Genomic DNA, 115,343 nt, shown 5'->3' with positions numbered 1-115,343 from the left:
GACCGGCGGTCGCCTCCAGTGAGGCGATCGTCGGGTCGGGAATGGTGCCGCTCCCCGGCGGCGGCGTGGTGCCGCCCCCTGAGCCGTAGACCTGGAACTCGCGCAGGGAGTAGCCATAGGCGGTGCCACGGGCGAGGCCGAGCATCCGTACGTACCGCCCGGTCCCGGTCACGGGGAGCGTCTGCACCCCACCGGTGCCGGCGACGGTCACGTAGACGGTGGTCCAGGTGAGCGCGTCGGCGGACGTCTGGATCTGGAACGCCCTGCCGTACGCGGCCTCCCAGTTCAGCACGACCTGGCTGATGGTGGCGGTGGCGCCGAGGTCGACCCGCAGCCACTGCGGGTCGCTGAAAGCGCTGGACCACCGGGTGGCGACGTTGCCGTCGACGGCCGCCGAAGCCGGGGTGCCGGTGTTCTCGACGGACGACGCGGTCGCCGGCTTGCCCTGGGACAGCAGCTCGTCGGCGGCTCGGACGGTGACGGCGGCCCGGGCGGTGACGGCGCCGCCGGCCAGCGCGGTCGCGACGGCGACGGCCAGCGCGAGTAACGCCGCCGACCAGGCCGATCGGGCGCCGGCTGAATGGACGGGAAATCGCATGGTCTTACCTCTCCGGAACGGGTGCGGCGGGCATGGCTCCGCCGACACGAAGGACAGGAAGGGACGCGTTTCTGCTGAGAGCGCTCTCGACGCGCCCCGAACCATAAGCGGCAATCCGCCGTTCAAGAAGCCGTTCAACCGCTGAACGGAAGATAAATCTGGTTCTCCCTCATCGTCTTCCGGACGACGGAAGAGGCCCTTGCCGGGTATTCGACCTGTCCATATGTTGTCGGGCACAACATATGGCGAAGATCATCAGTCCACCTCACACCCCCTGAGAGAGGACCTCGCAGATGCCCAGACGACTCCATGGCGGGACCGCGCTGGCAGCCGCCGCCCTCCTCGTCCTGGCGGGCCTCGCCCAGCCACCACCGGCGGCCGGCGACAGCGCTCCCCCGCAGCCGACCTCCTCGTACGGGCCCGACCAACGTGCCGCGCGGCTGCTGGCCCGCATGACCCTCGACGAGAAGATCGTCATGCTGCACGGCGTCGGCTTCGAGTTCGGCAAGGGGTACGCCGGGCGGATACCGGGCAACGCCCGGCTGGGCATTCCCGCGCTCTACCTCGCCGACGGTCCCAACGGGGTCGCCAACGGCAGCACGGGTGTCACCGCCTTCCCCGCCGCCATCAACGGCGCGGCCACCTGGGACCCCGCGCTCATGCGGCGTTACGGCGAGGCGGTCGGCGTCGAGCAGGCCGGCAAGGGCCACAACATCGCCCTGGCACCGACGATCAACATCGTGCGCTCACCGCGCTGGGGCCGTACCTTCGAGACCTTCAGTGAGGATCCCTACCTCACCGCGCGGATGGTCACCGAGCAGGTCAAGGGGGTCCAGGCGCAGGGCGTCATAGCGATGCCCAAGCACTTCGCGGCCAACAACCAGGAGACCGACCGGGGCAAAGTCGACGTCCGGGTCTCCGAGCGGGCTCTCCAGGAGATCTACTTCCCCGGCTTCCGCGCGGCCGTGCGTGACGGCGGCGCCCGGTCCGTCATGTGCTCGTACCCCAAGGTCAACGGCACCTACGCCTGCGAGAACGGCGACCTGCTGCGGACCGCGCTGAAGGACGCGATGCGGTTCCCCGGGTTCGTGGTGTCCGACTGGGGCGCCACCCACAGCACGCTCGCCTCGGCCGCCGCCGGGCTGGACGTGGAGATGCCGGGATCGACGTACTTCGGTGACGCGCTGAAGCAGGCGGTGGCGGCCGGCCAGGTCACGGTCGCGGCCATCGACGACAAGGTCCGCCGGATTCTCACGGCGATGTACCGGACGGGCCTGTTCGACCGCGACTACACCCCGCGCGACGACGTGTCCACGCCCGAGCATCGAGAGCTGGCGCGGGACCTGGCCGAGCAGGGCATGGTGCTGCTCAAGGACGACCGCGGCGTACTGCCGCTGGACAAGGCGCGGTCGGTGGCGGTGATCGGCGACGCGGCCGGCGACCACGCGACCTTCTACGGTGGCGGCTCGGCCGCGGTGCAACCGTCCACCACCGTGACGCCGCTGGCCGGGTTGACCGCGCGGGCCGGCGGCCGCGTCACCCTGAACCAGGCCCGTGGCACGCTCGGCACCGGAGCGCTGCCCGTGCTCTCCGGCGACCTGCTGCGGCCCGAGTCAGGCGACGGCCCCGGTCTGACCGCGACCTACTACCGCACGCCCGACTTCACCGGCGACCCCGCGCTCACCCGGGTCGAGCCGTCGGTGAACTTCACCGGGCCACCGGCCGGCGTCACCGGCACCTGGTCGGCCCGCTGGACCGGCACGCTGACCCCGCCGAAGACGGGCGGCTACCGATTCTCGCTGAGCGGCTCCGGCCAGGCGCGGCTGTTCATCGACGGCGAGCTCGTTGCCGCCAACCGCCAGGAGTTCGGCGGCGTCGCCCACGGTCTGGCCGATCTCACAGCCGGACGGGCCGTCTCCGTCAAGGTCGAGTTCTCCTCCTCGATCTCCCTCTTCGGAGGCGCCCACCAGCTCGGCTGGTCCGCGCCCGACCCGGCGCTGCTCGCGGAGGCCGTCACCGCCGCCCGGCGCTCCGATGTCGCGCTCGTCTTCGTCAACGACTCCATCAGCGAGGGCTCCGACCGCGACTCGCTGGCCCTGCCCGGTGATCAGGACCAGCTCATCGAGGCCGTCGCCGCCGCCAACCCGCGCACCGTGGTCGTGCTCAACACCGGCACGCCGTCGCTGATGCCCTGGCTGAACCGGGTGGCCGGGGTGCTCCAGGCGTGGTATCCGGGGCAGGAGTACGGCAACGCGGTCGCGGCCGTGCTGTTCGGCGATGTCAATCCGTCAGGAAGGCTGCCGCTGACGTTCCCGGCCGACGACCGGCAGGGCCCGGATGTCGCGTTCGGCTTCCCCGGCGACGGCACCACGGTCCGCTACGACGAGGGCCTGAACGTGGGCTACCGCTGGTACGACGCCCGGCACCAGCGCCCGTTGTTCCCGTTCGGCCATGGCCTGTCCTACACCGCCTTCGGATACGACGGTCTGCGGGCCGACAGCCATGCCGTACGCGTCCGCGTCACCAACACCGGACCCCGCGCCGGAGCCGAGACCGCCCAGCTCTACCTCGGCTTCCCCGGCTCGGCGGGCGAGCCTCCCCAGCAGCTCAAGGGCTTCCAGAAGGTCTGGTTGCGGCCCGGGCAGAGCACCGTCGTGACCTTCCCGCTCGACGGCGCCGCACTGTCCACCTGGAGCCCGGCCGCGAAAGGCTGGATCGCCGCCCATGGCAGCTTCACCGTCGCGGTCGGCGCGTCGTCCCGCGACCTTCGGGTGACCGGCCGGTTCCAGGGCTGACCCCATGCTCTTTCGTCCGCCTCCGCCGTTGCGGAGGCGGACGAAAGACGTCCCTCAGGCCTCATCGAGGACCGATCAGGGTCAGAGCGCGTTCCACAGGTCGCAGTTGTGCTCGGTGGCCATCTCGGCGACCGGGACCATCACCGACCGTCCGCCCGCGCGCAGCGACATGACGCGCGAGGTGCGGTTGTAGTCCGCCCACGGCGACGCGAACGGCGCCTGCGGCCGGCCGAGCCGGGTGAACGAACCCCAGTAGTGCACCATGTCCGCGGCCAGCCGGCGTTCGGCCGCGTCGAAGGTGGGCGCGATCGGGATGCCGTTGTCGAAACTCGGCCACAGGTAGGCCAGTTCGGCGGCGTGCCCGGCGCCCCATTCGTAGCCGACCGGCTCGGGGCGCAGGCCCGGCCCCGTCCGGTGGTCGAACCGGTAGGCGAACACGCGGGTGTAGGCCGACAGGTCCTTGATGAACGTGAGCGTCGGGCAGCCGCCCAGCCCCGCGATGAACCCGGAGTCGGTGAGGATCGCCGCCGTCAGATACGCGGAGGTGAACTGGTCCGGCGCCGCCGGCCAGGGATAGCGCCGCAGGACGGCGTCGGCCTTGTCGCCGTACAGGCTCCGGACGAAGCCCTCGTACTTCGCCTGGGTCCAGCCCAGATTGCCCTGCGCGAACGTACGGCCCTCATCGCGGGTGGAGCCCACGATCAGCGGTACGCGCTGGAAGCGACCCGCCCCGACGGCCTCGCTGGGGCTCTCCGGCAGCACCGGACCGCCGTGCGCGAACGAGCTGTACTGCGGCCCGTCGACCAGCCGCGCCGGGGTCAGCGCGCGCAGGCAGGCGACGGCGGTCGCGTCGTCGGCGCAGCCGAGCTGGGTGGCGATCGACGTGCCGGACTGCTCCGCCTGGCTGACGGGCTGGCTGATGCAGGAGCCGCTCTGGATGATCGCGCGCCCGAACAGCCCTTTCGATCCGGGAGCGGTCAGGTGCGCGCAGACGGAGAACCCGCCGGCCGACTCGCCGTCGATGGTCACCTGCCGGGGGTCACCGCCGAAGGCGCCGATGTTGCGCTGCACCCAGCGCAGCGCCGCCTGCTGGTCGAGGAGCCCGTAGTCGCCGGATTGGCCGGCCTCCCGGGTGAGCGCCGGGTGAGCCAGGAAGCCGAACACGCCCAGGCGGTAGTTGATGCTGACCACCACGACGTTCTCGAGCCGGGCGATCAGGCTGCCGTCGTGCTGGTTGCCGGAGCCGTTCTGCAATCCGCCGCCGTGGATCCAGAAGAGCACGGGCAGCCGCTGCCCGGCCCGGGTGCCGGCGGGCCGGAACACGTTGAGGTACAGGCAGTCCTCGGTCTCCGAGCGCGGCCCGTTGCCGCTGACCGCGGCGGCGCAGCGGTTGCCCCACGCCGCCGCGTCACGGACGCCCGTCCACGGAAGGGCCGGGCGGGGAGCTGCCCAGCGCAGTTCGCCGACCGGCGGCTGCGCGTACGGGACGGCCAGGAACCGGTCCACGCGCTCGGCCTCGGCCCCCTTGAGCAGGCCGGTTTCGGTACGCACCACCGGGCGCGACGCGCCGGCGAGCGCGGGGGCGGCGGGCAGCCCGCAGAGCAGGGCGACGACCGCGCTCACCAGCGCGAGGACGCGACGGCCTCGCCTCCGGTTGGATAACCTCATCGGATCCAGAATTTCAGGCATGTACGCGACTCCTTCGGAACAATCCAGGACGGACCTGCCGATTTCGTGCGCCTGAACCATAGATCTCGTTGGGCCTCCCGGATACCGCTCTCCCCGTCAGATGGAAGACATTCCGGTCTTCCGGAGAACGGCTCGTGCTCGCGCCGCCATGGCCTCGTCCACCATGTCGCCTTCGAAGGTGATCGCCCCGGCGCCGCGCGCCTGCGCCTCCTCCACGGCGGCGATCATCCGCGCGTAGCGGGCGAGCTCCTCGGGGGTGGGTGAGAACGCCTCGTTGATCACGGGGATGTGGGCGGGGTGGATGGCCATCATGCCCTCGTAGCCGAGAGAGCGGTTCTGCTCGGCGAACGCCCGCAGTCCTTCGATGTCGGCGAGGTTCGTCCACAGACCGGCGATCGGGCAGGGCACGCCCGCCGCCCGGACGTCCAGCAGGACCCGGGAACGCAGCGTCAGGGTCTCGGTGCCCTGAGGGCTCCAGCGGTAGCCGATCGCCCGCTCGACGTCGCCGCCCTTGCCGGTGACCGCGCCCAGGTAGGCGACGCGGGGAGCGGCCCTGCCGATGTCGTACGCCCCGCGCAGCGCGGCGGCGCTCTCCAGCAGCGGCACCAGGGCGATGTGCCCCTCGGGCAGGCCGTGTTCGCGCTCGCACCAGGTCAGGAGCCGGTCGGCCAGGAGCACGTCCCCTGGGTCAGCGACCTTGGGCAGGACCACGCCGGCGAGGCGGGCGTGCGTGATGGCGCGCAGGTCCTCGGCGGCCGCCCAGCCGTCGAGCGGGTTGATCCGCACGAAGAGCGCCATGTCGCCCGTCGCACCGGCGATGGCGTCGGCCACCCGGGCCCGCGCGGTGACCTTGCCGACCGGCGGGACGGCGTCCTCCAGGTCGAGGATGGCCGCGTCGGCTCCGGCGGACTCCGCCTTGACCAGCCACTCGGTCTTGGTGCCCGGGACGAAGAGCAGGGAACGCAGCGGGAGGCGTTCAGATGACACCGCGCTTCTCCAGTTCCGCGAGCTCGTCCGCGCCGAGGCCGAGCCACTGGCGGTAGACGAGGGCGTTGTCCTGCCCGAGCGCGGGTCCGGTCCGCCAGACGTGCCCGGGTCGCTGATGGAAGTGCGGGAGGGCGGCCTGCATGCGGACCGGCCCGAGGTCGGGGTCGTCCACCGTGATGATGTCGCCGCGTTCGGCGTACACGGGATCGGCGGCGATGTCCTCGGCCGTGAAGACGCGTGAGGCGACCACCTCGGCGTCGGCGAACGCGCGCAGGCACTCGGCGGTCCCCCGGGCGGCCACCCATTCGCGCAGCCCCTGGTCCAGCGTCTCCCGTCCGGCGAGCTGCCGCTGCGTCGTGGCGTACTCTTCCTCGGGCAGGCCCAGGAGCCGGACGACGTTCAGCACCGAGCGGACGGTCGCGGAGGTCACGGTGATCCAGTCGCCGTCGCGCGACAGGTAGGTGTTGATGACCGCGGCGGGGGCGACGGCCAGCTGGTTGCCGGACCTGCCGGGTACGACGCCGAGCTGGTCGTGCGTGATGACCTGCCATTCGACGAGCCGGAACAGGGGCTCGAACAGGGCCAGGTCGATCCACTCGCCGTCGAAGCCGGGGTCGTGTGCCCGGCGGTGCAGGGCGGCGAGCACGGCGTAGGCGCCCATCAGCCCGGTCACCGCGTCGCCGTGGGAGAACCCCGTGTGCACCGGAGGACCGTCCGGGAACCCGGTCAGGTGCACCACACCGCTCCTGGCCTCACCGACCTTCCCGAAGCCCGGCGCGTCCGCCAGGGACGACGTCGCGCCGAATCCGGAGATCTGCAGCAGGACGGCCTTGGGGTTGATCCGGTGCACGGCCTCCCAGTCGAGCTCCCAGGCCCGCAGCCGGCCGGGGCGGAGCGTGACGATCACCACGTCGGCCCAGGCCACGAGCCGGTGCGCCACCTGCCGGCCGTCGGGGTCGTGCAGGTCCAGGGTGACGGAGCGTTTGTTGCGGCCCGCGACCTTGAACCACAACGGCACGCCGTCCCGGGTGGGGCCCATGGCACGGGCGGCGTCGCCGACGCTGGGGGGTTCGACGTGGATCACGTCGGCGCCCTGGTCGGCGAGCATGGACCCGGCCAGCGGCCCGGCGACCACATGGGCGAACTCCACCACTTTCAGGCCCCGCAACTGCCCCTGGCCGTGCTGCTGTTCGGTCGCCACGCATGAGCTCCTTCGTCCTGTCCGGTCATGTCATCCTGCCCAAGGCAAGAAATGCGGGTCCAGCACAGAAAGTCGATATATTCATGCTATTTGCGCATTAACCGATCCAGGAGACCCCGGCCGGTAGCTCCGTACGGAACTCTTCGAGCAGGTCGAGGAACGCGCTCGCCGCCAGCGGCAGGGTGCGTCGCGCGCGGATCACGACGTCCAGGCGCCGCTCGACCACGGGACCGGTCAACCGGCGATGCACGACGCGGCCCGGCCCCAGGAGGGGCAGCACCAGGGCGGGCATCGCCGACACCCCGAGACCGGCGGCGACCAGACCGCCCACCGTCGCCACGTTGCCGGCCTCCGCCGCGAGCGTCGGGCGGGCGCCCGCCTGGGCGAACGCCGCGTCGGTGAGCCTGCGGACACTGGATTCCGGCCCGACGGCCAGGAACGGCTCGGCGGCCAGGTCCTCCCAGGTGACCTCCTCCCGGTCGGCGAGCGGGTGCCCCTCGGGCAGCACGGCGTGGAACTGGTCGCGGATCAGCGGACGATGTTCGAGCCGGTCCGGCGACGCGCCGACCGTGGTGATCGCGAAGTCGGCGTCGCCCGACAGCACCCGGCCGAGCACGGCCCGTTCGAGCCCGTCCATGATGCGGACCGCCACCTGCGGGCGCTGCCGCCGGAAAGCGGAGATCATGCGGGGCAGCAGCACCGCCGCGACCGAGGGCAGGGTGGCCACGGCCACCACCCCCGACTCGCCGAGCAGGAAGCGCCGCAGCTCCTTCATCCCCGACTCGTGGGCACCGACGATCTGCTCGGCCACCCGCAGGGTCTCCAGGCCCGCCGCGGTGAGCTGGACGTTGCGGGTGTCGCGCTCCAGCAGGCGGACCTCGAGCACCCGCTCCAGGTCGGCGACCGCGCGGCTCAACGTCGACTGCGAGACGTGCAGCTTCGCCGCCGCGGCGGTGAAGCTCGCCGCTCTGGCCACGGCGACATAGGCGGCGAGTTGCCGGAGGGTAGCGTCCATGGGACCAACCTATGCACATACCGCATGGATAAATCCTCTTTTGATGGTGGACGCGAAAGGTCAGCGCTCGGAAACTTCTCCGTAACCCTCCGAAAGGTCCTCGATGATCGCGCTCCTCGGCTTTCTCACCATCGGCCTGTTCCTGGCACTCACCATGACCAGGCGTGTCTCGGTCCTCACCGCGCTGGTGCTGGTACCGGTGCTGACCGCGCTGGCCGGCGGCTTCGGCGCCGAGATGGGGCCGATGATCCTCAGCGGGCTGGGCAAGGTGGCGCCCACGGGCATCATGATCGCTTTCGCGGTGCTCTATTTCAGCCTGATGATCGACACGGGGCTCTTCGATCCGCTGATCCGCGGCATCCTGCGCCTGGCCAAGGACGACCCGCTGCGGATCGCCGTCGGCACCGCCGTCATCACGATGTGCGTGGCCCTGGACGGCGACGGCGCCTCGACCTTCCTCATCACCGTCTCCGCCCTGCTGCCCGTCTACAAGCGGCTCAAGATGAGCCCCCTGGTGCTCACCGGTGTCGTCTGCCTGGGCGCGGGCGTGATGAACATGATCCCCTGGGGTGGTCCCACCGCGCGGGCGATGGCGGTGCTGAAGCTGGACAGCTCGCAGGTGTTCACCCCGGTCCTGCCCGCGATGGTCGTCGGCATCGTCTGGGTGCTGGTGGCGTCGTACCTGATCGGCCTGCGGGAACGCCGCCGTCTCGGCACCGTGTCCCTGCCCGCCACGGAGCCGGAGCCCGAGCTGGTGGCCGGAGACGGGCCCGGGACGCCCCTCGCCCCGCCGCGCACCCGTCCGCTGCTGACCGCCTTCAACCTGGCGCTGACCATCGCGTTGCTGGCCGGGCTGATCCTGCAGGTGATGCCGCTTCCGGTGCTGTTCGTGATCGGGTTCGCGATCGCCGCGCTGGTCAACCATCCCTCCTGGGAGAAGCAGCAGGAACTCCTCGACAAGCACGCCAAGAGCGTCGTCCTGGTGACCACGATGATCTTCGCGGCGGGGGTCTTCACCGGAATCCTCACCGGGACCAAGATGATCAACGAGATGGCCACCGCGTTCGTCAACGTCATCCCCGACTCCTTCGGCGGCCACCTGCCGGTGCTGGTCGCGATCACGAGCATGCCGCTCAGCCTGGTCTTCACCCCTGACGCCTACTATTTCGGCGTGCTGCCCGTCCTGGCCCAGACCGCCGGCGGCTTCGGCATCGAGTCCGCCGAGGTCGCCAGGGCCGCCATCCTCGGCCAGATGACGACCGGCTTCCCGCTCAGCCCGCTCACCGCCGCGACGTTCATCCTCGTCGGCATGAGCGGCGTGCAACTCGGCCAGCACCAGCGCTTCATCTTCGGCTGGGCGTTCGCCACCACTCTGGTCATGACCGTGGCCGCCCTCCTGACCGGCGCCATCTCCCTCTGACCTGCTCTGATCGTGCTAGGAGCCCCCCATGAAGTACGGCAGAATCGCCGCCGCCCTGTCCGCCATCGTGACGCTGCCGCTCACCGCGCCGACCTCCGCCGCACACGCCGACACCGTGCCGCCGGCCGACCCCTTCTTCTCCTACGCACGGGCCGCCACGTACGGCGTGCACACCGAGCGGGTCTCGGTGCCGTTGCGCGACGGCAGTCACCTGGCCTGCGACCTGCACCGGCCCGCCGGCGCGGACGGCCGGCCCGCCGACGGCCGCTTCCCCGGCATCGTCTACGACTACAACGCCTATGACCAACTGCAGGGGCAGGGCCAGGCGGCGGCCTTCTTCGTCACCCGCGGCTACACCGCCGCCGTGTGCAACGTCCGCGGCACGGGCGCCTCGCCCGGACGCCTCGACCCGTTCAGCGCGCAGGAACAACGCGACAACTACGACCTCATCGAGTGGCTGGCCGTCCAGCCCTGGTCCACCGGCAGGATCGGGCAGACCGGGGTCAGCTACGGCGGCCACACCTCCCTCCTGGTCGCGGTGAACAAGCCGCCCCATCTGGCCGCGATCATCCCCGTCGACGGCATCAGCGACTGGTACGAGAACACCATCTACCGAGGCGGCATCTACTCGGCCAGGATCCGGGACTGGCAGCGCGCCGTCGCGCCGGACACCCTGGTGACCTACGCCCAGCACCCGCTCTACGACGACTACTGGCGAGAGCGCAGCGTCAAGGCCCGCTGGCAGAACCTGGACGTCCCGGTCCTGGAGATCGCCGGATGGTACGACAGGTACCGGGCCGCCATGGTGGCGAACTTCCAGGCCCGCCCGAAGAACGTGTGGCTGGTCGCGGGCCCGTGGGTGCACGGCTGGCCGTCGGGCCAACCCGCCGACATCGGCAACGGCGCCTACCTCGCCTGGTGGGACCGGTGGCTCGGCAACCGCACGGACGCGCCGCTGCCCGCCGCCAAAGTGACCTCGTACCAGGTTCCGGGCACCGGCTGGCAGCAGTTCACCACCTGGCCGCCTCCCGGCGCCCGGCAGACCCGGCTCGGCCTGAGCGCCGACGGGGCGCTGACGGCCGGCTGGAGCAAGCCGGCCACCCTCGGCTTCACCGTCAACACCGAGACGACCCCGTCTGCCCCGGACGAGCGGCGCACCTTCCAGACGCGGCCCTATCAGCAGGACATCGTCCTCGCCGGCGACGTCACCGCGAAGGTGCGGGCCGCCTTCAGCGCCACCGACGGCAACATCGCGGTCGTGGTCGAGGACGTCGCCCCCGACGGCACGGCCGTCCGCGTCACCCAGGGCTGGCTGAAGGCGAGCCACCGGTTCGGCCACGAACGCGCGGTCCCCGTCCGGCCGGGCAAGACCTATGACCTGGAGATCCGTACCTGGCCGACCCACTACCGGCTGAGCGCCGGCCACAGCCTGCGCGTCACCGTGTCCAGCGACGACCACCCCGAGATCGACTCCGACGCCCCGGCGGGCCGGGTCCGGTTGCGCGTGGGTGCCGACGGCAGCGAGATCCGCTTCGGCACGGTCACGCGATGATCCGCCTCAGGACGCTCACTGGGAAGGACGTCCGCTTCAGGATGCTTTCGGGCGCGGTCGCTGTACTGTCGATGGCGTTCCCTTTGACCGTTCCCTCCGCCGCGGCGGCCGAGAGCGGCACGTGCGAGAGCCTGACCGCCACAACGCTGCCCGACGCGACCGTCACCCTCGCCGAGTCGGTCCCCGCGGGGAGATACACCGCGCCCGACGGCCGGATCCTGCCGTCCGTGCCCGCGTTCTGCCGGGTCCACGGCATCGCCAAGCCGGTGCCGGGCTCCACCATCGGCTTCGAGGTGTGGATCCCTCGCCAGGGGTGGAATCAGCGGCTGCTGATGTTCGGCAACGGCGGATACAGCTCGGCCATGGACTTCCCGTCCATGGGTGGTTCCGCGCTGGCGGCCGGGTACGCGACCGTCGCCACCGACACCGGGCACACCGGTGACGACCCTGACGTGTTCCGCCAGGGCGCCGCCAACCCGGAGATCATCGTGGACTGGGGCCACCGCGCGGTCCACGAGACGATCGTCAACGCCAAGCCGATCGTCGCGGCGTACACCGGGTCCAAGCCGCACTACTCCTATTTCATCGGCTGCTCCACCGGCGGCCACCAAGCGCTGATGGAGGCCCAGCGCTACCCCGGCGACTTCGACGGCATCGTGGCCGGCGACCCGGGAAACAACCGAATCGCGCTCAACGCCGGATTCCTCTGGCAGTTCCTCAGCAACCACACCGCCGGCACCCCTGACCCGATCCTCCCGGCGGCCAAGCTGCCCCTGCTGACGAACGCGGCCGTCCAGCAGTGCCGAGGCCGGGACGGCGGCCTGGTGACCGACGACTTCCTCACCGACCCGCGACGCTGCTCCTTCGACCCCGCCTCGCTCCAGTGCCCCGCCGACGACGCCCCCACCTGCCTGACGAAGCGTCAGATACAGGCGGTAAAGCAGATGTACGGCGGCGCCCGCGATCCGCGTACCGGCGAACAGATCTACCCCGGCTGGCCGGTCGGCAGCGAGGCACCCGTGGTGGACGCGTCGGGCACCGTACGGGTGGGCTGGAACGGCTACTGGGGCACCACCGCACCGGCCCGGGCGAACTTCTGGCGCTACTGGGTCTTCAACGATCCGGACTGGAACTGGTGGTCCTTCGACTTCCACCGCGACCTGCGCGTCGCGCAGAAGAAGCTCGGCCCGATCATCGACGCCACCGACCCGAACCTGACCCCGTTCCGGCGCGCCGGCGGCAAGCTCATCATGCACACGGGCTGGGCCGACCCGGTCGTCTCCGCCTACGACACCATCGACTACTACCGCCAGGTGGTCCGCGCCACGTCCGGCACGCATCAGGCCGGCGGCGAGGCCGTCAGGCGGACACAGGAGTTCGCCCGGCTGTTCATGGTCCCCGGCATGACCCACTGCGCGGGCGGCCCCGGCCCGAACGTCTTCGACACGCTGACCCCGATCGTGCGCTGGGTCGAGCGGGGAACGGCACCGGCCGAGATCGTCGCGACGAAGTATGTGCACGACAACCCGGCGGACGGCGTCGCACTGACCCGTCCGCTCAGGCCTTTCACGTGTTAGCGTGCCCGACGCGAGATCACACCGCGGCCCGTCCCCCGCCAGGTGCCGGGCCGTGTCGAGGGGACGCTTGCCCCGCATCCCGCCGTTGTCCCGTACCGCTGCGTCACCAGCAGCGCATGTCCGTAAAGCCGTCGTCGTATATGCCGTCCAGGTGGATGATCACTGAGTCTGTGGCGGAAGTGCCGTCTCCGGAGGTGCCGTCTGCGGGGGTGCCGGGCTCGTCGAGCAGCGTCCAGGCCGTGAGCTCGTAGTCGCCAAGGTCTCCGTCAGGGTCCTCGATCTTCGACTGGCGGTAGTGGTTCAGCACCTCTTGGACGGGCCGGTCGGTGTAGAGCTCGAAGCGGATGGTGTACCAACAGTCGCCGGAGTCGCCGATCACCTCGACGTGCGGGTCAACGTACGCGAAGTCCGCTCCGGGCGGCAGCGGATATTCCTGGATGCGGCCCACCATGCGCGCCAGCCGGTAATCATTGATCCACACAGGCGACATGACGATCACCGCCAGCAGCAGGAACGGCACCAACAGCAGTGCCAGACAGCCGATCCGGCGAGCCATTCGTGAACGTCCGGATTTTTGTGGTGGTGCGGGCGCGGGCGCGTCCTGGGGGGTCGACATGGATCACATGATCGCGTATCCGGCATAGGAATCGAACGGGATACCGGCCGGTTTGGCCTTCGCCAACTCTCCGTTGAAGGAGGCGTCCTTGAGCCCGCCCAGCGCCAGGCCGCAGCTGTCTCCGTCGTAGTCGAACGCCGGCTGGTAGGTGCGGTCACTCGACGGGGCGGACCCGTGACGTCCATAACCCGGCAAAGCAATCATCGCCAGAATTATCTAACGGCTTTCCCGGCACAATGGAGAAGTGTTCGGACGCTTTCGCAACAGGGCAAGACTTCAGCGATCTTCGCGGAGCGCGCAGGCCCCCGAGAAAGGCGAAGAGAAAACCATTGCTCAGGCCATGGCCGTCCTGACGGATCTGCGCGCGGAGATAGGGCGAGCCGATCAGAAGGCAGCCGTCATGCTCGCCACGGCCGGAGTGGGCGTGGGGGCGTTGGGCGGTGCCTTGCTCGCGGGCAGTTGGAATCCCGGGAAACTGCCCGCCGGCGTGGCGTGGTTGTGGTGGCTCGGCATCGTGCTGTGCTCGATGGGGATCATCGGCCTGGCCGCCGCGATCTATCCGCGCTCCGTCCATGCCGCCGACCGCCTGCGGCGGCGCCGGTCGCAGTTCGTCGGCCAATACTCCGAGACGCTGATGACCAGCCTGGAGGCCGATTCGCCGCACGCCCAGAAGGCTTTCCTGCTGGAGGAGATCCGCCGGCTCAGCGCGATCGCCGATGCGAAGTATCGCGGCATCCGGTACGGCATGCTGCTCCTCCTGGGAGCGATCGTGTGCTGCCTGGTGGTCCCTGTGCTTGCCCACATCATCCTGTAGAGCCGGTCAGAGGCGGTAGACGCGGGTAGCCGTCGCGGTGAACACGTCCCGGATCTCCGCCGCGGATCTGCCGGAGAGCACGTCCTGCCAGGTGGAGAGCAGGGTGGGCAGGTCGGTCCAGAGCTTCTCGATCGGGAAGTTGCTCCCCCACATGCAGCGATCGGAGCCGAACAGGTCCAGGCAGGTGGCCGCCACCCGCTCGATCAGCGGCCGGTCCACGCGGTGCACGAAGGTGCCCTGGCCGGTGAGCTTCACCACGACGTTGGGCCGCCCGGCCAGGAGCCCCAGGCCACGGGTCCACTCCGCGACGGCCGGCGGCTCGGCGCCCACCGGCATCCCCGCGTGGACCAGCACGAACGTCACATCGGGGAAATCGTTGACGAGGTCCGCGGCGTCGGCCATCTGGGCGGGGAACACCTGAAGCTCGAACAGCCAGCCCAGGTCGGCGAGCACGGCGATGTTGCGCCGGAAGACGGGGTCCTTCATGCGGTCGGGGGCGGAGGCGAAGCGGAACTCCGGCCGTTCGTGCCAGTGCAGTTGCAGCCGGGTGCCGCGGACGAGCGGCGTGATGGCGGCCTGGCGACGCAGGACGTCGGCCGCCCCCTCGTCGAACAGGTCGGCGGAGCCCACCACGGCGGTGGGCCAGCCCGTCTCGGCGTGTACGTCGCGCAGCCACCGCACCTCGTCCACGGACCGGTCGAGCGGCCAGTTGGTCTGGACGTAGACCGCCGAGGTGATACCGCAGGCGGTGGCCTCCGCGGCGTATTCGGACACGGGGTAGTCGCGCCGGATCGGCTCGTACGGTCCGAAGATCCGCGGGACCATCTCCCCTTGGAGCCAGGGCAGGTCGGCGGCCCGCCAGATGTGGTGGTGCGCGTCGACGATTCCGGCATCGGGCGCGGAAGGGGTCATCGGGTCTCTCCCAGGGTGGACCAGCGCCTCGCCGCGGTGTGGCGGGGGCCGGACAGGACGGCGGGCAGGCGGCCTACCTCCGCCAGCGCGGTGGCCAGGTCGCGTACGCCCCCGAGGTGATCCAGGCTCGGGAGTTGCGCGGCCATGGCGCGCGTGGCGGGGCGGTAGGTGGGCGAGCAGGCCAGCGGGGACCACCAGACGAGCCGGTGGCCGAGCCGCGACAGGCGGGCCGTGGCGCGCACCATGGGGGCGCAGTCGCCGCGTTCGAGCCCGTCGGACAGCACGATCACGAGCGCGCCACGGGCGAGCGCCGCGAACCGCGGGTTGCCCAGGAAGCGCTCCAGCACGGCGCCGATCGCCGTACCACCGTCGGCGTCCGTGACCAGCCCGGACACGGCCCGCAGCGCCCGGTCGGCGTGCGGGTGCGACAGCGCGGCGGTGATCCGGGTGAGCCGGGTGCCGAAACAGAACACCTCGGTACGGGCCGGCGCCGCGCGCAGCGCGGTGTGCGCCACACGGAGCAGTTCCGGGGTGTGCTGCCGCAGCGAGCCGGAGACGTCGACCAGGATCAGCAGGCGGCGCGGGCGCGGTGGGCGGGCGAGGCGGCGCAGCTCGATGATCTCTCCGTCATGGCGGTGGGCGCGCCGCAACGCGTGCCGTACGTCCAGCCGGTCCCCCGACCGGGCCGGTCGTCGCCGCCGGGACGGCGTGGCGGGCAGGACGGCGGGCCAGGCGGCTTCGAGCGTGCGCATGAGCACGCGCCGCCGTTCGCCGGTCTGGCCGAAGTCGCGCGTGCCGTACGTGCTCAGGCTGCTGGCCTCGACACCGTCGCCCGGCCGCGCCTCTTGAGGCGGCGGGTCGTCCTCGCCGGGTCCGCCGGGAGACGGCACGTCACTGTCGTCGCCTTCGGGCGGCGGGTCGGCGGGCCCGGGACCGCCCTGCCGGAACCAGGCATCGAAGACCCGGTCGAAGGCGGGCAGGTCGCCGATGTCCTGGAGCAGGGTGATCCGGGCGTACCAGTACAGCGTGGTCAGGTCGGGCGGCGGGGACTCGGCGATCACCCTGAGCAGATCCGCCCGCTTGGCCGGCGCGGCGGGCACGCCCGCGCCGCGCAGCGCGGTCAGGAACCCCCACAGGAGGTCCGCGGCGAGCACTACCGGGTCACGCACCACCGAACAGCTCCTCCGCGTGCGCGAGGAGCAGCCGGGTGTCCTCCTCGTCCTTGATCAGCAGGCCGAGTGCCCGCCGCAGCGCCACCGGCCACGGGCTGCCGCCCTCGGCGAGCGCCAGCGCACCGCGTGCCCACTCCACCGACTCGGCGATGCCGGGCCGTTTGAGCAGCGGCAGCCGGCGTACGCGCCCTACCGCCTGTACGAGCCCGTCCGCCGCCTGTTCCTCCAGCCCGGGGATCGCCGCGCGCAGGATCGTCCGCTCCCGGTCCGGCTCGGGGAAGGCGATCCAGTGGTAGAGGCAGCGCCGCTTGAGCGCGTCGTGCAGTTCGCGCGTACGGTTGGAGGTCAGCACCACGATCGGCGGAGTGCCCGCCCGCACCGTGCCCAGCTCCGGGATCGTGATCTGGAAGTCGCCCAGAAACTCCAGCAGGAACGCCTCGAACTCACTGTCGGCCCGGTCGATCTCGTCGATCAGCAGCACCGCGCCCCGCTCGGCCCGCACGGCACGCAGCAGCGGCCGGCGCAGCAGGAACTCCTCGCGGTACAGGTCGCCGACGTCCTCCCCCCGGCTCTCCGCCACTCGGACGTGGAGGAGCTGCTTGGGGTAGTCCCACTCGTACAGCGCCTGGCCCGAGTCCAGCCCCTCGAAGCACTGCAGACGGATCAGTTCCAGGCCGGTGACGCGCGAGAGCACCGCGGCCACCTCGGTCTTGCCGACGCCCGGCTCGCCCTCCAGCAGGAGCGGCCGGCCCAGCCGCAGCGCCAGGTGGATGGCCGTGCACAGCCCTTCGTCGGCGAAGTAGCCCTCCCCCGCCAGCGCGGCGGCCAGCTCGCGCTCGTGCGAGGGCCAGGGGACAGCGGGGGTCACCACTGCTCGCGCTCGTGCGCGAGCCAGGGGGCGGCGGGGGTCACAACTGCGCGTGCTCGGTGGTCAGCAGGTGGACGCGCTGAGAGGTGTGGGCGGCGGCGTCGGCCGCCGCGGCCTTGCCGTGCTCGGAGCCGAACGCGGCGGCGCGGGCGTCCTCGTCGTCGAAGTACAGCTCGTTCACCGAGTCGTAGGCCCCGCCGTCGCCGGTGGTGACGCTCACCGTGTACTTGCGCAGCCCGGGCAGCTTCCTGGCGAATTCGACGTGCTCCTCCACCACCCACTTGGCGAACTCCTCATGGGACAGACCCTCGGCACGCTTGAGCAGTGAAATGACTTTCAACATGATTTCTCCAATTTCAAGCGCAGGGCGTCCAGCCCGCGCAGGACGCGTTCGGGGGTGAACGGCATCGACTCCAGGCGCACGCCGCAGGCGTCGAAGATGGCGTTGGCGATGGCCGGGATCGGGGCGTTCGCCGTCATCTCCCCGATCCCCTTCGCGCCGTACGGCCCGTTTCCGGCCGGGCGCTCCAGGAACAGGCTGTGCTGGACGGGGATGTCGGCGGGGCCGGGCATCAGGTACCCGGCGAAGTCGTGCGGCCCGTGCTCGCGCGAGGGGTAGTACGGCTCGGTGGTCTCGAACAGGGCGTGCGACACACCCATCCAGGCCCCGCCCTCCACCTGCTGCGTCGCCATGGCCGGGTTGAGCGCCCGGCCGATCTCGTAGGCGTTGTACAGCTCCAGCACCTCGACCACCCCGGTCTCGTCGTCGACCTCGACGACGGCGGCCGTGCACGCGTGCGCCTGGCAGGAGTCGGGGTCCATCTCCCCGGTCTCGGGCACCGGCGCGCTCGGCTCCTTGAGGTAGATGCCGCGGCCGGAGATCGTCCGCCCGTGCTTGAAGTGCGCGGCCAGCGCCAGGTCGGTGATGTGGATGGCCTTCTCCCGCGCGCCCTTGAGCCTGATGAAGCCGGTACCGTCGGTCTCCAGGTCCGCGGTGTCGACCTCCAGTTCCTCGGCGGCCACCTCCAGCATCACGCCGCGCGCCTCGGCCGCGGCCATGATGACGGCGTTGCCGACGCGGTGGGTGCCGCGGCTGGCGAAGGTGCCCATGCAGTGCGGGCCGGTGTCGGTGTCGGCGGTGTCGACCAGCACGTTCCCGATCGGCAGGCCGAGCGTCTCGGCGGCGCACTGGGCGGCGATCGTCTTGATGCCCTGGCCGAGGTCCACCGAGGACAGCGAGATCACGAACGTGCCCGTGGTCGTGGCGTGGATCAGCGCCTGCGAGGGGTCGCCGCCCAGGTTCATGCCGGTCGGGTAGTTCACCGACGCGTACCCGCGCCCGCGCAGTTTCGCCATCGCTAGAGCCCTTCCCGGGTCGTGGAGGACATACGGCGGTACGCCTCGGGCAGCTCATGCCCGGCCATCTCCGCCGCCTTCTGGATCACTTCGACCAGGGCCGTGCCCTCGGCGACCTTGCGGTGGGCCTTGAGGTCCCCGTCGCGGTAGGCGTTGAGCAGGCGCAGCCGCAGCGGGTCCAGGTCCAGGGCGCGGGCGATCCGGTCCATCTGCGACTCCAGCGCGAAGTCGGCGATGGTCACGCCGAACCCGCGCATGGCGCTGGACGGCGTGCGGTTGGTGAACACGCAGTGGCAGTCGGCCCACACGTTCGGGATGGAGTACGGGCCGGGCAGGTGCGCGGCGGCCTTGGTGGTGCCGTACGGGCTGTGGCGGGCGTACGCGCCGGCGTCGACGTACAGCGTGACCTTGCGGCCGATGATCCGGCCGTCGTCCATCACGGCGTCCTTGATGTAGATGCGCTCGGCCGCGCGCGGCGAGGAGACCTGCATCTCCTCGGCCCGGTCGTAGACGAACCTGACCGGGCGGTCGGCCGCCATCGCGGCCACGCAGGCGACCGGCTCGACCACCACGTCCACCTTGCCGCCGAAGCCGCCGCCGACCGTCCCGCCGACGATGCGCAGCTTGTTGAACGGTGTGTCCAGGATCAGCGCGGTGTTGTCGAGGGTGAAGAAGCACGCCTGGGTGTCGGAGTGGATGCGCAGCCGCCCGTCGGCCTGCGGTACGACGACGCAGCCGGTGGTCTCGGCGGGGGCCTGCTCAATGGGCGCGGACTGGTAACGCCACTCGAAGACGTGGTCGGCTCGCGCGAACGCCTCCGCCACGTCGCCGAAGCGGATCCGCCGGCAGTGGTGGCCCTCGTAGATGAAGTGGTTCTGCCCGTGGTACTCGTTGACCAGCGGCGCGCCGTCCTTCAGCGCCTCCTCGACGTCGAAGACCGGTGGCAGGTCCTCGTACGCGACCCTGATCCTGGCCGCGCCCGCCAGCGCGGCGGCCTCGGTCTCGGCGACCACCGCGCAGATGGGCTCGCCGAGGTAGCGCACCTTGTCCACGGCCAGGATGGGCTCGTCGTCCGGCCCGACGCCGATCAGCTTGAGCGGGGTGTAGAGGTTGTTCGGGATGTCGGCGTGGGTGAGGATCCGCAGGACGCCCGGCACGGCCAGGGCCTCGGTCAGGTCCACGTCCAGGATCCTGGCGTGGTGCCGGGCCGAGCGGTGCATCTTCAGGTGCGCCAGCCGCGGCGGGAGCACGTCCTCGAAGAACTCGGTACGCCCGGTGACGTGCCCGCGCGCGTCCGAGCGCTGGACGACCGAGCCGATGACGGTGAAGTCGCCGCCATCCGCACCTGCGGCCCGTTCGGCGGCGAAGGTGCTCGTGTCAATGGGGGCGAGCCGGTACGTCATCGCGGCACCGCCCCGCGGCGGCGCTCGGCCGCCTCCAGGATGGCGATCACGATGGGCCGGTAGCCGGTGCACCGGCAGACGTTGCCCGAGATCGCCTCGACGACGTCTTCCTCGCTCGGATCGGGGTTCCGGTCGAGCAGCGCCTCGGCGACCATGATCATGCCGGCCGTGCAGAAGCCGCACTGGGTGGCGAAGCAGTCGACGAAGGCGCTCTGCACCTCGTCCAGCTCACCGCCGGTGGCGACCCCTTCCAGCGTACGGACCGAGCGGTCCGCGAGGGTCTCCACAGCGATCAGGCAGGCGGCCTCGGGCCGGTCGTCGACCAGGACGGTACAGGTGCCGCAGGCGCCCTGCGCGCAGCCGCGCTTGGCCGCGGTGAGCCCGAGCGACTCGCGCAGGCTCGCGAGCAGCGTGGCCCCCGGCGCGGCGATGAACTCCCGTCGCTCGCCGTTGACGACGAGCGAGACGATCTGTGACGGCACGGTCCACCTCTCAGCTGGCTCGTTTCAGGGGAGGAAGGCGCGGCGCAGATGCACGGGCAGGACCCGGGCCCGGTACCACGCGCTGGCGTAGGCGTCGTCGAAGGGGTCGATGTCGTCGTGGGCCGCCGCGCCGGCCTCGGTGAGGACCTCGTGGGTCAGCGGGCGGCGCCGCAGCAGACGCTCGGCCGACAGCGCGCGGACCGGACGCGGGGCCACTCCCCCGAGCGCGATCCTGGAGAAGGTGACCAGGCCGTCGGCGGTACGGGTCACGGAGGCGACGGTCACGATCGCCGCCGAGTTCAGGCGGCGGCGCATGGCCTTGTGGTAGTGCCAGGCGCCCGGCTCGGGAAGCGCGGCCCGTACCGCCACCACGATCTCGCCCGGGGCGACCCCGGAGGTCAGCACGTCGGCCACCGGCGCGTCACGCCGGCCGTCCGGCCCGGCGATCTCGCAGGTCGCGTCAAGGGCGAGCAGGCAGACGGCCAGGTCGCCGTACGGCTGGGCGACGAACAGGTTGCCGCCCACGGTGGCCTGGTTGCGGATGGTCGGGGAGGCGATCGTCCGCAGCGCCGGGCGCAGGAAGGCGAGCCCGGGATGCTCGCCGACGGCGGTGAGGGTGGCCGCCGCGCCGATCCTGGCCACCCCGTCGCGGACCTCGACGCCGTCCAGCCCGGCCCGGCACAGGCTGACCAGCTCGGTCGCGGGCGCGGCCCCGCTGTTCATCAGCGGCATCACCACGGTGCCGCCACCCATGATCCAGGCACCCTGCGCCGAGTAGGTGATCGCGGCCTCGGCGGACTCCGGCACGTGCACCGCCTGGATCACCATGTGCGGCCCCTCTCGTCAATTATCGATAATTGATTATCGTGTGGATGACGTCAAGAGGAGCATTAGGATCGGTCTCATGACCGAAGAGCCCTCCAAGCTGCCGCGGCTCACGCTGGCGCGGCAGATCCGCGACTCGCTGGTCAGCAGGATCGTGTCCGGCCAGTTCAGGCCCGGCGAGCGGCTGGTGGAGACGCGGCTCGCGGCGACCTACGGCACCAGCCAGGCACCCGTGCGCGAGGCGCTGCGCGAGCTGGAGGTCATGCGGCTGGTGGAGACCCAGCCGCGCCGCGGCACCTTCGTCCGGCCCTTCGTCCAGGAGACGCTGCGCGAGAGCTACGTCGTACGGGCGGCGCTGGAGGAGACGGCCACCCGGCTCGCCCTGCTGGCCGGGACCGTGCCGGTGGAGGCGCTGCGGGCGGATGTGGCGGCGATGCGGGCCGCCGCCGAGCGCGGCGACGGCGAGGCGTCGGCGCGCGCCAGCGTGTCCTTCCACCGGCGCATCGTGGAGGCCGCGCACAACGAGCTGCTCAAGCTCTCCTGGGAGGGCCTGCAGATCGAGGCGCGCACGTCGGTCACGATGGTCGCCACCGAGGTCGACCTGCACGACATCGTGCGCGACCACGCCGAGTTGCTGGCCGCGATGGAGGACGGCGACCTGGAGACCGCGTGCCGGCAGGCCCGCGACCACCAGTGGCACTACGCCGACCTCCCGCACGACGCCCACGGCCGCACGCGCGACTCCGCCGCGGGCTGACCGGTGTGAGTTGGTTTTCGGTATCTTGCGTAGTTCAAGACGGACCGAAACCTGCGACAGAAGGGACGGCACGTGCTCGACGACGCCGGTCTCCAGGCGCTCCGCGATGCGGCGCGTCTCTCTCCGGACAACCTTCCCCTCCGGCAGCACCTCGCCGGGCAGCTCCTGGCCAAGGGGTACCTCGGCGAGGCCGAGGCCGAATACCGCGCCGCGCTCGTCCTCGCGCCCAAGGACGCGGACATCACGGCCGGGCTGGCGGAGGCGTTCGTCCGGCAGAGCGCCTTTGGCGCCGCGCTGGCCGCGCTCGAGCCGTTGCTGACCTCGTCCGCCTACCAGCCCAAGCTGGGTGTGCTGGCGGCTCGGGCGCTGCTCGGTGAGGGGGACACGGCCGGGGCGGCCTACCGCTATCACGAGGCGGTCTCCCGTGATCCGTCCGTGGGCGATCCTGACCTGGCCGCCCGGCTGTCGGCCCCACCCGTGACGCCGTACGCCGCACCGCCGGCGCCCGCCTCGCCCTACGCCGCACCCGCTCCGCACGCGTCGCCGTACCCGGCACCGCCCGCGCCCGCACCCGCGCCCGCTCCGGCGGATCAGGCCACCGCGGAGGTCGAGCGTTCCAAGCTCACCTTCGCGGAGGTGGCGGGCATGGAGGCGGTGAAGGAGTCGCTGCGGGTCAAGCTCCTGCTGCCGATCCAGCAGCCGGACCTGTTCGCCGCGTACGGCAAGCGCGCCGGCGGCGGGGTGCTGCTGTACGGCCCGCCGGGAGCGGGCAAGACGCACCTGGCCAGGGCCGCCGCCGGAGAGCTCGGCGCGTCGTTCGTCAACGTCGGACTGGCCGACATCCTGGACATGTACATCGGCTCCAGCGAGCGCAACCTGCGGGCCACGTTCGATCTGGCCCGCCGTAACCGGCCGTGCGTGCTGTTCTTCGACGAGGTCGACGCGCTGGCCGCCCGCCGTTCGGACATGCGCCAGGCGCACACGCGGCAGTTGGTCAACCAGTTCCTGGCCGAGCTCGACGGCGTCGACCAGAACGCCAACGAGGGTGTCCTGGTGCTGGCGGCCACGAACGCCCCCTGGTACGTGGACGTGGCGTTCCGTCGTCCCGGCCGGTTCGACCAGCCGGTGTTCGTACCGCCGCCCGACCCGGCGGCCCGCGCGGCCATCCTGCGCATCCTGTGCCGGGACAAGCCGCTGGCCGAGATGGACTTCGACGCGGTCGCACGGGTCACCGACCACTTCGTCGGGGCGGACCTGAAGGGTGTGGTGGACCGGGCGGTGGAGGTCAAGCTCCAGCAGTCGATCAGCGCGGGCCGGCCCATCCCGCTGTCGACGCCCGACCTGCTGGCCGCGGCGCAGAGCGTACGGCCGACCGCGGTTCGCGAGTGGATGGCCACCGCGCGCAACTATGTGATGCACGCCAACGACTCCGGCGCCTGGGACGAGCTGATGCCCTGGGTCAAGGGCAAGTGGTGACCGTCGCCGACCCGGTACAGCGGGCGCGCACGCTGCTGCAGATGCGCCGCCCGGCCGAGGCCGAACGGGAGCTGCGCGGGGCCCTCGCCCAGGAACCGCAGCACATCAGCGCACACTCCTTCCTGGCCCTCGCCCTGGTCCAGCAGGGCAGCGTGGCCGAGGCGATCGCGGAGGCCTATGAGGCGGTACGGCTGGCGCCCGACCAGTGGTTCCCGCACTACGTGGCCGGACAGGTGCTGCTGCGCGCCGGCCGGCCCGATGAGGCGCTGACCGCCGTTCACGCCTCCCTGGACCTCGAGCCCGAGTACGCGCCGACCTGGGAGCTGCTGGCCCGCGTCCACGTGTTCAAGGGCCAGTGGCCGCAGGCGGCCGACGCGGCCCGCCGCGGGCTGGCCGTCGATCCGCAGGAGTCCGACCTGGCCAGCCTGCTGGCGGTGGCTCTCACCGGGCTCGGCGATGCGGAGCAGGCCACGGCCGCCGCCGCGCACGCCGTACAGCTGGACCCGGAGAGCGCCACCGCGCACCTGGCGTACGGCCGCGCGGCGCTGGCCTTCGGCGACCCCCGGCGGGCGGCGGACGCCTTCCGCGAGGTGCTCCGCCTCGACCCCGGCTTCGACCAGGCCCGGGACCTCCTCGTGCTGGCGCTGAAGCAGCGCAATCCCCTCTACCGGCAGCTCGCGCGGTTGCGGGGCAGGTTCCGTGGGGGGTGGCGGCTGGTGTTCCTGCTGCCCGCGGTCCCGCCCCTCATCGTGGTCTTCATCCTCATCGCGGTCCTGCACTGGGCGGCGTGGGTCGCCGAGGCCTGGACCACGCTCCGGCTGGCCCGCGCCAAGGCCACCCGGCTGCTCTTCGAGGGCGCCGATTCCCGCGTCGCCATCCTGTGCTGCGGCCTCGTGATCGCGGGCGCGGCGCTGCTCGTCCTAGGCGTGGCCCTCGGTCAGGACGCGCTCGGCACCGCGGGCGTGGCCGTCATGGCGCTGGTCACCGCCGTTCAGGAAGCCGTGCACACGGGCTCGGCTCGCGGGCGCGCGCTCCTGTACGGCTGGACGGCCGTGCTCGTCCTGGCGATCGTCACGTCGGTGGTGCTCGGGTCGGCGAGCATGGCGCTGTTGAGTGTGTACGCCGGGCTGGCCACGATCTGGGGGGCGGCGGGCGTACGGCGGGTGCTGGGCCACGAGGGGTAGTTCGCCGGCGAGGCCCACCCGCGCTACTACGCTTAATGATCATGGTTGTTTATTTGTCCAAACGATCGATAGAATAACTGGATGACAAGGCTTCCGGCGCGGCGAGTGCGCACTGTCCTCGGAGACGTGGAACCGTCCGAGCTCGGCCACACACAGCCGCACGAGCACGTGCTGTCCGACATGTCGGCCATCGTGCGGCACTGGGGCGTGGAGCCCGTGGCGGGTGACGCGTCACCGGCGACGTCCATCCGGCAGGAGTTCCCCGCATCGGTCAGAGCCCGCGTCGCCGAGCCGGTACGCCTCGACAACCATGACTGGATCAAGCGCGCGGTCCTCAATCTCGACAACCTGCGGCTGCTGTCCGAGCAGGACGCCACCGAAGAACTGATTCTCTATCGCGGGGCGGGCGGAGGCACGGTGGTGGACTCCACCTCGGTGGGACTGGGCCGAGACCCGCTCGGGCTCGCCCGCGTCTCACGCGGCAGCGGGATTCACATCGTGATGGGAAGCGGCTACTACTGTCGTGACTACCATCCGGCCGGGCTCGCCGAAGTGCCGGCCGAGGCCGTCTGTGAGGAGATCGTCGCGGACGTGCGGGAAGGCGTGGGCGACACCGGTGTCCGCGCGGGGCTCATCGGCGAGATCGGTTTGAGCTGGCCGGTGCATCCCGTCGAGGAGAAAGTGTTGCGCGCTGCCTGCCGCGCGCAACAGGTCACGGGCGCGCCACTGCAGATCCATCCCGGCCGTCACCCGCGGGCGCCCCTCGAAGCCATGCGCACGGTCCTGGACGCGGGCGGCGACCCGGCAAGGGTGATCATGTCGCATCTCGACCGCACCGTGTGGCGGCCCGAGGAGCTGTTGGAGCTCGCCGCCACGGGCTGCTACCTGGAGCTGGACCTGTTCGGGCAGGAATCCAGCTACTACGCCTTCAACCCCGACGCCCGCCGGCCCAACGACCGCACGCGCATCGAGTGGCTCCAGATGCTGATCGAGGCGGGCTTCGGCGACCGGCTGCTGATCGCTCAGGACATCTGCCAGAAGGTGTACCTGCGCCGCTACGGCGGTCCCGGCTACACGCACATCCTGGAGAACGTCATCCCGCTGATGCGCCGGATGGGTGTGAGCGAAGCCGAGATCACGGCACTCACCGTGACGAACCCCTTTACCGCACTGGCTATGGAATAGTTCGGCATCATGGCGACCACCAACCAGCCCGGGGGCCAGCGGACCAGCGGTGGCCGGATGAAGGCGAAATCCTCTCGTCGCGCCCGCTCGGTGCGCACCGAGTTGCAACTCCTTCGTGCCGCATGCTGGCTCTTCTCCGAACGGGGCTTCCACGGCACGGGCATCCGCGACATCGCTGAGACGGCAGGAGTCGCCGTCTCCGGGATGTACTACTACGCCGCCTCCAAGGATGAAATGCTGGAGGCTGTCACTCGCCGCGTCATGGACCTTCTGATGTCCAGCAGCGAAGAGACGCTCCGCGACATCGACGACCCGGCAGAGCGCCTCGTCGTGCTCATGGCCGTGCACGTCGCCTTCCACGCGCGCAACCCTCGCGCCGCCAAGGTCGCCGACCACGAGTTCCAGGCGTTGACCGGCGATGCCCGGGAAGGCATCCAGCAGCTACGCGACGCCTATGAGGGGGTATGGGCCGAGACGTTGCGGGCCGGCGTTCGCGACGGCGTCTTCCAGGATCGCGGCAGCGTCGCGCGTCTGGCGTTGCTGCAGATGGCGACCGGGATCGCCCACTGGTATCGACCCGACGGCGAGCTCAGCATCCCGCAACTGTGCGAACGCTTCGGCGACATGGCCCTGTCACTGATGGGCGCGAGCCGTGCGGGCCGCCTCCTCCAAGTCCACGATCTCACCATGCCCGACCCGGACCTGCTGCTGGAGCGGGTCGAGCTGTCCATCGAACCGCGCAACGAGCCCTCCCACACCTGAGCCAGGAGTGTGGGCGGGTCTTGACACCACCAGTTTTTTGAGCGATCGTTCGATCATCTTTATGAGGAGACGACATGGCGCGTACCGCGAAGGACCGCGATGACGGGCGGCCGATCGCAACCGCTTCGAGTTCGCCAGACCAGTTGGATCGTGTCGCCGATATCGCCCAGCGGTGGTTCGGGCTGCATGGCCGCCTGCGGCCGCTTCCCGGCGAGAGCGATCGCAACTTCCGGCTGATCAGTGATGGTGGCGAGCAGTACGTCGTCAAGTTGCACTCTTCCGGCACCGACCCAGCTGAGCTGGATCTGCAGGACGCGGCGCTGCTGCACCTGGCTGGACAGCCTGATCCCCCTCCCGCCCCGCGTGTCGTGCGGGCCCTCGATGGGCGGTCTTCCGTCACCGTCTCCTGGTCTGACGGCCCGCGCATTTGCCGGGTCCTGACCTGGATGGACGGCCGTCCTTGGGCGGAGGCCGAGCCGACCGAGGAACTCCTACGGAACCTCGGACGCCAGGTCGCCGAGGTTGATCTCGCGCTGCGGGACTTCACGCACCCCGCGATGCGGCGTGAGCTGTCGTGGAACCTGACGAGCGCGCCAAAGGTGGCGGAGCTGACGCCGATGGTCGCCGGCGACCTCCGCCCGCTGGTGGCCGAGGTGTTCGAGCGCTACGGCGACCACGTCGCCCCGCGGCTGGCGGCACTGCCCCACCAGGTCATCCACAACGACGCGAACGAGCTCAACATCCTGGTGGACGATGGCGGCGTCGCCGGACTCATCGACTTCGGCGACGTGGTGTGGAGCCCGCGCGTCTGCGGACTGGCAGTGGCCGGCGCCTACGCGATGCAAGGTCATGCCGATCCGCTGCGTGCGGTGCTGCCGCTGGTACGCGGATTCGATGCCGTGACACCGCTCCAGCCGGTCGAGCTGGAGGTCCTCTTCGACCTCATGCGTACCCGGCTGGCGATGAGCATCTGCCTGTCCGCCTACCAGCACGCGAAAGATCCTGGCAACGACTACCTGCTTGTCAGTCAGCAAGGTGTGGCGCAGGCGCTGCGGCGGTCGGTGGAGACCAGCCCGGATCTCGCCCATTTCCTGCTGCGTGACGCGGTGGGGTTCGAGGCGAACCCGCTGGCCCGGCTCGTGCGCCAGCACTTCGAGTCCGGAGCCGCCCGTCCCGTCTCCGTCCTGGACGACGACGCGGCCACCTGCGCCGCTGTCGTGGTACCCCGGTCCGATCTTGGCTCGCGTGCGGACGCCCGGCTGGTGCTGACTCGTCATGCCGAGGAGTCGGACAGCGGCATTCACCTGGGCTGCGACCTATACGCCGGCGAGGCGGACACCGTGCGATGCCCTCTCCCCGGCATAGTCCGTACGGCGGGGCCGGAGTCCGTCCTGCTGGAGCACCGGACGGACGATGGCGTGCCGTTCTGGACCCTGTACGAGCATCTGGACGCGGGCGCGATCGGCCCGGGCGACAAACCGGCACCCGGTGATCCGCTGGGGACGATCAGGGGTTCACACCTGAGCCTTCGGCTGCTGACCCATCTCGTCGGGGTGGACATCGGCCTCGCTCCGCGCGACGAAGCGGACCTGTGGACCAGCGTGAGCCTCGACCCCAATCTGCTCCTGGGACGTCCGGACGGCGGCGCCGCACGCGTACGCAAGGACGCACCCGCCCTGGCAGCCCGCCGTCGCAGCACGTTCAGCAGGGCCTTGAGCCTGTCCTACCGCGAGCCCTTGCACCTCGTCCGAGGTGAAGCGGCCTATCTCTACGACTCCTCCGGCCGACGGTGGCTGGACCTGGTCAACAATGTCTGCCATGTGGGCCACAGCCATCCTCGCGTGGTGGAGGCGGCACACCGGCAGGCGGCCAGGCTCAACACCAACACCCGCTACCTGCACGAGTCCGTCGTCGAGTACGCCCGCCGCCTGGTCGAGCTACTCCCGGACCCGTTGCGGGTGTGCTTCTTCGTCAATTCCGGCTCCGAGGCCAACGACCTCGCGCTCAGGCTGGCCATGGCCCACACCGGCGCGCAGGACGTGTTGGTGCTCGACCACGCCTATCACGGGCACCTCACTTCACAGATCGGGCTGAGCCCGTACAAGTTCAACCGGCGGGGCGGGCGCGGCAAGCCGGACACCACACACGTCTGCGAGCTCCCCGATCCCTTCCGAGGCCGGCTACGAGCTGACCGGGACGACGACGTCGGCAGGCGGTACGCCACCTCGGTCGGCGAGCGGATCACCGGGCTGACGGCCCGGGGACGAAGACCGGCGGCGTACTTCGCCGAGTCGTTGCAGAGCTGCGGCGGCCAGATCGTGTACCCGGACGGCTACCTGCGTGAGGCCTTCGAGCACGTGCGCAGCGCGGGCGGAGTCTGCGTCACCGACGAGGTACAGGTGGGCCTGGGACGGGTGGGGCGGCATTTCTGGGGCTTCGAGCTTCAGGACGTCGTGCCCGACATCGTCACGCTGGGCAAGCCGCTGGGCAACGGCCATCCGCTGGCCGCCGTGGTGACCACTCCAGAGGTCGCCCGCTCCTTCGAGACCGGGATGGAGTACTTCAACACCTTCGGCGGCAATCCGGTCTCCGCCGAGATCGGACTGGCCGTCCTCGACGTCATCCGGGACGAGCGCCTGCAGGCCAACGCGCGACAACGAGGAGAGCAGTTGCTGCGCGGTCTGCGACGGCTGCGGGACCGCCACCCCCTGATCGGCGATGTACGCGGCGAAGGGTTGTTCATCGGCGTGGAGCTGAGCCTCGACGGGCGCCGGCCCGCCTCCGCCCACGCCGCCGCGCTGAAGGAAGCGGTGAAGGCGCGTGGCGCCCTGATCTCCACCGACGGGCCGGACGACAACGTCCTCAAGATCAAGCCACCGCTCGTCCTGACGGAGACGGACTGCGACCTCTTCCTGGATGTCCTCGGTGACGCGTTGATCGAGGTAGAAGCAGGAATTTAATCAAGATTGTCTTGACGTGAGCAATTATTTGAGCGATCGTTCGACCAACTTCTCTATGGGGCGCCCTAGCGGCCCCTGGCACACATGGCGGTAACAGATGCAAGGCGTGCGAAACAGGATCATCGCCACTACAGCGGCCGCACTGACATTGATCACCTCGGGCTGCTATCGGGACACCGGGAGCACCGCGGGCACGGCGGCACCGAGTGGCGCACCGCAGCAGGAACTGGTCACGACCACCCCGCCGGGCACCGGGAAAGTCGACCGGATCACCTGGGCGCTCTACCGCGGCACCACCTCCATCGACCCGATCACCGCAGGTGACTATCCCGAGATCACCGTGACGAGTCTCATGTGCGAGTCGCTGTTCCGCCAGGGCGCTGACGGCTCGGTGGAACCGGGCCTGGCGACGAAGCTGGACTTCTCCGATCCGAAGACCGCTGTCCTGACGCTGCGCGAGGGCGTCACATTCTGGGATGGATCTCCCATGACGGCCGAGGATGTCGCCTTCAGCGTCGAGCGCAACCGCGATCCGAAGGGCGGCAGCTACTGGGTTCCCATGCTGAACCGGGTGGACTCGGTCGAGGTCACCGGCCCGCTACAGGTCACACTGAAGCTCAAGCAGCCGGACTACTGGCTGCGCGACGTCCTGTCGTACATGCCCGGGATGGTGGTGTCGAAGCGGTACGTCGAGGCGAAGGGCAAGGACTACGGCACTGTCAAGGGCGGCGCCATGTGCACGGGCTCCTACCGGCTCGGCCAGTGGCGTACCGGGGACACACTGTCCGTGGTGCGGAACGATGGCTACTGGAACCGCGAGGCGGCACCGCTGGTGCGGCAGATCGACTTCAGGGGCATCCCCGACGAGGCCACGCTGACGGCGGCACTGCTCACCGGAGAGGTGGACGGCGGCTACCTCGAGCTGCCACTGTCGACGATGGACCAGGTTCGCGCCGGCCAGGCGGTGAAGGTCTACCGCGGCCCGTCATACCTCATCGACGCCCTGATCGTCGCCGATATGAGCAGCGGCCCGCTGTCCGACGCGCGGGTACGTCGCGCGCTGTCGCTGGCCGTCGACCGCGAGGCCTACATCCAGACTCTCTACAAAGGGAGTGCTCAGCCTGCCCGCGCGCTCGGCACCCCCGGGACGTGGGGATACGAGCGGGAGGCCTTTCAGGCGGCGTGGAACGCCTTGCCCGCGCCCGAAGTCGACCTGCAGGCCGCGCGCAAGCTCGTCCAGGAGGCCGGAGCGACGGGCAAGACCGTGACGTTCGGCATGAGCAACGAGCTCAACAAGCTCGTCACCGAGGCCAACCTCTTCAAGACGGCGGCCGAGAAGATCGGGCTGAAGGCCCAGCTGAAGGCCGTCTCCGCCGACGCCTACAGCGGGTTCTTCCTGGACCCGAAGGCCCGAGCCGAGGTGGACGGCTTCTTCACCACCAACTACCCCAACTGGGCCGACCCCGGCGCCCTCTACGCGACCCTCTCCATCCCCGGCGGCCCGCAGGACTACGGACGCTACCGCAATCCGGACGTGGCCGACCTGCTCGAACGCGCCCGCGGCACCGAGGACGCGCGAGAGCGGGCCAAGCACACCGTCCAGGCGCAACAGGCCCTGACCCAGGACATGCCGTGGATCCCGATCGTCGCGCCGGACACGGTCCTGGTGCTCAACGCCAAGCTCACCGGGGCCCCGGTCTCCTCCCAACATCTGTTCGCACCATGGGCGGACCGGCTCGGAGCGGTGGGCTAGCCGCATGATCACCTATCTCGCCCGACGGGCCGTCATGCTGGCGGCGACGCTCCTGGTGTCCAGTTTCGTGGTGTTCGCCGGGCTCTCGGTCGCCCCCGGAAACCCCCTGGCGACGCTCGCAGGTGGCCGGTCGTTGCCGCCCGAGAGCGTTCAGGTGCTGGTGGAGCGCTATCACCTGGACGAGCCGTTCCTCCTCCAGTACGCCAGGTGGCTGGGCAACGCGGTGCGGGGCGATCTGGGCGTGTCGATCGTCCTGCGGCAGGACGTGTCGGCTCTCATCGCCTCACGCGCCGGGACGACCGTGGCCCTCGTCCTCTACGCCACGGTGATCGTCCTGATCGCCGGGGTGGCGTTCGGGCTGCTGGCGGCGCTTCGGCCGGGGGTCGTGGACTCGCTGGTGGTGGTCTCGACGGCGGTGGCGGTCGCGATCCCGCCCTTCGTCGCCGCGATCGTCCTCATCGGGGTCTTCGCGGTCGGCCTGCGGTGGCTGCCCGCGCTCGGCAACGGCTCAGGGCTCTGGGACGGCCTCCGGCACCTCACGCTGCCGGCCTTCGCCCTCGCGGCCTCCGCCACCGCCGCCATCGCCCGCGTCACCCGGACCTCGGTGCGCGAGCAACTGGACCGTGAGCACGTGCAGACGGCGATCAGCCGAGGCATCCCGTACGCGGCCGTCGTGCGCCGCCACGCCCTGCGCAACGCCGCCATCCCGATCAGCACGCTGGCCGGTATGACCGTCGCCTCCATGATCGCGCTGGCCGCCGTGGTCGAGCGGGCCTTCGGCCTCAACGGGCTGGGAGCGTACCTGGTGAGTGCCGCGCTGTCGAAGGACTTCGCCGTGGTGCAGGGCATCTCGCTCGTACTCGTCACGGCCTTCGTGCTGGTCAACACCTTGGTCGACGTCGGGGCGACGGTTCTCGACCCGCGGATCCAGCTGGAGAGGCGGCCATGACCGCAACCACGGCGGCCTACGGAATCCTTCGGACCGGACGCGGCAGACTGGGCCCGCTCGGTGCGGCGGCCGCGACCGTGATCATCGCGGCGGTGGTCCTCGCCGCGGTCGGTCCGGCGCTCTCCTCCACTGACCCGAACGCCAGCGACTTCGCCCACGCCTATGCGGCCCCCGGTCCGGGGCATCCTCTCGGGTACGACGGCCAGGGCCGTGATCTGCTCGCTCGCCTGCTGACCGGCGCGCGGACCTCGCTGCTCGGCCCGCTCTGGGTCGTCGCGCTGAGCATGACGGCGGGAACGGCCATCGCGATCGCCGCGGCGTGGTTCGGCGGATGGCTGGACTCCGTGGTGTCCGCCGTGCTGGAAGTGATGTTCGCCTTCCCCGGTGTCCTGCTCGCGATGCTGGTCGCCGCCGTCTTCGGCCCGGGGCTCACCTCGGCGGTATTCGCGCTCGCCGTCGCGTATGTCCCGTACATCGCCCGGCTGGTGCGCAGCGCCGCCCTCGCCGAGCGGCGCCAACCCTACATCCAGGCCCTGGAGGTCCAGGGAGCAGGGGCTTTCGCGATCTGCGTGCGACACCTCGTGCCGAACCTCCTGCCGCTCATCGCCGCCCAGGCGACGCTGTTCTTCGGCTACGCCATGGTGGATCTGGCGATCGTGTCGTTCTTCGGGCTGGGTGTCCAGCCGCCGGAAGCCGACTGGGGCGTGATGGTGGCGAGCGGGCAGTCCGGCGTGCTGCAGGGCTACCCGGCCGAGTCGCTGCTGGCAGGCGGCTGCATCGTGCTGCTGGTCGTGGCCTTCAACGTGCTCGGCGAACGGCTGTCCGACGGCCGCCGGGCCCCTCGCCCGTGGCGGCTTCTCCGGCGAGGAGGTGCGGCGTGAACGCCATCCTCGACATCGACCGGCTGAGCGTGACGCTGCCGGGCGAGAGCGGGCTCAAGCCGGTGCTCAGCGACGTGTCCCTGTCCATCGCCGAGGGCGAAGCAGTCGGATTGGTGGGCGAATCCGGGTCGGGCAAGTCCATGACCGTCCGGTCAATAGTCCGGCTGCTCCCTCCCCGCGCACGTGTGGAGGGCAGCATCCGGGTCCGAGGCGTTGATGTCGGGGCGTTGCGTGGGGCGGCGCTGCGCGAGCTGCGTGCCGGCGTGCCGGTGATCTTCCAAGATCCGCGCGCTCACATCAACCCGGTACGGACCGTGGGCGACTTCCTCACCGAGACGCTCCGTAGCAGCCGGCGAGCGGCCGAGGACCGCGCCGCCCGCGTACTCGACGAGGTAGGGGTGCCGGACGCGCGGCGACGGCTGCGCCAGTACCCCCACGAGCTGTCGGGCGGGCTGCTGCAACGCGTCATGATCGCGGCCGCGCTGCTCGCGGAGCCACGGTTGCTCCTGGCGGACGAGCCCACGACGGCGCTCGATGTCACCACTCAGGCGGAGGTGATGGCCGTCCTCGACGAGCTGCGCCGCGAGCGCGGGCTTGCCATGCTGTTCATCACCCACGACCTGGAGCTGGCGGCGGCCGTCTGCGACCGGACCGCGGTCATGTACGCCGGTCGGGTCATGGAGGTCCAGGCGTCGGCGTCGCTGCACGAGCGCCCGCTGCACCCCTATACAGCCGCGCTCGCCGCCGCCCGCCCCTCCTTGGAACGGAAGGCCGACCGTCTGGCGACCATTCCCGGCCGCCCGCTGTCGGCGTTCGAGGCGCCGGACGGCTGCGCGTTCGGCCCTCGCTGCGCGCACGTGCGGGAGAGCTGCCGCGAACGGCGCCCCGAGCTGCGACCCGTGGCGGACGGCCAGGTGGCCTGCGTCCGCGCCGAGGAGCTTCAGGCGGTGTCGCATGACTGAGGCGATCCTGGAAGTGGAGGGGCTCCGCAAGACCTTCGGGGATGCGGTCGCCGTGGCGGACGTCAGCTTCTCCCTGCGTCCCGGGCATGCCTTGGCCGTCGTAGGCGAATCGGGATCGGGCAAGACCACCGTGGCCCGCATGGTCGTCGGCCTCGAGAGACCGACGGCCGGTCGCATCACCGCCTGCGGGCGCGACCGCTCCCAGCCGCCTCGCTCGGCACGGGAGCGTCGCAGGCGCGGCGGCGAGGTCCAGATCGTCTTCCAGGACCCCTACTCCAGCCTCGACCCCCGGCAGAGCCCGGCCGCCGCCGTGGACGAGGTCCTCCGCCTGCACACCTCCCTCGACCCGGCCAGCAGGCGCCGCAGGGTGACCGAGCTCGCCGGCCTGGTGGGCCTCGACGAGCGTCAGATGAGCGCCCGGCCGGCCGGGCTGTCCGGCGGGCAGCGCCAGCGGGTCGCCATCGCCAGGGCGCTCGCCTCCGAACCACGCATCCTCATCCTCGACGAGTCCGTCGCCGCGCTCGACGTGTCCATCCAGGCCCAGGTGCTCAACGTGCTGACGGACGTACGCGAGCGTACGGGGGTCGCGTATCTGTTCATCAGCCATGACCTCGCCGTCGTCCGTCAGGTCGCCGACGAGATCGTCGTCATGCGCGATGGCTCGATCGTCGAACGCGGCCCTGCCGCACGAGTGCTCGACGAACCGCACCATCAGTACACACGCCTGTTGCGCGCAAGCGTCCCAGGCCCCGGCTGGCGTCCTGCCCGCCGAGCGATCCGCAAGGAACAGGAGGCACGATGACGGACCCCCTCGGCACCGGCCCCGAAGGCTGGCCGACCGCCACCGAGCTCGCCGATCACATCGCGACGGGCAAGGCGAGCTCCAGGGAGATCGTGGAAAGTTGTCTCGCGCGCATCGACGCGATCAATCCCGCGCTGAACGCGTTCTGCCACGTCGCCCCCGACGAGGCCCGGCAGGCCGCCGACGCCGCCGACGCGCTGGTACGGCAGGGCGGGACCCTGCCGCCGTTCCTCGGCGTCCCCATTGCGATCAAGGACCTGCACCCGGTCCGCGGCTGGCCGCTGTGCAGCGCGTCCGACGGCGTCAGCCACGACGTCATGAAGCACGACGCCCCGGCGGTGGCGGCCCTGCGCGAGGCGGGCTTCGTCTTCGTCGGCGCGACGACCTCACCGGAGTTCGGCACCGTCTCGGTCACCGAGTCGGCCCGCCACGGCGCCACCCGCAACCCCTGGAACCTGGAGCACAGCCCGGGGGGATCCAGCGGCGGCTCGGCGGCGGCCGTGGCAGCGGGCCTGCTGCCGGTCGGGCACGCCTCGGACGGAGCCGGATCCATCCGGGAGCCCGCCAGCTACTGCGGGCTGGTGGGCATGAAGCCGAGCCGCGGCCTGGTCCCCTCCGACGCCCACTACATGGAGGGCTTCGCGACGGAGGGCGTGCTCACCCGCACCGTGCTCGACACCGCGGCGATCCTGGACGTGCTCGCCGCCGCGCCCCGGCCGACCTGGTACGCCCCTCCGCGCCCCGACGTGCCGTTCCGGCAGCGGGCGGAGCGTGACCCGAACCGGCTGCGCATCGGGATCAATCTCCAGCCGGCGTTCCCCGCGCAGGTGCACCCCGCGGCCGCCGCCCTGGCCCGCCGCGCGGCCGACCTGCTCGCCGACCTCGGACACGAGGTGGTCGAACAGGACGTCCCCGGCCTCGACCCCGACTGGTTCACCCCTCGGTTCGACATCCTGTACGCCACCGGCTCGGCCGACTGCGCGGTGGTCGACGAGTCCGCCGTCGAACCGCTCAACCGGACCCTCCGCCAGGCCGCCCGCGACACCGACTCGCTGACGTACGTGACCGCCATTCTGGAGTTCCAGCTGCGGTCGGCGGAGATGTACCAGGCCTGGGACGCGGTGGACGTCCTGCTCACCCCGACCAACCCCGTCCTCGCGCCCCGTGTGGGCTCCCTCTGGGAGGGACAGGACGCGGACCCGTGGGCACCGCTGCGACGGGCGGAGGAGACCGCCTCGCTCACCGTGCTGGCCAACATGCTCGGCCTGCCCGCGATCTCCGTCCCGCTCGTCGAGCAGCCCGGCGGCCTGCCTCTGGGCGTCCAGCTCATCGGCGGCAGATGGCAGGACGGCACGGTCCTCGCCCTGGCCGGACAGCTCGAACGCGCCCACCCCTGGCGGCACCGCCGGCCGACCGCTCTTCCCCTGTGACCTGGAGGAACATTTCATGAATTCGACGATCATCGACTTCCGCGTACGGGTGCCCAGCGCCGCCCGTCCCCCGATCTCCGCGGGAGGCGACGTCTACACGCAGTACGAAGCGGTGCTCGACATCGGCAACGGCTGGCACAAGGACATGGACGAACTCCTGGCCGAGATGGACGAGGCCGGCATCGGACACGCCGTGCTCCACGCCGAGTACGAACACGGCGACTACGCCGACGCGCTCAACGAGGAGGTCGCCGAGCAGATCCGGCTCCGCCCCGAGCGGTTCTCCGGCTTCGGGACGGTGACCCTGGAGCCTCTCTCCGTCATGCGCGCGGTGCGCCAGGTCGAGCGGGTCGGCGCTCTCGGGCTGAAAGGCATCAACGTACAGCCGTCCTTCTTCGGCCACGCCATCGACGACCGCCTGCTCTACCCGGTCTACGCCAAGGCCACCGAACTCGGTCTGGCCGTCGCCATCCACACGGGCGTCAACTACTCGCGGCGCCACCCCATCGAGGCCGAACGCCCCGTGCGGCTGGACCAGGTCGCCTGCGACTTTCCGGAGGCGACGCTCATCGCCTGCCACGCGGCCTGGCCGTGGATCCCGGAGATCGTCGCGGTCGCGCGGCGCCACCCCAACGTGCTCATCGACTTCGGCGGCCTGTCCCCCAAGTACCTGGGCGTGCCGGGCTCGGGCTGGGAGATGATGCTGCGCTTCATGGACCGCCTGCTGCGCCACCAGGTTCTCTTCGCCACGGACTGGCCGGTCTTCCCGCACCGGCGGGCGCTGGAAGAGTGGCACGGTCTCGGCCTGCGGGCGGAGACCCTGGACGCGCTGCTCCATGGCAACGCCAGCCGGTTGCTGTCATCCCGTGAGCAGGCGGTGCTCGTATGAGCATCCCCCAGCGGCCGCGCATCACCGACTATGTGCAGCATTGGGCCACACACCACCCGACCAGGGAGGCCCTCGTCGGGGAGAGCGGGCGCTGGACGTACGAGCGCCTGCGTGACGATGTCGACCGCTGCGCGGCGGCGCTGCTGGCGGCGGGCGTCAGGCGTGGTGACCGGGTCGCACTGCTCGGCCACCCGCAGCCCGAATGCTTCGTGGTCTTCCTGGCGACGGCGAGTATCGGCGGTGTCTGGGTGGGCCTGAACCCGAAGTACACCACCGCCGAGCTGGCCCACGTGGTCGCCGACAGCGAGCCGGCGCTGCTGTTCGGCATGCTCGCTCCCAGCGACCCCGAGCAGGCGGCAACGCTGCGCGCGCTGTCGTCAGGCCGGCAGCTGCGGGTGGTGACTCGTGAGTCGTCCTCCTACGACGAGTTCATCGAGGCGGCAAGGCCCGACGATCGTCTTTGGGCCGCCCGGCGGGAGGTGCGGCCGCTGGATCCGGCGGCGATGATCTACACGTCGGGAAGCACGGGCAAGCCGAAGGGCGCGCTCGTCCCCCACTGGGGACTTGCGTACTGCGGGGTGGTGCAGGCGGGCCACTGGTACGGCGACGCTCCCCGCAAGCTGTGCGACCTGCCGCTCAACCACATCGGCGGGCTCGGCGACATCAGCACGTCGGTCCTGGTCGCGGGCGGCACGGTGGTCTACATGCCGCGCTTCGATCCGGCGGGAGCTCTGAGCATGGTGGAGCGGGAACGCCTGACCCACATCTACTGCATCCCCACGCAGCTGCTGGCCATGGTGGCCACGCCGGAGTGGCGGCAATGCGATCTCAGCTCGCTGGAGTACATCCTCTGGGGCGGAGCCGCCGCACCGCACAGCCTGCTGGAGACCCTGTCGCGAACGGGCGCCCGGCTGGCCACCAGCTACAGCCTCACCGAGTCGACCGGCTCGGTGACCTACACCGATCCCGGCGACTCCCTCGACGTGCTGTCCTGGAGCGTGGGCCGGGTGGACCCGCACTACGAGGTGGCGCTGCGCCGTTCCGAGGGCGCCTTCGCGATGCCGGGCGAGTCCGGCGAGTTGCTCGTCCGGGGCGACTTCATCACACGCGGGTACTTCCGCGATCCGGAGGCGACGCGCGCCGCCATCGACGCCGACGGCTGGCTCCACACCGGTGACCTTGCGGTGCGGGAGCAAGGCGGGCATATCCGACTGGTCGGCCGGCTCAAGGAGATGTTCAAGTCCGGCGGCTACAACGTCTATCCGCGCGAGATCGAGGCCGTGCTGGAGGAGCACCCGGCGGTGGCGCTCGCGGCGGTGGTCGGGGTGGCGGACGGGCACTGGGGCGAGGTGGGCCACGCGTTCGTGGTGCCGAGCGCACCGGTGACCGAAGCGGAGCTGCGCGAGCACGCCCGGGCGCGACTGGCCAACTACAAGGTGCCGAAGGTGTTCCGGCTCGAAGGCGAGCTGCCCAAGCTGGCCATCGGCAAGGTCGACAAGATGAAACTGCGCCTGCTGGCGGCGTCCTGACATGGAGAAAGACATGCCCGACCTCCGCGTGCTGCGGAACTTCATCAATGGCGAGTTCGCGGGACCGGTCGAGGAGCGGTTCTCGCCCGTACTGGATCCCGCGACCGGCGAGACCATCGCGAGCGCTCCCCGTTCCGGTCCCGAGGACGTCGACCTGGCGGTAGCCGCGGCCAAGGCGGCCTTCCCCCGCTGGTCCGGCACCACTCCGGGTGAGCGGGCGCTCGCCTTGCTGCGGTTGGCGGACGCGATCGAGGAGCACGGAGACGAGCTGGCCGCGCTGGAGTCGGCCGACGCCGGAAAGCCACTGCTCACCGTACGGAATGACGAGATCGGCGCGATGGCCGACAACCTGCGCTTCTTCGCCGGCGCGGCCCGATGTCTGGAGGGCAAGGCGGCTGGGGAGTACGTCGCGGGCTACACCTCGATCATCCGCCGAGAGCCCGTGGGCGTGGTCGGACAGATCACGCCATGGAACTACCCGATGATGATGGCGGTGTGGAAGATCGGCCCGGCACTCGCCGCCGGGTGCACCACTGTGCTCAAACCCGCGCCCTCGACTCCGGTCACCACGGTCCGGCTCGCCGAGCTGGCCGCCGACATCCTCCCGCCGGGAGTGCTCAACGTCGTCGTCGGGGGGAACGAGCCCGGCGCCGCGCTGGTGGAACACCCGGACGTCGAGCTGGTCTCGCTCACCGGATCCGTGGACACCGGTAAGTGGATCGCCGAACACGCCGCCCGCACGCTCAAGCGCGTCCATCTGGAGCTCGGCGGCAAGGCCCCAGTCGTGATCTTCGACGATGCCGACCTGGAGTCGGCGCTGGAGGTCGTCTCGGGCGCCGGCTACTACAACGCGGGCCAGGACTGCACCGCGGCGACCAGGGTGCTCGCCTCCGCCCGGCTGTACGACGACGTCGTGGCCGGTCTGGCGGACAAGGCGGGCAAGCTGGTGATGGGCGACACCCGTGACCCCGGCACCACGCTGGGTCCGCTCAACAGCCTGCGTCAGCGCGAGCGGGTCGCGGGCTTCCTCGACCGCCGCCCCGCGCACGCCGAGGTCGTCGCCGGCGGCCACGCCGCCGACCGGCCGGGCTTCTTCTACGAGCCCACGGTCGTCGCGGGGCTCCACCATGACGACGAGCTGGTCCAGCGGGAGATCTTCGGTCCGGTCATCACGGTCCAGCGCTTCGACACCGAACAGGAGGCCGTCGCGCTGGCCAACGGCACGCCGTACGGGCTGGCCTCCTCGGTCTGGACCCGCGACGTCGGCCGCGCCCTGCGCATGTCGAAGGAGCTGCGGTTCGGTTGCGTCTGGATCAACGACCACGTCCCGCTCGCGTCGGAGATGCCGCATGGCGGCTACAAGCAGTCGGGCTACGGCAAGGACCTGTCGGCGTACGCCCTGGAGGACTACACCCACGTCAAGCACGTGATGGCCAGCCTGCGCTGACCCTGTGAGGCCCCCGGAACCGATGCGGCCGCATATTTTATCGAACGTTCGAAATCTGGTGATGAACACGATGCGGATGAAAACCACGGCATGCCTCCTGCTCGCGGTGGCAATGCTGGTCACGGGCTGCGGGGGCGGCACGGCGAGCGACTCTGGCGGCCCGGCGACGCGCGGTGGCAGCCTCACCATCCTGCGTGCCGCCGACATCGACGGCTGGGACCCCGACAAGGCGATCCAGCTCGCGACCTTCCAGACCCTGCCACAGGTGATGGAAGGGCTGGTGCGACCCTCGGCGGATGGCAACTCCATCCAGCCTGCCCTGGCCGAGAAGTGGAAGCTTGACGCCAAGGCGAAGACCATCACCTTCACGCTCCGTCCGGGGCTGGCCTTCAGCGACGGACGGCCCCTGACGTCCGAGGACGCCGCCTTCTCCGTCGGCCTGTGGCGCAAAGGGCTGTCCATGGGCTCGCTCTACGCCGCCATCACCGGCACCGCCACGCCGGATGATCGGACGCTGGTCATCAAGATGAAGAAGGCGAGCACCTTCACGCTCACCTGGCTCAGCAACGGCTCGTCCGTCATCGTGCCGAAGGATTTCGGCGGGATGAGCCGCAAGGACTTCTTCGCCAAGCCGATCGGCGCCGGGCCGTTCGTCGTGGGCTCGTACCAGCCCGGACAGCGGCTGGTACTCGAACGCAACCGCCGCTACTACGACCCCGCGCGGCCCAAACTGGACCACCTCACCTACGAGGTGGTCGCCGATCCCAACCAGCAGATGCTCCGCTACCAGAGCCGCCAGGCCGACGCCATCGAGGCCGTCCCGCTCGATCTGGCCGGGCAGATCCCCGAAGGCGAACGGGTGCTCGTGCATCCCTCGGCGACGATCCACGGCATCTTCGTCAACGCCGCCAAGCAACCGGGCAACGACATCCACTTCCGGCGTGCCGTGAGCTTGGCCATCGACCGCGGCCGGTACACCCAGGCGGTCTTCGGTGGCCTGGCCGCACCGGCGACCGGCGGGCTGCCGCCGGGCGTCCAAGGGTCCGTCGGATGCGGCTGCACGTACGAGACCGGGGTCGAGAAGGCGAAGGCCGAACTGGCGAAATCGTCCTACCAGCCGGGGACGAAGGTGGAGCTGGTGGTCGATGCGACGACGCCGTCCTCCACCCGCGCCGGCGAGACCGCGGCCGCGCAGCTACGCGCCATCGGCATCGACGTCGACCTGCAGAAACTGGAAGTCCAAGTGCTCGTCGACCGGCAGGCGAAGGGCGCCTACGACCTGTCCCTGGGCGAGGTGGGCAGCGTGTCGCCGACTGTGGGCGACATCTTCGGGCTGATCGTCGCCACCGGTGGGCTCTACTCCGGCCTGCCGATGAAGACCATCTCCGACGCCTTCGACCGGCTGGAGGTCGCGCAGACCGACCAGGAACGGGCCGCCGCGGTGCGGATCGCCGAGACGTGGATCCACGACAACCTGCCCTACATCCCCACCGCCTTCCCCGACCGGCTCTTCGCCGTATCGCCGAAGGTGAAGGGCCTGCACATCACGCCCTTCCTGTCCTATCCCGCCGACCTGCTCCAGGCGGCCTGACCATGTCCGCCGGACGGTTGCGCTTCGTGGCCGGCAGGCTGATCCAGGTGGTCCCGGTGCTGGCGGCGCTCCTGCTCATCGTCGTCCTGCTCCAGCAGCTGATGCCCGGCGATCCGGGGCGTGTCATCGCGGGGCCGCGAGCGAGCGCCGAGCAAGTGGCGCAGGTCCGCCGGGACCTGGGCCTCGACCAGCCGATGTTGGTGCAGTTCTGGACGTACGTAACCCATCTCGCGAATGGCGATCTCGGCCGGTCGAACCGGACTGGGATCCCCATCTCCACCATCGTCGGCGACCGTGCCGGCGCGACAACGTGGCTGCTGATCGGCGGCCTCCTCGTCAGCACGGCGCTGGCGGCGCCCGCCGCGCTGCTCATGGCGCTGCGCCCGCGATCGGCTGCGGCCAGGCTCTGCGCGCGCTCGCTCACGATCCTCGTCAACTGCCCGCCGTTCTGGATCGGTCTGATGCTGGCCTCGTTGCTGGCGTTGCGCACGGGGTGGCTGCCCGTGGGCGGCTTCGGCGAGAGCTTCGGTGAGCGGCTCCGCTCGATGGTCCTGCCGTCGCTGACCATCGCTCTGGCCGCGATGCCGCTCCTGGCGCGCAGCGGCGCCGCGAGCCTGCGCCAGGTGCTGGTCGCGGACCACGTGACGACCGCACGGTCCCTGGGGCTGTCCGGGTGGCCACTCGTCCGGCGGCACCTGCTGCGCAACGCCCTGCCGCCCGCCGTCACGCTGCTGGCCGTCCAGGCGGCCGCGCTGCTGTTCGGCGCGGTCGTCGTCGAGCAGACCTTCGGCCTGCCAGGGCTGGGAGCCGAGATGGTGAACGCGGCCGGCCAGCGTGACTTCCCGATGGTCCAGGCCCTCACCCTGATCTTCGGCACGGCCATCATCGCGATCAACCTGCTCGCCGATCTGATGGTCGCGCTTCTCGACCCGAGGACGACCTGGTGACGGCCGCGGTCACGGCGGCTCCTCGACGCGGGTTCGCCTGGATTCGCTGGTCGGCCGCCGGGCTGCTGGCGCTGGTGATCCTCGCCGCCGTTCTGGCGCCGCTGCTGGCCACGGCCGACCCGGCCCAGCAGACACTCGACCAGCTCCGGCCGCCGAGCGCCGCTCATCCGCTCGGCACGGACGCGCTCGGCCGCGACGTGCTGTCCCGGCTGCTGTTCGCGCTGCGTACCGATCTCCTGCTGATGGCGTTCGCCGCGGGCCTGCCGATGCTGGTGGGGACGGTGATCGGGGCGGTGGCCGGCTACTACGGCGGTCTCTTGGACGTCGCGGTGCGCTGGGTCGCCGACATTTTCCAGGCCCTCCCCGTGTACGTCCTGCTCATCGCCTTCGTCTTCGTGCTCGGCCCCGGAACTCCGTCCCTGCTCGTCGCGTTCGGCGCGCTGGGCTGGGTGGTGTACGCCCGGCTCATCCGCACCGAGGTGCGCCGGGTTCGGGAACGCGACTACATCTCGGCCGGCTACCTGCTCGGCCTCTCACACACCGCGGTGCTGGTCAGGCACGTGCTACCGAACGCGTTGCGCCAGTCGCTGGTCTACCTAACCACGGACATGGGCATGGCGCTCCAGGGCATCGCGGTCCTGTCCTTCTTCGGGCTGGGCGTGGAGCCGGGCACTCCCGAGCTCGGAGCCATGGTGTCCGAGGCTCAGGTGTTCCTGCGCAGCCACTGGTGGCTGGCGGCCTTCCCCGGGCTGGTCATCGTGATCCTCGGATCGAGCGTCGCGGCTCTCGGCGACCGGTGGACCGAGCGAGAGGAGGCAGTATGACGCTCCTTCAGGTGGACGAACTCCGCGTGGCGATACACCGGCGAGAAAAGGCACTGCTCGTGCTCGACGGCGTCTCGTTCGCGGTCAGCGCCGGGCAGTGCCTGGGCATCGTCGGTGAATCCGGGTGCGGCAAGTCGCTCACTCTGCGCGCCACGATGGGGCTGCTGCCACGCGGCGCCGTACGGACCGGCGGGGAGGTCCGGGCCGGGCGCGGTCTCGCGATGGTGTTCCAGGACTCCCACGCCTCGTTGGATCCCACCATGCGGGTCGGGTCCTTCATCGCCGATGTCGTACGCCGTCGGCGGGGAGCCTCGCGGGCCGCCGGCAGGCGGCGGGCCGTCGAGTTGCTGGCGGCCGTCGGCGTCCCGGATCCCGACCTGCGCTCCCGCGCCTACCCACACGAACTCAGCGGCGGCATGCGCCAGCGGGTCGCGATCGCGCTGGCCCTCGCCACGGATCCGGGGGTGCTGCTGTGCGACGAGCCGACCACGGCGTTGGACGTCACCTTGCAGGCCGAGATCCTGCGGCTCCTCGGCAAGGCGCGGGCGGAGCGCGGGCTCGGCATGGTCCTCGTCAGCCACGATGTCGCGGTGATCCGCCAGGTGGCCGACGTTGTGGCCGTCATGTACGCCGGGCAGATCATCGAAGCCGGCCCGGCACCCGAAGTGCTCGGCCGGCCGCGGCACCCGTACACACGAGCCTTGATCGAAGCCGTGCCCACCCTCGACGGACCGGCAGGCCGCTTCAGGCCGATCCCCGGCGCGCCACCCGACCCGGCGAACTACACCTCTGCCTGCAGGTTCTCGCCCCGCTGTGGCCACCGGGAAGCAGCCTGTCAAGGCGTCGTCCCTGGCATACCCGCGCTCCACGCGCGGCACCGGTCGTCGTGCATTCATGAGGAGGCCATATGAGCGAGCTGGTACGGGCGGAGCAGTTGACCGTGGCCTACGCCGTGCAGGACGGACTGTTCCGGCGACGCATCCGCGCTGTGGACGGAGTGGAGCTGGGACTCGCCCGGGGCGAGATCCTGGGTCTGGTGGGCGAGAGCGGCTGCGGCAAGTCGACGCTCGGCCGCGCGATCGTCGGCCTCACCCTGCCGTCCGCCGGCCGTGTGCTGCTCGACGGCGTTCCCGTGCCTCGACGGCGCCCGCCCGGCATGCGCCGCCGCGTTCAGATGATCTACCAGGATCCGGGATCTTCCCTCGACCCCCTGCGCACGGTCGCGCAGACCCTGGCCGAGCCGCTGCGGAAGCATTCCGCCGACCAGGTCGCGCATCGTACCCGCGAGCTGCTGGAGATGGTCGGACTGGGCGAGGAGCATCTCCGCGCCCGCCCTCGCGAGCTGTCGGGCGGTCAGCGACAGCGCATCGCCATCGCCCGCGCGCTCGCCGTGGCACCCGACGTGCTGGTCGCCGACGAGGCCGTGGCCTCGCTCGACGCGTCCGTGGCGGGCGCCGTGCTCAACCTGCTGTGCGAGCTGCGCGAACGGCTGAATCTGACGGTGCTCTTCATCTCTCACGACCTGGCCGTGGTGCGGCGGCTCTGCGACCGCGTCGCCGTGATGTACCTGGGACGCGTCGTCGAGGAAGGACCCGCCGCCGAGGTCTTCGCACACCCCGGACACCCGTACACGCGCGTACTGCTCGACGCCGTCCCATCGGCGGACCGGCGCCGGCTCGGCGCCCGGGCCTTGGGCGAGCCGCCCAGCCCGCTCCACCTACCGCCCGGCTGCCGCTTCCACCCGCGCTGTCCGGCCGCTGCAACCAGGTGCGGCACCGCCGCCCCACCGGAGGTCCGGCGGGACGGGCACCGGGTGGCCTGCCACTTCGCCTGGCAGGCTCAGGAGGTGTGATAGTTCCGGCGGGCCCACGAGGGGCCGTACGCGCGTTCCAGGTTGTCCCGCATGAACCGCACCACTTCCGCCGGGGCCTTGTCCACCGAGCCGGCGTCGTGCGGAGGCTGGGGGTCGTACTCGATCCCCAGCTGCACAGCCTGCGCATAGGCAGGGCCCTGCAGCCGATCACAGACCACCAATGCCATGTCGATGCCGGATGACACGCCGGCCGCCGTGATGATCTTCCCGTCCTCGACCACACGACGGGACACCGGCTCGGCCCCGAAGCAACGCAGGCTGTCCAGCTCGTACCAGAAGGTCGTGGCCGCGCGCCCCTGGAGCAGCCCCGCGGCACCGAGCAGGAGGGAGCCGGTGCACACCGACGTCGTCCACACGCTGGTCTCGTGCGTCCGGCGCAACCAGGACAGGACGGCCTCGTCGTCCAGGAACCGCGTGGTGGTGCTGCCGCCGGAGACCACGACCACGCCCGGCCGCTCCATACTCTCCAGCGGCTCGGCCACGAGGCCGAATCCAGGCTGATCGGCGGCGACCATCCCCGGCGTCGCGGAGACGAACCGCACGCGGGCGTCCGGCAGGCGGCTCAGCACTTCGAACGGCCCGGTGACGTCCAGGGCGGTGAACCCTTCGTAGATGAGGATGGCGACGTCCACTCTCTGTACCTGCCTTCTAGTTCTTTTATCGTTCGATCGATTAAACTTCTTCCATGGTAAGCGCTACGAACGACTTGGACCAGCGCGTACGCGCGGACATCGCGATTCTTGGCGGTGGCACGGCCGGGGCGGTCGTCGCCGGGCGCCTGCTCGAAACCACCTCCCTGTCCGTGGTGGTAGTCGAGGCCGGGCCCGACTACGGCTCCTTCGACTCGGGACGGTGGCCGCGCGAGCTCCTCGACAGCTCGACGCTGCCGGACACGCATGACTGGGGCTATCGCGGCCCCGGCGCACACCCCGGCCGCGACCTGGCGTTCGAGCGCGCGCGGGTCATCGGCGGCTGTTCTTCCCACAACGGCTGCTCCCAGACCGTGGGCCACGCCTCCGACTACCGCTCATGGGGGCTCTCCTGGACCGACGAATCGCTCACCGGCCTGATGAAGGAGAGCGCGGCCAGGCTGCGCGTCAGGCACTACTCCGAACAGGAGCTCACCCCCTTCCAGGCCGCGGCGATGGACGCCATGGTCGAGTGCGGTATCCCGCGGACGGACGACCTGGACGACCTCTTCGGCGGCCCCGGCTGCGGCCCGTCACCCGTGAACAACCCCGGCGGCGTGCGCTGGAACACCGGTTTCGCCTACCTCGATCCGGTCCGTGACGAGAGCGGATTGCACATCATCGACCAGGCGCTGGTCGACCGGCTGGAGCTACACGGCTCGACGGTCCGACGCGCCCACGTGCTTCGAGGAAGCGAACGGCTCCTCGTGGAAGCCGATCGGTTCGTGCTCTGCGGCGGCACCTACGGCAGCCCGGAGGTGCTCCTGCGCAGCGGCATAGGGCCGGCCGACGACCTGCGTGCCCTGGGTGTGCGTCCCCGCCTCGACCTCCCGGGCGTCGGCCGCAACCTGCACGACCAACCCATGCTCGAACTGCGCTTCGCGGCGAGTGACGAACTGACGCGGCGACTCGCCGACCATGAACGACTGCGCCCCCTGCCGGACGAACAGGTCATCGGCAAGGCGCGCTCGACCGGTGGCCGTGCCCCCTACGACCTCCATCTCCTGCCGTGGACCACCCGCGCCGCGGACGGCTGGGCCTGCGTGCTGCCGGCCGCGTGCCTCGCCCCGCGCTCCCGAGGCACGCTCCGGCTCTCCTCTCTCGACCCCACGTCCAAGCCCGTCATCGACCACGCTTACCTGACGGACCAGGACGGGGCCGACCTGGGCGTGCTGCGGGACGGCATCGACCTGTGCCGGCGCATGGCCGCTTCGCCAGCGCTCGCACCGCTGCTCGGGGCACCGCTCGACGAGTTCAGCGCCCGTCCGAGGGCAAGTGCGGCCGCGATGCGTGCTTCCGCCGCCCACTACTGGCATCCGGTGGGCACCTGCGCGATCGGCCCCGATCCGGCCGCGGGCGCCGTGGTCGACGGCGCGGGGCGCGTGCACGGCAGCGACAACCTATGGGTCATCGACGCCTCGATCATGCCGGTGATCCCTCGTGCTACCACCGGCCTGCCCGTCGTCGCGCTCGCCGAGCATCTCGTCCGCGCTCTCAGAGGATGGTCGGGATCGTCGGTCACGAAAGCTTCTCGATGAGGGTCAGTACGGTCACCGAGTGCGGCGCGAGCTCCCAGATCCCGCCGTTCGCCTCGATCTCGCCCAGGTCGCGCACGGCGATCGTGTCCTGCGCGCCGAGCGTGTTGACCGCGCCCAAGGCGGCGTCGCCGCCGACGGTGCGTACCCGCGCGCGGGCGGGGGTGGCGTCGGCGCTGCCGTCGAGGACGAGCCGCACCCGGATGGTCTCGTCGCGGTGCCGGTTGACGACGGCCACCCGCACCGAGCCGTCGTCGGCGCGGGTGGCCGAGACGTCGATGTACGGGACGGTCATGGGCTCGGTGAGCAGCCGGCCGTCCGGCCCCCAGGTGTCGCCGAGCCGGACCGCGGCCGTCCTGGCCGGGCCGTCCACCTCGGACCGCAGCACGGTCCTGCCCGTGTGGTGCCGGTAGAGGTGCCAGAGGTGGTAGATCGCCGAGCGCAGGGCGCCGCCGGGGCGGGCGACCACCAGGCCGTTGGCGTTGACCAGGTTGACCGGGTTGGCCATGGACACAGGTGCGGGCAGAGCGGCCGAGCGGTGCACGGCGTGGCAGACTCCGGCGCAGAAGACCAGGTCGGCGACGGTGCGGGGGCTCCATCGGTTCACCCGGACCCGGCGTCCTGGGCCGTCGCCCGCCTCGGGCAGTTCGCGCTCGGCGACGCCGCCGTCGTCGCCGGGCAGCGGCTGCGGCCAGTCCTCGGGTTCGAGATGGCGCATGGTCCACTCGTCGAGTGCGAGCGCGGGCGGGCGTTCCAGGCCCACCTCGGCGGCGAGGTCGGTGACGAGCCGGGAGTAGGCGTGGATCTCCCGCTCGAAGTACAGCGCCTGGGCCACGACGGCGTCGTAGTCGTCGCCGGTCCACAGGTGGGTGCCGGCTCCGTACAGGTGCAGGGACAGGTAGTCCAGGAGTTCGCCCGCGCGGGCCAGCACCGGGCGCGTCCACTGCTCCTGCTGCCAGGGGATGCCGACGCCGATCAGGCGGATCTCGGGGTCGACCAGGCGCATGAACCGGGCGTGCTCGCGGGCGGCGGCGGCGTACTCCTCGGCCGTGCGGTGGCCCATCTGCCACGGCCCGTAGACCTCGTTGCCCACGCCCCAGTAGCGCACCTTCCACGGTTCGGCCCGCCCGTTCGCGGCGCGGCGGCCGGTGAGCGTGGTCGCGCGTGCGGAGTTGGTGTACTCGACCCAGCGCACCGCCTCGTCCACGTTCCGGCAGGAGTGCACCAGGTACGGCTCCGCGCCGGCCGCCTCGCACCAGGCCAGGAACTCGTCGGTGCCGAAGCGGTTGGACTCCTGCCCGCCCCAGGCCAGCTCCAGCCGGCTCGGCCGGGCATCGCGCGGGCCGACGCCGTCCTCCCAGTTGTAGGCCGAGGTGAAGTTGCCACCCGGCCAGCGGATCGGCCCCGGGCCCAGCTCGCGTACCAGGTCGAGCACGTCGGCGCGGACGCCGTCGAGCAGGCCTGGCTCGGTGACGGACAGCGGTGAGCCCTCGTCGAAGACGCCGCCCTCGATGTTCCCGAAGAACGCCGATTCCAGGAAATGTCCGTAGACGTCGTCGTCGATCCGGCCCGCCGGGCGGCGGGTGTCGATCGTCACGAGTGCCTCACGGCCGTGGACAGACATGTGGTTCAAGACTCCGTTCCGGTCACTGCTTCACCGCTCCCGCGATGCTGTCGACGAACTTCCGCTGGAGGACGACGAAAACGGCGATCACCGGGATCAGCGAGATCACGGCGGCCGCGGCCATCCCCGACCAGTCCGTTTCCCGCTCGCCCATGAAGACCGTCATGCCCACGGCCAGCGTCCGCAGATCGGGGTCGCTGAGCGTGAACACCAGCGGAAGCAGGTAGACGTTCCAGGCGAACAGGTACGTGAGGATGACCACCGTGGCGGTGATCGGCCAGGCCAGAGGGAGCATCACGCGGAAGAAGACGGTGAAGTGGCCCGCGCCGTCCAGGCGGGCGCACTCCTCCAGTTCGTTCGGCAGCTTCCTGAAGAACCCGGCGTACAGGAGGGTCGAGGCGATCTGCCCGCCCGCGCCCAGGCCGAGTATCACGCCGGCGTGCGTGTTGAGCAGCCCCAGCTGGTCGGTGAGCTGGGTGATCGGGATGATCGTGTACCCCTCGGGCAGGAAGAACGTGACCAGGAACAGGCCGATGACGACCTTCTTGCCGGCGAAGTCGTAGCGGCCCAGCACGTAGCCCGCCAGGGCGCTGCGCACGACGACGAGCACCACCGTGCCCACGGTGATGGCGAGAGTGTTGACGAAGTACCTGGCGAAGCCGACCTCGGTCCAGGCGCGGGCGTAGTTCGCCCAGACCGGCTCCTCGGGCAGCAGGCCGAGCCCCGAGCCGAAGATCTCGGGCGAGGTCTTCAGCGAGGCCGAGACCAGCCAGATGAACGGGTAGACCCACAGGCCGCCGAGCACGAGCAGCAGGACGGCGGTCACCACCTGCCCGGCGCTCGGCCGGGGACGCGCCGTCATGCCGCGCCCATCCGGTTCCTGGCCCAGCGCATGCCCAGCGCCTGCGCGATCGCCAGGACCATGGTGAGCAGCCCGAACAGCACCGCCGCCGCCGAGGCGTACCCGAGCTGCGGGACGGTGGCCTGGAAGGCGGTGCGGAAGATGAAGATCTCGATCACCTCGGAGGAGAAGGACGGGCCCCCGCCGGTGAGGGTCTGCATCAGGTCGAAGACGTTGAACGCCGCCACGGTGTCGATCAGCGTGATGATCACCAGGAACGGCACCAGCAGCGGCAGCGTGACGCGCCGGAACTCCGCCCAGGGGCCCGCCCCGTCGATCATCGCAGCCTCGTGGACGCCCTGCGGGATCGTCTGCAGCGCGGCCAGCCAGTAGATGAGGGTGATGCCCAGCCACTTCCACACCCAGACGGCGATCCCGGCGTAGAGCGAGGTACCGGCGTCGGCGGCGAAGTTGGCCGGCGAGTCGATCAGGCCCGCCCACACCAGCGACACGCTCACCGGGCCACTGGCGTCCAGCAGCAGCGTGAACACGATGCCGACGATGGCGCCCGTGGTGACGACCGGCAGGAAGAACAGTGTGCGGAAGAAGCCCTTGAAGGGCGTCTTCTTGCGGTTGAGCACGATCGCCAGCGCCAGCGCCAGCCCGACCCGCAGGGGTACGGCGATCACGAGGAACACGAGCGAGTTCCGGAAGGCGTTCCAGAACAGCTCGTCCCCGATCAGCCGGGTGAAGTTCTCGACGCCGATGAACGTCCCGGTGTCGGCGAAGCCCGGCCAGTCGAGGAAGCCGAACCACCAGGACGCCAGCAGGGGGTAGATGGTGTACGCGCCGTACCCGACGAGGGTCGGCAGCAGGAAGAGGTAGATCCACCAGTCCTTGCGCAGGCGCCTCAGCCGTCCGGGGCGGGGGCGCGCGGCGGCGTGCCCGGGGGTTGTCGTCATGGTGCTCCTGTCCGGCCGCCCCTCAGCGGCTGGCGTAATCCCGCTGCTCGTAGTCCTTCTCGCGGTCCCAGTTGGCGAAGACCCAGGCGTCGAGGCCGACCTGGCCCCCCTTCTTGTCTTTGACCGCCTTGATGGCGCGCTCGCGCTCGGCGCTGAGCTGGTCCTTGTAGCGCCGGAGCTGGCCGCCCACGTCCGACTTGGCGCCGGTCAGCACCGACTGGACGATGTCGCCGAGGTCGGGGTGGATGTCGCGCATCTCGGCGAGCACCTGCCACACGCCCGGCGTGCCGACCTCGGGCACCGGCCCGATGCGCACGTCGTCCTGGAAGTTGGCGACACACTGCCGGTAGGCGGGGTGCACCTCCGCCTCCTTCACCACCTCGGCCAGCGCGGGCGGCTGGTCCATGGCGGCGGCCAGCTTGAGCTGGAACTCCTTGGTGGTCATCGCCAACAGCACCTCGGCCGCGGTCTTGGCCTTCTTCGACTGGCCCGACACCCAGAACGTGCCGGGCGACGGAGGGCTGTAGACGAAGTTCCTGGTGGTCTCGGGGCACGGGATGTGCCACACGCCGACCCCGCGCTCGACCGCCTCGGGCTCGTCCACGCGCAGGCCGCCGACGAACCACGCGCCCCACAGGTAGATGGCCGCCTGCCCGGCTGCCCAGCGGGCGCGGGCGTCGCGCGGGCCCATCGACGCGGACGCCGGGTGGACGACCTTGTCCTTCTGCAGCGAGACGAGGAACTCGATGGCGTCGATGTACGGCTGGGAGTCGTGGACGTACTCGCCCGTCGCCCAGTCGACGGCGCCGGGGCCGGGGGCGCCCGCGGTCGTGGCGAGCCGGTGCACCAGCGCCGCCAGGTACGCGGGATCCTTGAGCGGGATCACCATCCCGTGCACGTCGCCCTTGGTCAGGCGGCGGGCGACGGCGCGCAGGTCGTCCCAGGTGGCCGGCTCGTCCTCGGGATCCAGCTTGGCCTCCTTGAGCAGCGCCGAGTTGAACCACGGCACCGCGTCGTGATTGCGGCCGGAGAACGGGGCGAAGGAGTAGATCTCACCGTTGAAGCGGTGGATGCCGTCGTAGAGCTGCCCGGCGATCGGGCTGCCGGCGAAATCGGCCAGCTTGCCGACCGGCTGGAACCAGCCCTCGCCGACCAGGGCGGCCGGGGAGACCGCGCCCAGCCCCGCCAGCGAGTGCACGTCCGGCATCTGGTTGCTGCGCCTGGCCACCTGCAGCGCCTGGCCCAGGTCGGGCGCGTCCATCTGGCGCCGTTCGATCGTGACGCCCTGGTGGCCCTGCTCGTAAGGGGTGAACAGGTCGCTCTCCAGCATTTTGGTCAGCGGCCTGAACTGGTCCCACCACTGCAGCGTGTTACCCGCGTCCTGGCTCCGGCGGCTCAGCTGCCCGCCGCCGGTGCACGCGGTCAGCGCCGTGGCCAGGACGGCGGCGCTCGCGCCGCCGAGGAACTGGCGGCGGCTGACGCCTGCCACGCCGGGTGGGATTCCAGGGATTCGGCGATGCGACCCCATGGCGACTCCTCTTCGTAGTCGGCTCGGTCACGATCCCGCCCAGCCCCGAACGATCAGGACTCCCCGCGAAGCGGATCCATGTTTGCGCAAACCTACGGTTGACGTCTATCAACGTCAAGGGCGTCCCGGTGAAGTTCTCAAAAGGCCAGTTCAGGGGCCATACCCTCCCCTAGAGCCTGTTTGCGGAAACAGGCGTGGCGGCCCCGTTAGCAGCCACGAACGGCGTCGATGTAGCCTTGACGCCGCTGCTACGAGGAAGGGAGAGCGCCCCGCGTGGCTCGACTACCAGGTACGGGATCGTCCGGCGGGCCGTCGATGGCGGACGTCGCCAAGCTCGCGGGCGTATCGGGCCAGACCGTGTCCCGGGTCGCGAACGGCAACGACCGGGTGACCGCCGCCACGAGGCTCAAGGTCGAGACGGCCATGAGACAGCTCGGCTACCGCGCCAACATCGCCGCGCGGGCGCTGGCCACCGGCCGCTTCCGCACGATCGGCGTCGTCATGTTCAACCTCAGCGCCGTGCTCAACGTCCGCATCGTGGAGGCCGTCGTGACCGGCGCCCAGGCCCGCGGCTACTCGGTGAGCGTCGCGATGGTCGACAGCCCGACCGAGAAGGACGTCCGCGCCGCCGTCCGCGGCCTCACCGACCGCGCCGTGGACGGCGTGATCGTGATCGAGGGCCGGGTGCTCGACACCCCGCACCTGCGGCTTCCCGACGAGGTGCCGGTGGTGATCGCCGACAGCAGGGCGGCGCACCGGCACCCCACGTTCGGCATGGACGAGGCCGCCGGCGCCCGCGCCGCCGTGGAGCACCTGCTCGGGCTCGGCCACGCCACCGTCCACCACGTGGCCGGGCCGACCGGCTCGATCCCGGCGCAGCGGCGCAGGGCCGCGTGGCAGCGGCTGCTGAAGCGGGCGGGCCGCGCCGTACCGCCGCCCGCCGTCGGCGACTGGTCCCCGCAGTCGGGGTACGACGCCGCCCGGCGCCTGCTGGCCGACGACGACGTGACCGCCGTCTTCGCCGCCAACGACCAGATGGCCGTGGGCGTGCTCAGGGCCGCTACCGAGCTGGGCCGCAGGGTGCCCGACGACCTGAGCGTCGTCGGGTTCGACGACCTCGACTTCACGCCCTTTCTCAACCCGCCGCTGACGACCGTCCGCCAGGACCTCGCCGCGGTGGGCCGCCGCTGCCTCGAGCAGCTGATCGCGCAGATCGAGGCCCCGCAGGGGGCCGAGGCGCCCACCTCCGCCAGCCGGTTCGTCCTGCCGGAGCTGGTGGTGCGGGCCTCCACCGCGCCACCGCGGCGCTGACCTCCGCCGCCCGCGGCCATTGACGGGCAGATCGGGTTTGCGCAAACATGAATGCCGCCCGACCTCCTCCTCTGAGAAAGCAGGCCACATGCTGCGCCGACTGTCGACCATCGCCATGACAGCGGTTCTCGCCCTCTCGACCCTCACCCACGCCGCCACTGCGCAAGGAGCCGAATCCGTGGCCGTCGACAAGCCGCGCGCCCTCGCGTACGGCGCGCTGGGCGCCAACTTCAACGAGAACCTCGACTCGCTGGACTACCCGGAGCTGCGCGAGGCGCGCGCCCGGTGGATCCGCGGCTTCTTCCCGATGCCCCAAACCCAGCAGGGCGACCCCGCCAAGCACGAAGCGATCAGCACGATCACCAAGGCGGCCGGTAAGGGCTACGACACCATCCTGAGCCTGAAGTTCCCCTACGACCGGGCCTCGTTCCCCGCTCCGGGCAGCGCCGGGATGGCCGCCGAGCTGGCCCGCCTGGACCGGGTCCTGCCTGCGGTGCTGAACAAGGTGAAGATCATCGCGATCGGCAACGAGCCGTTCATCGAGAGCCTGCCCGCCGAGCGCGACGCGCGACTCAACACGTTCTACGAGACCGTCGCCCGGCACGTGATCGACTACCGGCGCGCGCACTGCGGCGCCAACTGCCGCACCGTGCTCTACATGGGCGCGCTGAACCGGCTCGACCTGCCGGACCGCCGCACGCCGGCGGCCGAGCGCTGGATGACCTTCGTGCGTGAAACGCCGGAGATCGAGGGCGTGGACATCCACCCGCACATCCCCTCGCCGCAGGCCGCGCAGCCGTTCCTGGACTTCATCCTGCCGAGGATGCGCCCCGACCAGACGTTCCTGGTCACCGAGTTCTCCCTGGTCTGGTACTGGAAAGAGCACCTGCAGGACCCGGTCCCGGCCACGTTCGCCCAGAAGTACGGCTTCCCCTCCGGCACCCTGGTGTGGCAGGTCATCAAGGCCGCCATCGACGCGCCGTTCAGCGAGCGGAAGTGGGATGACTTCCTGAAGAGCAGCCCGTGGTTCACCGGCCAGGCGGGCTTCCTGCGCGACCAGATGAAGCTGTATCGGGGCACCGGGCGGCTGGCGGTGGCCACGTACGGCTTCAAGCAGGAAGACGCGATGGTCGCGAACTTCGGCCCCGACAAGACCCCGTGGCTGCTCAACAGCGTGTATGCCGCCAAGACCGTACGACCCCGCGCTGACCTGTCGGGGCGCGGCTACTGGCTCGAGGACTTCCGCGCGCTGCAGCAGCCCTGACCAGGCTGTCACGTGGCCGGCCGCGGTCTTCTGTGGTGAGGAAGGCCGTGGCCAGTTCGGCCCGGCGCTCACCGGCGGCTACCTGTGCGGTTTTCAGCAGTTTTTGCCGGGTTATTGATGACATTTTAGCGGCCGGGCACACTCGCCGCAGACCGCGCTGATGTGAAGGACGTAACTGATGACTGGTTCCGACAACGGGTTGAACGTGAACCGACGGTCCCTGCTGGCGGGCGCCGCCGGCGTTCTGGGAGCGGCGGCACTGCCCGCGACCACCGCGCAGGCGGCTACGACGCGATACCCGTCGAACTGGCCGGACCTCGAGCCGTACGGTCTCGCCGACACCCGGCTCGACCTGTGGCCGCGCGCGGACAACTCCTTCATCCTGCCGCTGGAACTGCGCCCCCGGGACAAGGAACTCGGCCGGGTCTGGATGCGGGACACGTACGTCAACTGCTTCGTCGTCAAGGGTCGCCCGATCTACGTCGCCACCGGCACCACCCGGTCGGCGGGGCTCCCGGGGGCGGCCCCGTGGAACGACGGCATCTTCGTGTGGACGTCCCCGTCCCTGCGCGGGCCGTGGAGGCTGGCCGACACGACCGGCATCCGCCCCGGCGCCGAAAAGGGCAAGGTGTGGTCGCCCGAGTTCGCCGGCGAGAACCGGGCCGGGCGCACGGTCGTCGCTCCGTGGCAGGAGTACTGGACCGACGAGGGCCAGTTCGGCAAGCGCGGCGATGTCTGGGCCCCGGAAGTGCACTATTTCCGCGGCAAGTGGTACATCGTCGCCTGCATGGGCGATCATTCGACGAAGGTGGGCTCGTTCATGCTCGTGAGCGAGGGCGGGGTCGAAGGCCCGTACCGCCTCGTCCGAGGCAACCTCGAAAAGCCCTTCGGCGACCCTGTCATCGGCGGACCCGCCTTCATCAAGCCCGGCGCGTACCACCACATCGACGGCGGCCTCTACTCCGAAGGCGACGACGCCTGGCTCGTCCTGCACAACAACCTGTACGCGAAGTTCCGGGACGACATGGAGGACATCGTCCCGACCACCAACCTCCCGGCGTTCCAGCAGACGCCCTACTCGCCCGAGCCGTATCTGGAAGGCGCGTACGTCTTCAAGCACGGCGGCAAGTACTTCCTCCTGCACGCCGCCTGGAACCGATCCTCGACCAACGCCGACGGCAGCACCCGCTACGCCTACGACCCGGCCGGCGCCGGTCGCGAGCAGTATCACTACGACGCGGTCGTCGCCGTCTCCGACCACTTCGAGGGACCGTATTCCCAGCGGTGGACCCTGGGCGTCGGGGCCGGTCACAACAACATCTTCGCGGATCGCAGCGGCCAGCTGTGGGCGACGTTCTTCCGCAACCCCAGGTTCGGCTACTGGGCCGACCCGTCGCGCGTCGCCGACACGGCGGTGGCCGGGGTCGTGCGGGTGGAATGGACGGGGCCGAAGGGCAACCGCCTGTACGTCCAGCGCCGCAACCCGGGACGCACCACATCTTCTACCTAAGCCGGGGGCGATTCAGCAGCATCGCTCTGGATTTGTGCGCTTCGGGATCTTGGGTCCGCTGGAGGTGATCACTGTCGCCGTCTGCCTGGCGATAAGGATCTGCGACTGATGGAATCTGGGGTCGAGCACCTCGCTGATGTCGGGTTGTACCTGCTGCTCGGCCCAGCACCTGGCGCAGATGCGAGACGTGGCGCTGGACCGTGTTCAGCGGCGTCGCCGGCGGGTTGCCGGCCCAGATCACGTCGGCGAGCCGGTCGTTGCTGACGATCTCACCGCGGTGCAGCGCGAGCATCGCCAGGACCGCCTTGCGGCGCGGCCCGCTCACCGGCCGGACATCCCGTCCGCGACTACGTCAACCGGCCCGAGCAACCGTATCCGCATCCCCGGCCCATCCCCCGAAATCAGCCGACGACCTCGAAACGTACGAGAGCGCCGCAGTCAGAACGTCGTCACCACGTCACGGGCTTGCTCGGGGTGAACAGCCAGACGTTGAAGAACTCGGTCAGGTCCCGGCCGGAGATCTTCTCCGCGAGCGTGATGAACTCGTCGGTGTCGGCCAGGCCGTAGCGATGATCGGCCGCCCACGTCCGCAGCAGCCGGAAGAAGGGCTCGTCGCCGATCTTCACCCGCAGCGCCTGGAGCGTCATGCCGCCGCGGTTGTAGACGGCGGTGTCGAACATGGTGTCGCGCTGCGGGTCGGCCACCTTCGGTAGCCAGAACGACTCCGGCCTGGTGGCGTACTGCCGGTCGAACCACGCCTGGACGCTCTCGCCACCGGTGTGCTCGGTCCAGTAGCGCTGGGCGAAGGTGGCGAAGCCCTCGTTGAGCCAGATGTGCTGCCAGGTCCGCACCGAAACGCTGTCGCCGAACCACTGATGGGCGAGCTCGTGCGCGACCGTTGTCTCGCTGCGGACGGCGGAGTACAGCGGCTTGGTCTGAGTCTCCAGCGAGAAGCCGACGATGGGGACGTTGTCCACGATCGCGCCCGTCTCCTCGAACGGGTAGCGCCCGAACAGTTCGCTCCAGTAGTCGGTGATGTCGGCGGTCTGCTGGAAGACGACCTCGGTGCCGGGCACGGTCGGATCGGTGGCGACCCATTCGCGCAGGCCGTCCGGCGTCCTGCCCTTCTGCACGTCGAACCGGCCGATCGTGGTCGTGACCAGGTACGACGCCATCGGACGCAGCTCGTTCCACAGGAAGGTCGTCGTGTCACCGTGAGTGACCTGCGCCGCCAGCACGCCGTTCGACGCGGCGGTGAGCCCCTTCGGGACGGTCACCGAGATGGAGTAGGTCGCCTTGTCGCTCGGGTGGTCGTTGGAGGGGAACCAGGTGCTGGCCGCGTTCGGCTCGCAGGCGACGAGCACGCCGTCCTCCGTGGCGATCCACCCGTACGGCAGGCCGAACACGATCGGGCCGCCGAGCGGCTGCGGGATGCCGTCGTAGGTGACGCCCACGTCGAACACGCTATGACGCCGCAGGCCCGCGTTGGGGGTGACGACCAGTTCCTGGCCGTCGCGCGCATAGGCGGCCTGGCGGCCGTTGACCGTGACCGATCGCACGGTGAGCTGCTGGAAGTCCAGATCGAAGCGGGACAGGTCCTGTGTGGCGCGAGCCAGCATGTGCACCGTCCCCCTGAGCACCTTGGTGGCAGGGTCGTAGGCGAGGTTGAGGGAGTAGTGCTGGGCGTCGTACCCGCCGTTGCCCTCCAGGGGGAAGTAGGGGTCACCGAGACCGGGCGCGCCCGGCCGGAAGTCGGGCCGCGCGGCCGCGGCAGAGGACGGGGCGACGGCGAAGGTCATGGCCGCCACCATGCTGAGAGCGGCGGTCCAGCGAGCGATCTGGGCAAGCACCATCGCAAGCCTCCGTGGGGGGGTAGGTCATTAGCCCGAGGGTGAAGGAAAATCCCGGACTTGTCCGGACCCAAAAAACGCGGCCTGCGGCTGATGACCGAGGCGATGCCGTCCGCCCACGCCTCGACGGGGATCACAGCCAGATCTTCAGACCGGTGAACATTCTACGTTCACCGTCTGTTTAACATGGGACGTTGGACGTAGGATGTCCGCTCGTAATCTTCTCCCCCCAGGAAGGACGAGCACATGCACGATGGTCATCCTCCGGAGCGCCGCCCCGGGCGCCGCCGGGCGGGCGCCGTAGCGGTGCTTGCGGGCTTAATCGTCAGCTTGTTCGGCGCGCCGGCGAGCGCGGCGCCGGTGGCAACCTCCGCGGCCGGCGCGACCGCCGACACCGCACCGTTCGTGGACGAGCAGGTGCTCTACAAACAGGGCGACTTCGGATACGGCTGCTTCCGGATCCCCGCCGTGGTGCGGGCCACGAACGGCATGCTCCTGGCGTTCGCCGAGGGACGGGTGAAGGACTGCGGCGACGACGAGGACATCGACCTGGTGCTGCGCCGTTCCGCCGACGGCGGGCGGACCTGGGGACCACTGCAGGTGGTCTCGGAGGGCAACGGCACGACCCACGGCAACCCGGTGCCGATCGTTGACGAGCGCACCGGGCGGGTCGTGCTGGTGAGCACCCACAACGGTGGCGAGCCGTGCCCGAACGGCTGTGACCGCGACCCCTGGGTGCAGTTCAGCGACGACCACGGGGCGACCTGGTCCGCCGCCAGGGAGATGACCGAGGGCAAGCGTCCGGAGTGGAACTTCTGGTACGCCACCGGCCCGATGCACGGCATCCAGCTCAAGCTCGGCCCGCACGCCGGCCGGCTGGTCGTCGGTGCGAGTTTCGAGAGCTGGGACCGGGTCGGCAAGCACGTCTACGGCACGCACCTGCTCTACAGCGACGACAGCGGCGTGACCTGGAACATCGGCGCCGAGACGTCCCGCGACGACGGCACGGTCATCGCCCAGGAGGTCACCGTCATCGAGCTGACCGACGGGCGGATCTACGCCTCGGCCCGCGAGCGCGGCACCGACGAGGGCAGCCGGGCGTACGCGACCAGCAGCGACAGCGGCGAGACGTGGGACCACCCGTTCCGCACCATGCCGGCGCTGGCGACGACCGACATCCAGGCGTCGCTGCTGCGGTTCAGCGACGGGCGCATCCTCTTCTCCGCGCCGATGCACCCGAACGCCCGGGAGGCGATGGGGATCCGGTCGTCCTACGACGAGGGGCGCCGCTTCGAGACCTGGGACAAGGGCAAGGTCTTCTACTGGGGGCCGTCGGCGTACTCGGACATGGTGCGTCTGGACGGCGACGAGGCGGCCCTGATGTACGAGGCCGGCACCATCACGCCGTACGAGCAGATCCGGTTCACGCGGTTCAACGAGGCGTACCTGAAGACGCCGAACGGCACCCCGCCCGGCATCCCCGGTCCCCCGGCGCCCGGCCCGACGACGCCGGACCTGTCTCCGTACCGCAACAAGGCGTATGTCCGCGGTAATGCGCAGACCACCGACGGGCGGTTCGGCAGCGGGCTGGCCCTGGACCGGGTGGACGACCGGGTGGAGGTGCCGTTCAACGACTCCATCGACCTCGGCGCGAAGGACTTCACGCTGACCTCCTGGATCCGGTACTCGGAGCAGACCGGCGCGCACACGATCCTCTGGTTCCACCGGGTCAACCGGGGCACCAACCCGCCGGCGCTGTGGCTGCGGGCCGAGCCGGCCAGCAAGCGCATCCGGGCGGTCCTCTCCGTCGACCGGTTCAACGTGACCGTGCAGTCGCCGAGCGCGTACAACGACGGGCAGTGGCACTTCGTGGCGCTCCAGCGGGTACGCGGCGAGCTCCGGCTCCTGGTGGACGGCGTGCAGGTCTCGTCGGCGGCGGCGCCGCCCGGTTCGGTGACCCTCGGCAAGGAGTTCGGGCTCGAGGGCATCCACGTCGGACAGCGGTTGGACGGTGTGGACCGCTTCCGCGGGACGCTGGACGAGGTACGGGTCTACCGGCGCGCCGTCAGCGACACCGAGCTGGACCTGATCCGGCAGCGGAACCTCCCGATCTCCGGTCGGCTTGGGCTGCGGCTGCCGTTCGATCGCGTCGGCTAAGGCTGCACGAGCCGCTTGGCGATGGCGCTCACGGGCCCCGTGGGCGTCATCGCCGCTGCTGCTTGCCATGGATCACAGCGAGGACGTCCTACGTCCTGTGGATGGCCTGCTGCTCCACGGGAAAGAGCTCGGGCCACTGTGCCTGGGCCGATGGCCTGAGCCGTACGGTACCGCCACCGATCCCGGGCGCCGAGGCGGGCCACGAACGGGCCCTGGCCGAGCTGGGGCTCACCTGGATTCCGATGACTGCGGGAACCTCGCGGGCCAGGAAGCGCATCGCATCGCCGCGTTGACGCGGTCGCCCCCGCCCTCGCCGAGCGCGTGGAACATCCTATGTCCCAGACCTGCGAGCAAACGAGCCGTGGCCGTCCGGCGGGCAATCTGTGTCGTCGGCGTAAACTTTCCCGCCCTAGCTGGCCTTCCGGGACGAAGAGGTGGGATGTTTGACGTAAGGCCTTCGACGAGCTTGGAGCTGGCATGCCTACACGTGACGGCACGTCGCTTCAGGAGCGTATCGTCGCCCTGATCCACGAGCGCGGACTGGCCCCAGGCTCACCGATGCCGACCGAAGTGCAACTGATGGAGCTGCTCAAAACGAGCCGCAACAGCGTCCGTGAGGCCGTACGCGCCCTGCAGGCGTTGGGCATCGTCGAGATCCGGCACGGTCATGGGACGTTCGTCGGGCACGCGTCGCTCGACGCGCTGACCCCGTCGTTCGCCTTCCGGGTGCGTTCGGGGCCGGGCGGGATCCGTGCGCTGAACGATCTGGTCGAGGTCCGCGAGCTGCTCGAGACCGGGCTGATCGGCCAGGTGGCGCAGAGCACCAGCGCGCCCCGGCTCGCCGCGCTGGAGGCCCTGGCCAATGGCATGGATCGGGACCGGGAAGCCGATCGGGCCTTCCACGCGCTGCTGTACGACTCGTGCGGCAACGAGCTGGTGCTGCAGCTGATCGGCCTGTTCTGGGACGTCTACCACGAGGTCGAGCCGACGCTCGGCCCGCCGGCGGAGCGGACCGCTGAGATCGCCGTCAACCATCGCCGGATCGTGGCGGCGCTGCGCGCCCGGGACCCGGAGGCCGCCCGGGAGGCGATGCGGCTGCACTTCCGCGACGTGAAGGCACGCATCGCGCGGGCGGAGGCCCGGCCGGAACCCGCGCCGACCTGACCTCGGTCAGGCAAGCCCCGGGCACCTTCGGGGGCCGACGCTCCGCCCTGCGCCGACGACGGTGACCTGGACCGGGATTTCCGACACCGTGGCGGCGGCCGTGCACACGATCTGCTCGACGGCCAGGGTGGACAGTTCGCCGATCGGAGTGGACAGGGTCACCACCAAGGGGGAGTCCGGCTCGGCGGTCACCGAGAACGGGCCGGCTTCGAACGGGACCTCGGTGGTGAATCCGTCCGTCTGTTCCCTCGCGGTGGGGCCGTCCGTCAGCATCGCGAGCCTGTCCGTCAGGTACAGCCGGCCGCCGGGCCGCGTCACCGGGCTGAGCCGGCCGTTCTTGACCAGGTAGAGGGTGACCGTCGGGTTTGCTTCGACGCGCCCGCTGGGCGGGTCGCCGGCGGTGATGGCGTCGCTGGGCCGCACGCCGCAGCCGGCCACGGCGACGGCGACGAGCGATGCGAGGCCGGCGGCGAGCACACGGCCGGCGAGCACACGGCCGGCGAGCACACGGCCGGCGAGCACGCGGCCGGCGAGCACGGTCCTCACTCGGGGTCTCCGTCCAGATCGTCCGCCCGGCGTGGCAGGCGCAGCGTGAAGATGGCGCCGCCGTCCGAGGCGTTGGTGACGGTGAGATCGCCTCGGTGCAGGCGCGCGTTCTCCCGCGCGATGGCCAGGCCGAGGCCGCTGCCCTCGGACCTGGCCCTGGCCGCGCTGGCCTTGTAGAACCGGTCGAACACGTGCGGCAGCACCGCTTCCTTCAGCCCCGGTCCGTGGTCGCGGACCTCGAGAGCGATCCAGTGCGGGTCGGCGGAGAGCCGTACCGACACCGGTGGTTCGCCGTGCCGCAGGGCGTTGCCGACCAGGTTCGCGAGGATGACGTCCACTCGGCGCGGGTCCAGCCGTGCCGTCACCGCGGGTGGCAGCTCGGTGCGCACCGGCTCCGACCAGCCCCGGGCACGCAGGGTCGCGCGCACCAGTTCGGCCACGTCGACCTCGTTCAGGGTGAGGGCCGCGACGCCGGAGTCGAACCTGCTGATCTCGATGAGGTCGTTCACCAGCCCGGTGAGGTTGAGGGTCTCCTGGCTGACCAGCCTGGCGGCCCGGCCGGCGGGCTCGGGCAGCTCGGCCGCCTCCTCGTCGAGGACGTCGGCGACCGCGGCGAGCGCGGCCAGCGGGGTGCGCAGCTCGTGGGACACGTCGGCCACGAACCGGCGGGCGTCGGCCTCCATCTCGCGGAGCTGCTCGACGTGCCGTTCCAGCTCCGCGGCGGTGTTGTTGAACGTACGCGCCACGTCGGCCAGCTCGTCGGAGCCGCGGACCGCGATCCTGGTCCGCAGCTCGCCCTCGCCCAGCAGGCGTGCCGCCCGGCCGAGCTCGCGCACCGGGCCCAGCACGCCCCGGCTGGCCAGCAACGCCAGGACGACCGCGAACGCCAGGGCCGCCCCGCCGGTGGCCCAGGCCGACAGGGCGAGTTCGTCGATGCTGAGCTGTTCGGCGGCCAGGCTGCGCGCGACGTAGACCTCGATGCCGGACGCCCGCGTCGCCTGGCCCCGCTCGGCGATCAGTAACGGCGTGCCGACGATCAGCCAGGGCCCGTCCCGCAACACCACACGTTGCCACGCGGTACGGCCGCCGGCCACCTCCCGTCGCAACTCCGGTGAGATCGCCCCGAGATCCACGGCCGACGGCTTACTGCCCGGCCTCAAGCGCCTTGGCGGCCCGGCACCCGGCACGGCATCCGGCGGCGCGCCGGCGACCGGCGAGTGCATCTCGCGGTAGAAGGCGACCCCACAGCAGTCCTGGTCGGTCGCGGCGGTGGCGATCTCGTTCAGCTGGGTCTGGTTCGGTGTCGCACTCTGCAACGGGTAGAGCGCCTGCAGGCGGCTTGTCATCGCCAGCACCGCGGCGTCCTGGGCCCGCTGCAGGATGGCGTTGCGGGCCTGGACGTAGCTCCCGCCGGCCACCGCCGCCGCGGTGACCACACACAGCAGCGCGAACGCGAACAACAGCCGGGCACGCAGCCCCAGGCTCGGCCGAGGTGTCACCTGCGGTTCACACCGGCCCGAACCGGTACCCGAACCCACGTACCGTCTGCACGTAGACGGGCGCCGCCGAGTCGTCCTCGATCTTCGCGCGCAGCCGCTGCACGCACGCGTCCACGAGACGCGAGTCGCCGAAGTACCCGTGCTCCCACACCGACTCCAGCAACTGCTGGCGGCTGTGCACCCGGCCCGGCGTGCCGGAGAGCTCGAGCAGCAGGCGCAGCTCGGTCGGCGGGAGGCTGACCGGCACGCCGCGGTTGGCGACCACCAGCCCGGCCCGATCGATGGTCAGGTCCCCGTACCGCTCCAGCTCCGCCTGGTCCCGGCCGATCCGCCGGAGCACCGCGCGAATGCGTGCCTCGAGCACCCTGGGCTGCACCGGCTTGACCACGTAGTCGTCGGCGCCCGCCTCCAACCCGGCCACCACGTCCATGTCGTCGCCGCGCGCGGTCAGCATGATGATCGGTATCTCCCTGGCGGCCCGGATGCGGCGGCAGACCTCGAACCCGTCCATGCCAGGCAGCATCAGATCGAGCACGACGACGTCGGGAAGGTCCGTACGCAGCCGCTCCAGCCCCTCCTCGCCGGACTCCACCGCGCGCACCCGGTGCCCGTGCCGGGTCAGAGCCAGCTCAAGGCCCTCCCGCACGGCCGGGTCATCCTCGATCAACAACACTCGCGACACGCCGCCGAGTTTCACCGCACGCTCCGTAACTCGCCCGCCGGTCAACTCCACCCACTGTCGACCGGCCGTGTCCCCGTCTCGTCAGCGCCGTGTCATGGTTGTGTCACGGTCGCACCGACGGTGGCCGCCGTCGACAAACCATGACATGCGGCGCACAACGCACGCACATTCGGCGCCAATCGTAATCGGCATGGACGAACCACGCACCATCCCGCCTCGGCCCCGTGACCGGCTGTACGCCGTGGTCACGCTGGTGCTGGCCGTGCTCCTGCTGCCCGCGGCGTTCGTTCGCCGGCCCGGCCGCGCCCGCGAGCTGGCCTGCCACTGGGCTTTGGGGATCCGGTTCCCCGCCGAGGACCTCACCGGGCTCACCGACGGCGCCATGGCGGCGTTCACCGCGGCACGCACCGAGGCGCTCTGGCGTCACGGCCAGCTCATCGGCCTCACCTCGGGATACCGCGATCCTCTTGCCCAGCAGCGGTTGTTCGACGAGGAGGTGCGCCGCTCCGGCTCCCCGGCCTCGGCACGCATGCTCGTGTTACCACCGGCGGAATCCAGCCACGTCAAGGGCACCGCGCTGGACGTACGCCCGCACGAAGGCGCGCGCTGGCTCGAGGAACACGGCGCCCGCTACGACCTCTACCGCATGTACGACAACGAGTGGTGGCACTTCGAGCACCGCCCGGACCGGGGTGGCAGGCCACCACGACGACGACCCCACCCCGGCGTGGGCCACATCAGCGAGAGCTGGGACCATCTGTAGCTCACAGCATCATGAAGCGCTCGCTCCCCGGCCGCTGGGGGTCTGGAAGCCGGTGAGACCGGGCGTGTCGTCCGTGGTCAAGGCGATCTGGTTGAGCACCAGCCCGGCCTCACGAGGCGCCAGCGAGATCGTGTGCTCACCCGGCCCGAGCGCCAACGCGGCCGCGGCGACGCTCGTGCTGCCGTACCAGGTCTCGAACCCGGTCTCCGGCCCGGACTTGTTCGACTGGTATCTCCACTGCCCGTCCACGACCACGTGGTAGGAGTCGGCGTCGGCGTTCGGGTTGCTCGTGTTGACGAACAGGTAGTACGTGCCACCGGTCCGGATGTCGACGGTGAAGTCGAGCCGCGGTGGTGCTCCGGCGGCGGAGCTCCCGTTGACCTTCTGCGTCGGGCCGGCCTTGAACAGCGCCTCGGCCTGGGCCGCCGAGGTCGCCAGCCACTGCGCCTTCGCGCTGGCGTCGGCCGGCGGGACGACCTGGAGACCGTTGCGAGCCGGCGCCCAGCCGTGCGTCCCGTTGTTGCTGTCGGCCGCGTTGGCGGAAGCGCTCTTCTCCAACGCGTCGGCCGCGTCGAAGACGACCGAACCGTCCCGCTCCAGATAGGCGCCGACCGGCGCCCCCGCGGCTCTGCCCACCGTGACGGGCGCCACCCAGGCCTCACCACCAGCGGTGATGGAGAGCTCGGCCGTCCCGGCCCGGTGCCCGGTGACCCGCACCTGACCGTCCTTCACCGCGACCGACACGGCGGTCTCGTTGTCGGACTCCGCGGCCACCACATCCCGTACGCCCTCGACCGTGCTCGTCTCCCCCACCGACGTCTGAATCGCGGGCAGCCGGCGGAGCTCCGGCATCGTGTCAGGACGAGGCGCCACGGTGGCCCTCTGGGGCGCGGCGATGTTGTTCGGGCTCTCGGGCGGGCCGACCAGGCCGTCACCGGCCGCGCCGGCGCGGGTCTCGATGATGATCCGGTCGAAGAGGATCGCCGCGTCCGAGCGGTAGACCACGAGGTCGTGCCATCCCGGTGTGGTCACGTCGATGGTGAAGTTCAGGGGTTCGATGCCGTGCATGATGTTGAATCCCCAGGTGCTGGTGCTCGTACCGGCGACGGAGTTGCCGCGCAGCAGGCTGGGGACCTGGTCGTCGAGGCCGATCGCGGTACGCGCGGTGCGCGGCGTGCTGTCGTCCTCTGTGCCTTCGTTCAGTGTCGGAATTCGGTAGAAGGTCCCGGTGAACTTCCCGGTGGAGGTGAAGTGGACCCGGTATCTCAGGCGGGCGGTCGTCTCGAAGCCGGAGTCGACCCGGGGCGCGGTCTCCGGGAAGCCGCCCATCGAGGCCCCGCGCTGACCCACGCCCTCAAGGGCGGCCCACCGGCTCCCGTCGGCGCCGGGCAGGTTCTCGGAGAAGTGCTCGGCCTCGAGGGCCACGTATCCGCCAGCCTCCAGGTGCGCCCGCTCGGCGACCCGGCGCAGGTCCACGGCCGCCCGCTCCGCGTCGACCGTGAACGTCGCGACCGGGTCGCCGACCTTGGCGCCGTGGACGGCGTTGAAGACCCGGATCGTCCCCGTCGCGGCCGGCTGGTTCCTGGCGACCGTCACCGTGACCCGTTGCTCTGTCGCGGTCGTGCCCGAGCGCTTCGAAAGGGTGATCCACCGAGCGTCCGCCTCGGCGACCCACTCCCGCGGGTCGGCCACGTCGTCCCGGGAGAACACGTCGAAGAACCGCTGGTCGTCGGGCGCGGCCGAGTTGAAGGTCAGGGTGCCGCGGCCGGGCTCCCTGCTCCCCTCGGCGGCGGCGCCCACCGCGTCGGCCGGTGTGGCCACCCGGGCGTACCGGTCGTTGGTCAGCATGACGGTGCCCTCGTTCGGGAAGCCTTCGGGATGGCTGTGGCCGATGGCGTGGTCCCACTTGCCGTCGCTGATCGTGTTCCAGTAGTCCTCGTCGGCGCGGATGCGCTCACGGGCCTGCTTCGAGAGCAGCTCGTAGCTTCCCGCACTGGCGTAGCGACCTTGGGCGGCGGCGAGCTGGTTCTTCCAGTAGTAGCCGATCTGCTCAGCCATGTTGCGGTAGGACCGGACTCGGTGGAGCACCTGCTGATAGAACGCGGAGCGATAACGCGGATCGAGCCTCGCGGAAACACCCTGGAATATCGCCACCAGCTCGTTGGACTCGTTGATGTAGCGCTGGAGCTCGTCCCCGTCCGAGGTGGCGCTGAACGGGAAGACCTGACCGTTGTGGATCCTTCCCGAGCTCGCGTTGGAGGAGTTGATCTCCCCCCAGAACTCGGCGCGCTTGGTGCTCTCGAGCGCGTCGAACCTTTCCAGCGCGCCGGCGACCACCGCGACGTCCTTGCCCCTCAGCCGGAAGTCTCGCTGCACGTGCTCGGTGAGGAACCTGGTGTCGTCATGGCCCTCGATGTCCCACGCGAGGTTGGCGAACAGGTCGAGCTTGATCTCGCCGGGCTTGATGTCCCCGACGTTGAGGATCCAGTAGCGCCGCGCACTGGAATTCCACGCCCGGCGCAACTGCTGCACCATCAAGGACATCGGCGTCGAGTTCAGCCACAGGTAGCTCTTCGGCTCGCCCCAGTAGGAGATGTGGTAGTAGACGCCGTTCCCGCCGGACCGGGCGGCTTCGGTACGCGTGGGCACCTGGCGGAGATAGCCCTGGTTGTCCTCGGCCCACATCAGGGTCACGTCGGCGGGGATGTAGTTCTTCAGCCCGGCGTTGTAGAGATCGTTCATCTCCTTGTAGGGGATGAACACCTGCGGCACGGCGTCGGCACTGCCGTAGACCTCCGCGATCAGCTTGCGCTGCTCGCGAATGACGTCGGCCAGCATCTCGATCTTGTCCTTGAACCCGTACGGGTTGCCGGGGGTGAACACCGGATCGCTGTCGTGCACCCCGCGGATACCCAGGGCGAGGATGTTCTCGAAGCCGGCGTTGGCGACCACCCGCCGGCGCCAGTACTCCAGGATCGCGGGCTTGTTGATCGAATAGTCGAAGGCCGCCACGGCGTCCGCGCCCTTGATGTCGAGCGCGTCCTTGTTGCGGTCGTACCACTGTCGCCACTCGCCCTCGTTGTTGCGCAGCATCAGCTCCGCGTGCGAGGAGGATGCGACCACGCCGAACGCCGCCGCCTCGCGAGCGTTGATCGGTGTCCCGTCGTCGTACGTCCCGGTGTCGGTGACCGCGTTGAACGCCCTCGAGGCCAGGTGCATCGCCGGCCATAACGTGTTCAGCCGGAGCCGCAGCATCAGCTCATAGACGTGCCGGTAGTAGTGGACATCAGGCGTGCCGTTGCCGGTGGGGAACTTCTTCTTCGCCCACGCGATGGTGCGTTCTTCGTCGTTGATGAAGATGCCGCGGTACTTGACGTCCGGCCCGTCGTCGACCCGGGCCTTGCCTTCTACCTCGATGTCGTCGCGCCGCCTGACCGGCACGTCGCTGTACCAGTACCAGGGCGAGACGCCGATCTCCTCGGAGATCGAGTAGATCCCGTAGATCGTCCCTCGGGCATCACTGCCCGCGACCACCAGTGCGTTGCCGACCCCGGGGACCGGGTTCTTGATGGTCTTGGTCGCGTACGCCTCCCACCTGCCCTTGATCCCGGCGGCCTCGTCGAACTTGCCGGCTCCGACGATCTCGTCGATCAGCCGGCTCCGACCGAGCTGGCCGACGATGATCGCGGTCTTCTGACCCGCGGCCTTGGTCAGCAGAGCCGGCAGCTTGCTCTGGTCGGCCTTCGCCAGCCGCGCCTCCTTGGCCGGCGCGTCGTCGGCGAACAGGCTCTGCACCTGACCGGGATCGATCGCCCCGGTCACCATGGCGACATCCTGCCGCAGGTCCTGGACCGCGCGGCGCACCTGCGTGTAGTCCCGATCGGCGTGCTCGCCGCCATAGGACGGGTCGATCAGGATCGGCGCGGTCGTGCGACCGTTGAAGATGGTGAAGCCGGTCGACGACGCCCGCGCCGGCGTCACCCCCACCGACGTCAGCGACGCGGCCAGCAGAGCGCCGATCGTCACAGCCACGGACCATCGCCTGGCCCGGCCCGCGATATCGCGCACACCTCGATCGCTCTGCCCGGGCTGCGGCATCTGGCGCTCCTCTCGTCCAGCACGTGATCGTGTGGCCGGCATGATCGCAACGTAGGTACATGCGACAACTTCTGCAAGGTGTTGCCAGAATTTCCATATTCGTGGCTAGATGCGGTCGTGGAGCCCACCATTTTTGACGTCGCGCAAGCTGCCGGCGTGGCCGCGTCGACGGTCTCCCGGGCGTTCAACAAGCCCGGCCGGGTCAACGAGGCGACGCGACAGCGCATAGTCGCTGTCGCCGCACAGCTCGGCTACCAGCACAGACCGCAGAACCGCGCTCTCGCGGGGCTACGCCACCGCACCATCGCCATGGTGCTCTCCGACATCACCAATCCCCACTTCTTCGAGCTGATCCGCGGCGCGGAGCAGCGCGCGAAGGCGTCCAACGTCACCCTGGTGATCGTCAATGCCGAGGAATCCCGGCGCATCGAGGAGAACCAGATTCGCGACCTGGCCGCCGGCGTGGAGGGATTCGTGCTGGCCTCCAGCCGGCTCGACGACGAGGTCCTGCGCGACCTCGCCAAACTGCACCGGATCGTCCTGTTCAACCGAGAGCTGCCCGGGTCGACCAGCGTGACGTTCGACACCGTCGCGGGCTGTCACCAGATCCTGGAGCACCTGGCCTCGCTCGGGCACCAGAGCTTCACCTACTGCGCCGGACCACCCAGTTCCTGGATCGGTGCGGCGCGCTGGGCGGCACTGAGCGCCGGGGCCGAAGCGCGCGGCCTGACGGCACACCGGATCGGTCCGTACGCCCCCAACGTCGCGGGCGGCGGGGCCGCGGCCGACGGAGCACTGCGCACCGGTGTGACGGCGGTCGTGGCGCACAACGACCTCCTGGCGATCGGCATCATCCGGCGCCTCGCCCAGCGCGGTGTTCGAGTCCCGGCCGACATCAGCGTGATCGGGTTCGACGACATCTTCGCCGCCGACTTCGTCCATCCCTCGTTGACCACCCTGGCCGGGCCCGGCTCGCACGCCGGTCGGCTCGCGGTGGAGCTCTTGATCGAGCAGTTCGCCGCACGGGCACAACGCGATGGCGAGGCCATCCGGCTGCCTACCGAACTGGTGCTTCGCGAGTCGTCCGGCCCAGCGGAACGCCGCGCCTGACCGCTGCCCGATAATGGGAAGTCGAGCCGGATTCCGTGCACCGCGCATATTCAGCTGAAAGTAAATTTCAGCCGGGCATGGAACCGCTCCCACGGCACTGGCCACCGGCTAATCGGGACGCGTAATCTTCTTATTCCGTTCCAGGAAGTACCCTTCCAAGGTCGCCTCCGTCGATCATTGGTCGCGGCAAATCAAGATCCGTGTGCAATCGTGCGGTTCCTTTCGGTGAAGGCCGCGCACTGCAGGGTGGTCATATGGATTTCAAGATCCTCGGGCCGATCGAGGTTCGTACCTCTCTTGGTCGGCCGATCGCGCTCGGCCGCCGAAAGCAGCGGGTGGTGCTGGCCGCCCTGCTGCTCAACACCGGCAAGGCGATCCCCAGTCGGCGCATGCTCGACTGGCTGTGGGGCGAGCGCGCTCCCGCCACCGCGGAGTCGAACCTGTACACCTACATCTCCGCACTGCGCAAGGTGCTCGGCTCCCCCTCCCGCATCGAGGCGGGCTCCAACGGGTACGTGCTGCGCGTCACGCCTGGTGAGGTCGACGTCACCTTGTTCGAGGACCTCGCCGCGGAGGGACAGCGGGCGCTGTCCGCCGGGCGTCACGACGTCGCGCTCGAACGGCTGACCCGGGCCCTCGGCCTGTGGCGCGGCGAGTCCGTCCTGGAAGAGCTGCCCCTGCCCACGCCGCTGCGCTGCGAGGCGGCGCGGCTGGAGCGGCTGAGGGCGACCGTCATGGACGCCTCGCTGGAGGCCCGGCTGGCGCTCGGCCGGCACGGCGAGATGCTCGCCGACCTGGAGGCCCTGACCCTCAAGGACCCGCTGAACGAGCGGCTCAGAGCACAGCTCATGCTGGCCCTGTACCGCTCCGGCCGCAGGGCCGACGCGCTGACGATCTATCAGGAGGCGCGGATGACGCTGGCCGCCGAGGTCGGCATCGACCCCGGCCCCGACCTGGTCCGCATGCACCAGCGCATCCTCGCCGACGACCCCACCCTGACGCCGCTGCGCGTGGTCGCCGCCCGCCGGACCCCGGCCGAGCTGCCCATCGACTCGGCCGCCTTCACCGGCCGGGCCACCGAGATCGCCCGCCTGCGCACGATGCTGACCTCGACCTCCGACACGACCGCCATCTCGGCGATCACGGGCGCCGCGGGGGTCGGCAAGTCGGCGCTGGCCGTGCACGTCGCCCATCAGGTCGCGGCCCGCTTCCCGGACGGACGGCTCTACGTGGACCTGCACGACTCCACACCCGGCGTCGCGCCGCTGAACCCCGCCGACGTCCTGGCCCGCCTGCTGCGCTCGCTCGGCGACGACACGGCCGGACGGCCCGACCTGGACGAGGCCGCGGGCCGCTTCCGCTCGCTGACCGAAGGCAGGCGCCTGCTGCTCCTGCTCGACAACGCCCGCGACGCCGCGCAGGTGCGCCCGCTGCTGCCCGCGAGCCCCACCTGCCGCGTGCTGGTCACCGCTCGCAGGATGCTCACCTCGCTGGACGCCGCGTCGCACTTCCGCCTCGGCGTCATGGCCGACGACGAGACCACCACGCTGCTCGGCCGCCTGATCGGGGAGGAGCGCGTGGCAGCCGAGCAGCGGGCGGCGCGCGCGATCGTGCGGCTGTGCGCCGGGCTGCCGCTGGCCATCAGGATCGCCGCCGCCCGGCTGATCGCCCGGCCGGGACTGCCGCTGCGCGCCCTGGCCGACCGGCTGGCGGTCGAGGACCACCGCCTGTCCGAGCTCCAGGCCGATGACCAGGCCGTACGGGCGTACTTCATGATGAGTTACCGGAGCCTGGACGCCGAGTCCTCCCGGATGTTCCGGCTGCTGAGCCTGCTCGGCGGCACCGGCACCGGAGCCGGCATCAGCGTCGCGGCCGCCGCCGCCCTGGCCGACCGCCCCAAGCCACGCACCGCCGACCTACTGGACCACCTCGCGGAAGCCCAGCTTCTGGACGCGTGCGGCCACGACCGGTACCGCATGCACGACCTGCTCCGCCTGTTCTCCCGCGAGCGGGCCAGGGAGGAGGACACCGAGGAGGACCAGGCGCAGGCCGTCCGGCGGGCGCGGCGTGACGTCTGGATGCCGCCCGCGCAGCCGGCCACCTACATGACCGCGAGGGGCCTGCCGCCCCGTACGTGGGAAATCATCCATGTTCACCGCGAGATCTGACTGATAAATACCCGGCGATCCACTCGCGGCCGCCTTTTCTCCTGCGCTGTCCCGCGGCCCGCCACCGACCTACACACATTTGTATGGCTCCGGGCATAGCCGGATTCGACATTGTTAGCGACATGTCTCACCTTTTCTCACCGCCGAGAAGAAGGCCGGGCACCAGCCGAATTCGCGCGAACTGGGAAGGCCGGACGTGTCTGAGCTGATCGGCGTGGACGAGTGTGAAAGTTTCACCGTAAAACAGGTCCAAGATCTGTACAGAAAGTACGTCAGCCGCAGCCAAGTCAACCTCATGACCTCCTTCGGCTTCGGCCGGGAACTCGTCGAGAGCGCCGAGGGCGCCTGGATCGAGATCCGCGGCGGCCGCAAGGTCCTTGACGTCACCGGCGGGGTCGGCGTGCTCAACCACGGCCACAACCACCCCCGCATCCTTCAGGCACGGCGTAGCTTCGCCGAGCGCCGGCGCATGGAGGTGCACAAGGCGTTCTTCTCGCCGTACGTGGCCGCCCTCAGCCACAACATCGCCGAACTGCTGCCGGGCGACCTGAACATCTCCTACTTCCCGAACTCCGGCGCCGAGGCGAACGAGGGCGCCATCAAAATGGCGTACAAGTACCACGAGGGGCGCCGTAACGCCATCCTCCGCTCCGACATCAGCTTCCACGGCAAGACCCTGGGCGCGGGCAGCCTGACCGGATCGTCCGAGAACTCCTTCCGCTTCCCCGGTCTCCCCGGCATCGTCGTCTACCCCTACGGCGACGTCGCGGCCGTCCGCGCGGCCATCGAGGCCGCCCGCGCCCCGGACGGCACGTGCGATGTCTACGCGATCATGGCCGAGCCGTTCAGCGCGTCGAGCATGCGCTGCTGGTCGGAGAGCGACCTGTACGAGCTGCGCCGGCTCTGCGACGCGAACGACATCATGCTGATCTTCGACGAGGTCTACACGGGCTGGGGCAAGACAGGCAGCCTCTTCTACTTCATGCGCTACCCCGACCTGCTGCCCGACATCCTCGTCTACTCCAAGTCCCTCGGCGGCGGCAAGGCGTCGATCGCCGGGTACACCGCCCGCGAGCCCGTCTTCCGCAAGGCCTACGACCGGCTCTCCGACGTCATCCTGCACAGCACCACCTACTACGGTTTCGGCGAGGAGACCGTCACGGCCATCGAGGCCGTCAACATCGTCGTCGAGGACGACTATCCCGCCAGGGCCCGGCAGATCGAGCGCATCCTGGGCCCCGGCCTGCAGAACATCCACAAGCGCCATCCCGACGTGGTCGGCCGGGTGAGCGGGGTGGGGTCGCTGTGGGGCGTGTTCCTGTGCGGCGGGCCCAAGGTGCTCGACCTGGCGGCCAAGCTCGCGCCCGGCTTCTCCGGCGACCCGCAGTTCCGCACCAAGCTGATCACGCTCTCGGTCATCGCCCACCTCTACCGCGAGCACGGCATCGTCTCCTACTACAGCCCGAACGCCGACAACCCCCTCGTCGTCGCGCCGACCCTCGCCATCGAACAGGAAGACATCGAGTACTTCCTCGACAGCCTCGACAAGACGCTGGCCAAGGGCCTGCCGCGGTTGCTCGCGGGTTTCGTGCGAGAGAAGGTGGGATCGCGATGGCCCGCCGGGTCGTAGTCACCGGCAGCGCCGGGATGCTCGGCGGCCACCTGGCCCGCCGGCTCGTGCTCGACGGCCACGACGTGCTCGGGGTGGACCTGCGCCCCCAGGAAGACCCGCTGCTGACGGCGGGACACCGGATCGGCGACGTACGCGACCTGTCACTGATGACCGAGGCCATGACCGGGGCGGAGGCGGTCGTCCACTGCGCCGGCGCGCTGCCCAGCTACCCGGCCGAGCAGATCCACGAGCTGATCGTCGGCGGCACCCGCACCGTCCTTGAGGCCGGGCGCCGGGCCGGCGTGGCGCGGCTGGTCCACATCTCCTCCACCGCCGTGTACGGGCTGCCGACGCTCGTGCCCACGCCGGAGGAGCATCCGCGCGAGCCGGTCGACCCCTACACCAGGGCGAAGGCCGCGGCCGAGGAGCTGGCGGAGAAATACCGGGCCGACGGCATGTGCGTGCCCATCCTGCGCCCCAAGACCTTCCTCGGCCCCGGCCGGATGGGCCTGTTCGCGATGCTCTTCGAGTGGGCTGAGGAGGGGCGCAACTTCCCGGTGCTCGGCAGCGGGGACAAGCGCATCCAGATGTTCGCGATCGAGGACCTGGTGGACGCCGTGGCCATCGTGCTCGACGCGCCGGCCGACGTCGCCGACGACACCTACAACCTGGCCGCCGCCGAGTTCGGCACGCTGCGTGAGGACTTCCAGACGGTTCTCGACGCGGCCGGCCACGGCAAGCGGGTCGTCTCGCTGCCCGCCGGCCCGGCCCTGGCCGGGCTCCGGCTGCTGGAGCGCAGCCGGCTGTCCCCGGTGTACGGGCGGCTGGCGCGCAAGCTGCTCGCCGACTCCTATGTCAGCATCGACAAGGCCCGTGACCGGCTCGGCTTCCGTCCACGGCTGTCCAATCAGGATGCGATTCTCCGCACCTACGCATGGTGGCGGGAACACCGCGCGGCCGCCCCATCGAGCGGCGCGACGAGCCGTGACGCGTGGCGGCAGGGCGCGCTGTCTCTGGCGAAGGTCTTCTTCTGAGCTATCGGGGTAAAGCATGCGCCTTGTCGAATCGGCTGACGTCCCAGAGAGCCCGCAGCGTCCGGAAGCGGCGCAGGAGCGGCCCGTCGAAACCCGCACCCGCCTGGTCGCGGATCTGGCCGCCCTGATCCGCCCTTCCCACGCGGCCAAGGCGATCCTTCTCGTGCCCGTGGCGCTCATCGGCACGCCCTCTCCCAGCCTGGCCGAGGTGGTCGGGATCATCTGGGCCACAGTGGCGTTCATGGTCGCCTCCGCCGCCGTCTACATCCTCAACGACATCGTCGACCGGCACCGCGACCGCCTCCATCCCGTCAAGCGCGACCGTCCCATCGCGTCCGGTCGCGTGGGAGTCCTGACCGCGAGCGCCTGCTGCGCCGTCCTGATGGCGGTGCTCGCGGCCGTCGTCGCCCGGGACCCGCTCACCTCCTGGCCGGTGCTGGTGTATCTCGTGCTCAACGTCGCCTACAGCCGCCTGCTCAAGCACATTCCGCTGGTCGACGTGGGCACGGTCGCGGCCGGCTTCGTCCTGCGCGTCGTGCAGGGGTACGAGGTGACCGGAGACCGGGTGCCCTCCTGGCTGCTGATCACGGTGTTCTCGATGTCCCTGCTGCTGCTCATCGGCAAGCGCCGTCAGGAACTGCTGGAGGGCGGGGCCGTCCACCGGCCCGCGCTGCGCGGCTACTCGATGGAGCTGACCAACTGGCTGCTGCAGATCGCCTCCGTGCTCGCCCTCGTCTCCGGCCTGATGTACCTGCGGGACGAGGGGCCGTTCGGCCCGGAGCACGGCCAGACGGCGATGATGCTGTCCACTCCCTTCGCGCTCTTCGCCCTCTTCCGGTACCTGCAGATGCAGCTCCTGGACAAGGAGGGCGGTGACCCGGTGCGCGTGCTGCTGCGCGACCGCGTCATGGTCGCGAACTCGATGCTGTGGGCCGCCACCCTGGGTGTGACGCTCGTGCTCGTCCACCATCCGTCCCTGGCGACGGCCGTCCACCTGTGACAACGATGTGTGAGAGGAAGGCGATGGACGTCCGCTTACTGGGACCGGTGGAGGTGACCGTCGGTGACCGGCGCGTCCCCCTGGGACCGCCGCAGCGACGCGCGGTGCTGGCCGCCCTGGCGATCGACGCCGGCCACCCCGTGTCGCTGCACACGCTGATCGAGCGGGTCTGGGACGATCCGCCGGACCGGGCGACCGACTCGCTGTACGCCCACATCACCCGCCTGCGGAAGGCGCTGGCCGCGACCCGGATCTCCATCGAGCGCCGGAACGGCGGTTACGCCCTCGAGGTGGACCCCGAGCGGGTGGACGCCTACCGGTTCCGGCTGCTGGCCAAGCAGGCGCAGCTACGCGCCTGCGACGACTTCGCCCGGACCCGGCTGCTGGCCGAGGCGATGGACCTGTGGCGCGGCGCGCCCCTCACCGGCATCCCGGGTGAGTGGGCCGCGCGCATGCGGTACGGCATCGAGCAGCAGTTCGTCGGCGCCCTCGTCACCTGGGCCCAGGCGCACCTGAGCCTGGGCCGTCCCGACATCGTGGTCACCGAGCTGACCCCGCTGGTGCCGCGTTACCCGCTCGCGGAGCCCCTGGCGAGCATGCTGATGCGCGGCCTGTACGCCCTCGGACGCGGCGCGGAGGCGGTGGCCCTGTACGCCCGCCTGCGCCGATACCTCGCCGACCACCTGGGCATCGAGCCGGGGCCGGAGCTGCGTGCGCTGCATCTGACGATCCTGCGGGCCGGCACGGACCCGCTGACCCGGCCGGCCGGGCGGCCCGGCCTGGTGTACGCCCAGGTCACCGGCTGAGCGAGAGGACCAGCCGCTGCCCGCTGTGGTCGGACAGGCCGTTCGAACGGACCAGCCGATAGTCGTGGACGGTGACCTCCGGCGTGGTGTACGCCCAGTCGATCCGCCACCACGGCCACCGGTCGTCCCAGGTGGCGGGGTAGAGCGAGCGCAGCGCCGGGGTGGCGTCGGCCATCCGCCCCGGCACCAGACGCAGGATGCCCATCGCGGGCGAGGCGTTGAAGTCCCCGGCCAGGACGGCGGGCAGCGGGTTCGCCTGGACGTCGGCCGCGAGCGCGCGCAGGTTGGCCTTGCGGGCCTCGTGCTGCGTGCGGTTGAGACTGAGCAGGTCGAGACCGCCGGCGGACGGGTCGACCGGCGAGTTGATGTGGGAATTGTAGAACGAGACGGTCCGGCTCCCGACGCGCAGGTCCGTGCGGAGCGTCTTGACCGTGTAGAAGCCGGGCCAATCGGAGCCGGGCGGCACGGGCGTGTCCCGGCTGTCCGCCACCTCCAGGTTGATACCGCGCTCGAAGACGATGGGGTACCGCGACAGCGTCACCATCTCGCTCGCCGTGGCGATGTGGAACCCGGGGAACTCCCGGCGCAAACGGTCCAGGTCGTTCACCCGGACCGGCCGGGAGTCCGCGTCGAAGTAGACGTACTCCTGCAGCAGCAGCACGTCGGCGTCCTGGGCGTGGAGGTAGCGGTAGAAGGCGGCGACGTCCCGTGGGGGCGTGCCGGTGGGCGGGGGCATCGCGCTGTCCACGGACTGGTCCCAGTACCAGGTGTTCCAGGAGAACACCTTGATCGCGTCCGTCGGAGCCGGGGCGGCGCGGTGCCACAGCGCGGCGAGGTTGAGCCCGCTCGCGCCCGCACCCAGCACCAAGGACGCCAGCGCCACCACGGCGGCCGCCCGGCGCGCTCGGCGCGCCGCCAGGGCCGCGAGGAGCAGCACCACGGGAACGGCCGCCAACGCGAGCGGCGGGACGAGCTCGGGGATCTGCCACCACCACACCCGGCCGGACAGGACGCGGTGCGCTACCACGAACACCAGCCAGGCGGTCGCCGCGCAGAGCACCAGCGGGATCCTCCGGCGTGCCCCCGGCGCGCGCCAGAAATGGCGAAGGCGCGTCACGGCCTGTGCGGTGTCGGGCGCCCGGAGGGGAGCCGTCACGTGGCCGCCTCTCCGGTGGCCGAGGGGCGGATGGTCAGGTCGGGGTCGTAGAGCCGGCGGAACCTCGCCGAGCACAGCCACCGGGCGACACCGGCCGCCACCCCGGCGGCGATGGTCACGTTCACCAGGAAGTGCACGGCGCCGAAATAGAGCAGGAACAGCGGCCCGCGCCTGCGCAGCACGAAGCGGTACATGCCGAGGTCGGCCAGCAGCGACACGGCCAGAGCCAGGCCCGCGAGCACGGCGCCGGCCGGGCCGAACGGGACCGCCAGCGGCAACGCGGCCACCGCCGCCAGTGCGGCGAGGCTGCCGCCGGCCCGGTTGGAGGTCTCGAACCCGCGGGCGAAACGCCGCCGGCGCGCGTACAGCGGCACCCGGGCGCGCCCCCGCCGGTACAGCTTGCGCAGCAGCCTGAACAGCTTGTCGTCGTGATCGTGCCGCGAGCGTACCGCGGTGGTGAGCACCATCTCGTACCGCTGGGTGAGCCGGTGACCGTAGTCGACCTCCTCCGTCTCACGCAGGCGGGTGTTGAACGGCCCGATGTCGTCGAACACGCGGCGCGGCATCGCCATCAGCGCCGGGAACAGGAACGAGATGGGCCCCTCGGAACTGGCCGTCCAGTAGTGGTACTGCAGCGCCCGGTACTCCTCGACGAGGCTGTCGCGGATCAGCGGCTCGGGGTCGTGGATGCTGCACACCGCGCCGAGCCCGGGATCGGCGGCGAGCATGCCCACCGCCACCTCGACGGCGTCGGAGTAGGGGGCCACGTCGGAGTCCACGAATATCAGGATCTCACCGCGCGCGTGCGCGACGCCGAGGTTACGCGCGCCGGCCACGCCCATGTTGTGCTCTGTGCGGATCACCCGCACACCGAGCCGCCGCGCGATCTCGACCGAGTCGTCGGTGCTGCCGTCGTCCACGACGATCAGCTCGATCGGCCGGTAGGTCTGTTCCAGCAGCGCGCCCAGGCACAGCTTCAGCGAGGCGGCGTAGTTGTAGTTGGGCACGATCGCCGACACCAGGGGCCCTTGTTCGGTCATCGCTCACACCTCGGCCGACGTGAGGTCGTACGTGCGACGGAACCGGCTGGACAGAAGGCACTGGGCCGCGCCGGCGAACACCGCCACCGCGACGGTGACGTTCACCAGGAAGTGCACCGCGGTGAAGTACAGGGTGAAGATCGGGCCGGCATAACGCCACACGAAGCGGTACATGCCCAGGTCCGCCGCTATCGAGCCGGCCAGCAGCACGAGCGGCACGGCCAGCCAGACCGGGCCGAGCACCACCGGCAGCGGCGCGGTGAGCACGGCGAACAGCGCGGCGAGCGAGCCCCAGCCGCGGCTGCTGTTGGCCGGGCCGCCATTGAAGTCCGGGCGGCGCAGGTACAGCGGGATGTGCAGGCGCGCGCGGTGGAAGAACTTCGACAGCACCACCTTGAGCCGGTCGTCATGGTCGTGCCTGCCCCTGATCCTGTTGTCCAGCACGATGCGGTACCGCTGGGTGACGCGGTGGCCGTACTCGGCGTTCTCGCTGTGGCGCAGCGCGGGGTTCAGCGGGCCCACCTCGCGGAAGACCTCCGCCCGCATGGCGAAGAGCGCGGAGTAGATCGTGGTGATCTCGCCCTCGTCGCCGGAGATCCAGTAGTGGAGCTGGAGGCTGCGGTACCGCTCGACGAGGCTGTCGGGGATCAGCGGCTCCGGGTCGTAGGTGCCGCACACCACCCCCAGGGTCGGATCGGCGGTGAGCAGGTCCACCGCGTGCTCGACGACGTCCTCGGCCAGCGCCAGGTCCGAGTCGAGGAAGAACAGCACCTCGCCGCCCGCGTGCTCGACGCCGAGGTTGCGCGCCGCCGGGGCGCCGATGTTGGTGTCGGTGACCACGACCCGCACCCCGTGCCGGTGGGCGATCTCCACCGAGTCGTCGGTGCTGCGGTCGTCGACGACGATCACCTCGATGCTCGGGTACGTCTGCCGCTCCAGCGCGCTCAGGCACAGGTCGAGCGTGCGGGCGTAGTTGTAGTTCGGCACGATGACCGAGACCAGTGGCCGTACGGGCGGCGTCATCACCGCTCCCCTCCGCTCGTCCGGCCGGAGCCGGTGCCGATGATCCGCATGGCCGTTCAGTCCTGGGCCGCAGGAGTACGGGCGGGCGGCTCCAGGCGGGCGAGCGCGAGCCGCTGCAGGACGCCGATCGCCCCGCCGAGGGCGCCGGTGAAGGTGACGGCGAGGTGGACGCCGGAGAAGTACAGGCCGAACGCGACGCCCCGCTGGGCGTAGGCGAAGCGGTGGGTGCCCGCGTCCAGGGCTATGGCCGCGGCGACCAGCGCGGGCGGGACGAGTGCGCCGGCGCGGCCCGCCACCAGGGGCAGGGCGAGCGCCGGGACGGCGGCGAGCAGCAGGGCGCCGCCGACCGCGCGCGGCACGGAGTCCCCGGGTGTCTCCCCCTTGTGCCAGTCCAGCGCGCTGATGCGGGCGCGGCGGAGCACCTTGCGCAGGATCGTCCCCACGGTGGCGTCGTGGTCCTTGCGGCCGCGTATCGCGTCGCTCAGCTTCACCGTGTACGACCGCGTCACACGGATGCGGTAGTCGGAGGAGACGGTCTCGCGCAGCCGCGGGTCGAAGGGGCCGATCTCGGCGAACACCTTGGTGGGCACCGCGAGCACGGCCGCGTGCAGCTCGAGCGTCGGCCGGTGCGCGGGCATCCACCAGCGGTGCATCTGCAGGGCGCGGTACTGGGCGGCCAGGCTCTGCGAGACCAGCGACTCGGGCCCCAGGATGCCGCCCAGGGCGCCGATCCGCGGGTGGGACGTCAAGATCCGCACCGCGTTCGCCACGGCGTCCAGGTCGAGGGCGATGTCGGCGTCGAGGAAGAACAGGATCTCCCCGGTGGCGTGCTCGGCGCCGAGGTTGCGCGCGGGGGTCGGGCCGCCGTTGACCTCGGTGCGTACCACCTTGGCGCCCATGGACGCGGCCACCAACGCGGCGTCCTCGGTGCCGCAGTCATCCACCACGATGACCTCGATATGCGGGTAGGTCTGTGCCGCCACCGCGTCCAGGCAGAGTCGCAACACGTCGGACCGGTTGTAGCTGGGGATGATGACCGAGACTAGGGGGTGCTCTCGACTCATGATGTGCTCCATTGGCCGTGTCAGACCTTGCGTCCGATTCACGCTAGGCACGGCGGCTTGCCCCTTTCTTGTCGCTCTTGTCGCACCGAACGCTGACAAGGATGCGACAAGAACTCCTCAGTACGTTCGACGCCGGCCCACCCACCGAGGATGGTGTTGATGAGCGACGGGGACGCGGTGACCGAGCAGCGGCTCATCTCCACGCCGCCCCAGCCGGAAAGGTCCTGGGCGGAACGTGTCAGGCGTTTCGTCCGCCCGCGGCGGCGCTGGTGCTGGGGCACCAAGCTGGTCGTGACCGCCTCGGTGGCGTGGCTGCTCTTCGTGCTCTGCCACCTGCTGGCCAGCGGGCGCACCTCGCTGTGGGCCCCGATCGAGCTGATACCGCCGCCGCTGTTCCTGGTGGTCCCCGTGCTGCTGCTGATCGTGGCGCCGCTGGCCCGCCCGGTGCGCTGGCGCATCATGTCGCTGCTGGTGGTCACCGCGGTGCTGGGCGCCGGGTTGAGCGGGGTCAACTACGCCACCCTCTGGTACACGCCGCCGCCCGCGGGCCCGGGAGCCATCACCGTGGCCGCCTGGAACACCGAGTTCTGGGACCAGGACTGGCGCACGGCCGACGGCGACCGCTACTCACCCGAGTTCTACACCTACCTCCACAAGCTGGACGCCGACGTCTACCTGCTGACGGAGTACCTGTACGTGAACACCCAGGCCGGTGACATGTGGTCCCAGCGCTGGACCGCCGATCTGGCGACGCGCATCGACAAGCTGGCCGAGCTGCGCCGCGAGTTCCCCGGCTACCAGGTCGCGGTGTCCGGCGAGCAGATCACCCTCTCGCGGTTCCCGATCGTCGGTCACCGCGGCCTGGACCTGCGCCCGTGGCTGCCGTCCGACCAGAAGGAGATCCCCGAGGCGCTGCGGAGCTGGCCGGAGGGCTACACGGTCGAGACGCTGCGCACCGACATCGACGTCAACGGGACGGTCGTCTCCTTCTACGACCCCCAGATCGCCCAGCCCCCGCTCGAATGGCGGCTGTACGACGCCGAGTCCCGGGACGTCGCCTTCAGCAAGACCCTGCGGCGGGAGGCGAGTTACCGGGCCATCGGCGCGGACATGGCGGCCAACCCCCATCCCGTCGTGCTCGCCGGCGACCTGAACACCTCCCCGGCGATGGGCATCCGCCGCCTGCTCCCCGAGCGGCTGATCGACAGGACGCCCGCGCTCTCGTCCCTCTTTCCGGCGACCTACCTGGCCGGGACCGCCGAGCTGTGGCGGATCGACTGGCTGTACACCAGTCCCGACGTGACCGTGCACAGCTACGAGCTGCCCGGCGCTGAGAGGCTGTCCGACCATCGGGCCCAGCGCATGGTCGTGTCGGTGTCCTGACCGGCACGACCATGTGCTGCGCCCGACCGACGAAGGGAACGGATATGCCTGACGAGATGGACTGGCGTGGTGATGTCGCGGTCATCGTGCCGAACTACAACAAGCGCAGAACCCTGCGGGCCTGCCTGGAGTCCGTGTACGCGCAGACCTACCGCCCGGTCGAGGTCATCGTCGTCGACGACGTCAGCACCGACGGCTCGCTGGAAACAGCCCGGCGGTTCCCGTGCACGATCATCGAGTCGCCGCGCAACCAGGGCCCGGCGGGGGCCCGCAACCTCGGGGTGGCCGGCAGCTCGGCTCCGCTGCTGTTCTTCGTCGACTCCGACACGGCACTCGCCCCTGACGCGATACACAACGCGGTCAAGGCGTATCGGGAGACGCCGGACTGCGGCATGGTCCAGGGCATCTACGACATCGAGCCGCTGTACGACGACGGCCCGGTCGAACGCTATCGCGTCCTGTGCGAGCACTACGAGCGCAGCCAGACCACGGCGACGTTCCTGTCCTGCACCCTGATCCCGCGTCACGTCTTCGAGGAGGCGGGCGGGCTGGACGAACGGCTGCGCGACGGCGAGGACTTCGAGTTCGGCACCCGCGTCCCGGCCCGCTACCGGCTGGTCGTCACCACCTCCGTGGTCACCAAGGCCGACGACGAGGACCGGTTCTGGGGGTGCCTGGCGGAGCGGTTCGTCCGGTCCACCACGCTTCCGCTGATCATGGTGCGGGCGCGGCGGCTGCGGGGTGAGGGCAAGGTCGGCTTCCAGCTCAGCATGATCGGAACGGGCCAGAGCAAGCGCAAACCACCCCGGGTCTCCTCCGCCTCGGCGACGGCCACGTTCCTCACCCTGCCGCTCGCGCTCATCAGCCCCTGGCTGCTGGCCGTGCCGGCCGCGACGCTCGCGGTGTTCCTCTGGATGAACCGCGCGTTCATCGGCTTCGCCCGCCGCTACCGAGGCGCCCGCTTCGGGCTCTGGGTCGGCTGGATGCAGCTCTGCTTCCACACGGCCTTCTTCCTCGGCGCCTGCGTGGGACTGCTGCGCGTCGCCTACGAGCTGGGCCGCCGCCGGGGAGAGCCGGTCAGGACGGGCCTGTCCCCCGCACCGTCGGCTGGGACAGGCGAGTGAGATCGATCAGGCTGCCCCGGCTGCCCCGCCCGGTGAAGCTGGCGCTGGTCGCCGCGTTCGCCCTCGCCGTCGTGACCGCGATCGCGTGGACGATGTCCCGGCTGGACTGGAGCGTGGTCGGCGTCCTGCTCACCCGGCGCGACGCCGGGCAGATCAGCCTCCTGCTCGGCGGCTCGCTGCTGGCGAGCATGGCGGGACTGTCGCTCGGGTTCCTCGGCTGGCGCGTCGTGCTGCTGGAGATCGGTCCCCCGGTCAGCGAGCCGCGCGTGGTGCGGATCTTCTTCGTCGGCTTCCTGTCCAAGTACGTGCCCGGACGGGTGCCCGGCATGCTCGCCACCGCCAAGGTGGCCACGGCCAACGGCGTCACCTTCGGCAGGCTGATGACCACGGCGGCGCTCGTCATGAGCCTGGTGCTGCTGAGCGGGTTCACGGTCGGGCTGCTCGCGGGCGTGCAGTTGCTGGGGGCGCGGGCGGCGTGGCTGGCCGGAGCCGCCGTGCTGATCGTGCTCGTCCTGGTGCGCCCGCAGATCGTCAACCAGGGCTCCGCGCTGCTGCTGCGGCTGCTGCGGCGCCCTGCGGCGGCCAAGGTCGCCTCCGTCCGGGGAGTGCGACTCGCGGTCGCCTGGCAGAGCCTGTCCTGGGTGGTCACCGGGCTGCACCTGTGGCCCCTGGCCATCGCGATGGGGGCGTCTCCGCCCCGCTCACTCATGCTGTGTGTCGGCGCGTTCACGCTCGCCACCTCGGTCGGCATCGCCAGCGTGTTCATCCCCGACGGGATCGGCGTCCGCGAGGCGGTGCTCACGGCCGCGCTGACCGTGGTGCTGCCCGCCCCGGCCGCCGCGGTGGTGGCCCTGGCCAGCCGTCTGGTCTCCACCGTCAGCGAGGTGCTGCTCGGCGCGGCCGCCCTCGCGACCGCCGAGTACCTCATCCGCCGTGGGCGAGCCGATTCGCCGGAGATCCCTCAGCCCGCGGCGTCGCCCCCGCACGGGAGCCGGTGACCGCGGCGGAACGCCCCGGCGTCACGGCCGCCGGCCAGGAGGACGCCGAAGCGCCATGGACGCCTCTCGGGCGCCTGGTTGACATTAATCACAGGTGAAATGTCCAGTTTTGCGTGACAAGTCCGGTAATGGCGCGGCAGAATGCGGGACCACCATCCTCTCCCCGCCGCTGAAGGAACCCATGCGTAGACCCCTGGGAGTACTCGCCGCCGTCGCCAGCCTCGCCGCCTGCTCCCCGTCCGTCAGCCGGCCGCCGGTCGAAGCGGCCGGAGCGGTGCCCGAGGTGACCGCGCCGACCTCGACGCCGGCACAGACCAGGAAGCCGGCTCCCCGGCCGGCCGCTGAATCGGACGAGTGCCGCGTGAGCGTGGTCAGGCCGAACATCTCCGCGCTCAGGATCCAGACCGCGGCCGCCCGCCGTGGCTGTGTGCACCCGGCACTGCTACGCGTCCAGGTCAAGCGTGCCGTCCCCGGCACCGATCCGGTCGTCAAGAGCGGCGCCACCAGGAAGAACCGCATCGCTCTGCGGCTGCCCTGCAAGCAGGGTACGTACTACGCGGTCGCCACCGACTACCGGGGCGGCACAGCCAGGTCCAACGCCGTACGGCTGACGTGCGTCACCCCCTCCCCCACGACGCGGAAGACGGAGACGCCGGCGACTCCCGAGCGGAAGGCGTCCATCACGTCCGTCGGCACGTCACTGGAGAACGAGGTCGTCCGGCTGACCAACGCCGAGCGGGCCAAGGGTGGCTGCAAACCCCTCAAGCACGACGCCCGGCTGCGCAAGGCCGCGTTCGGGCACTCGGCCGACATGGCGAAGAACGACTATTTCGACCACGACTCTCAGGACGGCCGCGACATGGTCGACCGCATGCGCGCGGCCGGTTTCACCGGCTCGGCCTGGGCCGAGAACATCGCCATGGGCCAGCGGTCGGCGGCCGAGGTGGTCCGGACCTGGATGAACAGCGACGGTCACCGGCAGAACATCATGAACTGCTCGTACACCCTCATCGGGGTGGGCGCGGCCAAGGACGCGCAGGGACAGCTCTACTGGACTCAGGACTTCGCCGCCCGCTGACCCGGCCGCCTCCGCCAGGCCCAGGAACCCGGCTCGCTTCACAGAGTGAGGGCTACGACCAGGTGCGTGCCGTACTGGGTCGCCATGAACACCCGGTACGGCAGCCGCGCCGCCTTCCTGCTCCCCCTCGACAGAGGGCTGACCGCGAGGACGGCCAGGACGATGGCGCCGGCCAAGGTGACGGCGGCGGCCGGGACCAGCATCGGGGCGAGAGCCGACGCGGCGTACAGGTACGCGCCGCCCAGCGCGATGGCCGTCAGGCCCACACCGCGGCGCACGGCCGACGCCCCGAACAGGTCCGCCGCCGAACGGCGCCCGGCGGCGGCGTCGCCTGCGGTGTCGGAGAAGTCCTTGGTGGGCGTGCCGACCAGGCCCATCCACAGCGACATGGCCACGGCCAGGACGCCCGCCGCGAGCAGCGGGTCACCCGGCGTGCCGTCGCCCCAGTTGGTCAACAGCCCGCCCGTCGTGCCGTCGCCGCTGGCCAGGCCGCCCCAGTAGGTCAGCAGCCCGCCCAGCGTCACGACGACGGCCGCTCCGGCGGGGTGGCGCTTGAGCTGGTACGGCGGAGCACTGTACAGATAGCCGAGCAGCATGAACGCGGCGATGGCGGCGAAGAATTCGGCGCCCATCGCGAGCCCCGCGAGCAGCGCCAGGCCGCCGGCGAGAAAGGCGAAGCCCCGGGCGAAGCCGCGCGGGAGCGCACCGCGGGCGATGGGTCGCCGGGAGGCGTTGACGGCGTCTTCGACGACGTCGGTAACGCCGTTCAGGAGATACACGAAGACGACCGCGCACTCCCAGGCGAACGCGCCGAGCAGCACGCTCGCGGTCATGCCGGAGCCCAGCGCGGAGCCGGAGGCGAACCTGAGCAGGAAGATGATCTGGACGACAGGACGGGCCTCGGACAGACAGAGCCGGACCAGCGAAAAGGGTAATCCCCAACGCCGTGCGCGAACTCCGGAAAGAGTGACCATACTTCGAAAAATAAATGCGCCGCACCGGGAAGGACAGAGGTGTACGTCCTAATATAATCGAATACAACCAGGCCGGACGAGGTCTACACCCTGCGATACACCCCTGGTCCATTTCGGAATACATCCTTCAATACATCCTTTGCATCTTGCCCCGCGGCCGCGAATGTTCCTATGTTTCTGAGAGGCGATCAGCTCGACGAAAGGGGGCGCCTGGAATGGTGCGTTGCACGGTCCTCGGCACGGTCACCGTGTCGGAGGGGAGCAAGGTGTGGACTCCGAGCAGCCCGAAACTGCGCCAGATTCTCGCGCTGCTGCTGTCCCGCGCCGACCAGGTGGTCACCTTCGAGAGCCTCATGGAGGAGCTGTGGGACGCCGGGCGGCCCAAGACCGCGCTGACCACCGCCCAGACGTACGTCTACCAGCTGCGCAAGGCGATCGACCGCGAGCTGTCCGGTGAGGTGACGCTGCTGACCAGGCCGTTCGGCTACCTCCTGCCGCTCGGCCCCCAGCAGCTTGATGTGCGGCTCTTCCAGCACCTGGCCTCCGAGGGGCGGCGGCTGCTGCACGATCGCTCTTATGAGGAGGCGTCCTGGCAGCTGTCCCGGGCCCTGGACCTGTGGGCCGGCGAGCCGATGGCCGACGTGCCGCGCGGGCCGCTGCTCACCGCGTACGCCGTCCATCTGGGGGAGCAGCGGCTGCACGCCCTGGAGCTGCGCATCGAGGCGGACATGCGGCTCGGGCGACACCGCGAGCTCATCGGGGAGCTGAAGTCGCTGGTGACCGTGCACCCGCACCACGAGTGGTTCCACGGCCGGCTCATCTCCGCGCTGACCAGGAGCGGCCGGCGGAGCGAGGCGCTGCAGGCCTACCGCAACGTCCGGACCATCCTCAGTGACGACCTCGGCCTGGACCCTTCGCAGGAGCTGCAGGAGCTGCAGCAGGCGGTGCTGACCAACGGCTCGGCGCCCGCCCTGCGGGCCGTATGACCCCCTCAGCCCCCATTGGAGATGAGGGAGGCGGCGGTGGCCTTGTTGACGGCGTCGATGCGCGAGACCGCGCCGAGCTTGACGAAGATGTTGTGCAGGTGGCGCTTGACCGTGGCCTCGGTCAGCATGATCTCGGCCGCGATCTGGGCGTTGCTCATGGCCTTGGCGACCAGCTCGAGGACCTCCAGCTCGCGTGGCGACAGCGGGCCGGACGAGGGCTTGTTCGCGGCGCCGGCGGGCATCCCGAGCAGCGACTGGCGCGAGACGGCGAGCAGGACGCGGTCGGTGCCCGGCGTCGCCATCCTGATGGCCGCGATCAGCTCGTCCCAGCTCGCGCTCTTGTGCAGGTAGCCGCGGATGCCCAGACCGACCAGCTCCAGGATGAGCTCGGGGGCGTCCTGCATGCTGAGGATGACGATCCGGGTGGTCGGGGACACCTCGCCGATCTCGTGGATGTTGTCGGTGACGTCGCCGCCGGGGATGGACACGTCCAGCAGCAGCACGTCCGGCTTGACCTGGGCGACCAGAGTCAGGGCGTTGTAGGCGTCGCCCGCCTCACCGACGACCTCCATGTCCTTCTGGTTCTCGATGATCTCTCTGAGTCCGACGCGGAACAGCGTGTGATCATCGACGATGGCGACCCTGATGCGGCTGTTCCTCTCCGTCATTCGCTTTCCCGCAGGATCGGGATGAGCAGTTCGACCATGGTTCCGATGCGCGGGCGGCTGGTGATGGCCACGGAGCCGCCGAGGAGCTTGGCCCGCTCCTCCATGATGGCCAGGCCCGCGCCGCTCTCGACGGTGAGCGGGTCGAACCCGGTGCCGTCGTCCCCGATCGACGCGCGCAGCTCGTGCGGCGCGATGTCGATCCGGACGGCGACCTCGGTGGGCGCGCTGTGGCTGAGCGCGTTGCGCAGGGCCTCGCGGACGATGAGGTAGACCTCGTCGCGCACCTCGCACGTCAGCCGGTTCTCGTCGCCGCTGACGATCACGCGGTGCCGGACCTCGCCGGCCATCTCGCTCAGCAACGCGATCAGCGCCTTCTGCAGGTTGTCCACCGCGTTGCTGAAGCGCAGGTCGTTGATGAGCTTGCGGATGCTCTCCATGGCGTCCTCGATCGCGTCCTGCGCCTCGGCGACCTTCTCCATGGCCGCGAGGGGATCGTCGTCGAAGATGCGCCTGGACGCCTCCAGCCGCTGGCGGGTGACCAGGACGCCGTAGCTGACGCGGTCGTGGAGTTCGCGGGCGATCCGGCCGCGCTCATACGTCTGGTCGCGATGCACCTCGTGCAGCAGGAAGCTGGCGTACCACGCGGAAGCGTCGCGGATGCGGCGGGTGAGGCTGGCATTGAGGAACCGTACGACATCGAGGAAGACCTGGTCGGAGAGCGCGTCGCGGTTCATGGTGCGGGCGAGCCAGTCGAGCGTGACGTCGAAGAGCACACCCGCCGCGCGCAGCGACTCGGTGGGGTGGATGCGGCTACGGGCCCTGGACGCCGCGATCTCCTGGATCAGGTCGAGGTTGCCGCCGCCCAGGACGATGTCCGGATCACGCAGCTCCTCGGCCACGTCCATGAGGATCGTGGCGTAGTGGGCGATCATCTGGCGCTCGGATTCCGGGTCCCCCAGAATAGAGCTATTTACTCTGCGTAGTTCATCGACGCAGGCTTCGAGTAATCGCTGTCGGTCATTCAGCAGATGTTCGGCTATGGCCACCCGTAAGGAGGCTCCAGCGTCGGATTCCCCCATTGCATCCCGCCGCCTCTATCTCCTCGCGCGCTCGCAAGCACACCAGGATCGGACCTCACGAAGTCAGGACGATCATGATATTTCGCATTGCCAAAGTACCCTGACTGATCCAAACCAGCAACCCGCTTGGAGTTGGTGCAAATTTCAATAAACTAACCGGCATTCCAGCACCGCCCAGCTGCCGGTGCGGGGCGGGTCGACCAGCTCGAATCCGGCCGAACCGACGAGCCGCCGCCATTCGGCCAGGTCACGGTGCCGGCCGCCGCCGGTCAGCATGATGTCGACGTCGGCGAACTTGCCCGTGTCCCAGGCGTTGGGCCCGGACAGCACGAACGCGCACAACAGTAGCCGCGTCTCCCCGCCGACGGCCTGCCGGATCCTCCCGAGCGTCTCCCGCACCCGGTCGTCGTCCCACTCGTGAACGGGATGGCGCAACAGGTACGCCTCCGAGCCGTCGGGCACCTCGGGCACCTCGGAGACGGCCCGCACATGGCCGGGCGCCAGGCCCGGCAACGGCGAGCCGCCACCGATCTGCGTGATCTTCCTGAACCTCGCGAAGTCGAAGCCCGCCACCAGCGCCTCGTCCGCGACGCGGTCGAAGCGGGCCTTGTGCCATCTGCGCGGCGCGTCGTCCGCCTGCTGCCCGGCGAGCGCCAGGGTGACGGCCGGTTCGCCCGTGCGGAGCGTGTGCAGGATCTCCCCCAGCGGCCGCCACATCGCCTCGTGACCGTCGAACAGGACGACGTCGCGCTGGCTCACGGCGCTGTCCGTGCGGAGCGCGTCGGCCATGGGAGTCAACGCGAAGCGGCCGTCGGGTTGCTGGGAGAAGACCCCCACGGACGCCGTGCAGCGCAGCACCCGGTACAGCGCGCCCGCGTCGGCCCCCACCGCCTCGGCCAGCTCGGCGGCGGTCATCGGCCCGCGAGCCAGGTGATCGGCCACGCCCAGCACGGTGAGCGCGTAGATCATCTGGGAGACGCGCTTGCCCTGGAAGAACAGCAGCAGCCGCCGGTGCGGTGGCAGGTTGGCGGCGTCCGCCGGACCGGCCACCGTGTCCGATTCCGGACCTAACTGCATCGATTCTCCTCCGTGCACAGAGCGGCCGCGCCAAGAAACCCGATCAGACGATGACGTGACCGTCGCCCGGGCGCTCGAGACGCGAGCGGCGGAAGTCGGCCAGCACGAACGTGCGCTGGAGCCAGCGGTCGGCCCCGTCGTACCGAGGCCGGAAGGCCGTGCGCCCGTGCACCGCCACCCGGTTGTCCACGATGGCCAGGTCGCCGGGCCGCAGGACCGCGGTGTTCGCCAGCTCGTCGAACAGCCGCCCCAGTTCCTCCAGCGCCTTGGCCGCCCGGGCCGTCAGCGGCTCGGTGGCCGACAGGTCGACGCAGAGGTCGGGGTCCTCCGGCGAGCCGGACAGCACGGGCCCGGGCGCGGCCCGGTCGGCGGTGCCGAACGACGGTGGGGCCGCGGTCACGAACTCGGGCGCGGACAGCGCCGCCACGTCCGCCTCGCTCAGGAAGGGCATGACCTCCCTGATGCAGGACGTACGGAGCCCCGCGACCCGCTCGTGGTCGGCGCGCAGGCACAGCAGCATCACGAAGTCGGGCCGGTGGACGTGGAAGGCGTTCTCGTTGTGGAAGCTGAGCTGCACCGAGCCGGCGTTGCCCTGGAACTCCTCCTTGCCCTTGACCGGCACGACGTCCTGCACCAGGGCGCCGCCCTTCTCCGGCAGGTAGGCGACCGGCTCGCCGAGCTGGACGGCCGCCAGCATCAGCAGCAACGCCGGCACGGTGCCCATGAGCTGCACCGACGTGCTCGTCTGCGGCGTGCAGGGCAGCGAGTCCTCATCGACCGGCAGGCCGCTGATCACCATCGAGCCCCGGCTGCCGGAGTCTCGCTGGAACGTCTTCAGCATCCGCCGGAACGAGGCGGGCAGCTCGGCGGCGGCCTGCCGGCACGCCTCGATCATGGGCGGCGCGTCGAGCCGCCCGCGGGCCACGGGGATGATGGAGCGGGCCAGCACCCGCAATTGGTCGGCGTCCGCGACGCTCAGGCTGTGTGTGTCCGCTGTGGTCAGCAACATCGGCTCACTTTCCCAACAGGAATGAAATAACGCGGGGTTATCAGGTCGGGCATCAGGTGGATTGCGCGGGAAAGAAGCCGGGCACGATTCCGAGTTCTCCCGCGGCGCGGACGCCTTCGTACACGAATTTCCCGACGGCCAGGTCGAGCACCCCCAGTCCGAAGGGCGAGAAGATGACGGGCCGGTCGCGGCGTACCTCCACGCGGCCGGTCATGACGTCGTACAGGGTGCCGTCCACGAACCCGCGCCCGCCGGTGAGCTGTTCGGCCAGGTCGAGGGAGGTGCCGGCGCGCAGGCAGTGGTCCACGTCGTCGACGACGTTGGCGGCGTCCGCGATGAGCTCGGGCGCCAGGTCGCGCAGGGACACGTGCAGGACGAGCGGGTGGTGCGCGAGCGCGGCCGGCTCGGTGACGTGCGGGGTGCCGACCACGGTGGCGAACACCACCAGGTCGCAGGCCCGCATGAGCTCCTCGCACGTGTCGTACACGACGACGCCGTCGGTGAAGCGGGCCGCGTTGCCCGGGACGGTGTCGTAGGCGGCGACCTGCTCGAAGGTCCAGCCGGCCGCGGTGAAGTAGGTGTGGATCGTGTGGGCGATCAGGCCGCAGCCGACATAGCCCACGCGGGCCGGGCGCTCGTGGCCGCGGGTGAGCCGGTCCGCGGCCAGGACCGCCGAGGCCGCCGTCCTGGCCGCGCTGATCAGGGAGGCCTCCAGGAGGGCGTACGGATGGCCGGTGACGGGGTCGTTCAGCACGAGCACGCCGGAGGCCCGCGGGATGCCCGCGGCCGTGTTCGCGGGGAAGCTGGAGATCCACTTGACGCCGTCCACGGCCTCGTCGCCGCGGATGGAGGCGGGCAACGCGATGATGCGCGCCGACGGCCGGTCGGGGAAACGCAGGAAGTACGAGGGCGGGTTCACGGTCTGCTGCTCGCCGTGCTGCCGGTAGGCCAGCTCGACCAGCTCGATCACTTGTTTCTCCGCCCCGGCCAGCGTGCGCCGCACGCTCGCCGCCGGGACTACGCCGAACTCGGGGATCATGAGGGTGTCATCCAGCATGGCTCAGCTCCTTTTGCGGGGTCGTGAGCAGGGCGGGCAGGGTGAGCGCGACCGTGCGCAACGCGTCCACGACGTTGCCGTCGCCGTACCTGGCGACCAGCGGCCGGGCGACGAGGTGGAACTCGGTGCAGCCCAGGACGACGCCCGAGCAGCCGTAGCGCAGCCGCAGGCGATCGATCTCGGCCGCCACACGGGGCTCGCCGCCGTGCGCCTTCAGCCGGTAGATCAGGCTGTGTATCAGCTCCTGGTCGCTCTCCTCCGGGAGCGCGACCCGGCCGGCGACGTCGTCCCAGCCCGGCGCGTCCTCGAAGACACGCGCGGCGCGGGTGCCCCGGGTGCACAGCATGAGGTGCCGGCCCGCGCCGCGCCGCAGCCCGTCCACGGTCAGGTCGACGAGTGACACGACCCGCGCCCGCACGGCGGGCTCCACCAGGGGCAGGAAGTGGTGGGCGGTGAAGCAGGCCACCACGAGGGCGCTCGCGCCACGTGACAGCAGGTCGCCCAGGCTCTGGTCGAGGCGGCGGCCGAGATCGAGCGCGGCCGGTCCGCCGATGGCGGTCGTACGGTCGGGGAAGGCGGGATCGGAGTCGAGCAGCACCCTGGGCATTTCCTGCTCGGGGATGCGCACATTCGTTTCGTACAGCGTCTTGAGGAATTCGGCGGAGGCGAGCGGCCCCATTCCGCCGAGCACACCGAGAACATTCACCAGGGCACGCTATGCGGAGGTGTTATCGGCTCGATATCGATAACACCCCGATAGGCCGGGCTGCCACATTCGCAGGCGGACTAGAGAATGGGGACACACATCATGACCGAGGCCCTGCTCGAAAGCGTCCCGCTGGCCGACGGCGGGACGGAGCTGTTCGACTGGCTGGCCCGCATGCGCGCGGAGCGACCCGTCTGGCAGGAGGGGGACGGCGCTTATCACGTCTTCCGCCACGCGGACGTGGAGCGCGTGATCAGCGACCACACGGCCTTCTCGAACGACATCAGCCGCATCAACCCCGAGCTGGCCGAGATCAGCCGGGGCAACCTCAATTCGGTGGATCCCCCGGAGCACACGAAGCTGCGCCGCCTGGTGAGCAAGGTGTTCACGCCGCGCACCGTCAGCGGGCTGGCGCCGCGCGTCACGGCGCTGGCCACGGAGCTGCTGGACGAGGTGGACGGCGAGGAGTTCGACCTCGTCGACGCGCTGACCTTCCCGCTGCCGGTGATCGTGATCTCCGAGCTGCTCGGCGTGCCCGCCTCGGACCGCCACCTGTTCCGCACGTGGATCGACCGGCTGCTCAACGCGCAGGGGATGACCGCCCGCGAGGGGATCACCTCCGACTCGGCCGAGTACGCCGCCCTGCTCGAGCAGGTCACCCACGACATGGCGGACTACCTGCGTCAGCACTGCCACGAGCGCCGCGCCAGGCCCAAGGACGACCTGATCAGCAGGCTCACCCAGGCCGAGGTGGACGGGGAGCGGCTCAGCGACGACGAGGTGGTGAAGTTCGCCGACATCGTGTTCATGGCCGGCAGTGTCACCACGACGCTCCTGCTCGGCAGCACGGTCCTGTGCCTGGACCAGCACCCGGCCGCGATGGCCGCGCTGCGGGCCGAGCCCGGCCTGATCCCCTCGGCGATCGAGGAGGTGCTGCGTTACCGGCCGCCGTTCACCTCGGCCAGCCGGATCACCGCCCGCGAGGTCGAGATCGCCGGCACCGTCATCCCGGCGAACCAGTCGGTCACCCCGTGGCTGCTGGCGGCCAACCATGACGAGCGCGTCTTCGAGCGGCCCGACGAGTTCGACATCCGCCGCGACCCGAACCCGCACCTCGCCTTCAGCCACGGCATCCACTTCTGCATCGGCTCGCCGCTGGCTCGTATGGAGGCCCGGATCGCGTCGGAGGCGCTGCTCGACCGCTTCCCCCGCCTCGCGGTGAACCGGGACATCCCCATCGGCTACCACGAACGCGGCATGTGGGGGCCGAAGAACCTGCCCGTCATCGTGCGGCGTGGCTGAGGGAGTGGCCATGTACGACGTGATCGTGGTGGGCGCGCGCTGCGCGGGATCGCCGGCCGCCATGCTGCTCGCCCGCGCCGGGTACCGGGTCCTGCTCGTGGACAAGGCCCGCTTCCCCAGGGACACGTTGTCCACCCACTACCTCCATCAGCCCGGAGTCGCGGCCCTGGGCCGCTGGGGTGTGCTGGACGACGTCGTGGCGACGGGCTGCCCGCCCATCGACCGCATCGTCTACCAGGTGGAGGACATCCGGTTGGAAGGATGCTCGTGGGGGGTGGACGGATACCGCACGGCGTACGCGCCGCGCCGGCACCGCCTCGACCCCGTCCTGGCCGCGGCCGCGGTCGAGGCCGGCGTCGAGTTCCGCGACGGCTGCCAGGTCGACGACCTGATCTTCGAGGGCGACCGCGTGTGCGGCGTCAGCCTCCGGACGGCGACGGGCCGTTTCGAGGAGCGGGCCAGGCTGGTGGTGGGCGCCGATGGCATGCGCTCCACCGTCGCCGCTCTGGCCGGGGCGCCCATCCTGACGGAGGACGCGCGCAGGTCGTGTGTGTACTTCAGCTATTGGGAGGACCTGCCGGCCACCTTCGAGGTGTACGCGCGCTCGCGCCGGCTGGTCGGCACCGTGCCCACGAACGACGGCCGTACGCTGGTGGGCGCCTACTTCCCGCAGTCGGAGTTCGAGTCCATCCGGGGCGACGCGATGACGGCGTACCTGGAGAACGTGCGCGTGACCGCGCCGGAGCTGCACGAGCGGCTGCGCTCGGCGCGGCGGGCCGAGCGGCTGTACGGGACGGGTGACCAGCGCAACTTCTTCCGCCAGGCGGCCGGTCCCGGCTGGGTGCTGGTGGGCGACGCCGGCTACCACAAGGACTCGATCGGCAACAGCGGCATCACCGACGCCTTCCTGCAGGTGCAGTCCCTCGTGGACCACATCGGCCCGGGGCTGCGGGACGAGAACGCGCTGACGGCGGCGCTGCGCGGCTTCGCCGCGGATCGCGACGAGCGGTTCACCGGGATGTACCAGGGCACGCTGCGGGCCGCGGAGCTGCGGGCCGCGCCGCCGGAGCGGCTGGCCATGCTGCGGGCCATCGCCGGCCGCCAGGATCTGGTCGACCAGTACTTCGCGACCCTGTCGGGGGCGTGCGAGGTGGACGACTTCTACACCGACGAACTGCTCGACGCCCTCGTCTGACAGACAACAACAAGGAACCGTCCGTGGCCTGCCCGGCCACGGACGGTTCCTTGTGCGGTCACAGCATGCGGTCCTCGATCAGCTCGGCGATCCCGGCGAGGGGCTCGGGCTCCAGCATGCGGTGGTGTTCGCAACCGGCGCCGCGCACCTCGACGGCGCCGGTGACGTACGGATGCCACGCCTCAGGCGGGGAGGACGGCTTCGAGGAGGTGACGAGCAGCAGGTCGCCGTCGAAGCTCGGGGCCGGCCCGGCGGTGATGCGAATGCTGTTGACCATGACCTCCAGGGCGTGGCCGCGCTCCCGGGCGTCGAGGCTGCCCAGCTCACCCTTGCTGCCGCCGAGCAGCTCGATCACCCGGTCGCGCAGCTCGTCGGTGCTCATCGTGGTGACGTCCACCGGGTCGGCGCCGTACGCCTCCGCGTAGTGCTCGCACATGTCGGCGAGCAGGACGTGCCGGTCGGAGTAGTCCTTTTCGTCGGGCGGTGTCGGGTACGCGTCGAGTACGGCCAGCAGGCCCACCTGCTCGCCTTCCGCACGCAGCCGGGCCGCGAGCGCTTGGGCGAAGTTGCCGCCCAGCGACCAGCCCAGCAGGTGGTACGGGCCCTGGGGCTGAATCTTGCGGATCTGGGCGGCGTAGTCGGCGGTGAGGTCGTCCAGGGTGGCCGGGAGCGGGTCCGCGCCGTCGAGCCCGCGGGCCTGCAGGCCGTACACCGGCCGGTCCGGGCCGAGGTGGCGGAGCAGGCCCGCGTACCGCCAGCTCAGGCCGGCCAGGGGGTGCACGCAGAACAGCGGCGCCGTGCCGCCGGTCTCGCGCAGCGGCAGCAGGACGTCGAACGCGCCACGCGAGCCGCCGTCGAGCCGGGCGCTCAGCCTGGCCGGGGTGGGCTGTTCGAACACGTCGCCCACCCGCAGGTCGGCGCCGAGGACGGCGCGGATGCGGCTGACGAGCTGGGTGGCCAGCAGGGAGTGCCCGCCGAGCTCGAAGAAGTTGTCGTCCACCCCGACCCGGGCCACGCCCAGGACCTCCGCGAACAGACCGCACACGATCTCCTCACGCGGCCCCCGGGCGGCCCGGCCAGGCTCGGAGACGTAGACCGGCGCGGGCAACGCCCGACGATCCACCTTGCGGTTCGGCGACAACGGCAACGCCTCCAGCGCCACGAACGCCGATGGCACCATGTACGCCGGCAACACCCCCGCGACGAACTCCCGCAACCGCGCCGCCTCGACCTCGCGGCCCACCACGTAGGCCACGATCCGCCGATCCCCCGGCCGATCCTCGCGGACGATGACGGCCGCCTGCTCCACGTCCGGATGCCGGCCCAGCACGGTCTCGATCTCACCCAGTTCGATGCGGAAGCCGCGGACCTTGACCTGCTCGTCCACCCGGCCCACGAAGTCCAGCCGGCCATCCGCCCGCCAGCGCACCGCGTCGCCCGTCCGGTACATGCGCTCGCCCGGCGACCACGGACAGGCCACGAACCGCTCCGCCGTCAACGACGGCCGGCCCAGATAGCCGCGCGCCACCCCGTCACCGGACACGTACAACTCCCCCACCACACCCGGCGGCACCGGCCGCAACCCGTGGTCGAGCACGTGGATCCGGGCGCCGGGCACTGGCCGGCCGATCGGGGGCGGTTCGGCGTCCGACAGCGGGGCGCTGACGGCGGCGGCGACGGTGACCTCGGTGGGGCCGTACTCGTTGATGAGCCGGTGCCCCGCGGTCCAGCGCGTGAGCGTCTCGGCGGCGGGCGTCTCGCCTCCGGTGATGACGGTGCCCGGCCAGGGCCCGTCGGCGGGCAGGCCGGCCAGCACCGCCGGGGGCAGGAACGCGTGGCTGACCCGCTCGGCGGCGATCAGGTCGGCGAGCTCATCGCCGGTCAGTCCGTCGCCGGGGCCGACCAGGCAGGCGCCGGTCAGCAGGCCCAGGCACAGTTCGGCCACCGAGACGTCGAAACTGGGCGAGACGTACTGGAGCACCCGGTCACCCGGACCGGCCGGGTAGGCGCGGGCCTGGTTGTCCCGCAGGGCGGCGAAGCCGTGGTGGGTGACCACGACACCCTTGGGGCGGCCGGTCGAGCCCGAGGTGTAGATCACGTACGCGGGTGAGGCCTGCGACAGGGGCGCGACGCGGTCCGCGTTCGTGGGGTTGCGTGAGGGGTAGCGGGGGTCCGGCATCGGCTCGGCGATGACCAGGGCGGGCCGCGCGTCGGCCAGCATCCCCTCGATGCGGGCCTGGGGGTAGGCGGGGTCGACGGGCAGGCAGACGCCGCCCGCCTTCAGCACGGCCAGCGCGGCGATCACGAGATCGGCGGATCGGGGCAGCTTCAGCGCGACGACCCGCTCGGGGCCCACGCCTTGGGAGATGAGCTGGTGGGCCAGCCGGTTGGCCCGGCCATTGAGCTCGGCGTAGGTGAGCCGGTCCGCGCCGAGCGCGAGCGCGGGTTCGCCCGGGGTGCGCCGGACCTGCTCCTCGAACAGCTCCGTCAGGGTCGCGGCCGGGATGGCCGGGCCGCCGTCACCCCATTCGTCCTCGCCGGGCAGCAGCACGGGCAGCGCGCTCAGCGGTGCGTCCGGGTCCGCGACGGCCGCCGCGAGCAGGCCGCCGAGCCGCCGCACCAGCGCCTCGGCGGTACGCCGGTCGAACAGGTCCGTCGCGTACTCCAGGACACCGCGCAGCCCGCCGTCCACGCTGAACGCCAGGTCGAACTTGGCCACGCCGGCCCGCACGCCCTCCGGCTCGGCCGCCAGACCGGCCAGCTCGAGCGGCTCGCCGGCCGCGTCCTGCATCGCGAGCATGACCTGGAACAGCGGGTGGTGACCGAGCGAGCGCGGCGGGTTGACGACCTCGACGAGCCGCTCGAACGGCACGCCGGCGTACGCGTACGCGGCCAGGTCGGTCTCACGGACCCGGCTCAGCAGGTCGCGTACGGACGGGTCGCCCGAGGTGTCCGTGCGCAGCACCAAGGTGTTGACGAAGAAGCCGACGAGGTCGTCGAGCGCCTCGTCGCCACGACCCGCCTCCGGGGTGCCGATGGGGATGTCGGTGCCCGCGCCGAGCTTGGTCAGCAGGGCCGCCAGGCCCGCCTGGAGCACCATGAACACGGTCGTGCCCGTCTGCCTGGCCAGCCGGGCGACGCCGTCCCGCAGGCCGGGGCCCCAGTCGATGGGCACCAGGTCGCCGCGGTGGCTCGCCCGGGCGGGGCGCGGCCGGTCGCCGGGTAGCTCCAGGCATTCCGGCAGGCCGTTCAGGGCCCGCGTCCAGTGGTCGAGGGCCGGGCCGAGATCCTGGCGCTGCTGCCACAGGGCTTGGTCGGCGTACTGGACGGGCAGCGGCTCCCAGCCGGGCGCGCCGCCGCTCAGACGGGCGGCGTACGCGGTGGACAGGTCTCTGGCCAGCGGCCCCATCGACCAGCCGTCGCCGGCGATGTGGTGCAGCAGGACCAGCAGACAGTGCTCCTGCGGGCCCAGCCGGAACAGCGTGACCCGCAGGGGCAGCTCCCGGGTCAGGTCGAAGGCATGCCCGCAGGCGGCGGTGAGAGCCGCGTCCAGCTCCGCCGGGTCCACGTCACGTACCTCCAACGGCACGTGGGCCTGGCCGGGCGAAAGGACACGCTGCTCGGGCACGCCGTCGCGCTCCGGGAAGACCGTGCGCAGGGACTCGTGCCTGGTCACCACGTCGTGCAGGGCCCGGCGCAGCGCGCCGGCGTCGAGCGGGCCGCGCAGCCGCAGCGCGCCGGGGATGTTGTACGTGGCGCTCGGCCCCTCCAGGCGGAACATGAACCACAGCCGCTGCTGGGCCCACGACAGCGGGATCCGCTCCGGGCGGGGCATCGGCTCCGGCGGCGGCCCGGCCTCTCCCGCGGCCTCGACGCGCCGGGCCAGCAAGGCCGGAGTCGGCGCGTCGAAGATGGCCCGGACCTGCAGCCCGGCCTTGAACACGGCCCGGACCCTGCTCAGCAGCTTGACGGCGGTCAGCGACCGGCCGCCGAGGGAGAAGAAGTCGTCGTCGGGCCCCACGTCGGGCACGCCGAGCACCTCGGCGAACAGCCCGCACAGGATCTCCGCGACGGGCCCCGCCGCCCGCCGGGCGGGCGGCGCGACGGGCGCGACCTGGACGGACGCCGTGCCGGGCACGGGGAAGGGGCACGGCGGAAGGGTGAGCGGGACATCCGGGGAGGCCGCGAGCAGCGCGAGCGCCTCGGACAGCCAGCCGCCCAGCGCGCGGGCGGCGGCCTCGTCGAGCAGGTCGGTACGGTACTCCAGCTCCATCTGCAGCCGCCCGCCCGCCAGGCCCGCGATGAGCCGGAGCGGGTAGTGGGCGGAGTCGCGCCCCCCGACGCTCACCCGGAGCTCGTCGTCCTGGCCGGTGGCCGGGCCGGAGGGGTAGTTCTCCACCGTGACGACGGTGTCGAACAGCTCGCCGATCCCGCACATCCGGTGGATGCTCCCGAGGCTCATGTGCTGGTGTGCCAGGAGCGCGGCCTGTTCTTCCTGGAGCCGGGCGAGCAGGGCGGCGTACGGCTCCGACGGGTCGAGCCGTACGCGGACCGGGACGGTGTTCATGAACATCCCGACCATGGACTCGACGCCGGGCAGATCGGGCGGCCGGCCGGAGACCACTGCCCCGAAGACGACGTCCTTGCCGCCGGTGAGCTCACCGAGCAGCAGTGCCCAGGCGCCCTGGACGACGGTGTTCGCGGTGATGTCGCGGGCGCGCATGGACTCCACGAGACCGCTCGCCACCGCGTCGGGCAGGTCGAGGATGAGCCGTCCTGGCAGTTCGGGCACGCGTTCCGGGGCGTCGGGGAAAAGCCGGCTCGGTTGCGACAGCCCGTCGAGCGCCCGCCGCCACTCCGCCTCCGTCTCCCCGGGGTCCTGCCTGCCCAGCCAGGTGAGGTAGTCGCGGAAGGGCGTGACGCGGGGCAGCGCCGAGGCGTCGCCCCGGGAGTGGTAGAGCGCGACCAGTTCGCGGAGCAGGATCGGCAGCGACCAGCCGTCGTACAGGATGTGATGGTTGGCGACGATCAGCCGGTGATCCTCGGCGGCCATCTTGACCAGCGTGAACCGCAGGGCGGGCGGTCTGGCGAGGTCGAACCGGCGCGCCTGCTCGGCCGCGAACAACGCGGCGAAGCCGGCCTCGCGCTCCGCCTCGCCGGCCCCGCTCAGGTCGCTCTCGCTCCAGGGCAGCTCGACCTCGTGGTGGATGACCTGCATGGATTGGCCGTTCTTGCGCTGGCGGAAGCCCGCCCGCAGGCCGGCGTGCCGGCGCAGCAGCGCCCGCGCGGCCGTGCGCAGGGCCGCGGGGTCCAGGCGGCCCTCCAGCCGCAGGACCATCGTGACGGTGTAGGCGTCCACGCCGTCGGGGTCGGCCAGCGCGTGGAAGAGCAACCCTTCCTGCATCGGCGCCAGCGGCAGCACATCCTCGAAGGCGGACCGGGTCGTCCGGGTGGTCGTCCTGGTGGTCGTGGTCATCGCGGTCATCGTGTCCGCTCCCCCATCTGCTCGATTACGGACCGGGTCATCACGCCCACTCCTCCATCAGCTCGTTCTCCAGGTCGTCGATCTCGTCCTGGCTGAGCGCCAGCGACAGGTCGGACGGCGTGTGCCCGCCCGCGTCCGGCCGGTCGGCGTGCCGGACGATGCCGCGCAGCGCGGCGAACCAGCCGTCGGCGAGGTCGCGGACCTCCTGCTCGGTGAACAACTCGGACGGCCAGGACCACGTGACGGACAGGGCCGGGCCGACGTCGCCGTCCACGGCCGTGGCGATCACCTCCAGGGCGTGCGCGGCGGGCATCTCGGGATCGCGGGCGACCGGCGTGGGCAGGTTCGCGGCGGGTGTCCAGTGGCCGGAGTCGTTCCCGCCGCCGAACCGGCCCAGGTAGTTGAAGCCGATCTGCGGGACCGGCGACACCCGCGGCTCGCCGCCGAGGTGGCGCCAGAGGCCGAAGCCGACGCCGTTGTCGGGGATCACCCGCAGGCTCTCCTTGATCCGCTTGAGCGCGGTGCCCACAGCGGGGCCGCCCTCGGCGAGGTCCTGGTCGCTCACGGGGCCCGCGTCGAGGCTGACCGGGTACATGCTGGTGAACCAGCCGACCGTGCGTGACAGGTCGAGCCCGTCGGTCAGCTCCTCGCGTCCGTGCGCCTCGACGTCCACCAGCAGGCCGTGCCGGTTCGCCTGCCGGGCGACCGCGATGGCCAGGCCGGTCAGGAGCACGTCGTTGACGGAGGCGTGGTAGACGGCGGGCACCCGCGTCAGCAGCGCCTCCGTGACGTCGGCGGGCAGCGTCACGGTCAGGTCGCGGGCTGTCGCGGCGGTGTCCTTGGCGGGGTCGAGCGGGCGGGCGCCGAGCGGCGGCTCGCCCAACGGCAGCGCCTCCCATACGGCGCGGTCGGGCCGGGGTTCGCGGGCGAGCTTGGCGACCGTGTGCGCCCAGGCCCGGAACGAGGTGGGCACCGAGTCGAGCTTCGGCGTGCCGCCATCGGCCAGGGCCTGCCAGGCGGCGCGCAGGTCGGGGACGATGATGCGCCAGGAGACCCCGTCCACGACAAGGTGGTGCGCCACCAGGAGCAGCACGCCCGGCCGCTCTCCCGCGTCGAACCAGACGGCCCGCAGCATCGCGCCGTCGCGTGGCGACAGCTCCGACCTGGCCGTCTCACCCTCGCGGGCGACGACATCGGCCAGCGCGTCGCCGGTCAGCCCGGCCGTGTCCACCCTGCGTACGAGGCCGTCCGCCGGCACCGAGCCGGGCTCCCGCACCTGGAGCGTCCAGGTGTCCGGGTTCAGCCGGGCCCGCAGCATGTCGTGGTGGTCGAGCAGCGCCTGGACAGCGGGTACGAGGTGCTCGCCCAGCCCGGGGGGCACGGTGAGCGCCATCGACTGGTTGAACCCGGCGTACGGCCCGTCCAGCTCCCGGAGCCAGTGCATGATCGGCGTGGCCGGGAGGTCGCCGACCCCGGCGTCCACCGGTGCGGGCCCGGCCGCGGCCTCCTGCGCGACGGCCGCGAGCGCCTCCACGGTCTGCTGCTGGAACACGTCGCGCGCGGTGATGGTCAGCCCGGCGCGCCGGGCGCGCGAGACGAGCTGGAGCGACATGATGCTGTCGCCGCCGAGCTGGAAGAACCCGGCGTCGACCGAGACGTCCTCGACGCCGATCACCTCGGCGAACAGGTCGCGGAAGATCCGCTCCCGCTCGGTGCGCGGCTCGCGGCCGCCGGTGACCCCGGCGTAGGACGGGTCGGGCAGCGCCTTCCTGTCGATCTTGCCGTTCGGGGTGAGCGGCAGGTCGTCGAGCGGTACGAGGGCCGCGGGCACCATGTAGTCCGGCAGCACCGCCTCCAGGCGCTCCCGCAGGTCGACCGGGGAGAGGCGGGTGACGGCGTACCCGATGAGCCGCTTGGGCCCGCCGTCCGGCTCGTCGGCGATGACCACGGCGTCGCTGACGTCGGGCAGCGCGCGCAGCGCGGCCTCGACCTCGCCCAGCTCGATCCGGTTGCCGCGGATCTTGACCTGGTGGTCGACCCGGGTCAGGAAGTCGAGCTGGCCGTCGGCGCGCAGCCGCACCCGGTCGCCGGTGCGGTACATGCGCGCGCCAGGCTCGGGGGCGAACGGGTCGGGGACGTACCGTTCGGCGGTGCGTGACGGATCGTTGAGGTAGCCGAGTCCGACACCGGTGCCGGCGATGTAGAGGTCGCCGGCCAGGCCGGGCGGCACCGGGAGAAGTCCGGAGTCGAGGATGTGCAGCCGGTTGTTGCGCAGCGGGCGGCCCACGGGCAGCCGGCCGTGCTCGACCTGGGCGTCGATGTCGTGCCCGATGAAGGCGTGGGTGTTGTCGTCGGAGCACTCGGTCAGCCCGTACGCGTTGACCAGGCCGGCCTGCGGGAAGCGGGCGTACCAGCGCTTGCAGATCTCCGGCGAGAGCACCTCGCCGTTGACGATGAACCAGCGCAGCGACGGCATGGACGGTGACGGGATGCCCGCGTCGTAGGCGTCGAGCCCGGCCCGCATGAAGGAGGGCACGACCTCTAGCACGGTGAGCCCGTGCCGTTCGACCTCGGCGAACAGTTCGAGCGGGTCCCTGGCGACGTCCTTGGTGACGATGTGGGTCCGGCCGCCGGTCAGCAAGGCCGACAGCATCTGCCACACCGAGACGTCGAAGGTGAGCGGCGCGTTGAACACCACCGCGTCGCCGTCGCCGATCCCCAGCTCCTCGACCTTGGCCAGCAGGTGGTTGATCATGCCCTGCTGGTGCACCATGGCGCCCTTGGGGCGGCCGGTGGAGCCGGAGGTGTAGATCACGTACATGAGCCGGTCGGCCCCGGTGACCGGCGGCGGGTTGCCGTGCGGCCGTCCGGCGAGGTCGGCGGCGACGTCCGGGGCGTCGAGGAGCAGCCACGGGGTGTCCACGCCGGGGATGTTCACGGCCGCCGCCGAGCCGATGAGCACGGCCGGATTGGCGCTGTGGATCGTGCCGCGGACGCGGTCGGCCGGGTGCGCGGGGTCGAAGGGCACGTACACGCCGCCGGCCTTGAAGATGGCCAGGAGGGTGACGACGACGTCCGCGCCCGGCGGCAGCCCGACGGCGAAGAACCGGCCGCGGCCGTGCCGTTCGAGGAGCAGGTGGGCCAGCCGGTTGGCCCGCTCGTTCAGCTCCCGGTAGGTCAGCGTGGTCGTGTCGTCCACCACGGCGGTGGCCTGCGGCGTGCGTGCGGCCTGGGCCTCGAACAGCTCCTGGAAGGTCTGGCCGGGGATGGGCGCGATGGTCGCGTTGCCGGCCGCCAGCAGGTGGTGCTCGTCCTGCGACAGCAGGTCGACCTGGCCCGGCCGCAGCGCCGGGTCGGCGGACAGCTCGGTCACGAGCCGGGTCAGCCGTCCGGCGAGCGAGACGGCGGTGTCCCGGTCGAACAGGTCGGTGGCGTACTCCAGCGAGCCGCAGATGCCCGCGGGCAGGCCGTCGCCGCCGTGGTTCTCGCGCAGTCCGAAGGCCAGGTCGAACTTGGCGACGCTGCCCCGCACGGGCTCGAAGCAGGCCCGCAGCCCCGGCAGGTCGAGGCTGGGGTGGCCGTCGCTCATCAGGCTGAACATGACCTGGTAGAGGGGGGTGTGACCCATGGATCGGGCCGGGTTGACGGCCTCGACGACGCGCTCGAAGGGCGCCTCGGCGTGGGAGTAGGCGGCCAGGTCCGTCTCCCGGACCCGGTCGATCAGCTCGTGGAAGCCGGGGTCGCCGGACAGGTCGGTACGCAGGACCAGGGAGTTGACGAAGAAGCCGACGAGCTGGTCGAGCGCGGCGTCGTGGCGTCCGGCGACGACGGTGCCGAGCGGGATGTCGGTGCCCGCGCCGAGCCGGTTGAGCAGTGCGGCGACCGCGGCCTGCAGCACCATGAACACGGTGGCGCCGCGCTCGCGGGCCAGCGCGGCCACGCGGCGATGCACCTCGGCCGGGATGTCCACGGGGACGGTCGCGCCCCGGTGGCTGGCGACCGACGGCCGCGGCCGGTCGACCGGCAGTTCGAGCAGCTCGGGGACGCCGGCGAGGGCGTCTCGCCAGTAGCCGACCTGGTCCTCGCCGACGGCGTTCTCGGCCTGCCAGAGCGTGTAGTCGGCGTACTGCACGGGCAGGGGCTCCCAGCCGGGTCCCCGGCCTTCGAGACGGGCCGCGTACGCGGTGGCGAAGTCGGCCGACAGCGGCATCATCGACATGCCGTCGCCCGCGATGTGGTGCACGAGCAGCAGCAGCACGTGCTCGTCGGGCCCGGTGCGGTAGAGCCGGCACCGCACGGGCGGCTCCTCGGCCAGGTCGAAGGGGACGCGGATGTCCTCCGCGAGCAGGTCGGGCAGCTCCTCCTCGGTGGTGGTGACGAGCTCGACGGGGATGGGCGAGGCGGGCAGGACGTGCTGGTACGCCTGCCCGTCGCTCTCACGGAAGACCGTGCGCAGGACCTCGTGCCGGTCCGCCAGGTCGTCCACGGCGGCCTGGAGCGCCTCGCGGTCGAGATCGCCGGACAGGCGGATGGGCAGCGGGATGTTGTAGGTCGGGCTGGGTCCCTCCAGCCGGTGCAGGAACCACAGCCGCTGCTGGGCGGTGGACAGGGGGATCCGCTCGGGCCGCGGCCTGGCGCTGACGGGGACGCGCGCCTCGGCGGCGCCGTCGAGCCGGGTGGCCAGGGCGGCGACGGTCGGATGGTCGAACAGCTCGCGCAGCGGGAGCTCGGCGCCGAGCACGGCGCGGATGCGGCTGACGAGCTGGGTGGCCAGCAGGGAGTGCCCGCCGAGCTCGAAGAAGTTGTCGTCCACCCCGACCCGGGCCACGCCCAGGACCTCCGCGAACAGACCACACACGATCTCCTCACGCGGCCCCCGGGCGGCCCGGCCAGGCTCGGAGACGTAGACCGGCGCGGGCAACGCCCGACGATCCACCTTGCGGTTCGGCGACAACGGCAACGCCTCCAGCGCCACGAACGCCGACGGCACCATGTACGCCGGAAGCACACCCGCGACGAACTCCCGCAACCGCGCCGCCTCGACCTCGCGACCCACCACGTAGGCCACGATCCGCCGATCCCCCGGCCGATCCTCGCGGACGATGACGGCCGCCTGCTCCACCTCCGGATGCCGGCCCAGCACGGTCTCGATCTCACCCAGCTCAATGCGGAAGCCGCGGACCTTGACCTGCTCGTCCACCCGGCCCACGAAGTCCAGCCGGCCATCCGCCCGCCAGCGCACCGCATCCCCCGTCCGATACATCCGCTCACCCGGCGACCACGGACACGCCACGAACCGCTCCGCCGTCAACGACGCCCGGCCCAGATAGCCGCGCGCCACCCCGTCACCGGACACGTACAACTCCCCCACCACACCCGGCGGCACCGGCCGCAACCCGTGGTCGAGCACGTAGAAGCGGTGACCGTACAGAGGTGAGCCGATGGGTGGCTTCTCGCCGGCGATCAGGGAGTCGCTGGCGGAGGCCCACATGGTGGCCTCGGTGGGGCCGTAGCCGTTGAGCATGAGGCGCCCCTCGCCCCAGCGTCCGACCAGCTCGGCGCCGAGCACGTCGGTGCCGACGAGCAGGGTGCGCAGGTCGGGCAGCGGCACGACGGGCAGGCTGGCCAGGGCGGCCGGCGGCAGCACGGCGTGGGTGATCCGCTGTCCGGCGAGCAGCGCGGCCAGCTCGTCGCCGCCGCGCACGCCGGGCGGCACGACGACGAGGGTGGCGCCGGCGCCGAAGGCGTACAACATCTCGAACACGGAGGTGTCCGTGCTGAGCGGGGCGAACTGCAGCACGCGGCTGCCCGGCGCGGTGCCGAGCCGGTGCCGCTGCGACGCCGCGCTCGCGGCGATCCCTTGGTGGGTGACCACGACACCCTTGGGGCGGCCGGTCGAGCCCGAGGTGTAGATCACGTACGCGGGCGCGGCGGGCGTGAGCGGCGCGGTCCGCTCGCCGTCGGTGACGTCGTGGCCCGGAAGGTCACCGAGGTCGTCGAGGAGCTCGGCGGTCACGGTGACCAGGGGGTCGCTCTCGCGCAGGATGAGGTCGACGCGCTCGGCCGGGTAGTCGGGGTCGATCGGCAGGTACGCCGCCCCGGCCTTGGCGATGCCGAGCATGGCGACCGCCGCCTGGGCCGATCGCGGCATCGCGACCGCCACCAGCGACTCGGGCCCGGCCCCGTAACCGTCTATGAGGAACCGCGCCAGCCGGTTGGCCCGTTCGTTGACCTCCTGGTACGACCACGACACGGGCCCGTCCACCACCGCCACCGCGTCGGGGCACTCGCGCACCCGCTCCTCGAACAGCGCCGGCAGCGTCATGCGCGGCCCGGCCGAGCCGCCGTCGCCCCACTGGCTCAGCAGCTGCCGCCGCTCGCCGCCGGACAGCAGCTCCACCGCGCCGAGGCGCTGGTCGGCGTCGGCCGCCACCGACCGCAGCAACCGGCAGAACCAGGCCGCGATCCGCTCGGCCGTGTCCCGGTCGAAGATGTCGGTGGCGAACTTGACGACGCCTTCCATGCCCGCGGGTGTGCCGTCGGGGTTGTAGGTCTCGGTCAGCCCGACCCACAGGTCGAACTTGGCGGAGCCGGGGTCGGGACTGTCGGCGCGTACGGACAGGCCGGGCAGGCGCAGGTTGCCGTCGATGACGTCCCGGTCCACGGTGAGCGTGACCTGGTACAGCGGGGCGTGGCTCATCGACCTGACGGGGTTGACTGCGTCGACGACCCGGTCGAAGGGCACGTCGGAGTTGGCGTAGGCGGCCAGGTCCACCTCGCGTACCCGCTCCAGCAGTTCGCGGAAGGTGGGGTCGCCGGAGGTGTCGGCACGCAGCACGACCATGTTGATGAAGAAGCCGACCACTTCGTCGAGCGCGGGGTCGCCGCGCCCGGCCACGCCGGTCCCGATCGGGATGTCCTGGCCGGATCCGAGCCTGGTGAGCAGTCCGGCCAGCGCGGCGTGCATCACCATGAACAGCGTGGCGTTGCTCCGCCTGGCCAGGCCGATGAGGTCCCAGTGCAGCCCGGCGTCGACGTCGAAGGTGACGCGCTCGGCCAGGCTGCCGCGCCGGACGGGGCGCGGCCGGTCGGCGGGCAGTTCGAGCGGCTCGGGGGCGCCGGCGAGCTGCTTCTTCCAGTAGTCGCGCTGGCGTGACAGCACGCTGTCCGGGTCCTCGTCGCCGCCCAGGGTCTCGGCCTGCCAGAGCGTGAAGTCGGCGTACTGGACGGGCAGCGGCTCCCAGCCGGGCGCGCGGCCGCTCAGGCGGGCCGCGTAGGCGGCCGACAGGTCGCGGCTGAGCGTGCTCATCGACACGCCGTCGGTGGCGATGTGGTGCAGCAGCAGGAGCAGGAGGTACTCGCCCGGCTCGGGCCGGGTGAACAGGGTCGCCCTGATGGGCGGCTCGGCGGCCAGGCTGAAGGTGTACGTGAGCGCGTCGCCGATCGATCCGCCGGAGACGACGTCCAGCACCGGCCGCACCTGGCCCGCGGGGTGGATGAGCTGGTAGGGCCGCCCGCCGTCGTCGGGGTAGACCGTACGCAGCGCCTCGTGCCGGTCCACCAGGTCGGCGAGCGCCTGGCGCAGGGCCTCGACGTCCAGCGCGCCGGACAGGTGCAGCGCCAGCGGCACGTTGAAGGCCGGGCTCGGTCCTTCGAGCCGGTGCAGGAACCACAGGCGCTGCTGGGCCATGGACAGCGGGATCCGCTCCGGCCTGGGTCGGGCCACCAGCGGGGGCCGGGCGTCGCGGGCGGGCTCCAGGCGGCCGGCGAGCGCGGCCACCGTGGGGGCGCGGAACAGGTCGCGTACGCGTACCTCGGCGCCGAGGGTGGACCTCAGGCGGCCGACCAGCCGGGTGGCGAGCAGGGAGTGGCCGCCGAGCTCGAAGAAGTTGTCGTCGATCCCGACGGGCACGCCGAGGATCTCGGCGAACAGCCCGCACATGATCTCCTCGCGGGCGGTGCGCGGGGTGCGGCCGCTCGATCGGGTGGCGAACTCGGGGGCGGGCAGCAGCTTCCTGTCGAGCTTGCCGTTGGCCGTCGCGGGCAGCTCGTCGAGGACCACGAAGGCCGCGGGCACCATGTACTCGGGCAGGTGCGCCGCCACGTGGGCGCGGATCTGCCCGGACTCGGGGGCCTTGGCGGCCACGAGGTAGGCGACGATGCGCTTGTCGCCCGGCCGGTCCTCGCGCACGATCACGACCGCCCGCTCCACGTCGGGGTGGCGGGCCAGCACGGCCTCGATCTCGCCCAGCTCGATCCGGAAGCCGCGGATCTTGACCTGGTGGTCGACGCGGCCGGCGAAGTCGAGCGAGCCGTCGGCCCGCCAGCGGGCCAGGTCGCCGGTGCGGTACATGCGCTCGCCGGGAGCGCCGAAGGGGTCGGCCACGAACCGTTCCGCGCTCAGCGCGGGCCGGCCCAGGTAGCCGCGGGCCAGGCCGTCGCCGGCGACGTACAGCTCCCCGGCCACGCCGGGCGGCACGGGCCGCAGTCCGGCGTCCAGGACGTGGACGCGGGCGCCGCGCAACGGCGAGCCGATGGGCGGGTTCTCGCCGGGGACGAGGGCGTCGCTGGCCGAGGCCCAGATGGTGGCCTCGGTGGGGCCGTACCCGTTGAGCATGCGCCGGCCGTCGCCCCAGCGTTCGACCAGCTCGGGGCCGACCACGTCGCCGCCGACGAGCAGGGTGCGCAGGTCCGGCAGCGGCGTCTCGGGGACGCTGGCCAGCGTGGCGGACGGGATGACGGCGTGGCTGATCCGCTGCTCGGCGAGCAGGGTGGCCAGCTCTTCGCCGCCACGCACGTGCGGCGGCGCGATGACGAGCGCGCCACCGAAGGTCAGGGCCATGAGCAGTTCCATGACGGAGACGTCGAAGCTCGGCGAGGCCAGCTGCAGCACGCGGGAGCCGGGACCGCACTGCAAGCGCTCGCGCATGGAGGCGACGGTGGCGGCGAGCCCGTGGTGGGTGACCACGACGCCCTTGGGGCGGCCGGTCGAGCCCGAGGTGTAGATCACGTACGCGGGCGACCGCGGAGTGAGCGGCGCTCGCCGCTCGGCGTCGGTCAGCTCGCTGGAAGGAATGCCGTCAGCGACGGTGAGCCGGGGTACGGGCACGTCGAGGTCGCCGATGACCAGCAGCGGCCTGGCGTCCTCCAGCATGAGGTTGACGCGCTCGGCCGGGTAGTCGGGGTCGATCGGCAGGTACGCCGCGCCCGACTTGGCGATGCCCAGCAGCGCCACCACCAGGTCGGCCGACCGGGGCAGGGCGACGGCGACGATCGACTCGGGCCCGGCGCCGTGCTGTTCGACGAGCGAGCGCGCCAGCCGGTTGGCCCGCTCGTCGACCTCCCGGTAGGACCAGGTCACCGGCCCGTCGACCACGGCCACCGCGTCCGGGCACTCCCGCACCCGCTCCTCGAACAGCTCGGGCAACGTCACCCGAGTGTCCACGGCGCCGCCGTCGCCCCACTGCTCCAGCACCCGGCGCCGCTCGCTGCCGGACAGCAGCTCCACCGCGCCCAGCCGCTGGTCGGCGTCCGCCGCGGCCGAGCGCAGGAACCGGCGGAACCACTCCGCGATCCGCTCGGCCGTGCCCCTGTCGAAGATGTCGGTGGCGTACTTGAGGTTGATCCGCATGCCGCCGGGGTCGCGGCCCTCGCCGTGCGCCTCCTCCAGGAAGAACATCAGGTCGAACTTGGCCGCCTCCAGCTCCACCTCCGGCGGGCTGACGGTGAGGCCCGGCATGCGGGCCTGGGCGCCCGCGTAGTTCTGCAGCACGATGCTGACCTGGAACAGCGGGTGGTAGGCCAGGGACCGGGCCGGGTTGACGACGTCTACCAGCCGCTCGAAGGGGATGTTCTGGTTGGCGTAGGCCGACAGGTCCACCTCGCGGACACGGTCGAGCAGCTCGCGGAACGTGGGATCGCCCGAGGTGTCGGTGCGCAGCACCATGGTGTTGACGAAGAAGCCCACGAGATCGTCCAGCGCCTCGTGGCTGCGGCCGGCCAGACCGGTGCCGATGGGCAGGTCGGTGCCCGCGCCGAGCCGGGTCAGCAGCGCGGCGAAGGCGGCGTGGGCCATCATGAACACCGTGACGCCCGCTTCCCGCGCGGCGGCGACGATCTCGCGGTGCGCGGCGGCGTCGAGGTCCAGGGTGACCATGTCGCCGCGGTTACTGGCGATGGCCGGGCGCGGCCGGTCGAGGGGGAGCTCGACCAGCTCGGGCATGCCAGCCAGGCGCTCCCGCCAGTAGGCGAGCTGCCCGGCCAGCGGGCTGTCCGGGTCGTGCTCGTCGCCGAGCATGCGCGTCTGCCAGAGCGTGTAGTCGGCGTACTGGACGGGCAGCGGCTGCCAGGAGGGCGTCGCGCCGGCGCAGCGGGCGGTGTAGGCCTCGGCCAGGTCGCGCAGCAGTGCCGACCACGACCAGCCGTCGCAGGCCACGTGGTGGATCACCAGGTGCAGCACGTGCTCCTCGCGGCCGGTGGAGAACAGGCCGGCCCGGATGGGGATCTCGTCGGCCAGCTTGAAGGCGCGGTGGCCGAACGCGGTGAGCGTCTCCTTCAGCCGGTCCGGCTCGACGTCGGCGAACGTCGTCTCGACCGTGGCCTCGTCGAGCACCACCTGGTACGGCTCGCCGTCCTCGCTCCTGATGACCGTCCGCAGCATCTCGTGCCTGGCCACCACGTCGTTCAGGGCGGCACGCAGCGCGTCCTTGTTCACCAGGCCGGTGAGGCGGAGCACGGAGGGGATGTTGTACTGCGGGTTGTCCTCGTCGAGCCGGTTGATGAACCAGACGCCGCGCTGGGCGTACGAGAGGGGGACGCGTTCTGGCCGCTGCTCGGGCACCGGCCTGGAGCGGCCGAGGCCGGCCAGGTCGATGCGCGCGGCCAGCTCGGCCGGGGTGGGCGACTCGAACGCCTCGCGCACACCCACCTCGACGCCGAACACCGAGCGGACCCGGCTGACGAGCCGGGTGGCGAGCAGGGAGTGGCCGCCGAGCTCGAAGAAATTGGCGTCGCGCCCGACGCTGACGAGGCCGAGCAGCTCGGCGAAGATGCCGCAGACGATCTCCTCCTGCGGCGTGCGCGGGCGCGAGCCGTCGGCCGGGGTCGCCGGTCCGGCCGCCGGCAGCGCCGCGCGGTCCAGCTTGCCGTTGGGGGTGAGCGGCAGCACGTCGAGCGCCACGACGGCGGAGGGCGTCATGTACGCGGGCAGCGCGCGCCCGGCGTGGTCGAGCACGTCGCCGGTGTCGGCCGAGGCGGGGGTGACGTAGGCGACGATGCGCTGGTCGCCGGGCCGGTCCTCGCGGACGATCACCGCGGCGTGGTCCACGGCGGGGTGCTCGCGCAGCACCGACTCGATCTCGCCCAGCTCGATGCGGAACCCGCGCACCTTCACTTGGTGGTCGACGCGGCCGGCGAACTCGAGCAGCCCGTCGGCCCGGCGCCGGGCCAGGTCGCCGGAGCGGTACATCCGCTGTCCCGGGCGGAAGGGGTCGGCCACGAACCGTTCGGCGGTCAGCCCGGGGCGGCGGTGGTAGCCGCGGGTCACCAGGTCGCCGGCGATGTACAGCTCGCCGACGACGCCGGGCGGCATCGGCCGCAGCAGCGGATCGAGGACGTAGACGCGGGTGTTCCAGACGGGCGTGCCAATGGTGATCACGCCGGCGGGCACCTGGTCGCCGGGCTCGATGCGGAACTCCGTGCAGCCGACGGTGGTCTCCGTCGGGCCGTACTCGTTGATCACGGTCGCGGCCGGGTGGCGGCGGCGCCACTCGTCCAGCGCCTCACCCATGAGGGACTCGCCGCCGAGCACGAGCTGGCCGGTGGGCGAGCAGGTGTCGGGCAGCACGGCGAGCAGGGGCAGGTGGCTGGGCGTGGCCTTCACGAAGTCGGGCGGCTCCGGACTTGCCGGGACAGCGGCGTCCTGGTCGACGTCCAGATCGGCGAGCTGCACGCGGCCGCCGCAGGTCAGCGGCCCGAACAGGCCGGTGACCGTCAGGTCGAACGAGACCGGCGAGTGCACCAGGGCGCGCCCGGCCAGGCCACCGTAGGCGTGTGCGGCCCAGGCCAGGTAGACGTTGAGCGAGCGGTGCTCGACCACGACGCCCTTGGGGCGGCCGGTGGAGCCGGAGGTGTAGATCACGAAGGCGGCGTTGCCGGGGCCGCAGGTGGTCTCCGGCGGGGTGGCGGGCAGCATGGCCGCCTCTGCCTCCAGGGCGGCGAGGTCCTCGGGCGCGGCCAGGGTCAGCACCGGGCGGACGTCGTCGAGCATGAAGCGGATCCGCTCGGCGGGCAGGCCGGGGTCCACCGGCAGGTACGCGCCGCCCGCCTTCATGATGGCGAGCAGGGCGACGACCAGGGCGGCCGACTTCGGCAGCGCCACGGCGACGAACCGCTCCGGTCCGACGCCGCGGGCGGCCAGCAGCCTGGCCAGCCGGTTGGCCCGGGCGTCGAGCTCGGCGTAGCCGAGCACCTCGCCGTCGCATTCCACGGCCGCCGCGTCCGGGGTACGGCGGGCCTGGCGCTCGAACAGCTCGGTCAGCGTCGCCTCGGGCACGTGGCGCGCCGAGTCGTCCCCGAGCAGCCGCTCGCGCTCTCCGGGCGCCAGCAGGTCGAGCTCGGCGATCCTGCGGCCCGGCTCGCGTACGGCGTGGACCAGCAGCCGGACCAGGCGGGCCGCCAGGTCGTCGGCGGTGCCGGGGTCGAACACGTCGGTGGCGTACTCGAGCGCGCACTCCAGTTCGCCGGGCGCCCCCCACCGCGTGGGCTCCCTGACGAAGAAGCTGAGGTCCACCTTGGCGGCGCCGGTGTGCACGCCCGGCTGCACGCCGGTCGCGAGCCCGGGCGCGAGGTCGGGGACGCGCAAGGTGCTCTCGAAGGTCAGCATGACCTGGAAGACCGGGTGGTAGGTCAGCGAGCGGGCCGGGTTGACGGCCTCGACGACGTTCTCGTACGGCACCTCGGCGTGTGCCTGGGCGGCCAGGTCGGCGTCGGTCACCCGGGCCATGAGGTGGGCGAAGGTGGGGTCGCCGGAGGTGTCGGCGCGCAGCGCCAGCGTGTTGAGGAACTTGCCGACGAGCCCGTCGAGCACCTGGTCGCCCCGGCCGGCGGTGGCGGTGCCGATGACGATGTCGGCGCCCGCGCCGAGCCGGGTGAGCAGGGCGGCCAGCGCGGCATGGACCACCATGAACACGGTGGACCCCGACTCCCTGGCCAGGCGCACCAGGCCGTGGTGGAGGTCCTCGTCCATGCGGAAGCCGACGCGCCCGGCGCGGCCCGCGCGCACGGCGGGGCGCGGCCGGTCGAGCGGTAGGTCGAGCAGGGCGGGGGCGCCGGCCAGCGCCTCGCGCCAGAACGCCACCTGCGTGCCGGCCCGGCTGCCGGGGTCGGCGGGGTCGCCGAGCAGTTCGCGCTGCCACAAGGTGTGGTCGATGTGCTGCAGGGCCGGCGGCGCCGGTACGGGCCCCGCGCCGGCGCGGTGGGCGTAGGCGGCGGCCAGGTCGTCCACCATCGGCTGCTCCGACATGCCGTCGCTGGCGATGTGGTGGGTGACCAGCAGCAGCACGTGCTCGTCCGGCCCGACGCGGAAGAGCGTGGCGCGGAAGGGCGGCTCGATCGTGAAGGAGAAGGGGACGGCGGCCTCGGCGTCGAGCGCGGCGGCCAGGTCGGCGGGGGCGACGTGGGCGGCGGGGAGCTCGGGTGCGGCC

At 71.2% G+C, this 115,343-nt stretch carries 84 protein-coding genes (1 of these 84 running past the window's edge); 45 read left to right on the top strand and 39 right to left on the bottom strand.

The features are described from left to right. Positions 1-598, bottom strand: the 5' portion of a protein-coding gene (locus KME78_RS48745; protein WP_219536818.1) for a poly(ethylene terephthalate) hydrolase family protein. Its footprint begins 737 nt before the window's first position; only the first 598 of its 1,335 coding nucleotides appear in the window; it begins with the start codon at positions 596-598; its stop codon lies beyond the left edge, outside the window. Positions 599-891: 293 nt separating this feature from the next. On the opposite strand from KME78_RS48745, the gene KME78_RS48740 reads away from it, so the two are divergent. Further along, positions 892-3,393 (top strand): beta-glucosidase, encoded by a 2,502-nt coding sequence (locus KME78_RS48740; RefSeq protein WP_219536817.1) that lies wholly within the window; start codon positions 892-894, stop codon positions 3,391-3,393. Positions 3,394-3,474: 81 nt separating this feature from the next. Here KME78_RS48740 and KME78_RS48735 read toward each other — a convergent pair whose 3' ends face one another. The 4 genes from KME78_RS48735 to KME78_RS48720 all read right to left on the bottom strand — a co-directional run bounded on the left by KME78_RS48735 (position 3,475) and on the right by KME78_RS48720 (position 8,285). After that, on the bottom strand, positions 3,475-5,082 hold the full coding sequence (locus KME78_RS48735; protein ID WP_219536816.1) for a carboxylesterase/lipase family protein: 1,608 nt from the start codon (positions 5,080-5,082) through the stop codon (positions 3,475-3,477). A 96-nt stretch (positions 5,083-5,178) separates the two neighbouring features. Beyond that, entirely contained in the window at positions 5,179-6,069 is an 891-nt protein-coding gene (locus tag KME78_RS48730; RefSeq protein WP_219536815.1) for an HpcH/HpaI aldolase/citrate lyase family protein, read from the bottom strand. Continuing rightward, a complete protein-coding gene (locus tag KME78_RS48725) occupies positions 6,059-7,270 on the bottom strand; it encodes a CaiB/BaiF CoA transferase family protein (RefSeq protein WP_219536814.1) in 1,212 nt (403 codons plus the stop codon). The genes KME78_RS48730 and KME78_RS48725 overlap by 11 nt, the downstream gene beginning before the upstream one ends. Before the next feature lie 97 nt (positions 7,271-7,367). Beyond that, positions 7,368-8,285 (bottom strand): LysR family transcriptional regulator, encoded by a 918-nt coding sequence (locus KME78_RS48720; protein ID WP_219536813.1) that lies wholly within the window; start codon positions 8,283-8,285, stop codon positions 7,368-7,370. A 103-nt stretch (positions 8,286-8,388) separates the two neighbouring features. Here KME78_RS48720 and KME78_RS48715 point away from each other — a divergent pair, with 103 nt between their 5' ends. From KME78_RS48715 to KME78_RS48705, 3 genes are all read left to right on the top strand, one after another. After that, positions 8,389-9,705: a CitMHS family transporter gene (locus tag KME78_RS48715; RefSeq protein ID WP_219536812.1), complete on the top strand. Its 1,317-nt coding sequence runs from the start codon at positions 8,389-8,391 to the stop codon at positions 9,703-9,705. A 28-nt stretch (positions 9,706-9,733) separates the two neighbouring features. Continuing rightward, positions 9,734-11,257, top strand: coding sequence for a CocE/NonD family hydrolase (locus tag KME78_RS48710; RefSeq protein ID WP_219536811.1), 1,524 nt, complete (start codon positions 9,734-9,736; stop codon positions 11,255-11,257). An 83-nt stretch (positions 11,258-11,340) separates the two neighbouring features. Then, the gene (locus KME78_RS48705; RefSeq protein WP_219536810.1) at positions 11,341-12,834 is read left to right on the top strand and encodes a tannase/feruloyl esterase family alpha/beta hydrolase; all 1,494 of its coding nucleotides are present in this window, start codon (positions 11,341-11,343) and stop codon (positions 12,832-12,834) included. A 103-nt stretch (positions 12,835-12,937) separates the two neighbouring features. Here KME78_RS48705 and KME78_RS48700 read toward each other — a convergent pair whose 3' ends face one another. Next, a complete protein-coding gene (locus KME78_RS48700; protein WP_219536809.1) occupies positions 12,938-13,450 on the bottom strand; it encodes a hypothetical protein in 513 nt (170 codons plus the stop codon). A gap of 3 nt (positions 13,451-13,453) precedes the next feature. Then, positions 13,454-13,654 (bottom strand): hypothetical protein, encoded by a 201-nt coding sequence (locus KME78_RS48695; RefSeq protein ID WP_219536808.1) that lies wholly within the window; start codon positions 13,652-13,654, stop codon positions 13,454-13,456. A 136-nt stretch (positions 13,655-13,790) separates the two neighbouring features. Between KME78_RS48695 and KME78_RS48690 the strand changes: the two genes are divergently transcribed. Continuing rightward, positions 13,791-14,264, top strand: a complete 474-nt coding sequence (locus KME78_RS48690) for a Pycsar system effector family protein (RefSeq protein WP_219536807.1) — start codon at positions 13,791-13,793, stop codon at positions 14,262-14,264. A 6-nt stretch (positions 14,265-14,270) separates the two neighbouring features. Here the strand turns inward: KME78_RS48690 and KME78_RS48685 are convergent, their stop codons facing one another. Genes KME78_RS48685 through KME78_RS48650 form a run of 8 tightly spaced genes read right to left on the bottom strand, consistent with a single transcriptional unit; the run spans position 14,271 to position 21,285 of the window. Beyond that, complete coding sequence (locus tag KME78_RS48685) at positions 14,271-15,176, bottom strand: amidohydrolase family protein (RefSeq protein WP_219536806.1); 906 nt, start codon at positions 15,174-15,176, stop codon at positions 14,271-14,273. Further along, the gene (locus KME78_RS67630) at positions 15,173-16,345 is read right to left on the bottom strand and encodes a vWA domain-containing protein (RefSeq protein ID WP_219536805.1); all 1,173 of its coding nucleotides are present in this window, start codon (positions 16,343-16,345) and stop codon (positions 15,173-15,175) included. The genes KME78_RS48685 and KME78_RS67630 overlap by 4 nt, the downstream gene beginning before the upstream one ends. Beyond that, positions 16,338-17,216, bottom strand: coding sequence for an AAA family ATPase (locus tag KME78_RS48675; protein ID WP_308127413.1), 879 nt, complete (start codon positions 17,214-17,216; stop codon positions 16,338-16,340). Before KME78_RS48675 ends, KME78_RS67630 begins: the two co-directional genes overlap by 8 nt. 40 nt (positions 17,217-17,256) lie before the next feature. Further along, the gene (locus tag KME78_RS48670; RefSeq protein WP_219536804.1) at positions 17,257-17,559 is read right to left on the bottom strand and encodes an EthD family reductase; all 303 of its coding nucleotides are present in this window, start codon (positions 17,557-17,559) and stop codon (positions 17,257-17,259) included. After that, complete coding sequence (locus KME78_RS66740; RefSeq protein ID WP_219536803.1) at positions 17,553-18,572, bottom strand: xanthine dehydrogenase family protein molybdopterin-binding subunit; 1,020 nt, start codon at positions 18,570-18,572, stop codon at positions 17,553-17,555. The genes KME78_RS48670 and KME78_RS66740 overlap by 7 nt, the downstream gene beginning before the upstream one ends. 2 nt (positions 18,573-18,574) lie before the next feature. After that, positions 18,575-19,975, bottom strand: coding sequence for a xanthine dehydrogenase family protein molybdopterin-binding subunit (locus tag KME78_RS66735; RefSeq protein ID WP_219536802.1), 1,401 nt, complete (start codon positions 19,973-19,975; stop codon positions 18,575-18,577). Then, positions 19,972-20,457, bottom strand: coding sequence for a (2Fe-2S)-binding protein (locus KME78_RS48655; protein ID WP_308127412.1), 486 nt, complete (start codon positions 20,455-20,457; stop codon positions 19,972-19,974). Before KME78_RS48655 ends, KME78_RS66735 begins: the two co-directional genes overlap by 4 nt. Positions 20,458-20,481: 24 nt before the next feature. Further along, positions 20,482-21,285: an FAD binding domain-containing protein gene (locus KME78_RS48650; RefSeq protein ID WP_219536801.1), complete on the bottom strand. Its 804-nt coding sequence runs from the start codon at positions 21,283-21,285 to the stop codon at positions 20,482-20,484. A gap of 76 nt (positions 21,286-21,361) precedes the next feature. Between KME78_RS48650 and KME78_RS48645 the strand changes: the two genes are divergently transcribed. The 20 genes from KME78_RS48645 (at position 21,362) to KME78_RS48550 (ending at position 45,462) form a co-directional block, all read left to right on the top strand. Next, positions 21,362-22,039: a GntR family transcriptional regulator gene (locus tag KME78_RS48645; protein ID WP_219536800.1), complete on the top strand. Its 678-nt coding sequence runs from the start codon at positions 21,362-21,364 to the stop codon at positions 22,037-22,039. Between the two features lie 72 nt (positions 22,040-22,111). Continuing rightward, entirely contained in the window at positions 22,112-23,515 is a 1,404-nt protein-coding gene (locus tag KME78_RS67625) for an ATP-binding protein (RefSeq protein ID WP_219536799.1), read from the top strand. Further along, positions 23,512-24,699 carry a tetratricopeptide repeat protein gene (locus KME78_RS48635; protein ID WP_219536798.1) on the top strand — a complete coding sequence of 396 codons (1,188 nt, stop codon included), beginning with the start codon at positions 23,512-23,514 and terminating at the stop codon, positions 24,697-24,699. Before KME78_RS67625 ends, KME78_RS48635 begins: the two co-directional genes overlap by 4 nt. Before the next feature lie 81 nt (positions 24,700-24,780). Beyond that, positions 24,781-25,884, top strand: coding sequence for a phosphotriesterase family protein (locus tag KME78_RS48630; protein ID WP_219536797.1), 1,104 nt, complete (start codon positions 24,781-24,783; stop codon positions 25,882-25,884). 9 nt (positions 25,885-25,893) lie between these two features. Then, on the top strand, positions 25,894-26,646 hold the full coding sequence (locus KME78_RS48625; protein WP_219536796.1) for a TetR/AcrR family transcriptional regulator: 753 nt from the start codon (positions 25,894-25,896) through the stop codon (positions 26,644-26,646). 74 nt (positions 26,647-26,720) lie between these two features. Further along, positions 26,721-29,606 carry an aminotransferase class III-fold pyridoxal phosphate-dependent enzyme gene (locus KME78_RS48620; RefSeq protein WP_219536795.1) on the top strand — a complete coding sequence of 962 codons (2,886 nt, stop codon included), beginning with the start codon at positions 26,721-26,723 and terminating at the stop codon, positions 29,604-29,606. 106 nt (positions 29,607-29,712) lie between these two features. Further along, entirely contained in the window at positions 29,713-31,359 is a 1,647-nt protein-coding gene (locus tag KME78_RS48615) for an ABC transporter substrate-binding protein (protein WP_219536794.1), read from the top strand. A 4-nt stretch (positions 31,360-31,363) separates the two neighbouring features. Further along, a complete protein-coding gene (locus KME78_RS48610; RefSeq protein WP_219536793.1) occupies positions 31,364-32,308 on the top strand; it encodes an ABC transporter permease in 945 nt (314 codons plus the stop codon). Then, positions 32,305-33,189: an ABC transporter permease gene (locus KME78_RS48605; protein ID WP_219536792.1), complete on the top strand. Its 885-nt coding sequence runs from the start codon at positions 32,305-32,307 to the stop codon at positions 33,187-33,189. Before KME78_RS48610 ends, KME78_RS48605 begins: the two co-directional genes overlap by 4 nt. Then, positions 33,186-34,151, top strand: coding sequence for an ABC transporter ATP-binding protein (locus KME78_RS48600; RefSeq protein ID WP_219536791.1), 966 nt, complete (start codon positions 33,186-33,188; stop codon positions 34,149-34,151). The genes KME78_RS48605 and KME78_RS48600 overlap by 4 nt, the downstream gene beginning before the upstream one ends. Beyond that, on the top strand, positions 34,144-34,953 hold the full coding sequence (locus KME78_RS48595; protein ID WP_219536790.1) for an ABC transporter ATP-binding protein: 810 nt from the start codon (positions 34,144-34,146) through the stop codon (positions 34,951-34,953). The genes KME78_RS48600 and KME78_RS48595 overlap by 8 nt, the downstream gene beginning before the upstream one ends. After that, on the top strand, positions 34,950-36,383 hold the full coding sequence (locus KME78_RS48590; protein ID WP_219536789.1) for an amidase: 1,434 nt from the start codon (positions 34,950-34,952) through the stop codon (positions 36,381-36,383). The genes KME78_RS48595 and KME78_RS48590 overlap by 4 nt, the downstream gene beginning before the upstream one ends. Before the next feature lie 16 nt (positions 36,384-36,399). Further along, positions 36,400-37,272 (top strand): amidohydrolase family protein, encoded by an 873-nt coding sequence (locus KME78_RS48585; protein ID WP_219536788.1) that lies wholly within the window; start codon positions 36,400-36,402, stop codon positions 37,270-37,272. Beyond that, the gene (locus tag KME78_RS48580; protein WP_219536787.1) at positions 37,269-38,801 is read left to right on the top strand and encodes a class I adenylate-forming enzyme family protein; all 1,533 of its coding nucleotides are present in this window, start codon (positions 37,269-37,271) and stop codon (positions 38,799-38,801) included. The genes KME78_RS48585 and KME78_RS48580 overlap by 4 nt, the downstream gene beginning before the upstream one ends. 13 nt (positions 38,802-38,814) lie before the next feature. Further along, entirely contained in the window at positions 38,815-40,248 is a 1,434-nt protein-coding gene (locus KME78_RS48575; RefSeq protein WP_219536786.1) for a gamma-aminobutyraldehyde dehydrogenase, read from the top strand. 76 nt (positions 40,249-40,324) lie between these two features. Next, positions 40,325-41,839 (top strand): ABC transporter substrate-binding protein, encoded by a 1,515-nt coding sequence (locus KME78_RS48570; protein ID WP_219536785.1) that lies wholly within the window; start codon positions 40,325-40,327, stop codon positions 41,837-41,839. A 2-nt stretch (positions 41,840-41,841) separates the two neighbouring features. Next, the gene (locus KME78_RS48565; protein ID WP_219536784.1) at positions 41,842-42,786 is read left to right on the top strand and encodes an ABC transporter permease; all 945 of its coding nucleotides are present in this window, start codon (positions 41,842-41,844) and stop codon (positions 42,784-42,786) included. Beyond that, positions 42,783-43,610 carry an ABC transporter permease gene (locus KME78_RS48560; protein ID WP_219536783.1) on the top strand — a complete coding sequence of 276 codons (828 nt, stop codon included), beginning with the start codon at positions 42,783-42,785 and terminating at the stop codon, positions 43,608-43,610. The genes KME78_RS48565 and KME78_RS48560 overlap by 4 nt, the downstream gene beginning before the upstream one ends. After that, entirely contained in the window at positions 43,607-44,521 is a 915-nt protein-coding gene (locus tag KME78_RS48555) for an ABC transporter ATP-binding protein (protein ID WP_219536782.1), read from the top strand. Before KME78_RS48560 ends, KME78_RS48555 begins: the two co-directional genes overlap by 4 nt. Further along, positions 44,518-45,462, top strand: coding sequence for an oligopeptide/dipeptide ABC transporter ATP-binding protein (locus KME78_RS48550; RefSeq protein ID WP_219536781.1), 945 nt, complete (start codon positions 44,518-44,520; stop codon positions 45,460-45,462). The genes KME78_RS48555 and KME78_RS48550 overlap by 4 nt, the downstream gene beginning before the upstream one ends. Here the strand turns inward: KME78_RS48550 and KME78_RS48545 are convergent. Next, positions 45,450-46,115 carry a DJ-1/PfpI family protein gene (locus tag KME78_RS48545; RefSeq protein WP_219536780.1) on the bottom strand — a complete coding sequence of 222 codons (666 nt, stop codon included), beginning with the start codon at positions 46,113-46,115 and terminating at the stop codon, positions 45,450-45,452. The genes KME78_RS48550 and KME78_RS48545 overlap by 13 nt on opposite strands. A 53-nt stretch (positions 46,116-46,168) precedes the next feature. Between KME78_RS48545 and KME78_RS48540 the strand changes: the two genes are divergently transcribed. Continuing rightward, the gene (locus KME78_RS48540) at positions 46,169-47,710 is read left to right on the top strand and encodes a GMC family oxidoreductase (RefSeq protein ID WP_219536779.1); all 1,542 of its coding nucleotides are present in this window, start codon (positions 46,169-46,171) and stop codon (positions 47,708-47,710) included. Here KME78_RS48540 and KME78_RS48535 read toward each other — a convergent pair. From KME78_RS48535 to KME78_RS48520, 4 genes are read right to left on the bottom strand one after another with little or no spacing between them, the layout of a single operon-like run. Beyond that, positions 47,691-49,331, bottom strand: a complete 1,641-nt coding sequence (locus KME78_RS48535; RefSeq protein WP_219536778.1) for an alpha-L-arabinofuranosidase family protein — start codon at positions 49,329-49,331, stop codon at positions 47,691-47,693. The genes KME78_RS48540 and KME78_RS48535 overlap by 20 nt on opposite strands. 22 nt (positions 49,332-49,353) lie before the next feature. Continuing rightward, positions 49,354-50,193: a carbohydrate ABC transporter permease gene (locus KME78_RS48530; protein ID WP_219536777.1), complete on the bottom strand. Its 840-nt coding sequence runs from the start codon at positions 50,191-50,193 to the stop codon at positions 49,354-49,356. Further along, the gene (locus KME78_RS48525) at positions 50,190-51,134 is read right to left on the bottom strand and encodes a carbohydrate ABC transporter permease (RefSeq protein ID WP_219536776.1); all 945 of its coding nucleotides are present in this window, start codon (positions 51,132-51,134) and stop codon (positions 50,190-50,192) included. Before KME78_RS48525 ends, KME78_RS48530 begins: the two co-directional genes overlap by 4 nt. A 22-nt stretch (positions 51,135-51,156) precedes the next feature. After that, the gene (locus KME78_RS48520; RefSeq protein ID WP_219536775.1) at positions 51,157-52,623 is read right to left on the bottom strand and encodes an ABC transporter substrate-binding protein; all 1,467 of its coding nucleotides are present in this window, start codon (positions 52,621-52,623) and stop codon (positions 51,157-51,159) included. 312 nt (positions 52,624-52,935) lie between these two features. Between KME78_RS48520 and KME78_RS48515 the strand changes: the two genes are divergently transcribed. The 3 genes from KME78_RS48515 to KME78_RS48505 all read left to right on the top strand — a co-directional run bounded on the left by KME78_RS48515 (position 52,936) and on the right by KME78_RS48505 (position 56,747). Continuing rightward, entirely contained in the window at positions 52,936-53,973 is a 1,038-nt protein-coding gene (locus KME78_RS48515; RefSeq protein ID WP_308127411.1) for a LacI family DNA-binding transcriptional regulator, read from the top strand. Positions 53,974-54,061: 88 nt separating this feature from the next. After that, positions 54,062-55,237, top strand: a complete 1,176-nt coding sequence (locus tag KME78_RS48510; protein ID WP_219536774.1) for a hypothetical protein — start codon at positions 54,062-54,064, stop codon at positions 55,235-55,237. Between the two features lie 178 nt (positions 55,238-55,415). Next, on the top strand, positions 55,416-56,747 hold the full coding sequence (locus tag KME78_RS48505) for a family 43 glycosylhydrolase (RefSeq protein ID WP_219536773.1): 1,332 nt from the start codon (positions 55,416-55,418) through the stop codon (positions 56,745-56,747). On the opposite strand, the gene KME78_RS48500 is transcribed toward KME78_RS48505, so the two are convergent. Next, a complete protein-coding gene (locus KME78_RS48500; protein WP_308127410.1) occupies positions 56,740-57,072 on the bottom strand; it encodes an AfsR/SARP family transcriptional regulator in 333 nt (110 codons plus the stop codon). The two genes, KME78_RS48505 and KME78_RS48500, sit on opposite strands and share 8 nt — an antisense overlap. Before the next feature lie 124 nt (positions 57,073-57,196). Beyond that, positions 57,197-58,600, bottom strand: coding sequence for a M1 family metallopeptidase (locus tag KME78_RS48495; protein WP_219536771.1), 1,404 nt, complete (start codon positions 58,598-58,600; stop codon positions 57,197-57,199). 357 nt (positions 58,601-58,957) lie between these two features. On the opposite strand from KME78_RS48495, the gene KME78_RS48490 reads away from it, so the two are divergent. Continuing rightward, entirely contained in the window at positions 58,958-60,754 is a 1,797-nt protein-coding gene (locus tag KME78_RS48490; protein WP_219536770.1) for an exo-alpha-sialidase, read from the top strand. Positions 60,755-61,231: 477 nt separating this feature from the next. After that, positions 61,232-61,918: a FadR/GntR family transcriptional regulator gene (locus tag KME78_RS48485; protein ID WP_219536769.1), complete on the top strand. Its 687-nt coding sequence runs from the start codon at positions 61,232-61,234 to the stop codon at positions 61,916-61,918. 6 nt (positions 61,919-61,924) lie between these two features. Here the strand turns inward: KME78_RS48485 and KME78_RS48480 are convergent, their stop codons facing one another. Genes KME78_RS48480 through KME78_RS48470 form a run of 3 tightly spaced genes read right to left on the bottom strand, consistent with a single transcriptional unit; the run spans position 61,925 to position 64,645 of the window. Continuing rightward, on the bottom strand, positions 61,925-62,464 hold the full coding sequence (locus tag KME78_RS48480) for a hypothetical protein (RefSeq protein WP_219536768.1): 540 nt from the start codon (positions 62,462-62,464) through the stop codon (positions 61,925-61,927). Next, on the bottom strand, positions 62,461-63,963 hold the full coding sequence (locus KME78_RS48475; RefSeq protein ID WP_219536767.1) for an ATP-binding protein: 1,503 nt from the start codon (positions 63,961-63,963) through the stop codon (positions 62,461-62,463). Before KME78_RS48475 ends, KME78_RS48480 begins: the two co-directional genes overlap by 4 nt. Positions 63,964-63,970: 7 nt before the next feature. Continuing rightward, complete coding sequence (locus KME78_RS48470) at positions 63,971-64,645, bottom strand: response regulator (RefSeq protein ID WP_219536766.1); 675 nt, start codon at positions 64,643-64,645, stop codon at positions 63,971-63,973. Between the two features lie 190 nt (positions 64,646-64,835). Here KME78_RS48470 and vanY-N point away from each other — a divergent pair, with 190 nt between their 5' ends. After that, positions 64,836-65,408, top strand: a complete 573-nt coding sequence (gene vanY-N, locus KME78_RS48465) for a D,D-peptidase/D,D-carboxypeptidase VanY-N (protein ID WP_219536765.1) — start codon at positions 64,836-64,838, stop codon at positions 65,406-65,408. Between the two features lie 9 nt (positions 65,409-65,417). Here the strand turns inward: vanY-N and KME78_RS48460 are convergent, their stop codons facing one another. Beyond that, complete coding sequence (locus KME78_RS48460; protein ID WP_219536764.1) at positions 65,418-69,506, bottom strand: glycosyl hydrolase 115 family protein; 4,089 nt, start codon at positions 69,504-69,506, stop codon at positions 65,418-65,420. Positions 69,507-69,584: 78 nt separating this feature from the next. Here KME78_RS48460 and KME78_RS48455 point away from each other — a divergent pair, with 78 nt between their 5' ends. From KME78_RS48455 to KME78_RS48430, 6 genes are all read left to right on the top strand, one after another. Next, a complete protein-coding gene (locus tag KME78_RS48455) occupies positions 69,585-70,616 on the top strand; it encodes a LacI family DNA-binding transcriptional regulator (protein ID WP_308127409.1) in 1,032 nt (343 codons plus the stop codon). A gap of 254 nt (positions 70,617-70,870) precedes the next feature. After that, entirely contained in the window at positions 70,871-72,784 is a 1,914-nt protein-coding gene (locus tag KME78_RS48450) for an AfsR/SARP family transcriptional regulator (protein WP_219536762.1), read from the top strand. Positions 72,785-73,079: 295 nt separating this feature from the next. Continuing rightward, the gene (locus KME78_RS48445) at positions 73,080-74,414 is read left to right on the top strand and encodes an aspartate aminotransferase family protein (RefSeq protein WP_246653496.1); all 1,335 of its coding nucleotides are present in this window, start codon (positions 73,080-73,082) and stop codon (positions 74,412-74,414) included. Beyond that, positions 74,396-75,430, top strand: coding sequence for an NAD-dependent epimerase/dehydratase family protein (locus KME78_RS48440; protein ID WP_219536760.1), 1,035 nt, complete (start codon positions 74,396-74,398; stop codon positions 75,428-75,430). The genes KME78_RS48445 and KME78_RS48440 overlap by 19 nt, the downstream gene beginning before the upstream one ends. A 16-nt stretch (positions 75,431-75,446) precedes the next feature. After that, positions 75,447-76,430: a UbiA prenyltransferase family protein gene (locus KME78_RS48435; RefSeq protein ID WP_219536759.1), complete on the top strand. Its 984-nt coding sequence runs from the start codon at positions 75,447-75,449 to the stop codon at positions 76,428-76,430. Between the two features lie 23 nt (positions 76,431-76,453). Continuing rightward, positions 76,454-77,236: an AfsR/SARP family transcriptional regulator gene (locus KME78_RS48430; RefSeq protein WP_219536758.1), complete on the top strand. Its 783-nt coding sequence runs from the start codon at positions 76,454-76,456 to the stop codon at positions 77,234-77,236. Here KME78_RS48430 and KME78_RS67620 read toward each other — a convergent pair. The 4 genes from KME78_RS67620 to KME78_RS48410 are packed head-to-tail and all read right to left on the bottom strand — an operon-like array spanning position 77,226 to position 81,519. After that, complete coding sequence (locus tag KME78_RS67620) at positions 77,226-78,392, bottom strand: endonuclease/exonuclease/phosphatase family protein (RefSeq protein WP_219536757.1); 1,167 nt, start codon at positions 78,390-78,392, stop codon at positions 77,226-77,228. The two genes, KME78_RS48430 and KME78_RS67620, sit on opposite strands and share 11 nt — an antisense overlap. Further along, entirely contained in the window at positions 78,389-79,432 is a 1,044-nt protein-coding gene (locus tag KME78_RS48420; protein WP_219536756.1) for a glycosyltransferase family A protein, read from the bottom strand. The genes KME78_RS67620 and KME78_RS48420 overlap by 4 nt, the downstream gene beginning before the upstream one ends. Before the next feature lie 3 nt (positions 79,433-79,435). Next, positions 79,436-80,455: a glycosyltransferase family 2 protein gene (locus tag KME78_RS48415; protein ID WP_219536755.1), complete on the bottom strand. Its 1,020-nt coding sequence runs from the start codon at positions 80,453-80,455 to the stop codon at positions 79,436-79,438. Positions 80,456-80,511: 56 nt separating this feature from the next. Continuing rightward, positions 80,512-81,519 carry a glycosyltransferase family 2 protein gene (locus KME78_RS48410; protein WP_219536754.1) on the bottom strand — a complete coding sequence of 336 codons (1,008 nt, stop codon included), beginning with the start codon at positions 81,517-81,519 and terminating at the stop codon, positions 80,512-80,514. Between the two features lie 159 nt (positions 81,520-81,678). Here KME78_RS48410 and KME78_RS48405 point away from each other — a divergent pair, with 159 nt between their 5' ends. The 4 genes from KME78_RS48405 to KME78_RS48390 all read left to right on the top strand — a co-directional run bounded on the left by KME78_RS48405 (position 81,679) and on the right by KME78_RS48390 (position 86,102). Beyond that, positions 81,679-82,902 carry an endonuclease/exonuclease/phosphatase family protein gene (locus KME78_RS48405; protein WP_219536753.1) on the top strand — a complete coding sequence of 408 codons (1,224 nt, stop codon included), beginning with the start codon at positions 81,679-81,681 and terminating at the stop codon, positions 82,900-82,902. 44 nt (positions 82,903-82,946) lie between these two features. Further along, positions 82,947-84,026, top strand: a complete 1,080-nt coding sequence (locus tag KME78_RS48400) for a glycosyltransferase (protein WP_219536752.1) — start codon at positions 82,947-82,949, stop codon at positions 84,024-84,026. After that, positions 84,023-85,024, top strand: coding sequence for a lysylphosphatidylglycerol synthase domain-containing protein (locus tag KME78_RS48395; protein WP_219536751.1), 1,002 nt, complete (start codon positions 84,023-84,025; stop codon positions 85,022-85,024). The genes KME78_RS48400 and KME78_RS48395 overlap by 4 nt, the downstream gene beginning before the upstream one ends. 181 nt (positions 85,025-85,205) lie before the next feature. Next, positions 85,206-86,102, top strand: a complete 897-nt coding sequence (locus KME78_RS48390; protein ID WP_219536750.1) for a CAP domain-containing protein — start codon at positions 85,206-85,208, stop codon at positions 86,100-86,102. A gap of 38 nt (positions 86,103-86,140) precedes the next feature. On the opposite strand, the gene KME78_RS48385 is transcribed toward KME78_RS48390, so the two are convergent. Next, on the bottom strand, positions 86,141-87,076 hold the full coding sequence (locus KME78_RS48385) for a UbiA family prenyltransferase (protein WP_219536749.1): 936 nt from the start codon (positions 87,074-87,076) through the stop codon (positions 86,141-86,143). Positions 87,077-87,291: 215 nt separating this feature from the next. Here KME78_RS48385 and KME78_RS48380 point away from each other — a divergent pair, with 215 nt between their 5' ends. Continuing rightward, positions 87,292-88,062 (top strand): AfsR/SARP family transcriptional regulator, encoded by a 771-nt coding sequence (locus KME78_RS48380; protein ID WP_219536748.1) that lies wholly within the window; start codon positions 87,292-87,294, stop codon positions 88,060-88,062. A 5-nt stretch (positions 88,063-88,067) separates the two neighbouring features. Here KME78_RS48380 and KME78_RS48375 read toward each other — a convergent pair whose 3' ends face one another. The 6 genes from KME78_RS48375 to KME78_RS48350 form a co-directional block, all read right to left on the bottom strand. After that, positions 88,068-88,730 carry a response regulator gene (locus KME78_RS48375; RefSeq protein WP_219536747.1) on the bottom strand — a complete coding sequence of 221 codons (663 nt, stop codon included), beginning with the start codon at positions 88,728-88,730 and terminating at the stop codon, positions 88,068-88,070. Then, positions 88,727-89,809 (bottom strand): sensor histidine kinase, encoded by a 1,083-nt coding sequence (locus KME78_RS48370; protein WP_465264785.1) that lies wholly within the window; start codon positions 89,807-89,809, stop codon positions 88,727-88,729. Before KME78_RS48370 ends, KME78_RS48375 begins: the two co-directional genes overlap by 4 nt. 144 nt (positions 89,810-89,953) lie before the next feature. Continuing rightward, positions 89,954-90,886: a methyltransferase family protein gene (locus KME78_RS48365; protein WP_219536745.1), complete on the bottom strand. Its 933-nt coding sequence runs from the start codon at positions 90,884-90,886 to the stop codon at positions 89,954-89,956. A gap of 43 nt (positions 90,887-90,929) precedes the next feature. Continuing rightward, positions 90,930-91,895 carry a TauD/TfdA family dioxygenase gene (locus KME78_RS48360; RefSeq protein ID WP_219536744.1) on the bottom strand — a complete coding sequence of 322 codons (966 nt, stop codon included), beginning with the start codon at positions 91,893-91,895 and terminating at the stop codon, positions 90,930-90,932. 52 nt (positions 91,896-91,947) lie between these two features. Further along, positions 91,948-92,952, bottom strand: coding sequence for a 2,3-diaminopropionate biosynthesis protein SbnB (gene sbnB, locus KME78_RS48355; RefSeq protein ID WP_246653495.1), 1,005 nt, complete (start codon positions 92,950-92,952; stop codon positions 91,948-91,950). Beyond that, a complete protein-coding gene (locus KME78_RS48350) occupies positions 92,942-93,658 on the bottom strand; it encodes an aspartate/glutamate racemase family protein (protein ID WP_219536743.1) in 717 nt (238 codons plus the stop codon). The genes sbnB and KME78_RS48350 overlap by 11 nt, the downstream gene beginning before the upstream one ends. 102 nt (positions 93,659-93,760) lie before the next feature. On the opposite strand from KME78_RS48350, the gene KME78_RS48345 reads away from it, so the two are divergent. Next, positions 93,761-94,960, top strand: a complete 1,200-nt coding sequence (locus tag KME78_RS48345) for a cytochrome P450 (protein ID WP_219536742.1) — start codon at positions 93,761-93,763, stop codon at positions 94,958-94,960. A 10-nt stretch (positions 94,961-94,970) separates the two neighbouring features. Next, entirely contained in the window at positions 94,971-96,155 is a 1,185-nt protein-coding gene (locus tag KME78_RS48340) for an FAD-dependent oxidoreductase (RefSeq protein WP_219536741.1), read from the top strand. A 58-nt stretch (positions 96,156-96,213) separates the two neighbouring features. Here the strand turns inward: KME78_RS48340 and KME78_RS48335 are convergent, their stop codons facing one another. Both KME78_RS48335 and KME78_RS48330 read right to left on the bottom strand, forming a co-directional pair. Further along, positions 96,214-101,640: a non-ribosomal peptide synthetase gene (locus KME78_RS48335; protein WP_219536740.1), complete on the bottom strand. Its 5,427-nt coding sequence runs from the start codon at positions 101,638-101,640 to the stop codon at positions 96,214-96,216. A 40-nt stretch (positions 101,641-101,680) separates the two neighbouring features. Further along, positions 101,681-115,300, bottom strand: coding sequence for a non-ribosomal peptide synthetase (locus tag KME78_RS48330; protein ID WP_246653500.1), 13,620 nt, complete (start codon positions 115,298-115,300; stop codon positions 101,681-101,683). Positions 115,301-115,343 lie beyond the last annotated feature (43 nt).

The sequence above is a fragment of the Nonomuraea guangzhouensis genome, assembly GCF_019396345.1.
Taxonomy (GTDB): domain Bacteria; phylum Actinomycetota; class Actinomycetes; order Streptosporangiales; family Streptosporangiaceae; genus Nonomuraea; species Nonomuraea guangzhouensis.
Note: the sequence above shows the minus strand (reverse complement) of the source record. Positions and strands in the feature narration are given on the sequence as shown.

Bases quoted from the DNA above. Each gene is read 5' to 3' on its own strand.
- KME78_RS48740 (WP_219536817.1), top strand. From the start codon at position 892: ATGCCCAGACGACTCCATGGCGGGACCGCGCTGGCAGCCGCCGCCCTC.
- KME78_RS48735 (WP_219536816.1), bottom strand. From the start codon at position 5,082: ATGCCTGAAATTCTGGATCCGATGAGGTTATCCAACCGGAGGCGAGGC.
- KME78_RS48720 (WP_219536813.1), bottom strand. From the start codon at position 8,285: ATGGACGCTACCCTCCGGCAACTCGCCGCCTATGTCGCCGTGGCCAGA.
- KME78_RS48715 (WP_219536812.1), top strand. From the start codon at position 8,389: ATGATCGCGCTCCTCGGCTTTCTCACCATCGGCCTGTTCCTGGCACTC.
- KME78_RS48710 (WP_219536811.1), top strand. From the start codon at position 9,734: ATGAAGTACGGCAGAATCGCCGCCGCCCTGTCCGCCATCGTGACGCTG.
- KME78_RS48700 (WP_219536809.1), bottom strand. From the start codon at position 13,450: ATGTCGACCCCCCAGGACGCGCCCGCGCCCGCACCACCACAAAAATCC.
- KME78_RS48695 (WP_219536808.1), bottom strand. From the start codon at position 13,654: ATGATTGCTTTGCCGGGTTATGGACGTCACGGGTCCGCCCCGTCGAGT.
- KME78_RS48690 (WP_219536807.1), top strand. From the start codon at position 13,791: ATGGCCGTCCTGACGGATCTGCGCGCGGAGATAGGGCGAGCCGATCAG.
- KME78_RS48685 (WP_219536806.1), bottom strand. From the start codon at position 15,176: ATGACCCCTTCCGCGCCCGATGCCGGAATCGTCGACGCGCACCACCAC.
- KME78_RS48670 (WP_219536804.1), bottom strand. From the start codon at position 17,559: ATGTTGAAAGTCATTTCACTGCTCAAGCGTGCCGAGGGTCTGTCCCAT.
- KME78_RS66740 (WP_219536803.1), bottom strand. From the start codon at position 18,572: ATGGCGAAACTGCGCGGGCGCGGGTACGCGTCGGTGAACTACCCGACC.
- KME78_RS66735 (WP_219536802.1), bottom strand. From the start codon at position 19,975: ATGACGTACCGGCTCGCCCCCATTGACACGAGCACCTTCGCCGCCGAA.
- KME78_RS48650 (WP_219536801.1), bottom strand. From the start codon at position 21,285: ATGGTGATCCAGGCGGTGCACGTGCCGGAGTCCGCCGAGGCCGCGATC.
- KME78_RS48645 (WP_219536800.1), top strand. From the start codon at position 21,362: ATGACCGAAGAGCCCTCCAAGCTGCCGCGGCTCACGCTGGCGCGGCAG.
- KME78_RS48630 (WP_219536797.1), top strand. From the start codon at position 24,781: ATGACAAGGCTTCCGGCGCGGCGAGTGCGCACTGTCCTCGGAGACGTG.
- KME78_RS48625 (WP_219536796.1), top strand. From the start codon at position 25,894: ATGGCGACCACCAACCAGCCCGGGGGCCAGCGGACCAGCGGTGGCCGG.
- KME78_RS48620 (WP_219536795.1), top strand. From the start codon at position 26,721: ATGGCGCGTACCGCGAAGGACCGCGATGACGGGCGGCCGATCGCAACC.
- KME78_RS48610 (WP_219536793.1), top strand. From the start codon at position 31,364: ATGATCACCTATCTCGCCCGACGGGCCGTCATGCTGGCGGCGACGCTC.
- KME78_RS48605 (WP_219536792.1), top strand. From the start codon at position 32,305: ATGACCGCAACCACGGCGGCCTACGGAATCCTTCGGACCGGACGCGGC.
- KME78_RS48595 (WP_219536790.1), top strand. From the start codon at position 34,144: ATGACTGAGGCGATCCTGGAAGTGGAGGGGCTCCGCAAGACCTTCGGG.
- KME78_RS48590 (WP_219536789.1), top strand. From the start codon at position 34,950: ATGACGGACCCCCTCGGCACCGGCCCCGAAGGCTGGCCGACCGCCACC.
- KME78_RS48585 (WP_219536788.1), top strand. From the start codon at position 36,400: ATGAATTCGACGATCATCGACTTCCGCGTACGGGTGCCCAGCGCCGCC.
- KME78_RS48580 (WP_219536787.1), top strand. From the start codon at position 37,269: ATGAGCATCCCCCAGCGGCCGCGCATCACCGACTATGTGCAGCATTGG.
- KME78_RS48575 (WP_219536786.1), top strand. From the start codon at position 38,815: ATGCCCGACCTCCGCGTGCTGCGGAACTTCATCAATGGCGAGTTCGCG.
- KME78_RS48570 (WP_219536785.1), top strand. From the start codon at position 40,325: ATGAAAACCACGGCATGCCTCCTGCTCGCGGTGGCAATGCTGGTCACG.
- KME78_RS48565 (WP_219536784.1), top strand. From the start codon at position 41,842: ATGTCCGCCGGACGGTTGCGCTTCGTGGCCGGCAGGCTGATCCAGGTG.
- KME78_RS48555 (WP_219536782.1), top strand. From the start codon at position 43,607: ATGACGCTCCTTCAGGTGGACGAACTCCGCGTGGCGATACACCGGCGA.
- KME78_RS48550 (WP_219536781.1), top strand. From the start codon at position 44,518: ATGAGCGAGCTGGTACGGGCGGAGCAGTTGACCGTGGCCTACGCCGTG.
- KME78_RS48540 (WP_219536779.1), top strand. From the start codon at position 46,169: ATGGTAAGCGCTACGAACGACTTGGACCAGCGCGTACGCGCGGACATC.
- KME78_RS48535 (WP_219536778.1), bottom strand. From the start codon at position 49,331: ATGTCTGTCCACGGCCGTGAGGCACTCGTGACGATCGACACCCGCCGC.
- KME78_RS48530 (WP_219536777.1), bottom strand. From the start codon at position 50,193: ATGACGGCGCGTCCCCGGCCGAGCGCCGGGCAGGTGGTGACCGCCGTC.
- KME78_RS48525 (WP_219536776.1), bottom strand. From the start codon at position 51,134: ATGACGACAACCCCCGGGCACGCCGCCGCGCGCCCCCGCCCCGGACGG.
- KME78_RS48510 (WP_219536774.1), top strand. From the start codon at position 54,062: ATGCTGCGCCGACTGTCGACCATCGCCATGACAGCGGTTCTCGCCCTC.
- KME78_RS48505 (WP_219536773.1), top strand. From the start codon at position 55,416: ATGACTGGTTCCGACAACGGGTTGAACGTGAACCGACGGTCCCTGCTG.
- KME78_RS48495 (WP_219536771.1), bottom strand. From the start codon at position 58,600: ATGGTGCTTGCCCAGATCGCTCGCTGGACCGCCGCTCTCAGCATGGTG.
- KME78_RS48485 (WP_219536769.1), top strand. From the start codon at position 61,232: ATGCCTACACGTGACGGCACGTCGCTTCAGGAGCGTATCGTCGCCCTG.
- vanY-N (WP_219536765.1), top strand. From the start codon at position 64,836: ATGGACGAACCACGCACCATCCCGCCTCGGCCCCGTGACCGGCTGTAC.
- KME78_RS48460 (WP_219536764.1), bottom strand. From the start codon at position 69,506: ATGCCGCAGCCCGGGCAGAGCGATCGAGGTGTGCGCGATATCGCGGGC.
- KME78_RS48450 (WP_219536762.1), top strand. From the start codon at position 70,871: ATGGATTTCAAGATCCTCGGGCCGATCGAGGTTCGTACCTCTCTTGGT.
- KME78_RS48445 (WP_246653496.1), top strand. From the start codon at position 73,080: ATGACCTCCTTCGGCTTCGGCCGGGAACTCGTCGAGAGCGCCGAGGGC.
- KME78_RS48440 (WP_219536760.1), top strand. From the start codon at position 74,396: ATGGCCCGCCGGGTCGTAGTCACCGGCAGCGCCGGGATGCTCGGCGGC.
- KME78_RS48435 (WP_219536759.1), top strand. From the start codon at position 75,447: ATGCGCCTTGTCGAATCGGCTGACGTCCCAGAGAGCCCGCAGCGTCCG.
- KME78_RS48430 (WP_219536758.1), top strand. From the start codon at position 76,454: ATGGACGTCCGCTTACTGGGACCGGTGGAGGTGACCGTCGGTGACCGG.
- KME78_RS48420 (WP_219536756.1), bottom strand. From the start codon at position 79,432: ATGACCGAACAAGGGCCCCTGGTGTCGGCGATCGTGCCCAACTACAAC.
- KME78_RS48415 (WP_219536755.1), bottom strand. From the start codon at position 80,455: ATGACGCCGCCCGTACGGCCACTGGTCTCGGTCATCGTGCCGAACTAC.
- KME78_RS48410 (WP_219536754.1), bottom strand. From the start codon at position 81,519: ATGAGTCGAGAGCACCCCCTAGTCTCGGTCATCATCCCCAGCTACAAC.
- KME78_RS48405 (WP_219536753.1), top strand. From the start codon at position 81,679: ATGAGCGACGGGGACGCGGTGACCGAGCAGCGGCTCATCTCCACGCCG.
- KME78_RS48400 (WP_219536752.1), top strand. From the start codon at position 82,947: ATGCCTGACGAGATGGACTGGCGTGGTGATGTCGCGGTCATCGTGCCG.
- KME78_RS48390 (WP_219536750.1), top strand. From the start codon at position 85,206: ATGCGTAGACCCCTGGGAGTACTCGCCGCCGTCGCCAGCCTCGCCGCC.
- KME78_RS48385 (WP_219536749.1), bottom strand. From the start codon at position 87,076: ATGGTCACTCTTTCCGGAGTTCGCGCACGGCGTTGGGGATTACCCTTT.
- KME78_RS48380 (WP_219536748.1), top strand. From the start codon at position 87,292: ATGGTGCGTTGCACGGTCCTCGGCACGGTCACCGTGTCGGAGGGGAGC.
- KME78_RS48375 (WP_219536747.1), bottom strand. From the start codon at position 88,730: ATGACGGAGAGGAACAGCCGCATCAGGGTCGCCATCGTCGATGATCAC.
- KME78_RS48370 (WP_465264785.1), bottom strand. From the start codon at position 89,809: ATGGGGGAATCCGACGCTGGAGCCTCCTTACGGGTGGCCATAGCCGAA.
- KME78_RS48365 (WP_219536745.1), bottom strand. From the start codon at position 90,886: ATGCAGTTAGGTCCGGAATCGGACACGGTGGCCGGTCCGGCGGACGCC.
- KME78_RS48360 (WP_219536744.1), bottom strand. From the start codon at position 91,895: ATGTTGCTGACCACAGCGGACACACACAGCCTGAGCGTCGCGGACGCC.
- sbnB (WP_246653495.1), bottom strand. From the start codon at position 92,952: ATGCTGGATGACACCCTCATGATCCCCGAGTTCGGCGTAGTCCCGGCG.
- KME78_RS48345 (WP_219536742.1), top strand. From the start codon at position 93,761: ATGACCGAGGCCCTGCTCGAAAGCGTCCCGCTGGCCGACGGCGGGACG.
- KME78_RS48340 (WP_219536741.1), top strand. From the start codon at position 94,971: ATGTACGACGTGATCGTGGTGGGCGCGCGCTGCGCGGGATCGCCGGCC.
- KME78_RS48335 (WP_219536740.1), bottom strand. From the start codon at position 101,640: ATGACCGCGATGACCACGACCACCAGGACGACCACCCGGACGACCCGG.